At 59.2% G+C, this 115,343-nt stretch carries 89 protein-coding genes and 6 pseudogenes (2 of these 95 only partly in view); 46 read left to right on the forward strand and 49 right to left on the reverse strand.

Annotation, left to right across the window (positions count from 1 at the left end):
- Positions 1-137: the 5' portion of a hypothetical protein gene (locus tag ACVWXD_RS13350; RefSeq protein WP_457371111.1), read on the reverse strand. Its footprint begins 715 nt before the window's first position; the window shows 137 of its 852 coding nt (coding positions 1-137); it begins with the start codon at positions 135-137; its stop codon lies beyond the left edge, outside the window.
- Between the two features lie 261 nt (positions 138-398).
- On the opposite strand from ACVWXD_RS13350, the gene ACVWXD_RS13355 reads away from it, so the two are divergent.
- From ACVWXD_RS13355 to ACVWXD_RS13375, 5 genes and pseudogenes are all read left to right on the forward strand, one after another.
- Positions 399-1,289, forward strand: a complete 891-nt coding sequence (locus ACVWXD_RS13355) for a bestrophin family protein (protein WP_032885432.1) — start codon at positions 399-401, stop codon at positions 1,287-1,289.
- Positions 1,290-1,432: 143 nt separating this feature from the next.
- Positions 1,433-2,512, forward strand: a pseudogene (locus ACVWXD_RS13360) (HAMP domain-containing protein); the annotation flags it as partial.
- 348 nt (positions 2,513-2,860) lie between these two features.
- Positions 2,861-3,376 (forward strand): annotated as a pseudogene (locus ACVWXD_RS13365) (methyl-accepting chemotaxis protein); the annotation flags it as partial.
- Positions 3,377-3,826: 450 nt separating this feature from the next.
- Complete coding sequence (locus tag ACVWXD_RS13370; RefSeq protein ID WP_457371112.1) at positions 3,827-6,235, forward strand: glucose/quinate/shikimate family membrane-bound PQQ-dependent dehydrogenase; 2,409 nt, start codon at positions 3,827-3,829, stop codon at positions 6,233-6,235.
- Between the two features lie 55 nt (positions 6,236-6,290).
- Positions 6,291-7,556 (forward strand): carbohydrate porin, encoded by a 1,266-nt coding sequence (locus tag ACVWXD_RS13375; RefSeq protein WP_457371113.1) that lies wholly within the window; start codon positions 6,291-6,293, stop codon positions 7,554-7,556.
- 138 nt (positions 7,557-7,694) lie between these two features.
- On the opposite strand, the gene ACVWXD_RS13380 is transcribed toward ACVWXD_RS13375, so the two are convergent.
- Positions 7,695-8,891, reverse strand: coding sequence for a XylR family transcriptional regulator (locus ACVWXD_RS13380; RefSeq protein WP_032885437.1), 1,197 nt, complete (start codon positions 8,889-8,891; stop codon positions 7,695-7,697).
- A gap of 139 nt (positions 8,892-9,030) precedes the next feature.
- Between ACVWXD_RS13380 and xylA the strand changes: the two genes are divergently transcribed.
- From xylA to ACVWXD_RS13400, 4 genes are all read left to right on the forward strand, one after another.
- Positions 9,031-10,347, forward strand: a complete 1,317-nt coding sequence (xylA, locus tag ACVWXD_RS13385) for a xylose isomerase (RefSeq protein WP_095186435.1) — start codon at positions 9,031-9,033, stop codon at positions 10,345-10,347.
- Positions 10,348-10,598: 251 nt separating this feature from the next.
- Positions 10,599-11,600, forward strand: coding sequence for a D-xylose ABC transporter substrate-binding protein (gene xylF / locus ACVWXD_RS13390; RefSeq protein WP_099603342.1), 1,002 nt, complete (start codon positions 10,599-10,601; stop codon positions 11,598-11,600).
- A gap of 5 nt (positions 11,601-11,605) precedes the next feature.
- Positions 11,606-13,153 carry a D-xylose ABC transporter ATP-binding protein gene (xylG, locus tag ACVWXD_RS13395; protein WP_177326417.1) on the forward strand — a complete coding sequence of 516 codons (1,548 nt, stop codon included), beginning with the start codon at positions 11,606-11,608 and terminating at the stop codon, positions 13,151-13,153.
- The gene (locus ACVWXD_RS13400; protein ID WP_095186434.1) at positions 13,154-14,290 is read left to right on the forward strand and encodes a sugar ABC transporter permease; all 1,137 of its coding nucleotides are present in this window, start codon (positions 13,154-13,156) and stop codon (positions 14,288-14,290) included.
- Between the two features lie 51 nt (positions 14,291-14,341).
- On the opposite strand, the gene soxR is transcribed toward ACVWXD_RS13400, so the two are convergent.
- A complete protein-coding gene (gene soxR / locus ACVWXD_RS13405) occupies positions 14,342-14,794 on the reverse strand; it encodes a redox-sensitive transcriptional activator SoxR (RefSeq protein ID WP_095186433.1) in 453 nt (150 codons plus the stop codon).
- Positions 14,795-14,882: 88 nt separating this feature from the next.
- On the opposite strand from soxR, the gene ACVWXD_RS13410 reads away from it, so the two are divergent.
- Positions 14,883-16,298: an MFS transporter gene (locus tag ACVWXD_RS13410; protein WP_260366544.1), complete on the forward strand. Its 1,416-nt coding sequence runs from the start codon at positions 14,883-14,885 to the stop codon at positions 16,296-16,298.
- 1,310 nt (positions 16,299-17,608) lie between these two features.
- On the opposite strand, the gene ACVWXD_RS13415 is transcribed toward ACVWXD_RS13410, so the two are convergent.
- The 3 genes from ACVWXD_RS13415 to ACVWXD_RS13425 all read right to left on the reverse strand — a co-directional run bounded on the left by ACVWXD_RS13415 (position 17,609) and on the right by ACVWXD_RS13425 (position 21,855).
- Positions 17,609-18,859 carry a glycoside hydrolase family 68 protein gene (locus ACVWXD_RS13415; RefSeq protein ID WP_032885445.1) on the reverse strand — a complete coding sequence of 417 codons (1,251 nt, stop codon included), beginning with the start codon at positions 18,857-18,859 and terminating at the stop codon, positions 17,609-17,611.
- A gap of 251 nt (positions 18,860-19,110) precedes the next feature.
- Entirely contained in the window at positions 19,111-20,049 is a 939-nt protein-coding gene (locus ACVWXD_RS13420; RefSeq protein WP_032885448.1) for a pectate lyase family protein, read from the reverse strand.
- A gap of 306 nt (positions 20,050-20,355) precedes the next feature.
- Positions 20,356-21,855, reverse strand: a complete 1,500-nt coding sequence (locus ACVWXD_RS13425; RefSeq protein WP_260366543.1) for a CoA-acylating methylmalonate-semialdehyde dehydrogenase — start codon at positions 21,853-21,855, stop codon at positions 20,356-20,358.
- 108 nt (positions 21,856-21,963) lie between these two features.
- Here ACVWXD_RS13425 and ACVWXD_RS13430 point away from each other — a divergent pair, with 108 nt between their 5' ends.
- From ACVWXD_RS13430 to ACVWXD_RS13445, 4 genes are all read left to right on the forward strand, one after another.
- Complete coding sequence (locus tag ACVWXD_RS13430) at positions 21,964-22,902, forward strand: LysR family transcriptional regulator (protein WP_457371114.1); 939 nt, start codon at positions 21,964-21,966, stop codon at positions 22,900-22,902.
- A 68-nt stretch (positions 22,903-22,970) separates the two neighbouring features.
- Entirely contained in the window at positions 22,971-23,903 is a 933-nt protein-coding gene (locus tag ACVWXD_RS13435) for an ornithine cyclodeaminase family protein (protein ID WP_401380601.1), read from the forward strand.
- On the forward strand, positions 23,900-25,033 hold the full coding sequence (locus ACVWXD_RS13440) for an NAD(P)/FAD-dependent oxidoreductase (RefSeq protein ID WP_179179225.1): 1,134 nt from the start codon (positions 23,900-23,902) through the stop codon (positions 25,031-25,033). The genes ACVWXD_RS13435 and ACVWXD_RS13440 overlap by 4 nt, the downstream gene beginning before the upstream one ends.
- Positions 25,033-25,659: a helix-turn-helix transcriptional regulator gene (locus ACVWXD_RS13445; RefSeq protein WP_032885454.1), complete on the forward strand. Its 627-nt coding sequence runs from the start codon at positions 25,033-25,035 to the stop codon at positions 25,657-25,659. The genes ACVWXD_RS13440 and ACVWXD_RS13445 overlap by 1 nt, the downstream gene beginning before the upstream one ends.
- Before the next feature lie 392 nt (positions 25,660-26,051).
- Here ACVWXD_RS13445 and ACVWXD_RS13450 read toward each other — a convergent pair.
- Both ACVWXD_RS13450 and ACVWXD_RS13455 read right to left on the reverse strand, forming a co-directional pair.
- Positions 26,052-26,153, reverse strand: a pseudogene (locus tag ACVWXD_RS13450) (ABC transporter substrate-binding protein); the annotation flags it as partial.
- A gap of 292 nt (positions 26,154-26,445) precedes the next feature.
- The gene (locus ACVWXD_RS13455) at positions 26,446-27,216 is read right to left on the reverse strand and encodes an ABC transporter substrate-binding protein (RefSeq protein WP_457371115.1); all 771 of its coding nucleotides are present in this window, start codon (positions 27,214-27,216) and stop codon (positions 26,446-26,448) included.
- A gap of 266 nt (positions 27,217-27,482) precedes the next feature.
- On the opposite strand from ACVWXD_RS13455, the gene ACVWXD_RS13460 reads away from it, so the two are divergent.
- The gene (locus ACVWXD_RS13460; protein ID WP_032885456.1) at positions 27,483-29,165 is read left to right on the forward strand and encodes an AMP-binding protein; all 1,683 of its coding nucleotides are present in this window, start codon (positions 27,483-27,485) and stop codon (positions 29,163-29,165) included.
- A 23-nt stretch (positions 29,166-29,188) separates the two neighbouring features.
- Here the strand turns inward: ACVWXD_RS13460 and ACVWXD_RS13465 are convergent, their stop codons facing one another.
- From ACVWXD_RS13465 to ACVWXD_RS13485, 5 genes are all read right to left on the reverse strand, one after another.
- On the reverse strand, positions 29,189-29,551 hold the full coding sequence (locus ACVWXD_RS13465; protein ID WP_260366540.1) for a hypothetical protein: 363 nt from the start codon (positions 29,549-29,551) through the stop codon (positions 29,189-29,191).
- Between the two features lie 2 nt (positions 29,552-29,553).
- Entirely contained in the window at positions 29,554-30,543 is a 990-nt protein-coding gene (locus tag ACVWXD_RS13470) for a hypothetical protein (protein WP_260366539.1), read from the reverse strand.
- Between the two features lie 244 nt (positions 30,544-30,787).
- Positions 30,788-32,842: a TonB-dependent receptor gene (locus ACVWXD_RS13475; protein ID WP_457371116.1), complete on the reverse strand. Its 2,055-nt coding sequence runs from the start codon at positions 32,840-32,842 to the stop codon at positions 30,788-30,790.
- Positions 32,843-33,075: 233 nt separating this feature from the next.
- Positions 33,076-34,350, reverse strand: a complete 1,275-nt coding sequence (locus ACVWXD_RS13480) for a glucarate dehydratase family protein (protein ID WP_181644424.1) — start codon at positions 34,348-34,350, stop codon at positions 33,076-33,078.
- Positions 34,347-35,714: an MFS transporter gene (locus ACVWXD_RS13485; RefSeq protein WP_260366538.1), complete on the reverse strand. Its 1,368-nt coding sequence runs from the start codon at positions 35,712-35,714 to the stop codon at positions 34,347-34,349. The genes ACVWXD_RS13480 and ACVWXD_RS13485 overlap by 4 nt, the downstream gene beginning before the upstream one ends.
- 106 nt (positions 35,715-35,820) lie before the next feature.
- Between ACVWXD_RS13485 and ACVWXD_RS13490 the strand changes: the two genes are divergently transcribed.
- Positions 35,821-36,720, forward strand: coding sequence for a LysR family transcriptional regulator (locus ACVWXD_RS13490; protein WP_260366537.1), 900 nt, complete (start codon positions 35,821-35,823; stop codon positions 36,718-36,720).
- A gap of 528 nt (positions 36,721-37,248) precedes the next feature.
- Here the strand turns inward: ACVWXD_RS13490 and ACVWXD_RS13495 are convergent.
- The gene (locus tag ACVWXD_RS13495) at positions 37,249-37,542 is read right to left on the reverse strand and encodes a hypothetical protein (protein WP_260366536.1); all 294 of its coding nucleotides are present in this window, start codon (positions 37,540-37,542) and stop codon (positions 37,249-37,251) included.
- Positions 37,543-37,741: 199 nt separating this feature from the next.
- Between ACVWXD_RS13495 and ACVWXD_RS13500 the strand changes: the two genes are divergently transcribed.
- From ACVWXD_RS13500 to ACVWXD_RS13510, 3 genes are read left to right on the forward strand one after another with little or no spacing between them, the layout of a single operon-like run.
- Entirely contained in the window at positions 37,742-38,200 is a 459-nt protein-coding gene (locus ACVWXD_RS13500; RefSeq protein ID WP_032885461.1) for a (2Fe-2S)-binding protein, read from the forward strand.
- Positions 38,200-40,437 (forward strand): molybdopterin cofactor-binding domain-containing protein, encoded by a 2,238-nt coding sequence (locus ACVWXD_RS13505; RefSeq protein WP_457371117.1) that lies wholly within the window; start codon positions 38,200-38,202, stop codon positions 40,435-40,437. Before ACVWXD_RS13500 ends, ACVWXD_RS13505 begins: the two co-directional genes overlap by 1 nt.
- Before the next feature lie 16 nt (positions 40,438-40,453).
- A complete protein-coding gene (locus tag ACVWXD_RS13510; RefSeq protein ID WP_181644421.1) occupies positions 40,454-41,794 on the forward strand; it encodes a cytochrome c in 1,341 nt (446 codons plus the stop codon).
- A gap of 21 nt (positions 41,795-41,815) precedes the next feature.
- Here the strand turns inward: ACVWXD_RS13510 and ACVWXD_RS13515 are convergent, their stop codons facing one another.
- The 17 genes and pseudogenes from ACVWXD_RS13515 to ACVWXD_RS13595 form a co-directional block, all read right to left on the reverse strand.
- A complete protein-coding gene (locus tag ACVWXD_RS13515; protein ID WP_032885465.1) occupies positions 41,816-42,439 on the reverse strand; it encodes a hypothetical protein in 624 nt (207 codons plus the stop codon).
- Complete coding sequence (locus ACVWXD_RS13520) at positions 42,439-43,137, reverse strand: hypothetical protein (RefSeq protein WP_122753783.1); 699 nt, start codon at positions 43,135-43,137, stop codon at positions 42,439-42,441. The genes ACVWXD_RS13515 and ACVWXD_RS13520 overlap by 1 nt, the downstream gene beginning before the upstream one ends.
- A gap of 53 nt (positions 43,138-43,190) precedes the next feature.
- Positions 43,191-43,952 (reverse strand): phosphate ABC transporter ATP-binding protein PstB, encoded by a 762-nt coding sequence (gene pstB / locus ACVWXD_RS13525; protein ID WP_050442813.1) that lies wholly within the window; start codon positions 43,950-43,952, stop codon positions 43,191-43,193.
- 76 nt (positions 43,953-44,028) lie between these two features.
- Positions 44,029-44,940 carry a phosphate ABC transporter permease PstA gene (pstA, locus tag ACVWXD_RS13530; protein WP_032885467.1) on the reverse strand — a complete coding sequence of 304 codons (912 nt, stop codon included), beginning with the start codon at positions 44,938-44,940 and terminating at the stop codon, positions 44,029-44,031.
- On the reverse strand, positions 44,940-45,905 hold the full coding sequence (pstC, locus tag ACVWXD_RS13535) for a phosphate ABC transporter permease subunit PstC (protein ID WP_032885468.1): 966 nt from the start codon (positions 45,903-45,905) through the stop codon (positions 44,940-44,942). The genes pstA and pstC overlap by 1 nt, the downstream gene beginning before the upstream one ends.
- A 74-nt stretch (positions 45,906-45,979) precedes the next feature.
- Positions 45,980-47,008 carry a phosphate ABC transporter substrate-binding protein PstS gene (pstS, locus tag ACVWXD_RS13540; RefSeq protein WP_099603326.1) on the reverse strand — a complete coding sequence of 343 codons (1,029 nt, stop codon included), beginning with the start codon at positions 47,006-47,008 and terminating at the stop codon, positions 45,980-45,982.
- Between the two features lie 128 nt (positions 47,009-47,136).
- Positions 47,137-47,424 (reverse strand): YdcA family protein, encoded by a 288-nt coding sequence (locus tag ACVWXD_RS13545; RefSeq protein ID WP_375803678.1) that lies wholly within the window; start codon positions 47,422-47,424, stop codon positions 47,137-47,139.
- Between the two features lie 392 nt (positions 47,425-47,816).
- Positions 47,817-49,617, reverse strand: a pseudogene (locus tag ACVWXD_RS13550) (glycosyl hydrolase family 28 protein).
- A gap of 38 nt (positions 49,618-49,655) precedes the next feature.
- Complete coding sequence (locus tag ACVWXD_RS13555) at positions 49,656-50,024, reverse strand: 5-carboxymethyl-2-hydroxymuconate Delta-isomerase (RefSeq protein WP_032885471.1); 369 nt, start codon at positions 50,022-50,024, stop codon at positions 49,656-49,658.
- Positions 50,025-50,083: 59 nt separating this feature from the next.
- Entirely contained in the window at positions 50,084-50,995 is a 912-nt protein-coding gene (kdgD, locus tag ACVWXD_RS13560) for a 5-dehydro-4-deoxyglucarate dehydratase (RefSeq protein ID WP_032885472.1), read from the reverse strand.
- 189 nt (positions 50,996-51,184) lie between these two features.
- Positions 51,185-51,961, reverse strand: a complete 777-nt coding sequence (locus ACVWXD_RS13565; protein WP_181644419.1) for an ABC transporter ATP-binding protein — start codon at positions 51,959-51,961, stop codon at positions 51,185-51,187.
- Positions 51,962-51,972: 11 nt separating this feature from the next.
- The gene (locus ACVWXD_RS13570; RefSeq protein ID WP_032885474.1) at positions 51,973-52,812 is read right to left on the reverse strand and encodes an ABC transporter ATP-binding protein; all 840 of its coding nucleotides are present in this window, start codon (positions 52,810-52,812) and stop codon (positions 51,973-51,975) included.
- A 15-nt stretch (positions 52,813-52,827) separates the two neighbouring features.
- On the reverse strand, positions 52,828-53,745 hold the full coding sequence (locus ACVWXD_RS13575) for an ABC transporter permease (protein WP_122764069.1): 918 nt from the start codon (positions 53,743-53,745) through the stop codon (positions 52,828-52,830).
- Between the two features lie 32 nt (positions 53,746-53,777).
- Positions 53,778-55,382, reverse strand: a complete 1,605-nt coding sequence (locus tag ACVWXD_RS13580; RefSeq protein WP_122756383.1) for an ABC transporter substrate-binding protein — start codon at positions 55,380-55,382, stop codon at positions 53,778-53,780.
- A 45-nt stretch (positions 55,383-55,427) separates the two neighbouring features.
- The gene (locus ACVWXD_RS13585) at positions 55,428-56,441 is read right to left on the reverse strand and encodes an ABC transporter permease (RefSeq protein ID WP_371260689.1); all 1,014 of its coding nucleotides are present in this window, start codon (positions 56,439-56,441) and stop codon (positions 55,428-55,430) included.
- Between the two features lie 45 nt (positions 56,442-56,486).
- Positions 56,487-58,097, reverse strand: coding sequence for an ABC transporter substrate-binding protein (locus tag ACVWXD_RS13590; RefSeq protein ID WP_032885480.1), 1,611 nt, complete (start codon positions 58,095-58,097; stop codon positions 56,487-56,489).
- Between the two features lie 72 nt (positions 58,098-58,169).
- A complete protein-coding gene (locus ACVWXD_RS13595; RefSeq protein ID WP_095186416.1) occupies positions 58,170-59,324 on the reverse strand; it encodes a mandelate racemase family protein in 1,155 nt (384 codons plus the stop codon).
- A gap of 359 nt (positions 59,325-59,683) precedes the next feature.
- On the opposite strand from ACVWXD_RS13595, the gene ACVWXD_RS13600 reads away from it, so the two are divergent.
- Both ACVWXD_RS13600 and ACVWXD_RS13605 read left to right on the forward strand, forming a co-directional pair.
- Entirely contained in the window at positions 59,684-60,409 is a 726-nt protein-coding gene (locus tag ACVWXD_RS13600; RefSeq protein WP_032885482.1) for an oligogalacturonate-specific porin KdgM family protein, read from the forward strand.
- 86 nt (positions 60,410-60,495) lie between these two features.
- Positions 60,496-61,329: an NAD-dependent epimerase/dehydratase family protein gene (locus ACVWXD_RS13605; protein WP_099603355.1), complete on the forward strand. Its 834-nt coding sequence runs from the start codon at positions 60,496-60,498 to the stop codon at positions 61,327-61,329.
- Here the strand turns inward: ACVWXD_RS13605 and ACVWXD_RS13610 are convergent.
- Together ACVWXD_RS13610 and ACVWXD_RS13615 are read right to left on the reverse strand one after the other, a co-directional pair.
- Positions 61,269-62,048, reverse strand: coding sequence for a FadR/GntR family transcriptional regulator (locus tag ACVWXD_RS13610; protein ID WP_032885483.1), 780 nt, complete (start codon positions 62,046-62,048; stop codon positions 61,269-61,271). The genes ACVWXD_RS13605 and ACVWXD_RS13610 overlap by 61 nt on opposite strands.
- A 130-nt stretch (positions 62,049-62,178) precedes the next feature.
- Positions 62,179-62,964, reverse strand: coding sequence for an SDR family NAD(P)-dependent oxidoreductase (locus ACVWXD_RS13615; RefSeq protein WP_099603321.1), 786 nt, complete (start codon positions 62,962-62,964; stop codon positions 62,179-62,181).
- 144 nt (positions 62,965-63,108) lie between these two features.
- Between ACVWXD_RS13615 and ACVWXD_RS13620 the strand changes: the two genes are divergently transcribed.
- The 9 genes from ACVWXD_RS13620 (at position 63,109) to ACVWXD_RS13660 (ending at position 72,105) form a co-directional block, all read left to right on the forward strand.
- Positions 63,109-63,654: a TetR family transcriptional regulator gene (locus ACVWXD_RS13620; RefSeq protein WP_442117434.1), complete on the forward strand. Its 546-nt coding sequence runs from the start codon at positions 63,109-63,111 to the stop codon at positions 63,652-63,654.
- Positions 63,655-63,757: 103 nt separating this feature from the next.
- The gene (locus ACVWXD_RS13625; RefSeq protein ID WP_032885553.1) at positions 63,758-64,621 is read left to right on the forward strand and encodes a sensor domain-containing diguanylate cyclase; all 864 of its coding nucleotides are present in this window, start codon (positions 63,758-63,760) and stop codon (positions 64,619-64,621) included.
- 495 nt (positions 64,622-65,116) lie between these two features.
- Positions 65,117-65,401, forward strand: coding sequence for a Rossmann-fold NAD(P)-binding domain-containing protein (locus ACVWXD_RS13630; protein ID WP_181644416.1), 285 nt, complete (start codon positions 65,117-65,119; stop codon positions 65,399-65,401).
- 273 nt (positions 65,402-65,674) lie between these two features.
- Positions 65,675-66,634, forward strand: a complete 960-nt coding sequence (gene ltnD / locus ACVWXD_RS13635; RefSeq protein ID WP_256997329.1) for an L-threonate dehydrogenase — start codon at positions 65,675-65,677, stop codon at positions 66,632-66,634.
- Positions 66,635-66,643: 9 nt separating this feature from the next.
- On the forward strand, positions 66,644-67,936 hold the full coding sequence (otnK, locus tag ACVWXD_RS13640) for a 3-oxo-tetronate kinase (RefSeq protein ID WP_032885516.1): 1,293 nt from the start codon (positions 66,644-66,646) through the stop codon (positions 67,934-67,936).
- A complete protein-coding gene (gene otnC, locus ACVWXD_RS13645; RefSeq protein WP_457371118.1) occupies positions 67,933-68,571 on the forward strand; it encodes a 3-oxo-tetronate 4-phosphate decarboxylase in 639 nt (212 codons plus the stop codon). Before otnK ends, otnC begins: the two co-directional genes overlap by 4 nt.
- A 131-nt stretch (positions 68,572-68,702) precedes the next feature.
- Positions 68,703-70,163 (forward strand): GntT/GntP/DsdX family permease, encoded by a 1,461-nt coding sequence (locus ACVWXD_RS13650; protein ID WP_032885519.1) that lies wholly within the window; start codon positions 68,703-68,705, stop codon positions 70,161-70,163.
- 22 nt (positions 70,164-70,185) lie between these two features.
- Positions 70,186-70,968: a 2-oxo-tetronate isomerase gene (gene otnI / locus ACVWXD_RS13655; protein ID WP_122753774.1), complete on the forward strand. Its 783-nt coding sequence runs from the start codon at positions 70,186-70,188 to the stop codon at positions 70,966-70,968.
- 477 nt (positions 70,969-71,445) lie between these two features.
- Positions 71,446-72,105, forward strand: coding sequence for an alpha/beta fold hydrolase (locus ACVWXD_RS13660; RefSeq protein ID WP_457371590.1), 660 nt, complete (start codon positions 71,446-71,448; stop codon positions 72,103-72,105).
- Here ACVWXD_RS13660 and ACVWXD_RS13665 read toward each other — a convergent pair.
- Together ACVWXD_RS13665 and ACVWXD_RS13670 are read right to left on the reverse strand one after the other, a co-directional pair.
- A complete protein-coding gene (locus tag ACVWXD_RS13665) occupies positions 72,102-72,923 on the reverse strand; it encodes a DeoR/GlpR family DNA-binding transcription regulator (protein ID WP_032885529.1) in 822 nt (273 codons plus the stop codon). The two genes, ACVWXD_RS13660 and ACVWXD_RS13665, sit on opposite strands and share 4 nt — an antisense overlap.
- 84 nt (positions 72,924-73,007) lie before the next feature.
- Entirely contained in the window at positions 73,008-74,105 is a 1,098-nt protein-coding gene (locus ACVWXD_RS13670) for an oxidoreductase (RefSeq protein WP_095186410.1), read from the reverse strand.
- Positions 74,106-74,207: 102 nt separating this feature from the next.
- Here ACVWXD_RS13670 and ACVWXD_RS13675 point away from each other — a divergent pair, with 102 nt between their 5' ends.
- From ACVWXD_RS13675 to ACVWXD_RS13730, 12 genes and pseudogenes are all read left to right on the forward strand, one after another.
- Positions 74,208-75,143 carry a LysR family transcriptional regulator gene (locus tag ACVWXD_RS13675; RefSeq protein WP_050442814.1) on the forward strand — a complete coding sequence of 312 codons (936 nt, stop codon included), beginning with the start codon at positions 74,208-74,210 and terminating at the stop codon, positions 75,141-75,143.
- Positions 75,140-76,003: a LysR family transcriptional regulator gene (locus ACVWXD_RS13680; protein ID WP_457371119.1), complete on the forward strand. Its 864-nt coding sequence runs from the start codon at positions 75,140-75,142 to the stop codon at positions 76,001-76,003. The genes ACVWXD_RS13675 and ACVWXD_RS13680 overlap by 4 nt, the downstream gene beginning before the upstream one ends.
- A gap of 228 nt (positions 76,004-76,231) precedes the next feature.
- Entirely contained in the window at positions 76,232-76,657 is a 426-nt protein-coding gene (locus tag ACVWXD_RS13685) for a VOC family protein (protein WP_034105550.1), read from the forward strand.
- Between the two features lie 160 nt (positions 76,658-76,817).
- Complete coding sequence (locus tag ACVWXD_RS13690; protein ID WP_457371120.1) at positions 76,818-77,597, forward strand: 5-oxoprolinase subunit B family protein; 780 nt, start codon at positions 76,818-76,820, stop codon at positions 77,595-77,597.
- Positions 77,594-78,535, forward strand: coding sequence for a 5-oxoprolinase subunit C family protein (locus ACVWXD_RS13695; protein WP_032885538.1), 942 nt, complete (start codon positions 77,594-77,596; stop codon positions 78,533-78,535). Before ACVWXD_RS13690 ends, ACVWXD_RS13695 begins: the two co-directional genes overlap by 4 nt.
- Positions 78,528-79,298, forward strand: a complete 771-nt coding sequence (locus tag ACVWXD_RS13700) for a LamB/YcsF family protein (protein WP_457371121.1) — start codon at positions 78,528-78,530, stop codon at positions 79,296-79,298. Before ACVWXD_RS13695 ends, ACVWXD_RS13700 begins: the two co-directional genes overlap by 8 nt.
- Positions 79,299-79,538: 240 nt before the next feature.
- Entirely contained in the window at positions 79,539-80,885 is a 1,347-nt protein-coding gene (locus ACVWXD_RS13705) for an MFS transporter (protein WP_032885542.1), read from the forward strand.
- Positions 80,886-80,932: 47 nt separating this feature from the next.
- Positions 80,933-81,355, forward strand: coding sequence for an acetyl-CoA carboxylase biotin carboxyl carrier protein (gene accB, locus ACVWXD_RS13710; protein WP_457371122.1), 423 nt, complete (start codon positions 80,933-80,935; stop codon positions 81,353-81,355).
- Positions 81,356-81,372: 17 nt separating this feature from the next.
- Positions 81,373-82,737: an acetyl-CoA carboxylase biotin carboxylase subunit gene (gene accC / locus ACVWXD_RS13715; protein ID WP_457371123.1), complete on the forward strand. Its 1,365-nt coding sequence runs from the start codon at positions 81,373-81,375 to the stop codon at positions 82,735-82,737.
- A gap of 473 nt (positions 82,738-83,210) precedes the next feature.
- A pseudogene (locus tag ACVWXD_RS13720) lies at positions 83,211-83,489 on the forward strand (ABC transporter ATP-binding protein); the annotation flags it as partial.
- A gap of 557 nt (positions 83,490-84,046) precedes the next feature.
- Positions 84,047-89,575, forward strand: a complete 5,529-nt coding sequence (locus tag ACVWXD_RS13725) for an NACHT domain-containing protein (RefSeq protein WP_183701822.1) — start codon at positions 84,047-84,049, stop codon at positions 89,573-89,575.
- 63 nt (positions 89,576-89,638) lie between these two features.
- Positions 89,639-90,700, forward strand: a complete 1,062-nt coding sequence (locus ACVWXD_RS13730; RefSeq protein ID WP_457371591.1) for a PD-(D/E)XK nuclease family protein — start codon at positions 89,639-89,641, stop codon at positions 90,698-90,700.
- 242 nt (positions 90,701-90,942) lie between these two features.
- Here ACVWXD_RS13730 and ACVWXD_RS13735 read toward each other — a convergent pair whose 3' ends face one another.
- From ACVWXD_RS13735 to ACVWXD_RS13755, 5 genes are all read right to left on the reverse strand, one after another.
- Positions 90,943-91,524, reverse strand: coding sequence for a hypothetical protein (locus tag ACVWXD_RS13735; protein ID WP_183701828.1), 582 nt, complete (start codon positions 91,522-91,524; stop codon positions 90,943-90,945).
- Between the two features lie 17 nt (positions 91,525-91,541).
- Positions 91,542-92,324, reverse strand: coding sequence for a hypothetical protein (locus ACVWXD_RS13740; RefSeq protein ID WP_177020190.1), 783 nt, complete (start codon positions 92,322-92,324; stop codon positions 91,542-91,544).
- 117 nt (positions 92,325-92,441) lie between these two features.
- The gene (locus tag ACVWXD_RS13745; RefSeq protein WP_183701831.1) at positions 92,442-92,873 is read right to left on the reverse strand and encodes a hypothetical protein; all 432 of its coding nucleotides are present in this window, start codon (positions 92,871-92,873) and stop codon (positions 92,442-92,444) included.
- Positions 92,874-92,877: 4 nt separating this feature from the next.
- On the reverse strand, positions 92,878-93,585 hold the full coding sequence (locus ACVWXD_RS13750) for an RES family NAD+ phosphorylase (protein WP_183701834.1): 708 nt from the start codon (positions 93,583-93,585) through the stop codon (positions 92,878-92,880).
- Complete coding sequence (locus tag ACVWXD_RS13755) at positions 93,578-94,249, reverse strand: hypothetical protein (RefSeq protein ID WP_183701837.1); 672 nt, start codon at positions 94,247-94,249, stop codon at positions 93,578-93,580. The genes ACVWXD_RS13750 and ACVWXD_RS13755 overlap by 8 nt, the downstream gene beginning before the upstream one ends.
- A 448-nt stretch (positions 94,250-94,697) precedes the next feature.
- On the opposite strand from ACVWXD_RS13755, the gene ACVWXD_RS13760 reads away from it, so the two are divergent.
- Genes ACVWXD_RS13760 through ACVWXD_RS13775 form a run of 4 tightly spaced genes read left to right on the forward strand, consistent with a single transcriptional unit; the run spans position 94,698 to position 104,858 of the window.
- Positions 94,698-96,530, forward strand: a complete 1,833-nt coding sequence (locus tag ACVWXD_RS13760) for an AAA family ATPase (protein WP_183701840.1) — start codon at positions 94,698-94,700, stop codon at positions 96,528-96,530.
- Positions 96,531-96,532: 2 nt separating this feature from the next.
- A complete protein-coding gene (locus tag ACVWXD_RS13765; RefSeq protein ID WP_457371124.1) occupies positions 96,533-97,177 on the forward strand; it encodes a 4Fe-4S single cluster domain-containing protein in 645 nt (214 codons plus the stop codon).
- A gap of 14 nt (positions 97,178-97,191) precedes the next feature.
- Positions 97,192-103,503 carry an AAA domain-containing protein gene (locus ACVWXD_RS13770; protein WP_183701843.1) on the forward strand — a complete coding sequence of 2,104 codons (6,312 nt, stop codon included), beginning with the start codon at positions 97,192-97,194 and terminating at the stop codon, positions 103,501-103,503.
- Positions 103,500-104,858 carry a hypothetical protein gene (locus tag ACVWXD_RS13775; RefSeq protein ID WP_457371125.1) on the forward strand — a complete coding sequence of 453 codons (1,359 nt, stop codon included), beginning with the start codon at positions 103,500-103,502 and terminating at the stop codon, positions 104,856-104,858. The genes ACVWXD_RS13770 and ACVWXD_RS13775 overlap by 4 nt, the downstream gene beginning before the upstream one ends.
- A 114-nt stretch (positions 104,859-104,972) precedes the next feature.
- On the opposite strand, the gene ACVWXD_RS13780 is transcribed toward ACVWXD_RS13775, so the two are convergent.
- From ACVWXD_RS13780 to ACVWXD_RS13820, 9 genes and pseudogenes are all read right to left on the reverse strand, one after another.
- Complete coding sequence (locus ACVWXD_RS13780) at positions 104,973-106,220, reverse strand: hypothetical protein (protein WP_221214847.1); 1,248 nt, start codon at positions 106,218-106,220, stop codon at positions 104,973-104,975.
- Between the two features lie 489 nt (positions 106,221-106,709).
- Positions 106,710-109,679: a DEAD/DEAH box helicase family protein gene (locus tag ACVWXD_RS13785; RefSeq protein ID WP_183701848.1), complete on the reverse strand. Its 2,970-nt coding sequence runs from the start codon at positions 109,677-109,679 to the stop codon at positions 106,710-106,712.
- A gap of 99 nt (positions 109,680-109,778) precedes the next feature.
- Positions 109,779-110,204 carry an IS3 family transposase gene (locus ACVWXD_RS13790; RefSeq protein ID WP_457371126.1) on the reverse strand — a complete coding sequence of 142 codons (426 nt, stop codon included), beginning with the start codon at positions 110,202-110,204 and terminating at the stop codon, positions 109,779-109,781.
- Complete coding sequence (locus tag ACVWXD_RS13795; protein ID WP_457371127.1) at positions 110,205-110,567, reverse strand: IS3 family transposase; 363 nt, start codon at positions 110,565-110,567, stop codon at positions 110,205-110,207. It lies immediately after the preceding gene.
- A 44-nt stretch (positions 110,568-110,611) separates the two neighbouring features.
- Positions 110,612-110,914 (reverse strand): transposase, encoded by a 303-nt coding sequence (locus ACVWXD_RS13800; RefSeq protein ID WP_060549947.1) that lies wholly within the window; start codon positions 110,912-110,914, stop codon positions 110,612-110,614.
- A 354-nt stretch (positions 110,915-111,268) separates the two neighbouring features.
- Positions 111,269-113,293, reverse strand: coding sequence for a methyl-accepting chemotaxis protein (locus ACVWXD_RS13805; protein WP_183701851.1), 2,025 nt, complete (start codon positions 113,291-113,293; stop codon positions 111,269-111,271).
- Between the two features lie 237 nt (positions 113,294-113,530).
- A pseudogene (locus ACVWXD_RS13810) lies at positions 113,531-113,797 on the reverse strand (hypothetical protein); the annotation flags it as partial.
- Between the two features lie 12 nt (positions 113,798-113,809).
- Complete coding sequence (locus ACVWXD_RS13815) at positions 113,810-113,998, reverse strand: DUF2946 family protein (protein WP_457371128.1); 189 nt, start codon at positions 113,996-113,998, stop codon at positions 113,810-113,812.
- A 15-nt stretch (positions 113,999-114,013) separates the two neighbouring features.
- A protein-coding gene (locus ACVWXD_RS13820) for a PepSY-associated TM helix domain-containing protein (protein WP_183701858.1) crosses the window boundary here: on the reverse strand, positions 114,014-115,343 show its 3' portion. The gene runs 59 nt beyond the window's last position; 1,330 of the gene's 1,389 nt are visible here — the last part of the coding sequence; the start codon falls outside the window, past its right edge; the stop codon is at positions 114,014-114,016.

Below are 115,343 nucleotides of genomic sequence, written 5' to 3' on the forward strand. Positions count from 1 at the left end.
ATCAAGCGACTGAACTTCAGTGCGGTCTTGTAGAAAAATGGTCTTTTTGAATAGGACTCCAGCAAGATCGAATAATGGGTACGAATACACGCTTCAAAATCCACATGGCGCTCAAACGCACGCGCCGACTGTTCCACCGCCCACTTCAACGAACCACTGCACATGAGAAAGAGCCCTGATCAAACAACTTGGATTCACTGATCTCAATTGCAGCACAGATAATGGCGTTTTGCCTTGAGCGCAATCTATCGTGATTAGCGCAGGGACACCGTCGCTACCAAAATTGTTCCAAAAAGACCCCGGCGGCTTAACCGTTTCAGTCACCACAGCGAACCTTCCCCGCAAACCAGCGTCCGAGCTAAGGCACAGTTGCCTACCGCTCGCCACGAGGTTGTCGTTTGAAAGCCGCCATCATCAAAAAGTACCGCCTGATCATCAAGACCATGGGCTATGTGGGCTGGTCGCTGTTCTGGCTGTTGCTGTGGGACGTCGCCGTCACCGTGGACTTCATGCTGTTTCTCACCGCCAAGATCAACTTGCCGCTGATGCCCCTCACTCTGCTGGGCTCGGCACTGATTGTGCTCATCAGCTTTCGCAACAGCAGCGCCTACAACCGCTGGTGGGAGGCGCGCACGCTATGGGGCGCAATGGTCAACAATTCGCGCAGCTTTGCGCGCCAGGTGCTGACGCTACTGGACGACCCCGACGGTGAAGTGAACCCGGTCAAGTCCACCCTGCTGCGCCGCCACGTGGCCTACGTGAATTGCCTGGCCGCCCACCTCAAGGGCGAGCCATGCCCGGATGAAATCCGCGCGTTTATCCCCACTGAGGAATTCGCCCGCAACGGTGCCACCAATAACTTTGCCAACGATATCCTCACCGGCTCGGCGGCCATCCTGGCCCGGGAGTACAAAGCCGGGCACCTGGACAGCATTCGCCTGGCCCGGCTGGAATCCACCCTGGTGGACTTGTCCAACGCCCAGGGCGGCATGGAGCGTATCGCCAACACCCCACTGCCCTACCCTTACGTGTATTTCCCGCGGTTGTTTATCTCGCTGTTCTGCCTGATCGTACCGGTGGGCCTTGTGGAGTCCCTGGGCTGGTTCACGCCGCTGGCCTCCACGGTGGTGGGCTTTATGCTGCTGGCCATCGAACGCATCGGCACCGATTTGCAAAGCCCGTTCCGCTCCAGCGAACACCAGATCCAGATGGAAGCCATCTGCGAAACCATCGAAAAAAACCTGCAATCGATGCGCCGCGACGCCCTGGCTGACACCCAAATCGGCTGATCACCACTGCGGCCCTAAAGTGCGTGACTCCTCGGTCGATAAACCGGGGGTACGCATGGGCTACACCTCTTCATAACAACACATGCGACGTTCTGCGCTACCCACTGCCTTGCCAAAACTATAAATACTCCGCAGGTGAAGTCATGAATATCAAGCAGAAGCTGACCTGGGCGTTCGCGGCTATCGCGTGCGTCCCCGTCATCCTGGTCGCCGTGTTGGTAGTGTTGAATCTGCGCGAGGGGGCCCTGGCCAACTTCCTCGACAGCAGCGGCCGCGAAATCCGCCAGATCGACAATGGCATGAAGCAGTTCTTCGACGGCATCAGCCAGAACGTCGAATTTGTGGCCAAGGACCCGCGCGTTGTCGCGGCCAAGGACCTCAAGAGCTACGCCGGCGCAGACGCCGCGCAAATTCCCCTTACACCCACCAACAAAGAACTGCTGGATATCTTCGACCAGTTCGCCAAGAGCCATCCGAGCACCGCTTACCTGTCCCTGGGCCTGAGCGACGGCGGTTACGCCAGTTGGCCGGACGACACCAAACTGAACAACTACGACCCACGCGTACGCCCTTGGTACCAAGCGGCCATCGCCGCGCCTGGCGCTACCGTGCGCACCGGCGCCTACTACTGGGCACCGGATGATGTGGTGCTGATCGGCACCGTGCACACCGTCGCCGACGCCAGCGGCAAAATCCTCGGCGTGGTCGGCCTGGACGTGTCGCTCAAGCAGCTCACCGAACTGGTGCGCAACATCAAGCTAGGCGACAGCGGCTACCTGATGCTGGTCGAAGCCAATGGCAACGTGCTGGTGGACCCCAGCGACGCCAAGCACAACTTCAAGCCGATGGCAGACCTCGGCCCCAACTACGCCGAACTGTCCAAGCGTGGCGACGGCGTGACCCAAATCGACATCGACGGCGTGGCTTATATGGCTAACGTGGTCAGTTCAAAAGACTTGGGCTGGCGCTTTATCGGGCTGATCAAGCGGGACGAAGTGATGGCGGGTGCGACCAGCCTCACCTGGCTGATCGCCGCGATCGCTGCCGCGTTGGCCTTAGTGTTCGCGATTGTCGGCGCCAGTTTCGCCAGCGTCATTGTCCGCCCGATCCGTGGCGTGGCCGACGGCCTGCAAGAAATCGCCGAAGGTGAAGGCGACCTGACCCGCCAGCTCAAGGTGCAAGGCAAGGATGAAACCGCCAGCCTCGCCGGCTGGTTCAACCAGTTCCTGAGCATGATCGCGCAGTTGGTGCAGCGCATCGGTAACGCATCATCCGACCTGCAAACCGCCGCCGCCGACACCAGCGAAGTGGCCAATAACATGAACCAGGCCGCCGGCCGCCAGCGTGAAGCCGTGGAACTGGTCAGCACTGCGTTCAACGAAATGGTCGCCACCGCCAACGAAGTCGCACGCTCCTGCAGCGCCGCGGCCACCAGTGCCGACGAAGGCTATCGCGATGTGCACGCCGGTCAGCAGCACATCGGCGAAGCCACGGGCAGCGTGCTCAAGCTTAGCGAAGACCTGCAGAAATCGACTCAGACCATGCAGTTGCTGGAGCAGGACAGCCAGAACATCAACACCATCCTCGATACCATCCGTTCGATTGCCGAGCAAACCAACCTGCTGGCACTCAACGCGGCAATCGAAGCGGCCCGCGCCGGTGACCAAGGCCGAGGCTTCGCCGTGGTTGCAGACGAAGTCCGCGCCTTGGCGCGTCGCACCGCAGACTCCACCGGCGAAATCGACAGCCTGCTGGGCAACCTCGCCCGCCGCACCCAGGAAGTCACGCAGCAGATGCAAGGCAGCCTGCTGGTGTCCCACACCAGCGTGGAACGCATCCAGCAGGCTCGCGACAGCTTCGACAAGATCCTTGGCTCCGTGGACTCGATCCGCGACCAGAACACCCAGATCGCGACCGCCGCTGAGGAACAGCACCAAGTGGCGGAAGAGATCAACCGGCACATCGCGCAGATCCATGCCGATGCGCAGTTGGTGGAAGGTTTTGCCCATTCGGCGCAGACCGGCTCAGGTCGTTTGACGGATATTTCCGGTCAGCTCAAAGGGTTGGTGGGACGCTTCAAGTTTTAGGCATTGTCAGACAGAGGGCGTATGCGGACACACACGTCAGCCGCATCGCCCTCAAGGAAGACGTCAACCCATGCATGGCCAGTGACTTGAGCCACGACGGTACCGGGATCGGGATGACGAGGGTCATCTGATCCGCTCCGATATGCTCGAAGAGTTCGAGCAAAGCTGCCTGTAAAGACGGTGGTCGAACGCTACGCCCCATCCACTCAACCGATGGGGCGTTTCGTTGACGCTCAAAGTGCGCTCATCCTGATACGGCTATCGACACCCCTGAATACGCGCTCCCCGCACCGCTGCCCATCGAGAAAACCCTCCTATCCAACGCGGCATTTGACCGCACTGCATCATCGCAGCAACTGTAATAGTCTATTGCAGGACTCTAATGTACTAACCAGTTACTTATCTTGCTAAAATCGCGTCTTTGCCCTCTCACATTCGAGTCCTTTCGACATGAAACGAGCATCGCGCGCCACTGGCGTCTCTAGATTCTTACTCCTGGGCCTGGGCGTTATCATCGCCCTGCTCGGCATCGCGCTCGCCGTCGGCGGCGCCAAACTGGTTAGCCTGGGAGGTTCCTGGTACTTCCTGATCGGCGGCGTGGCCATGGCGATTGCCGGCCTGTTGATTGCCCGGCGTAACCCGGCGGGTGCGTGGTTGTTTGCCGCGTTCCTGGTGGGCACGGCCATTTGGGCCGTGGCGGATGTGGGCCTGGTGTTCTGGCCGCTGTTCTCGCGGCTATTCATGTTCGCCGCGATTGGCCTGGTGGTCGCGCTGGTGTACCCACTGCTGGTCGGCAAGCCTGCGCGCGGTGCCTATGGCGTTGCCGCCGTACTGGCGGTGGGCGTAGTGGTTGCGGCGGGCAATATGTTTGTCGCCCACCCAAGCGTCGCCCCGACCGGTGCCGGCCCAGGCGTCACGCCGGTGGCCCCGGCCGATGCGCAGAAAGATTGGGCGCACTACGGCAACACTGAAGGCGGCAGCCGCTTCGCCGCGCTGGACCAGATCAACCGCGACACCGTCAACAAGCTCAAAGTAGCCTGGACCTACCACACCGGCGACGTGGCGATCAGCGACGGCAACGGTGCCGAAGACCAACTGACCCCGCTGCAGATCGGCAACAAAGTGTTCATCTGCACCCCGCACAACAACCTGATCGCCCTCGACGCCGACACCGGCAAAGAACTGTGGAAGAACGAAGTCAACGCCAAATCGGCGGTCTGGCAGCGTTGCCGCGGCATGGCCTATTTCGACGCCACCGCGCCGATTGCCCAGCCGACACAGCCCAACAGCTCGCCGATCATTGCCGCCAGCGTTCCAACCGGTGCGCAGTGCCAGCGCCGTCTGCTGACCAACACCATTGATGCCCGCCTGATTGCGGTAGACGCCGACACCGGCAAATTCTGTGAAGACTTCGGCACCCACGGCCAGGTGGATTTGAAAGCCGGCCTGGGCAATGTGCCGGACAGCTACTACCAGCTCTCCTCGGCCCCGTTGATCGCCGGTACCACCGTGGTGGTCGGTGGTCGCGTGGCGGATAACGTGCAGACCGACATGCCGGGCGGCGTGATCCGTGGTTTTGACGTGATCAGCGGGCAAATGCGTTGGGCCTTCGACCCCGGCAACCCGGAAGACAAACAAGCCCCAACCGGCGACAGCACCTACGTGCGCAGCACGCCGAACAGCTGGGCGCCGATGTCCTACGACCCGCTGATGAACACGATTTTCCTGCCGATGGGCAGCTCATCCACCGACATCTACGGCGTGGAACGCACCCAGCTCAACCATAAATACGGCGCTTCGGTATTGGCGCTGGATGCCTCCAGCGGTGCTGAAAAGTGGGTGTACCAGACCGTCCACAACGACCTGTGGGACTTCGACCTGCCGATGCAGCCAAGCCTGATCGACTTCACCCCGCCGGGCAGCGACAAAGCCGTGCCTGCGGTAGTGATCGGCACCAAGGCCGGCCAGATCTACGTGCTCGACCGCGCCACTGGCAAACCCCTGACTGAAGTAAAAGAAGTGCCGGTCAAGGCCGCCAACATCCCCAATGAACCGTACTCGCCAACCCAGCCTAAATCGGTGGGCATGCCGCAGATCGGCGCGCAAACCCTGACTGAATCGGACATGTGGGGCGCCACCCCGTACGACCAGTTGCTGTGCCGCATAGACTTCAAAGGCATGCGCTACGACGGCCTGTACACCGCGCCGGGCACCGATAAATCCCTGAGTTTCCCGGGTTCCCTGGGCGGCATGAACTGGGGCAGCATTTCCACCGACCCGGTGCACGGCTTTATCTTCGTCAACGACATGCGCCTGGGCCTGTGGATCCAGATGGTGCCGTCGCAGAACAAAGCCCAGTCTTCGTCCGGTGGCGAAGCGCTGAACACCGGCATGGGCGCGGTCCCGCTCAAGGGCACGCCGTATGCCGTGAACAAAAACCGCTTCCTGTCGGTGGCCGGCATTCCGTGCCAGGCGCCGCCGTTCGGCACCCTCACCGCCATCGATATGAAGACCCAGAAAGTCGCGTGGCAGGTGCCGGTTGGCACCGTTGAAGACACCGGCCCGCTGGGCATCCGTATGCACCTGCCGATCAAGATCGGTCTGCCGACCCTCGGCGGCACGCTGTCGACCCAGGGCGGCCTGATCTTTATCGCCGGCACCCAGGATTTCTACCTGCGCGCCTTCAACAGCGGCAACGGTGACGAAGTGTGGAAAGCCCGCCTGCCGGTCGGCAGCCAAGGCGGCCCGATGACTTACGTATCGCCGAAAACCGGCAAGCAGTACGTAGTCGTCACCGCCGGCGGTGCACGCCAATCCACTGACCGTGGCGACTACGTGATCGCCTACGCCCTGCCATAACCTCCCCCAAGCGCGGTGCCCCCCCGGCACCGCGCTTTCTGTCTGGAAGACCCGCATGACACCCACTTCTCATCTCTCTTTTGGGCGCCTGTTGCTCGGCCTGGCCCTGGGCGCCGCCCTGCCCGTCCAAGCCGCTGACACCACCCTGACCGGCGACTGGGGCGGCCTGCGCCGTGAACTGGAAGACACCGGTGTGCGCTTCACCGGCGACTACAGCGGCGAAACTGCCTACAACGCCCACGGCGGTCAGCACCGTTCGGCGCGCTACTCGCAAAACCTCAAGCTCGGTGTGCAGTTCGACCTGGGCAAGCTCTACGGTTTCACCAACGGCGACCGCATCCAGGTCACCGTCAATGACCGTCGCGGCAACAGCGCGTCCGAGGACCTGGTGGGCAACCGTCTGCCGATCCAGGAAAACTACGGCGGTCTCTACACCCGCCTCACTGAGCTGAGCTACGAGCGCACGCTCTTCACCCCAGCACTCAACGTCAAACTCGGCTACATGGCCATGGGCAATGACCTCGGCGGCCTGGACAGCGGCATCCTGTGCAACTTCATGAACGCCGGTTTCTGCGGGCATCCGCTGAACATGTCCGGCGGCAGCGGCTGGACCAACTACCCGAACGCGCGTCTGGGCGCACGGGTGAAATACGACCTCTCGCCGGCCTGGCAAGTGCGGGTGGCGGCGTTCAATGTCGACCCGGAAAGCAACGGCGACTCCAGCCGCGCCTGGAAGTTGAGCCCCAAGCACACCACCGGGACCGTGGTGCCGATTGAGCTGGTGTACAAGCACGCAGGCCCCCTGCCCGGGGAATATAAGGTGGGTTACTACTACGACAGCTCCGATGTGAAACGCATCGGCAGCACTGAAAAAGTCAGCGGTCGCGGCGGTCACTACCTGCTGATCGACCAGGCGGTGTGGGCCTCCGAATCGTCGACCGGCCGTGTGCTGCACGCCTTCGGCCAATACTCCGCCGCCAGCGAAGCGGCCTCGCCGTTCAGCAAGTGGTATGGCGCAGGCGTAGTGCTCTACAAACCGTTCGAAGGCCGCCCGCGGGACACCCTGTCCCTGGGTTATGGCCGCGCCGTGCCAAACCCGCGCAGCCGCGACGTGCAGGAACTGGCAGCGTTCAACGCCGGGTCCAGCTACCCCAACCTCGACAACGCCGAACAACTGATCGAACTCAGTTACGGCTACCAGGCCACGCCATGGTTGAACCTGCGCCCGGATGTGCAATACATCATCGAGCCAGGCGCGTTTTCGGGTGACAACATCGACAATGCGCTGGTGTTGGGGTTGCAGGTCAAGGCAGTGTTCTAAGCGCCTGAACGCGGTCAAAAAATGTGGGAGGGGGCTTGCTCCCGATGGCGGTGTGTCAGTCAAGCCATTCATTGACTGACACACCGCCATCGGGAGCAAGCCCCCTCCCACAGTGGGTTCAGCAGTGTATGTAAGGCCTTACTCAGGCACAGATAACGCAAACTCCGCGCCCCGCTGGTACTCACGGGGCGTACAGCCAAACTCGCGACGAAACACGGTGTGCAGGTACTGCGCCGAGGTGAAGCCGCAGGACGACGCGATGTCGGCAATCGCCAGATCACGGTTTTCCAGGCCTCTGGCGGCAGCCGCGAGTTTGAAGCGCAGGATTTCGTCATGCACGCTGCAATTGCGCACCTTACGAAAGTGCGCTTCCAGGGATGAACGCGACACACCGACATACGCCGCCACTTGAGCGGTCTTAATGCCCTGGCAAGCGTATTGGCGGATAAACAGCAACGCCTGCATCACGTACGGATTGCCCAAGGGTTGATGAAGGCTGGAGGCCTGGACGTTGATTGCGTCCGGCGGCACGAGGATTTGCGTACCGGTGCAAGGCTTGCCGTGCAACATCTGGTGCAACAGCGCAGCGGCAGTGCGGCCCATGGTTTCGGTGCCCTGGATCACCGAACTCAGCGGCACTCGCGTAAGGGTTCGGGTCAGCGGATCGTTGTCGATGCCGATCAGCGCCACTTGTTCCGGCACGGCGATGCCGGCTGTGAGGCAGGCTTGCAGCAATTGCCGGGCACGGGCATCGGTCACGGCAATAATGCCAATGGGCTTTGGCAAGCTGTGCAGCCAGGCGATCTGCTGCTCCACTGCGCTGTCCCACAACGGCGCGCTGGTGCCGAGGCCGCGATACACCTCCACCTGCAAGCCGTCGCGCAGCATCAGGCGGCGAAAGGCTTTTTCGCGCTCCTGGGCCCAGCGGTTGGCCTGCGCTTCGGGCAGGCTAAAGCAGGCAAAGCGCGTCAGCCCTGCCTCGATCAAATGCGCGTAGGCCAACTTCATCAATGCGTAATTATCGGTGGCCACATAGGGGATGCCCTTGGGGTACGCACGGCCATCTTCATAGGAGCCGCCCACCGCTACCACCGGCAACTGACTGTCGGCCAGTGCCTCGCCAATCAGCGGGTCGTCGAAGTCGGCAATGATGCCGTCGCCCTGAAAACGCTCGATGCCTTTGAGGCGGCATAGAAAGTCCTCTTCCAGGAACAAATCCCAGGACACACGCGTACTGCTCAGGTAATTACCGATGCCGGCGATGATGCCGCGGTCGTAGATTTTGCTGCCGTTGAACAGCAGCGCGATTCGGTGCACGGGCGGTAGGGTTTTCATTGTTTTTGTCCTGGGGCCTGTCGCGACAGACTAGCCCTCGCTGCACAAAATCGCACTACGCCTTGGTGATTTTCATAATCGCCAGCCCCATCGCCGTTGCTAGTATCCAGACACCGCCAAGAACAATAAGGAAAACGCCATGCCGTACTTCCCCGGTGTCGAGAAGGTTCGCTTCGAAGGCCCCAGCAGCGATTCCCCCCTCGCCTTTCGCCATTACGACGCCAACAAGTTGATCCTCGGCAAACCCATGCGCGAGCACCTGCGCATGGCCGCGTGTTACTGGCACACCTTCGTGTGGCCCGGTGCCGATATGTTTGGCATGGGCACCTTCAAGCGCCCGTGGCAGCGCAGTGGCGACCCGATGGAGGTGGCCATCGGCAAGGCGGAGGCGGCCTTTGAGTTTTTCTCCAAACTGGGCATCGACTACTACAGCTTTCACGACACCGACGTGGCGCCCGAAGGCAGCTCGCTCAAGGAGTACCGCGAGCACTTCGCACAGATGGTCGACCATCTGGAGCGTCACCAGGAACAAACCGGGATCAAACTGCTGTGGGGCACCGCGAACTGCTTCAGCAACCCGCGCTTTGCCGCCGGCGCTGCCAGTAACCCGGACCCTGAAGTGTTTGCCTACGCCGCCGCCCAGGTGTTCAGCGCGATGAACGCCACCCTGCGGCTCAAAGGCTCAAACTATGTGCTGTGGGGCGGCCGTGAAGGCTATGAAACCCTGCTCAACACCGACCTCAAGCGCGAGCGCGAACAGCTCGGGCGCTTTATGCGCATGGTGGTGGAACACAAGCACAAGATCGGCTTCAAGGGCGACCTGCTGATCGAGCCCAAGCCCCAGGAGCCGACCAAGCACCAGTACGACTACGACAGCGCCACGGTGTTCGGTTTCCTGCATGAGTACGGTCTGGAACACGAGATCAAGGTGAATATCGAGGCCAACCACGCCACCCTGGCCGGGCACAGCTTCCATCACGAGATCGCCACGGCCGTATCCCTCGGTATCTTCGGCAGCATCGACGCCAACCGTGGCGACCCGCAGAACGGCTGGGACACCGACCAATTCCCCAACAGCGTCGAGGAGATGACCCTCGCCACCTATGAAATCCTCAAGGCTGGCGGGTTCAAGAACGGCGGCTATAACTTTGATTCCAAGGTACGACGTCAGAGCCTGGACGAGGTGGATCTGTTCCACGGGCATGTCGAGGCCATGGACGTATTGGCGCTGGCCCTGGAGCGTGCGGCGGCCATGGTGCAAAACGACCGATTGCAGCAGTTCAAGGACCAGCGTTATGCCGGTTGGCAACAGCCGCTGGGCCAAGCCGTGCTGGCGGGTGAGTTCAGCCTGGAATCGCTGGCAGAACACGCGTTTGCCCATGAACTGAACCCGCAGGCGGTGAGCGGGCGACAGGAGATGCTCGAAGGTGTCGTGAACCGGTTTATCTACACCTGACCGATGCTGTGCGCAGTTGATTGTGGCTGCAGTGGTAGTGAGCGGGCTTGCCCCGCGCTGGGGCGCGAAGCGGCCCTAAAATCAGGCACCTCGGTGTGTCAGGTAAAATTGCATCGTCTGGTTTGGGGTCGCTTCGCGCCCTAGCGCGGGGCAAGCCCACTCACCACAAAAAAGCCAGGCTACACACAACGCAAACAGCAACAGCAGTGTTCGGCTAGAGTCTTCCAACAACAATAAAAGGACGCACCAACATGAAGTCATTCAAACGTACCCTGCTCGCCACCGCCCTGGCCCTGCTCGCACTGCCGGTGATGGCCGATTCCGCCCACCCGAAAATCGGTTTCTCCATCGACGACCTGCGCCTGGAACGCTGGTCCCGCGACCGCGATTACTTCGTCGCCGCTGCGGAAAAACTCGACGCGAAGGTCTTTGTGCAGTCCGCCGATGCCAACGAGCAGAAGCAGATTTCCCAGATCGAAAACCTGATTTCCCGGGGCGTCGATGTGATCGTTATCGTGCCGTTCAACGCCACGGTGCTGACCAACGCGGTGGCCGAAGCCAAGAAAGCCGGGATTAAGGTAGTGTCCTATGACCGCCTGATTCTCAATGCGGACATCGATGCCTACATCTCCTTTGATAACGAAAAGGTCGGCGAAATGCAGGCCAGCGGTGTGCTGCAAGCGGCGCCCAAGGGCAACTACTTCCTGCTCGGCGGCGCGCCTACCGACAACAACGCCAAGGTGCTGCGCGAAGGCCAGATGAAGGTGCTGCAACCGGCCATCGACAAGGGCGATATCAAGGTAGTCGGCCAGCAGTGGGTCAAGGAGTGGAACCCCACCGAAGCCCTGAGCATCGTCGAAAACGCCCTGACCCGGAACAACAACAAAATCGACGCCATCGTCGCCTCCAACGACGCCACCGCCGGCGGTGCGATCCAGGCCCTGGCCGCGCAGAAACTGGCGGGCAAGGTGCCGATCTCCGGGCAGGACGCCGACCTCGCCGCGATCAAACGCGTGATCGACGGCACCCAGACCATGACCGTGTACAAACCGCTCAAGCTGATTGCCACCGAAGCCGCCAAGCTCTCGGTGCAACTGGCACGTAACGAGAAGCCCACCTACAGCTCGCAGTACGATAACGGCAGCAAGAAAGTCGACACCATCCTGCTCACCCCGACTCCGCTGACCAAGGCCAATATCGATCTGTTGGAGAAGGACGGGTTCTATACCAAAGAGCAGATCGGCGGGCAGTGACCGCCATGGCTGACTATCTGCTGCAAATGAACGGCATCGTCAAAAGCTTTGGCGGTGTCAACGCGCTGAACGGCATCGACATCACTGTGCGGCCGGGGGAATGTGTCGGTCTGTGCGGTGAGAACGGCGCGGGTAAATCCACACTGATGAAGGTGCTGTCGGCGGTCTACCCGTACGGCACCTGGGAGGGTGAAATCCTCTGGGATGGGCAACCGCTCAAGGCTCAGTCCATCAGCGAAACCGAGGCCGCCGGTATCGTGATCATTCACCAGGAACTGACCCTGGTGCCCGACCTGTCGGTGGCCGAAAACATCTTTATGGGCCACGAACTGACATTGCCCGGCGGGCGCATGAACTACCCGGCGATGATCCACCGCGCCGAAGCGTTGATGCGTGAACTCAAGGTGCCGGACATGAACGTCGCCTTGCCGGTGTCGCAGTACGGCGGCGGCTACCAGCAACTGGTAGAAATCGCCAAGGCGCTCAATAAAAAAGCGCGCCTGCTGATCCTCGACGAGCCCTCTTCGGCCCTGACCCGCTCGGAAATCGAGGTACTGCTCGACATCATCCGTGACCTCAAAGCCAAGGGTGTGGCCTGCGTGTACATCTCCCACAAGCTCGATGAAGTGGCGGCGGTGTGCGACACCATTGCGGTGATCCGCGACGGCAAACACATCGCGACCACGGCCATGGCCGACATGGACATCCCCCGGATCATCACGCAGATGGTCGGCCGTGAGATGAGCAACCTCTACCCCACCGAGCCCCATGCCATCGGCGAGGTGATTTTCGAGGCGCGCAACGTCACCTGCTATGACGTGGACAACCCCAGGCGCAAGCGTGTCGATGATATTTCCTTCGTGCTCAAGCGCGGCGAGATCCTCGGCATTGCCGGGCTGGTGGGCGCCGGACGCACGGAGTTAGTGTCAGCGCTCTTCGGCGCCTACCCCGGCCGCTACAGCGCCGAGGTGTGGCTCGACGGCCAGGTAATCGACACGCGCACGCCGCTCAAATCGATTCGCGCCGGGCTGTGCATGGTGCCCGAGGATCGCAAGCGCCAAGGCATCATTCCCGACCTGGGCGTGGGTCAGAACATCACCCTGGCGGTCCTCGATACCTATGCGCATATGACCCGCATCGACGCCGAAGCTGAACTGGGCAGCATCGACCAGCAGATCGCACGCATGCACCTCAAGACGGCCAGCCCGTTTTTACCGATCACCAGCTTGTCCGGCGGCAATCAGCAAAAAGCCGTGCTGGCGAAAATGCTGATGGCCAAGCCCAAAGTGCTGATCCTCGACGAACCCACGCGCGGGGTGGACGTGGGCGCCAAGTATGAGATCTACAAACTGATGGGCGCCCTGGCGGCCGAAGGCGTGTCGATCATCATGGTCTCCTCGGAACTGGCCGAAGTGCTCGGCGTGTCCAACCGCGTGCTGGTGATCGGCGACGGCCAGTTGCGCGGCGATTTCATCAATGAAGGGCTCACCCAGGAACAGGTGCTCGCCGCCGCGCTCAGCCAAAACAACAATAATGATCGGAAGACCGCGTAGATGAATCAGGTCAAACAGCTGTTTACCCGCTACAAAATGCTTGCGCTGGTGATCGCCGTGGCGGTGATCTGGCTGTTTTTCAGTTGGCAGACCGAGGGCGGTTTCCTCACGCCACGCAACCTGTCGAACCTGCTGCGGCAGATGGCAATCACCGGGATTCTGGCGTGCGGCATGGTGCTGGTGATTATTAGCGGCGAGATTGATTTGTCGGTGGGTTCGTTGCTGGGGTTGTTGGGCGGGTTGGCGGCGATCCTGGACGTGGTTTATCACATTCCGCTGCTGGCCAATCTCAGCCTGGTGGCGCTGTGTGGGCTGATGATCGGTTTGGCCAACGGTTATATGACAGCCTACCTGCGCATCCCCTCTTTTATCGTTGGCCTGGGCGGCATGCTGGCGTTTCGCGGGATTCTGCTGGGGATCACCGGCGGCACCACCATCGCGCCGGTGTCGCCGTCGCTGGTGTATGTAGGCCAGGGGTATTTGCCGCATTCGGTGGGGATTGGCCTTGGGGTCCTGCTGTTTGCCCTGACCCTGTTGTTGACCTGGAAACAACGGCGCAACCGCGCGCTGCATGGCTTGGCGCCGCACGCCCTGGTGCGCGACGTGCTGCGCGTGGCGGTGATCGGCGCGGTACTCGCCGGGTTCGTCACCACCCTCAACAGCTACGACGGCATCCCCGTACCAGTGCTGCTGTTGCTGGTGCTGCTCGGCGTGTTCAGCTACGTCACCAGCCAGACCGTGTTCGGCCGCCGCGTGTATGCGGTGGGCAGCAATATGGAAGCCACGCGCCTGTCGGGCATCAACGTGCAGGCGGTGAAACTGTGGATCTTCGGCATCATGGGCGTGATGTGCGCCCTCGCCGGCCTGGTCAACACCGCGCGGCTCGCGGCGGGCTCACCGTCGGCGGGCAATATGGGCGAGTTGGATGCCATCGCTGCGTGCTTTATTGGTGGTACGTCGATGCGCGGCGGCTCGGGCACGGTGTATGGCGCGTTGCTCGGGGCGTTGGTGATTACCAGCCTGGATAACGGCATGTCGATGCTGGACGTGGACAGTTACTGGCAGATGATTGTGAAGGGCAGCATCCTGGTGTTGGCGGTGTGGGTGGACGTGAGTACGCGCACGGGTCGGCGCTGACGCCACCCTCACAAACACCACAAATCCCGTGTGGGAGGGGCGGTGATCGTCTCACTTTCCGAGCAACACGGCCCCATCCCCCAACTGCCCCAGGCGATCCCCCGGATTGCGCAGCGGGCAATCATCCAGGGACAGGCAACCACAGCCGATACAGCCATCGAGTTGGTCGCGCAGTTGAGTGAGGCTGTTGATGCGCTCACTCAACAGGTCGCGCCAGCGGGTGGAGAGTTGGGTCCAGTCCTTCGCCGTCAACGGCCGTCCTGAAGGCAGTTCGTCCAACGCGTCCTTGATCGTCGCCAACGGAATGCCCGCGCGCTGCGCGACCTTGATCACCGCGATCCGGCGCAGTACGTCACGCTGATAGCGACGCTGATTGCCCGCGCTGCGTTGTGCGTGGATCAACCCCTTGGCTTCGTAGAAATGCACCGTGGCCACGGTCACGCCGCTGCGGCGGGCCAATTCGCCCACGCCGAGGGGGATGCGCACATCGATTTTCGCTTCCATCCAGCTCTTGACCTCATCTAAACATGAGGTTTTATAAAGGGTGTCGGCTTGCCTTGGCAAGCCTTCAGTCCTTTGAATCGGAGCCTACATGGACACACCTCAACCCTCCCCTTCCAACTGGGCCGCGCTGTTGTCCGGTGCCAACGGCGTACGTTCGCTCGCACTGGCAGGCGGCGTGGTGCTGCATGCGATCAACGTGTACATCGCCACCACGATTCTGCCGTCAGTGGTCCAGGACATCGGCGGCATCGACTACTACGCCTGGAACACCACGTTATTTATCGCCGCCTCGATCCTCGGTTCGGCGTTGTCGGCGCGCCTGCTCGGCAGCCTCGGGCCGCGTGCGGCGTACCTGGTCGCCAGCCTGGTGTTTGCCGGCGGGGCCTTGGCCTGTGCGTTTGCGCCGTCCATGCCGGTGATGCTCGTGGGGCGGTTGGTGCAGGGGCTGGGTGGTGGGTTCTTGTTCGCGCTGTCCTACGCGATGATTCGGTTGGTGTTCGATGAAAGCCTGTGGCCGCGCGCGATGGCGTTGGTGTCGGGGATGTGGGGCGTGGCGACGCTGGTCGGGCCAGCGGTGGGCGGGGTGTTTGCCGAGCTGGGCATATGGCGCGCGGCGTTCTGGTCGTTGATTCCGGTGGCCGGGTTATTCGCGGTGCTGGCGGCGGCGGTCCTGCCCAAGCGCAGCACCGATAGCGTTGAGCCGACACCGCTGCCACTCGCCCAACTGGTGCTGCTGACGGCTGCGGTACTGGCGGTGTCGGCCGGCAGCGTCTCGTCCACCCTGCCCCTGAACCTGCTGGGGCTGGCCGTGGCAGCGGTGTTCACCGCGCTGCTGATCGTCACGGAAAGCCGCGCCCACCATCGACTGTTGCCCGCCGGAGCGTTTCGGATCACCACTGCACTCGGCGCGCTGTACGCGACGATGTCATTGCTGGCGGTGGCCGTGACCAGTGGCGAAATCTTCGTGCCGCTGTTTCTTCAAGTCCTGCACCACCAGTCGCCGTTGGTGGCCGGTTATCTGGCGGCACTGATGGCGGCCGGCTGGACGCTGGGGTCAATCGCCAGCGCGGGTGTGACGGGCGGCAACATTCGACGAGCGATCCTGGCCGGGCCGATCCTGGGCGTGGTGGGCATGGTGGCGCTGGCCATCTTGATGCCCGTCGAAAGCAACGGCAGCGGGCAGACGCTCACACCGATCTGCCTGGCGCTTATCCTGATTGGGTTGGGCGTGGGGCTGGCGTGGCCGCACTTGCTGACTCGGGTGTTCCAGGTGGCGCCGGCCGGTGAGCAGGACCTTGCCAGCGCGTCGATTACCACAGTGCAACTGTTCGCTACCGCGTTTGGCGCGGCACTGGCGGGCATGGTCGCGAACGTCGCCGGCCTCACTGAACCCGGCGGTGTCGAAGGCTCCGCGAGCGCTGCGGTGTGGCTGTTTGGGGTGTTTGCGCTGGCGCCGGTGGTGGGTGTTCTGATTGCCAGGCGGGTGGTTCGCATGATCGGTTAGTTGCCATTTCTGAACATTGCCAAGACCACCGTGGATTATGAACGGCTCAAAAATCACTGCTTGAACGGGGTTAAAGGTGGGAGGGGGCTTGCCCCGATAGCGGTGGACCAGTCGACACCTTCTTGACTGAGGCACCGCCATCGGGGGCAAGCCCCCTCCCACATTGGATCTCCATTTGTCAGGACAGGCCGAGTATGTGGCTCATGGTGGTCTTGAGCTTCAGCGCCGCCAATCTTCCAGACACAACACCGGTCAAAGGTGGGAGGGGGCTTGCTCCCGATAGCAGTGGACCAGTCGACACCTTCTTGACTGAGGCACCGCCATCGGGGGCAAGCCCCCTCCCACATTGGATCTCCATTTGTCAGGACCGGCCGAGTATGTGGCTCATGGTGGTCTTGAGCTTCAGCGCCGCCAATCTTCCAGACACAACACCAGTCAAAGGTGGGAGGGGGCTTGCTCCCGATAGCGGTGGACCAGTCGACACCTTCTTGACTGAGGCACCGCCATCGGGGGCAAGCCCCCTCCCACATTGGATCTCCATTTGTCAGGACCGGCCGAGTATGTGGCTCATGGTGGTCTTGAGCTTCAGCGCCGCCAATCTTCCAGACACAACACCGGCCAAAGGTGGGAGGGGGCTTGCCCCGATAGCGGTGGACCAGTCGACACCTTCTTGACTGAGGCACCGCCATCGGGGGCAAGCCCCCTCCCACATTGGATCTCCATTTGTCAGGACCGGCCGAGTATGTGGCTCATGGTGGTCTTGAGCTTCAGCGCCGCCAATCTTCCAGACACAACACCAGTCAAAGGTGGGAGGGGGCTTGCTCCCGATAGCTGTGGACCAGTCGACACCTTCTTGACTGAGGCACCGCCATCGGGGGCAAGCCCCCTCCCACATTGGATCTCCATTTGTCAGGACCGGCCGAGTATGTGGCTCATGGTGGTCTTGAGCTTCAGCGCCGCCAATCTTCCAGACACGACACCGGTCAAAGGTGGGAGGGGGCTTGCTCCCGATAGCTGTGGACCAGTCGACACCTTCTTGACTGAGGCACCGCCATCGGGGGCAAGCCCCCTCCCACATTGGATCTCCATTTTTCAGGACCGGCCGAGTATGTGGCTCATGGTGGTCTTGAGCTTCAGCGCCGCCAATCTTCCAGACACAACACCAGTCAAAGATGGGAGGGGGCTTGCCCCCGATAGCGGTGGACCAGTCGCACCTTCTTGACTGAGACACCGCCATCGGGGGCAAGCCCCCTCCCACACTATTTGGATCGGTTTACACCTGATGAATCAGGCTGGGTTTTGCACTGCGATCACTGGCTCAACACCACATCCCGCATCGCCGGAATGTAACCGTAGTCGTATGCCTCCTGCACAAACGAACGAGCGCCCTTCAACACGATCCTGACCGTCGGCGCCTCGGTGCCGCCGATGCGGTAGTCATCGCCGGTGGTGGGCACGCTGTCGATAAACGACGTCACCAGGCCGTTGGGCATCACGCAGTGAGAGTACGTCTGGAACGGCTGCGAAGGCGGGTTGCCAAGTACCAGCCCCGACGCATTCATCAGCGTATAGGGGCCGAACAGGTGATCACTGACGAACCCATAGACGCCATCCGGCCCCGTCACGCCATCCGCATAGGTGAACTTGTGGCTGATGGTGAACAGGTAGTACTTGTTGTCCTGGAACACATAGTGCGGCCGTTCGGTCTGGTCGTTCACGCCAACGGCCGTGACCAATGGCGGCAGGATTTCCCACTCGTCACCGTTGAGGTCCTTGGCCACGGCAATGCCGATGCATCCCACCTGATAACGCGCACCACCCACATCTTCATGCCCTGGCGGCACCAGGCCTATTTCATTCGGGCCCACTTCGTGAGTCCCGCGCTCGCCGGCCACATTGCCTTCGAACACCATGTACAACTTGCCATCGACGGGATCGATAAAGGGGCTGGGATCGCGAAAGTTCCAGGTCGCATTCTGCGCTTCGGTTTGGTAGTAGGTGCCGTCGGCATCGAACAACGACTTGACCTGATCAAAGCCCTGGAGCGTGACACCGGTGTCCGACGTGACAACCTGGCCCCTGACTTTGGCAATCGTGGCACCCGGCGTGACGCAGGTGTAGTACAGGTCGATGTCACCGTTGTTATTCAACAGAATCGGCGTGCCCGCCCATTCACGGGTGGTCGGCGAAACCCCTTCGGCCATGACACGGCCGCCGAAGATCCAGTCTTTGCCGGTGCGCGAATACCAGTAGCAGATCCGCGCATGACCATGGCGGTCTTCCCAATCGCGCTTGATGTCGTAACGGCCATCAGCATTGATGAATTGTGGATCATGGGGGCGACGGTCGGCGGTCAAGGTGAAGATCACCGACCAGCCATTCACCGATACCACCGTGCCATCCAGTTCACGCAATGGCATGGTGTCCCAAATAAAGACCGTGTCACTCATGACAGGAAAGTCAGGACTCACTAACGGCTGTGTCGTCGTCGGGTCATTCTCATTAACTTTCAGCGCATCGGCCCGTGTCCAGCGAGTGGGTGTGTGATTCGCATGTTTCATGATGATGTCCTTTTGCTAACGCTTAAGTGACAAGCGAAGATTAAATAGCACCTGGCAGTCAGCAACTTAATACTGACTGAAAGAGCAAGAGATAGTTGGCCCTGCAAGTGCGCACCAAGGTTTAACATGGGCACTTGCTTATAGCAACATTAAGAATTATTCATATTGCAAAGGCCATCACTGTATTTATATCCTTGATATAAATACAGTGGCACTTGCAATAAATGACAGCTAAGTAGAAAGCTAGCTACTCAACTACCGAATACTAGCGTCCCAGCCTGGGCGCCGGCATTCTTCTGTGTGAAGTCCTTGGCTTGCGCCGCCGTCTTCAAGGTATAGGCGTAGTTGGAACTTGCCGTCCATTGTGCTTTGGGTGACTTCTGGTTGGTGATCGGCGGCACACTGTTTGTATCAGTGAACGTCCCGGTACCTTTGTCATCCAACATGCCTTTATTTTGGCTGCCTTCGCCAAAATAGTTGCTTTCAGAGAGGATATTGGCGTTCTGTGCGAGGGTAAAACCGAGATGGAAGTTATTGACGTAGTTGTTATACACATGGAAATAACCGTAACGCATCAAGCCGGGCGCGCGTACTTCCATGTTGTCGAAGCGGTTGTGGCACAACGTCAGGCGCGGATAACCGTTGAACTCTGCCTTATTATCATCCGCCGGATGCCCGAAGATCAGCCCGTACTTGTGGCTGCCAAAGAAGCAGTTGCTGATGGTGGCATAATCGGCTTTTTCACCGATATACAGCAGCTTGTCTTCACTGCCGTCAGTGGTGGACCAGGTGTGCCCGACAAAAGAGCAATGATCGATCCAGTACTTGCTGCCGTAGTTCAAGTACACCTGAATATCGTCATTGGCCTTAATGCTCGCCGAATGTTTGAAGATAATATTCTGCAGAATAATATTCTGCGACTGCGCGGTTGCACGCAGGTGAATATTCTCCAAAGTACGGTTCTGGAATGAACCGATCAGGGTCTTGTTGGCCCCCATATTGACCTTGGTCAGGCTCGACGCCGAGATATTGCTGTTGATCACCAACACCCGTGGGGTGGTGTCGCCAATGTTGGCCTTGAGTTGATCCAGCGTGGTGATACTGACCACTTGGCCAGACCAGCCGCCGGTGACTTTTGCCGCAAGGGCGAAACCGGTCAGGCCGGTGAGTTTGCTTTCTGGATACGACATGAGTTCCCTCTCTCTCTATAAAAACGGCTCGATGTAACGAGCCTGTGGGGTAAGTTAATCCATTAACTTTCACACAGTGTTTGGCATGGCTGAGGTTGCCAGGGTTTGGTTGGTCAGCGCTTAAACACTGTGTTTATGTACAGTATTCATCATTCGCCTGGCCGTCAACCCTCAAGTGAAAAACAACCAAAAGTGGGAGGGGGCTTGCCCCCGATGGTGGTGTATCAGGCACATATACAGTGACTGTCATTCCGCCATCGGGGGCAAGCCCCCTCCCACATTTGCCCTGCGGTGTCCTTCCAAGCGTTATTTGGACACCGGCATCGCAAACTCCGCGCCTTGCTCGATGCTCTCCGACCAGCGCTGCATAATCGATTTCTGCTTGGTATAGAACCGAACACCCTCAGTGCCGTACGCATGCATGTCGCCAAACAGACTCTTCTTCCACCCCCCAAAACCGTGCCACGCCATCGGCACCGGGATCGGTACGTTGATGCCCACCATGCCCACCTGAATACGCCGCGCAAATTCGCGGGCGATGTTGCCGTCGCGGGTGAAACAACTGACGCCGTTGCCGAACTCGTGGTCGTTGACCAGCTTGATCGCCTCGCCAAAGTCGTTCACCCGCACACACGCCAGGACCGGGCCGAAGATTTCTTCGCGGTAGATGCTCATCTCTCGGGTCACATGGTCGAACAGGGTCGCGCCGAGCCAAAAGCCGTTTTCCAGGCCCGCTTCGGTGGGCACGTAATCACGCCCGTCCAGCAGCAGTTGCGCGCCGGCCTGCACGCCTTGTTCGATGTAGCCGCTGATGCGTTCCAGTGCAGCGCGGGACACAATCGGGCCCATCTCGGCCTTGAGGTCGCGGCCGTCGGTGATGCGCAGTTGCTTGGCGCGCTCGGTCAAGGCAGCGATGACTTTGTCACCGACGTCACCAACCAGCACGGCGACGGAGATCGCCATGCAGCGCTCGCCGGCACTGCCATAAGCAGCGCCCATCAGGGCGTCGACGGTTTTTTCGATGTCCGCATCAGGCATCACCACCATGTGGTTTTTAGCACCGCCCAGCCCCTGCACACGCTTGCCGTTACGCGCGCCGGTTTCGTAGATGTACTGGGCAATCGGTGTGGAGCCGACGAAGCTCACGGCCTTGACGTCCGGGTGTTCGATCAGTGCATCCACCGATTCCTTGTCGCCCTGCACCACGTTGAACACGCCTTTGGGCAGGCCGGCTTCACGCAGCAGCTCGGCCATGAACAACGAGGCGCTCGGATCGGTCGGGCTTGGCTTAAGGATGAAGGTGTTGCCCGCCGCGATGGCGATCGGGTACATCCACATCGGCACCATCACTGGGAAGTTGAACGGCGTGACGCCGGCCACTACGCCCAACGGTTGGCGCAGGGTCCAGTTGTCCATGCCTCGGGAAACTTGGTCAGAGTGTTCGCCTTTGAGCAGGTTGGGTATGCCGCACGCGAATTCCAGAATATCGATACCACGGTCCACTTCGCCCTGGGCGTCGGTGAAGACCTTGCCGTGCTCGGCGACGATGATGCGCGCCAGGTCGTCCTTGCGCTCACGCAACAGGTGCAGGTACTGGAACAGCACGCGGGCGCGGCGGATGGGCGGGGTATCGGCCCAGCTGTCGAAAGCGGCTTGGGCAGCAGCAACGGCTTCGGATACGGTCTGGCGGCTGGCCAGCGCGACGCGCCCGGTTTTTTCGCCGGTGGCGGGGTTGTAGACGTCCTGATAGCGATCATCGCGGGACACGCGCTGGTCGTTGATGTAGTGCTCGATAATGGTTGTCATGGCAGTCGATCCAGGTGGGTAGCGTTGGAACACACGATAGGCTTTCGCTTTGTTCCAAACCAGAGCAGAATCCTGAACTTATTGTCCACATACGCGAACAATCCACCCATGGAAAAATCTGAGATCGAAGGCCTATGGACCCATATCCACTGGCTTTCCATATTGGAAGAGCAAGGCACTTACACGGCTGCCGCTGCGCGCCTGGGCGTGAGCAAGTCTGCGGTCAGCCAGCGTATTGCCGACCTGGAAAAGGCCACCGGCACTCAGTTGGTCACGCGCACCACGCGCAGTGTGCGGCTGACCGATGCGGGGCTGTCGCTGACCCGTGAAGTGCGCAGCGCCTATGCGCAGATCGCCCGCAGCTTCTCGTCAGTGCGTGACTCTGTGGGGGAGATTCGCGGGCTGGTGCGCCTCACCGCGCCGGTGGCATTTGCTCGACAGCAACTGGTGCCGCATCTGTCGGAATTCCTGCAGCGTTACCCGCAAGTGCGCATCCAGCTGGATGTGTCCGATGCGCTGAGTTCCCTGGCAGCCGAAGGTTACGACCTGGCCGTGCGCCACGGTTTCCAGGTGCCGGAAACCCACGTCGCCTGGAAGCTCTGCGACACCGGGTCGGTGCTGGTAGCCACCCAGGATTACCTGCAACGCCACGGAGAGCCCCGCGAACCCGGCGAGCTGTCGGCACACAACTGCCTGTTCTACCCACGGGGCACCGACCAGCCCGCCTGGACCTTCGAACGCGGCAGTAAAAACGTTGAACGCCTGACCGTGCCCATCGCCGGCAGCTTCGCCACCAATAACAGTGAGGCGCTGCGCGACTCCGCTCTCAACCACCTGGGCATCGCCCTGCTCCCAGACTTCAGCGCCCATGCCGCGCTGACCAGCGGCAAGCTGGTGCAGGTGCTCAAGAACTGGACGCTCAAGGGCGCATTTGCCAATGAGATCTACTTGATTCGGCCGTATTCGCCCCATGTGCCGAAGTCGGTGAGTGTGTTGGTGGGTTATCTGAAGGAAAAGCTGTCGGGGGGCTTTCGTTATCTCGGATAAGGTTTGCCTCTTGCTAGACGGAACCAAAAGTCCATAATGGACAAATAAGTTCAACAAAAGAGGCATTCATGTCCAGCCCCCCGCATGTGATCAACCAAACCCAGGCCCGCGAACTGCTGGGCCAAGTCGATGTGCTGCAGATCCTGCGCGCACTGTTCCGCGACCTGGCGGCCGGGCATGCGGTGCAGCCGCCCCAGCAATGGGTGGAATTCCCCCAGGGCGCCGGTGACTTCATCAACTACCTGGGCGTGCTGGCGCAGGACGGCGTGTACGGCATGAAAACCTCGCCGTACATCGTGCGTGAGCAAGGGCCATTGGTAACCGCCTGGACGCTCTTGATGTCCACGCACACCGGCCAGCCGCTGCTGTTGTGTGATGCCGCAGAACTGACCACCGCACGCACCGCCGCGACCACTGCGCTGGCGGTGGATGCGCTGGCGCCACAGGCGGCTCGGCGACTGGCGATCATCGGCAGCGGCAAGGTGGCCCAGGCTCACCTGCACTACGTGAAAAACCTGCGGGATTGGCAAAGCATCAACTTCTTCTCGCCCAGCCTGACCGCTACTGACTCCACGCTTCAACGCCTGGACCCTCGCGTGAGCATCGCTCCAACCTGCGAAGCCGCCCTGGAAGACGCCGACGTGATCCTACTGTGCACGTCATCCGCCGGCCCGGTGATTGACCCTTCGCGCCTGAGCAAACCGGCGCTGATCACCTCCATCAGCACCAACGCACCGCGCGCTCACGAAGTCCCCCCCCAATCACTGAACGAAATGGACGTGTTCTGCGACTACCGCCAAACCACGCCAGGCTCGGCGGGCGAGATGCTGATCGCCGCCGAACAACATGGCTGGAACCCAAGCGCAGTCATGGGCGACCTGCCCGAACTGCTCAGCGACCAGGTGCAGCGCCCGTCCTACAACCGTCACGTATTCTTCCGTTCCATCGGTCTGGGCCTGGAAGACATCGCACTGGCCAATGCCCTCTGGAGACTTCTATGAACCACGCAGATTTCATCATCATCGGCGGCGGCATTGCCGGTGCGTCCACGGGTTTCTGGTTGTCGCAACACGGCAAGGTGAGAGTGCTGGAACGTGAATCTCACCCGGCCTATCACTCCACCGGGCGTTCGGCTGCGCTCTACACCGCCGCCTACGGCACTCCGCAGGTGCGGGCGTTGACCCTGGCCAGCCGGGAGTTTTTCGACCACCCGCCGGCAGGGTTCTGCGAGCATCCCTTGCTCACACCGCGCGGCGAGATGACGGTGGACTTCACCGGCGATGCGGCCGAGTTGAACGCGCAGTACCTCAGCGCCAAGGCCACCGTGCCGCAGGTTGAACAGCTGAGTGTCGACGAGGCCTGTGCGAAGTTGCCGATCCTGCGTCGGGAAAAGGTTCACGGTGCGATCTATGATCCCACTGCCAGCGACATCGACACCGACGCCCTGCACCAAGGCTATTTACGCGGTATTCGTCGCAAGGGCGGCGACGTGCATACCGACAGCCATGTGCTGGGCTTGAGCCGTGACAGCGGTGGTCTTTGGCACGTCACCACCCAACACGAAACCTTCACCGCGCCGATCATTATCAACGCCGCTGGCGCCTGGGCCGACCACATCGGTGGGCTGGCCGGTGCCGCATCCATTGGCCTGCAACCCAAGCGCCGCTCGGCGTTTATCTTCGCCGGCCCCGAAGGCATGGACAGCCATGCGTGGCCAATGCTGGTGGCGCTCGACGAAGCGTTCTACATGAAGCCCGACGCCGGCATGTTCCTCGGCTCACCGGCCAACGCAGACCCGGTCGAGCCCCAGGACATCCAGCCCGAAGAATTGGACATCGCCATGGGCATCTACCAGATCGAAGAAGCCACCACCCTGACCATCCGCCGCCCCACGCGAACCTGGGCCGGACTGCGCAGCTTTGTGCACGACGGTGACTTGCTTTCGGGCTTCGACCCGCGAGTGCCAGGGCTGTTCTGGGTAGCGGCGCAAGGCGGTTACGGCATCCAAACCTCACCGGCCATGGGCCAGGCCAGTGCGGCACTGGTGCGCGGCGCACCGCTGCCGGAGGCACTGACCCGGTTCGGCCTCGACGCTGGTATGCTCTCCCCCGCCCGCCTGGAGCCCCATTGATGAACACCGTCGAACCCGACAACGTCTTGCAGAACTTTCGCGCGATCGCCGATGCCATCGCCACGCTGTTCTTCCCCCACGCCGAAGCGGTGCTGCATGACCTGCGCACGCAAAAAGTCGATTACATCGCCAATAACCTGTCGAAACGCGCGATTGGCGACGACTCGGCGCTGGAGGACATGCTCAGCGATGACGTGAGCGAAGTGAATATCGGCCCCTACGAAAAACTCAACTGGGACGGTCAGAAAATTCGCAGCCTGAGCACCGTACTGCGCGACGCCAACGGTCGGCCCCTGGCGGTGCTGTGCATCAACCTGAATATTTCACTGTTCGAAAATGCCAAGGCGGCATTGGACCTGTTCCTGTCGCCAAGCAAGCTGATCCCACAGCCGGACGCGCTGTTTCGCGATGACTGGCAGGAACGCATCAACACCTTCCTGCATGCCTGGATGCGTGAGCGCCAGTTAAGCCTGAACCTGCTGACCCGCGACCACAAACGCGAACTGGTGCTGGCACTGCATGCCGAAGGCGCGTTCAAGGGCAAGAGCGCCTCGAACTATGTGGCCAACGTGCTGGGTATGGGGCGGGCAACGGTTTACAAGCATCTGAAGGAATTAAAGGGCTGAACCTTCAACCCTGGATGAATTTTTTGGTGAGCAGGCTTTTTGTCTTGAGCAGGCCTTATGTGGTGAACAGGCTCTTTGTCTTGAGCAGGTCTTATGTGCTGAGCAGGATTTTGTAGTGAGCGGGCTTGCCCCGCGCTGGGTGGCGGAGCCGCCCCAAATTCAGACGCCTCAGTTCCAACTGAAGGTATGCACTGTCAGTAATGGGGCGGCTTCGCCACCCAGCGCGGGGCAAGCCCGCTCACCACAAAAGCAGAACTGCTCACCACAAAAGCAAGCCCTCTCATTACAACAGCAGGACTGCTCACCACAAAAGCAAGCCCGCTCATTACAACTGCAGGACTGCTCATCAAAAAAGCAAGGCTACTCACCGCAACAGCAGCAGCCCCGCTGCATCAATCACCGTAAATGTCAGCCTTGAAGTACTGCTGCGAAATCTTCTGGTACTCACCACTGGCACGAATGCCGTCGATGGCCGTGTTCAATTCGCTGACCAGCGTGGTGCGCAGGCTCTTTGTCTTGAGCAGGCCTTATGTGCTGAGCAGGATTTTGTAGTGAGCGGGCTTGCCCCGCGCTGGGTGGCGGAGCCGCCCCAAATTCAGACGCCTCAGTTCCAACTGAAGGTATGCACTGTCAGTAATGGGGCGGCTTCGCCACCCAGCGCGGGGCAAGCCCGCTCACCACAACAGCAGAACTGCTCACCACAAAAGCAAGCCCGCTCATTACAACTGCAGGACTGCTCATCAAAAAAGCAAGGCTACTCACCGCAACAGCAGTAGCCCCGCTGCATCAATCACCGTAAATGTCAGCCTTGAAGTACTGCTGCGAAATCTTCTGGTACTCACCACTGGCACGAATGCCGTCGATGGCCGTGTTCAATTCGCTGACCAGCGCCTCGTTGCCCTTGCGCACCGCAATCCCCGCGCCTTCGCCGACGTATTTCGGGTCCTTGAGCTCCGGCCCGACAAAAGCGTAGCCCTTGCCCCGTGGCATTTGCAGGAAGTCATTCAAGGGGATGGTGTCGGCAAAAATCGCATCCAGCCGCCCTGCCGCCAGGTCCATGTAGATCTCTTCGTTATTGCTGTAGCGCTTGACGTTAATGCCCTTGGGCTCAAATACCTCGGTGGCGTAACGGTCGGTGGTGGTCGCACGCTGCACACCGACGGTCTTGCCCTTCAGGCTGGCGTACTGGTCATCTACCACCGCGCCGTCTTTCATCACAAGACGCGATGAGGTGAAGTAGTACTTGTGGGTGAAATCTACTGACTTCTTGCGGTCTTCGTTGATGGTCATGGACGACAGGGCCATGTCGATTTTCTTCACCTTGAGGGAAGGAATCAGACCATCGAACTCACCTTCAACCCACACGCACTTGACCTTCATCTGCGCGCACAGCGCGTTGCCGATGTCGTAGTCGAAGCCGACGATGGTGCCTTCCTGGGTCTTGGAGGCAAACGGCGGGTAGGCCGCCTCGATGCCGATACGCAGGGTTTTCTCGGCGGCCCATACTTGGCTGGAAGCGATCAAGACCAGGGCGGTGATAAGCAAGCATTTCTTCATGGGGGATCTCGCAAGTTGTTGTTGGTTTGGCAAGAGAGAAGAAAAAATCCAGCAATAGCTTTTGTACTTATAATTCCATACTGGACTTTTATGTATTGATCGTCAATCCAGCCCCTGCACCCATGACTTTTTTGCACAACACACCGGTGTTTTTGAGCGTTCATCTCTGGATTTATGCGTGCCTATACTCGGTTCAGCCTCTCGGTTGAACCGTGGGTCAACGCAGCACAGAAATGTCCCTACAACAATAATCAAGGACACCGACCATGACGCATCCCTTCCTGGCCGCGCGGGATTTTCTGCTCGCCCATCGCACCGATTACGCCACCGCCGTTCGCGACTTCCGCTGGCCGCAGCTGGATGCGTTCAACTGGGCCCTGGACTACTTCGATGCCATGGCCGAGGGCAATGCGGCCAACGCGCTGTGGATCGTAGAAGAAGACGGCAGCGAGCAGCGCTACAGCTTCCAGCAACTGGCGACGCGCTCAAATCAGGTGGCCAACCATCTGCGTGCCCTCGGCGTGCGACGCGGCGACCGAGTGCTGTTGATGCTCGGCAACGACGTGGCGTTGTGGGACACCATGCTCGCCGCCTTCAAACTCGGCGCGGTGGTGATCCCGGCCACCGCCCTGCTCAACCCGGATGATCTGCGCGACCGTATCGAGCGTGGCCAGGTTCGCCATCTGGTGGTCGGCGAGGCGCATGTCGGCAAGTTCGACGGCCTGGGCGATGGCTGTAGCCGCATCTGCGTGGGAGCTGCGCCCAGCGGCTGGGTCGCGCACAACGCCGCATTTGAATACCCCGAGCAGTTCGAAGCCGAAGGCCGCACCCTGGCCACCGACCCCATGCTGCTGTACTTCACTTCCGGCACCACCTCCAAACCCAAGATGGTACTGCACAGCCACCAAAGCTACCCGGTGGGCCACCTGTCGACGATGTACTGGATCGGCCTGCAGCCCGGCGACCTGCACCTGAATATCTCGTCTCCAGGCTGGGCCAAGCACGCGTGGAGCTGCCTGTTCGCGCCGTGGAATGCCGGCGCGTGCATCTTCATCCATAACGTCGCGCGGTTCAGCGCGCCGGCCTTGCTGACAGCGCTGGAACAATATCGTGTGACCAGCCTGTGCGCCCCGCCGACCGTGTGGCGCATGCTGATCCAGGAAGACCTGGCCAGTCACAAGGCGCGCCTGAATCTGCGTGAATTGGTGGGTGCGGGCGAACCCCTGAACCCGGAAATTATCGAGCAAATCCAGCAGGCCTGGGGCTTGCCGCTGCGCGATGGTTTCGGCCAATCGGAGACCACCGCCCTGGTCGGCAACACCCCCGGCCAGGTGCTCAAGCCAGGGTCCATGGGCCGTCCACTGCCGGGCTATCGTGTCGTGCTGTTGGACGCCGACGGCCTACCGGGCAACGAAGGGGAAGTCGCGCTGCCGCTGGATGTACGCCCTCTCGGTTTAATGGTGTGCTACGAGGACAGCCCGGAAAAAACCGCCGAAGTGATGCGCGACGGTTACTACCGCACCGGCGATACCGCGCAGATCGACAGCGACGGCTACATCACCTTCGTCGGTCGCGCCGATGACGTGTTCAAGGCCTCCGACTACCGCATCAGCCCGTTCGAACTGGAAAGTGCGCTGATCGAACACCCGGCGGTGATGGAAGTGGCCGTAGTGCCCAGCCCAGACCCACTGCGCCTGGCGGTGCCCAAAGCCTTCCTGATCCTGGCCCACGACGCCCCCGGCAGCGCCGAGCTGGCCCGCCACATCCTCGCCTTCGCCCGCGAACACCTCGCCCCGTACAAACGGGTGCGGCGCATCGAATTTGTCAGCGAACTGCCCAAAACCATTTCCGGCAAGATCCGGCGGGTAGAGCTGCGGCAGATGGAGGTTGTGCGTCGCCAAGGGGATGCGCGGGGTGAGCACGAGCATTTCGAGGAGGATTTTTCCTGAGCCGAAATCCGCTATTGCGCAGGCTACCAGCGGTACCAGACGCTCCAGATAATTAAGCTGACAACCCATATGAAGCCGAAATTAGTCGGCCACAACGCCCAACGTTTGAGGGATAAGGGGATGGCGGCCAGTTCGGCTTCGGTCACATCCCCTCGCTTGATATGGGTTTTGGGCATTGCCAATAACTGATTGATCAAGAGCATGCGATGAAACCTGTCGATATGCGTATTTCTGCCCCAAAACCGTTTGTTATCGCAGACCAGTTTGTTCTCGCTGAAGTAGCGTTCCAACGCTTCGAGCTTTGTATATTCGATGTAGAAAGAGAGCCCAGAACCAATCAGCGTCGCTGCAAATACAAAGATCGTAAATATGAGAAATAAATCCATGATTAAGCGCCTTCTGGTTCAAAGATCAAATGACCATCGATCTCCAGGATTTTCCCGCCAAGGACCCCTCCCACGTCGCCAGCTGCATTGCCTACCGTATATCCTCCAGCAGCACCGCCAATAACAGCACAAGACAGCGCACCGTTTCCTTTAGCGGCAATGCCCAAAAAGACCGTACAGGCGCGACGGGCTAATTGTGAACCGAACTTCCCTCCCCAAGAAGCGCCCGCCACGCCGCCCGTCAGCCTCCCCGACTCCACATACTTCGCCCGCCGACACTGCGTCTCCCGCCCTTCCACACACGCCTCCTTAATCTCCAAGCCCGCCACACCCACATCCAGCGCCAACCCCAGATACGTTCCCTTCCCCAACCACTTCGACGTCTGCGCTATCGCCCGCATCCGCTGCCCGTACCCGGCGATCTCGCCCTTGTGCAAATAGCTCTTGGTTGAAATCCCCAGCACCTTCTTCAACGCCTTATTGCCCCGCAACCCCGTGCCAAATCGCGCAGCGCCCTGCAACTGCGTTTCCAGCAGCCCAAACAGCACCTTGCGCTGGCGAAAAAAAGCTTCACGGTCCAGGCCACCATCCCTCAACCGCTGATGCAAGCGCTCGATCTCTTCCAAGGTATGCACCACCTCGTCCAGATGCCGCGCCCATGCCGATGTTGCGCTGCCTACGCCCAACGAGCTATAGCCCAAAAGGCTCTGCAATAAGTCATAGTTATTGACCACCTGCGTTCCGGCAGCACTCTCCAGCTCTCGGCGAATCGTCTCAGCCTGACGCACTAACCAGGCTTCCTCCATCGAACAGGTGACGCTGTAAGCATCGGGAATAACGACCAACTGCCCAGGCGTCACCAGCCCAGGACGCAGATGATGGTTCAACACATCGAAGTGGTCCGAACGTTCCCGGCTGAGGCCGCCGCCCATCAAGCGGGATTTCAAGGTGTTGTAGTCCGTCGTGCGGTCGTTGATATAGCCCTGCGCCATGCCCTACATCCCTGGATGCAATGAAGATGGCGTGGAAATATAAGCAAACGAATAGGCCCCGGACACAAGCCCCGTGGGTCTGAATTACATTTGGGAAGTTGCCTACATCACAGGAAAGAATCGCTTACGGAGATGCCGCACTTCGAGCTCAGCAGACAACGGCCCCATCCATTCGGGCAGTGCCGCCAAGCTGCTTTGCGACCGCGCAAAACCGGTCGTGCGAAAGCACTTATGGGGGTGCAGCTTACAGGTCGTAACGCAGCGCCATGCCAAAGGTGCGCGGCGCGCCGGCGTCGATGATTTCGTCATCGCGGTTGTTGGTGACGTAGCGCTTGTCGAAGGCGTTTTTCACGAAGCCCGAGACAGCCACGTTCTTGGTGACTTTGAATTCGCTGCTGAAGTTGGCCAACACGTAGTTGTCGCTCCTGCGCTCGCCGTTGACCTTGCCCGCTGAATCGAACTCGTACGCCGAAGGCGCGCTGCTCTGGTACGTCACGTCGGTGTTGAAGGTCAGGCGCTCGTTGAAGCGATAGATGCCGCCCACTGAAGCCTTGTACTTGGGCGAGTAGTAGAACGCTTCGCCGCTGCGGTCCTGGCCGTTGCCGACGATGAAGTCCTTGTACTTGCCATCGGTGATCGCGCCACCAAGGGTCAGGGTCAGTTGCTCGCTCAGGTCTTTCTCGATGAACACTTCCAGGCCCTTGATATCGCTGCGACCGGCGTTGTACACGTTGATGACATTGCTGTTGGCTTGCCGCACGCTGACCTGCTGGTCTTTCCAGTCGGTGTAATACAGGTTGGCGCGTGCACGCAGGGTGTCTTCGAGAAATGAACCGCGGTACGACAGCTCATAGTTGGTGGTGTATTCCGGGTCATATGCCTCGTGACCGCTGCCGGAGCGCACGTTCACGCCACCGCCGCGATAACCTTTCTGCACCATGAAGCCCAGGTACTGGCCGGTGGCGATTTCGTAGTTGATGCCCAGTTTTGGCAGCACGGCCGCGAACGACTTTTTGACCTTCGCCGCGTCGGACAGGTCGTCCTGCTTGATGTCGGTGTCGTTGGTTTCGTGGTCGTAGCGCAGGCCGGTGACCAGAGTCCAGCGCGGTGCGAAGGTCCAGTCGACCTCACCAAACAGCGCCTTGTTTTCGATGACTGTGTCGCCTTTCACCGTGACCGCCAATACGTCATCGAACAGCAGTCGGTCGTGGAAATTGTTGGAGTTATGGCCGTAATAGGCGCCGACGAAACTTTTCACCGTGTCCGAGCTGTAGTTGAGGCGCAGCTCCTGGCCGAACAGGTTGCCATCCTGCTTGCGTCGGATGACTTCATTGGCGTCGGCAGTCTGGTCGAAGTCCAGGCGGTTGGTGTAGTCGGACCGGGTGTTGGTGGTCAGGCTGGTCAGCGACCATTGGTCATCGAGGCGGTAGTCGACCTTGGCGCTGACGGTGTCCTGGTTGAGGTTGTCGAACGCTTGGGTATCGGAGGACACCTTGTAATAGCGCACCTTGTCCGGGGTGCGGATGATCGAGTTGTCACCCTGGCGGTGCTCGTTATGGGCGTAGGTCAGCAAGACGTCGAGATCGTCGTTGGGCAGGATCAACAGCTTGCCGCGCGCGTTGCTCGTGCGGTGCGGGTTGGCATCCTTGCCGAGGGCGATGTTGTCGATGTAACCATCGCCATCTTGATAATCCAGGGCGATGCGACCTGCGATCTTGTCATCGACAATGCTGCCGCCACCGGCCACCGCTGCGCCTTTTTCTCCGTAGTTGCCCACGTTGGTTTGCGCCGAAAAAGTCGGTTGGAACGTCGGGTTGCGGGTCTGGATTACTACGGCGCCGGCCAGGGAGTTACGTCCCTGGGTGGTGGATTGCGGGCCGAGGAAGACTTCTACCTGTTCCACGTCCCACAAGCCGGTAGGGCTCAGCGTCAGGGTGCGGTTGGGTTGCACGGCACCATCGACATACACCGAAACGGCGCCATTGAGGGTCGCGGGGCCCTGGTCGTCGAATCCGGACACCGGTACACCGCGAATGCCCCAGTTTTCGTTACCAGCCTGGCTGTACACACCCGGCGTGCGCGCGAACACATCGACCAGGCTGTGATCGGCCTTGTCCCGCAGTTGTTGTTCGGTCACGACCACAACGCTGGATTGGGTCTGCTCAAGGGAGCGGTTGATTTTCTCGCCACTCACCGTAATCGGCGCGATTTCCATCGTGTTGGGTTCGGCAGCCCAAGCCCCTGAAGCCAGGCAAACCGACCCGACCGCCAACGCAATTGTGTTCTTTTTGAAATTCACGCCCAGCTCCCCTAGCACCCTTCGTTATTGTTTTTTATGGCGGGCTGAAGGCAGCCAAACGCCAGCGGGGCTGAGTCTAAGGGATAAAAAAACCAAAGTGAATTTAATTGATAAGAAATCTCATTTGAGATAACCACGCATTCACGTATCAGCTTGAATACATAGCGCGGCACGGCGTCCCGCGAAAAAAAAGGCCCGGTGGCGCACCACCGGGCAAAACGAAGCGACCAGCTTCAATAACGCGGTTTGACGGTTTTCCACTCCGGTTGATAGCGCTGCATCTGTTTCACGTCGTCGCGCTGGCGGATGCCACAGGTAAGGTATTGATCATGCAGCTTGCCCAATTGGTCATGGTCCAGTTCCAGGCCCAGCCCCGGTGCGCGGGTGATTTTTACGCAGCCGTCGACAATCGGCAGCTTGCCGCCCTTGATCACCTCTTCATCCGGCTCTTGCCACGGGTAATGGGTGTCGCAGGCGTAGTCGAGGTTGGGCACCGACGCGGCCACGTGGGCCATGGCCATCAGGCTGATGCCCAAGTGCGAATTGGAGTGCATCGACACGCCCAGGCCGAAGGTCTGGCACATCTTCGCCAGCGCCTGGGTGTCGCGCAGGCCGCCCCAGTAGTGGTGGTCGGCAAGTACGATCTGCACACTGTTAAGCGCCACGCTGCGGCGAAACTCGTCAAAGTCGGTGACCACCATATTGGTCGCCAGGGGCAAGTCGGTGCGTTTGTGCAGCTCGGCCATGCCGTCCAGGCCGGGGGTCGGGTCTTCGTAATATTGCAAGTCATCGCCGAGCAACTCGGCCATGCGGAGCGAAGTTTCCAGGGACCAGTTGCCGTTCGGGTCAATGCGCAGCGGCACGCCGGGGAAGGCCCTTTTCAGGGCCTTGATGCATGACACCTCGTGCTCGGGTTGCAGCGCACCGGCCTTGAGCTTGATGCTTTTGAAGCCGTAGGTGTCGATCATGCGCCGGGCCTGGGCGACGATCTGTTCCTCGTTCAGCGCTTCGCCCCAGCTGTCGGGTTTATACGGTGAATCAATGTGCTTGGCGTATTTGAAAAACAGGTACGCGCTGAACGGGATCTGGTCACGGATCGCGCCGCCGAGCAGGTCCACCAACGGCACGTTCAGTGAGCGCGCCTGCAAATCAAGAAACGCCACTTCGAACGCCGAATAGGCATTGCTCACCGCCTTGCTGGCGTGGGAGCCCGGTGCCAGTTCGGCGCCGGCCAGGCTCGCCGGTTTATGGGCGGCGACGGTGGCCTGCACGATGGCGCGCAATTGGTTGAGGTTGAAGGGGTCGAGCCCGATCAACTGTGACTGTACCTGCTGCTGGATCGCCAACGCCGGGGCATCGCCGTAGCTCTCGCCCAGGCCGATGTAGCCGGTGTCGCTCTCGATCTCGATGATCGAGCGCAGCGCGAAGGGTTCGTGAATACCACTGGCGTTGAGTAATGGCGGGTCACGGAAGGCAATCGGGGTGACGGTAACGCGGACAATTTTCAAGAGGCGGCTCCCTGTGGACCGGAACGCAAGGCGTGAGGATGGGTGGACGATTTGGACGCAGGCGGCACAGTGCCCCGAGGCGCGGTGCGGGCAAAAAACACCACTACCGCCGCCACCAGCGAGGTGGCCGCCAAGCCATACAGGCCGCCCTCGATGGAGCCGGTGGTCTGCTCCAGCAAGCCGAAAGTGGTGGGCGCAACAAAGCCGCCCAGGTTGCCGACCGAATTGATCAAGGCGATCACCGCCGCGGCGATGCGCGCATCCAGGTAACCCTGGGGAATCGGCCAGAACAACGCCGAGGCAGCCTTAAAGCCAATTGCGGCAAAACAGATGGCGACAAAGGCAAACACCGGCCCGCCGGTGGTGGACATGAACATGCCGAATGCGGCGATCACCAGCATCAGTGACACCCACGCCTGTTGGTGCTTCCACTTGCTGGCCAACGACGCAAAACCGTACATCGCGACGATGGAAATCAACCAGGGAATGGAGTTGAACAGACCAACCTGGAAGTCTCCCAGGTTGCCCATTTTCTTGATCATGCTCGGCAGCCAGAACGTGGCGCCGTAGATGGTCAGGGCGATGGAGAAGTAGATGAAACAGAACAGTGCGATCTGTTTGTCGGCAAGCAATTTGAACATCGACGGCCGCACGCTCTGGCTCGCCTCACGGGCTTGCTGCTCCAGCGCAATGGCAGCGGCCAACGCGTGTTTTTCGTCGTCGCTGAGCCACGTGGCCTGATGGGGATGGGACTGCAACCAGAACCACACGAACCCGCAGAGCACGATGGAGGCAAAGCCTTCGATCAGGAACATCCACTGCCAACCATGCAGGCTCAGGCCGCTGACGTTGAGCAGTGCCCCCGACACCGGCCCGGAGATGACCGAGGCGATCGCCGAGCCACTGAGGAAGATCGCCATCGCCTTGCCACGCTCGGCGGCCGGCAGCCATTGAGTGAAGTAGTAGATGATCCCCGGGAAAAACCCGGCTTCGGCGGCGCCGAGGATAAAGCGCAGGATGTAGAAACTGGTTTCGCCCTGAACAAAGGCCATGGACATCGCCGCCGCGCCCCAGGTGAACATGATGCGCGTCAACCAGGCCCGCGCGCCGTAGCGCTGCAAGAGCAGGTTGGACGGCACTTCGAAGATCGCGTAACCGATGAAAAACAACCCGGCGCCCAAACCATAGGCCGCTGCGCCAATGCCCAGGTCGGTCTCCATATGGCTGCGCACAAAGCCGATATTGACCCGGTCGATGTAATTGACGATGAACATCACCACGAACAGCGGCAGTACATGACGCTTGACCTTGGCGGCCGCGCGGGCAAGCACGGTCGGGTCTGGCGGATTCTGGAGGGTTTCCACGGGCAACTCCCATTCATTGTTTTTTTAGGGGCAGAACAATGATGGACGCCGTGAATTGTTCCCGTCTAATCTAACTTGGCATCCGATTGATACCGGGATTAGATCAATGTTCGAGCTGACGCAACTGCGCTGCTTCACCACCGTAGCCACTGAGCTGAATTTCCGCCGCGCTGCGGAACGGCTGAACATGACCCAGCCGCCGCTGAGCCGGCAGATCCAATTGCTCGAACACCACTTGGGCGTAGAGCTGTTTACCCGCACCACTCGCAGCGTCGCGCTCACCGCTGCTGGCCGCGCGTTTTTCATCGAAGCCCAGAACCTGCTGGAGCTTGCCCAGCAAGCGGCCGTGACCGCGCGACGGTTTGCAGAAGGCGATATCGGCACGGTCAACATAAGCTTCGTCGGCAGCGCGGTGTATGAGTTTCTGCCCAAGGTGATCGCCGAGGCGCGTCTCAAGCAGCCTCACGTCAAGATCGACCTGGCCGAGATGAACACCTACCAACAATACGAAGCCCTGCGCGCCCGACGCATCGACCTGGGCATCGTCCGCGCGCCCCTGCTGGAACCGGGCTACGCCACCGAATGCCTGGTGCGCGAGCCCTTCGTGCTGGCGGTGCCGAGCAGCCATCGCCTGGCCAACGCCGAGACGGTCAGCGTGCACGACCTCGACGCCCAACCCTTCCTCATGTACGCCCACGCCGCCTACCCGCCCTTCAACGAACTGCTCACCGGCCTGCTGCGCTCGGCCCGCGTCGCGCCAAATTATGTGCAGTGGCTCGGCTCGTCCCTGACCATCCTCGCGCTGGTTAACGCCGGCATGGGCCTGGCCCTGGTACCTCGTTGCGCCAGCAGCGTAGTGTTCAAGAACGTGGTGTTCCGCGACATCGACCTGGGCGAAGGCGCGCAGAGCGAATTGCACCTGATCTGGCGTGAAAACAACGACAACCCGGCATTTGCCATGTTGCTGGAAGGGATTCGCAATGCAGTGCGTGAGGGGTGGGCCTGAATAGCGATAGATATGGGTTGCTCTTGCTGTTGGGGTGAGCGGATTTTTTGTGGTGAATGGATTTGTTGTGGTGAACGGATGTCCTGTGGCGAGTGGATTTGTTGTGGTGAACGGGTGTCCTGTGGTGAGCGGGCTTGCCCCGCGCTGGGCTGCGAAGCGGCCCCCATCAAGAACACCGCATTTCTTCCGGTAAATCTCGGTGGCAGTTTTGGGGCTGCTCCGCAGCCCAGCGCGGGGCAAGCCCGCTCACCACAAAAAAACCGTGCACCACAGAAAACCTCACAACTACAAAAAGACGGTGCACCACAGAAAACCTGATCATCACAGAGGTCCTGCCAACCACGGTAAATATGGGTTGTTATGCCTGGTGAACAGGCTGTCTATGGTGAGTGGATTTGTTGTGGTGAACGGATGACCTGTGGTGATTGGATTTGTTGTGGTGAACGGGTGTCCTGTGGTGAGCGGGCTTGCCCCGCGCTGGGCTGCGAAGCAGCCCCATCAAGAACACCGCATTTCTTCCGGTAAATCTCAGCGGCAGTTTTGGGGCTGCTCCGCAGCCCAGCGCGGGGCAAGCCCGCTCACCACAAAAAGACCGCGCACCACAGAAAACCTCACAACCACAAAAAGACTGTGCATCACAGAAACCCTCACAAACACAAAAAGACCGTGCACCACAGAAACCCTCACAACCACAAAAAGACCGCGCACCACAGAAAACCTCACAACCACAAAAAGACCGCGCACCACAGAAACCCTAACGACCACAAAAAGACTGTGCACCACAGAAACCTGTTCATGACAGAAAGCCTGATCACCACGCAAAGGCCAGACTCCACCACCGGGCTTCACCGCTGTCAGTCACCCAATCCTGTTGAATCCTTGCCTGATCCTCTGAATATAGCGGCCAGCAGATAGATACCCCTTGCGCGGTGGTCTAGAGTTCGACGATGGGCGACTTCTCGTCGCACCACTCCTATAAGAAATCAGCACCACCAACCGATGATCAGCAGGTGAGCCAGCCATGGAATTACGTATCAACCAAAAGGCCTATCAGGTCGAGGCCGAAGCCGACACGCCATTGCTGTGGGTAATCCGCGACAATCTGGGCATGACCGGTACCAAATACGGCTGCGGCCTGGCCCAATGCGGCGCCTGCTCGGTGCTGGTGGACGGCAATGTAGTGCGTTCGTGCGTCACCCCGGTAGCCGGGGTCGTTGGCCGCGAGATCACCACCATCGAAGCCATCGAAGCCGATGACGTGGGCAAACGTGTCGTGAGTGCCTGGGTCGAGCACCAGGTAGCGCAGTGCGGTTACTGCCAGTCCGGACAAGTGATGGCAGCCACCGCGCTGCTCAAGCACACCCCCGCTCCCACCAAAGAGCAGATCGACGCAGCGATGGTCAACCTGTGCCGCTGCGGTACCTACAACGCCATCCATACCGCCATGTACGACCTGGCCGCCGGGAAGGAGACTGCCTGATGAATATGCCAGGACTCATCCCCGGCCTCTCCCTGGACGAGCCAGTTAACCTGTCCCGCCGACGCTTCCTGGCCAGTACGGCCGTGGGGGCGCTGGTCATCGGTTTCGGCCTGCCGCTCGGCTCGGGCCGGGTGCAGGCTGCCACCGGCGCGACGACAGAACGTAGCACCCAAGTGCCGGCCTTTCTGGAGATTCGCCCGGACGGCACTGTTCGCCTGCTCAGCCCCTTTATGGAAGGCGGTCAGGGCACCCACACCGCCATGGCGCAGATTGTCGGCGAAGAACTCGACGCCGACCCGGCCACGTTCATCGTTGAAGCCGCGCCACCCGGTGAGGCTTATGTGGTGATGGACAACGGCATGCGCATCACCGGCGGCAGCATGTCGGTGCGCATGAGCTATCCGACCATGCGTCGCCTGGGCGCCCTCGCCCGCGCCATGCTGCTGCAGGCCGGCGCCGAGCAGCTCGGTGTGCCAGTGGCCCAATTGACCACTCAACCCGGCCGCGTGGTTCACGCTGCGTCCGGTCGTTCCCTGGGCTATGGCGAGTTGGCCAGCCGCGCCCTGGACATGCCGGTGCCTGATGCCGCGAGCATTACCCTGCGCGACCCGAGTCAATTCCGCTGGATCGGTAAACCGGTCAAGCGTGTGGACGCCTACGACAAATCCACTGGCAAGACGCTGTACAGCATCGACCTGAAAGTCGACGACATGCTCCACGCCGCCGTGCAACACGCGCCGCGCCTGGGCATGACCGTGGGCAGCCTGCGTAACCAGGCGCAGGTCGAAGCCATGCCAGGCGTGCACTCGGTGCATCAACTGCCTGGCGCAGTGGCGGTCGTCGCCGAACGCTGGTGGCATGCCAAGCGCGCGGTAGAAGCCATCCAGGTCGACTGGTTGGAAGCGGCCGCTGACGCCAAAGTCCGTGCGATGCCCGCCGACTTTTCCAGCGATGGCTTCCGCGATTTCCTCGCCACCCAGCAAGGCCCGGCCCGCGACGATGAAAACGAAGGCGATGTGGCCGGCGCACTGAAAAACGCCAAGACTCAGATCGAGGCCACCTACCACAACCAGTACGTCAATCACGCCCAGTTGGAGCCGCCTTCAGCCCTGGCGCGTTTCAACCCCGACGGTTCCCTGGACATCTGGCTGCCCAACCAGGCGCCGGACATGTTCCGCGCTGACATCGCCAAGCGCACCGGCCTGGCGCCTGCACAAATCAATCTGCACTCACCGCTACTGGGCGGTTTTTTTGGCCGGCATTTCCTCTATGACTCGGCCAGCCCTTACCCGCAGGCCATTGCGCTGGCCAAGGCGGTGGGCCGTCCGGTCAAGCTGATCTGGAGCCGTGAAGAAGAGTTCCTGCGCGATGTACTGCGCCCGGTTGCGGTGGTCAAGTTCCGCGCCGCGCTGGATGCCGACGGCCTGCCCGTTGCCATCGAAGCCGTCAGTGCCACCGAAGGCCCCAGCGAAGCCATCGCCGGCAAACAGGGCGAAAAACTCGACCCCACGGCCCTCGAAGGCCTGACCGGCAAGAGCTACGCCATCCCCAACAAACGCATCGCGCAAATCTATGTCAAAGGCCCGGCCATGCTCGGCTACTGGCGGTCGGTGGGTAACTCGCTCAATGACTTCTTCTACGAAGCGTTCCTCGATGAACTGGCCGACCAAGGCAAACGCGACCCGTATGAGTTGCGCCTGCATTTGCTGCGGGACAACCCTCGGTTGACGACTTTACTCAAAGCGGTGGCCGAGTTGTCCGGCGGCTGGAAGCGTGGCCCTTACACCGCCGAAGACGGCACACGACGAGCGCGTGGCGTGGCCATGGCCTCGCCGTTTGGTTCTCACGCGGCGGTGATCGCCGAGGTGTCGATTGAACACGGTCAGGTCAAGGTGCACCACATCTGGGAAGCCATCGACCCTGGCAGCATCGTCAACCCGGCGATTGTCGAAGCGCAGGTCAACGGCGCGGTAGCCCTGGGCTTATCGCAGACTTTGCTGGAGGAAGCGGTGTACGTGGACGGCAAGCCACGGGCGCGCAATTACGACCTTTACCCGATCCTGCCGCCGTCACGCATGGCGCAGGTGCACGTAAAGATCATCGAGAGTGGTGAAAAGATGGGTGGCATCGGTGAGCCTCCGCTCCCCGCTGTGGCGCCGGCCGTGGTCAACGCGGTGGCGCAATTGACCGGCCAGCGTGTTCGCAGCCTGCCATTAAGCCGACACACCTTCAGCTAACCGAGCGAGACCGCCCATGAACAACCGTCGATTCGCAAGAACCGTAGGCTGGCTCGCGCTGCCCTGCGTCATCGCCGCCGGCCTGATGGCCTGGTATGTCACCCGCCAACCGGCCACACCGTTTGAACCGGCACAGGCCACCAGTTTCGACCCGGCCCTGGTCAGTCGCGGCGAGTACGTCGCCCGCCTCAGCGACTGCGTGGCCTGCCACAGCCTGCCCGACAAGGCACCGTTCGCCGGTGGCCTGGAAATGGCCACGCCGCTGGGTGCAATTCACGCCACCAACATCACCCCGGACCGTACCCACGGGATCGGCACTTACAGCCTCGCCGACTTCGACCGAGCGGTACGCCACGGCGTGGCACCGGGCGGCCGACGGTTGTACCCGGCCATGCCCTACCCGTCGTATGCCAAGCTTAGCGACGACGATATACAGGCGATGTACGCGTTTTTCATGAAAGGCGTGCAACCGGCCAACCAGCCGAATATCCCCAGCGATATTCCCTGGCCGCTGAATATGCGCTGGCCCATCGCACTGTGGAACGGCCTGTTCGCACCCACAGCCACCTACGCCGCCAACCCCAACCAGGACGCGCTGTGGAATCGCGGCGCCTACATCGTCCAAGGGCCTGGCCACTGCGGCAGTTGTCACACGCCGCGTGGTCTGGCCTTCAACGAAAAGGCCCTGGATGACTCCGGCAAGCCGTTTCTCGCTGGCGCCCTGCTCGATGGCTGGTACGCCCCCAGCTTGCGCCAGGACCCCAACAGCGGTTTAGGCCGCTGGAGCGAGCCTGAGATCGTGCAGTTCCTCAAGACCGGCCGCAACCAGCACGCGGTGGTCTACGGCTCGATGACCGAAGCGTTCAACAACTCCACCCAGTTCATGGCCGACGACGACCTGGCGGCCATCGCCCGCTACCTCAAGTCGCTGCCCGGCGACCCGCAGCGCGACGGCACGCCCTGGCAGTACGTGACCGCCGACGCGCGCCCGGACGCACCCGGCGCCCACACCTACGCAACCCGCTGTGCCTCGTGCCACGGCGCTGATGGCAAAGGCCAGCCCGAGTGGATGCCGCCCCTGGCCGGCGCCACCTCGGCGCTGGTCAAGGAGACGGCGTCAGCGATCAACATCACCCTCAATGGCGCACAACGCGTGGTCGCCGCTGGCGTGCCGGATGCGTATCGCATGCCGGCGTTTCGTGAACAGTTGTCTGATCAGGAAATCGCCGACGTGCTGACGTATGTGCGCGGTACTTGGGGTAATCAGGGTGGCGCGGTGGACGCCAAGGCGGTGGGTAAACTGCGTGGGCATACGGACCCTGCGAGCAGCAGTCCGATTATTTTGCATATGCGTTGAGGCGTGCCAACCCTAGGATTTTCAGAGCGCCTCAGGCAGAAAAAACCTGCGCGCGCTCTGTGTTGTTGGTGCGTGCCTGAGGGGTTGCTGACGGGCGAGTTGCGCCTGAACCTGCGCGACGGCCTCCAACACCCGCTGCGCCCAGTGCTCGTCCTGAGGGTCCACCACCACCACGCGAAAACCGTGGTCATGGCCTTCACTGCGCACACCTTCGGAGTCATCCACATGCAGGTCGATGTCGAAGGCCGGAGGGAATTTCGACGGTGAATTCGACAGCCCGTGCGCCGTCAGTGCCTGGTTATGCAGCACGCTGTTGACCACGCCGTCGACGCGGATGCCGTACAGCATCAGCCACCGTCGGATATAGGATGGCGTGCGACCGGACGAGGTATAGACCCAGATGCTGCAGCCCTGGCGGCGTAGTTCGCGGGTCAGGGAGCGCGTGCCGATTCGCAGCGGTTCACCCAGCCAACGGTGCACGCAGGCCGGCAGCCGGCTCGGCTCGACGTCGCAGTGGTGGAGCTGGCAGGCCAGGGTGTCGTCTATGTCGAACGAAATGCGGATGCGCGGGCGCTTAAGCAGTTGCATCGGGAGAAGGCGCTGGAGGGCCTGCCCTGCCCTGGCGAACAGGAGAGAACCGCTCATCAATGGCCCCCTTGATAGACGGGCTCGGACTGGTCCTTAAGAAAAAACTTCATTGGATCCGGTGCCTGTTCTTCGAGGAAGGCTGCGTATTTTTTCTTGATCTTGGGCAATTCGTACAACGCCTTGACGCCATGTTTGGCTGAGTTGCGGATGACTGATGAGGGGTTGAAGTAGCCTTCGGCGTTCTCCAGCGACAGCACGAACGGCGGCAACCCTGCACGCATCAGCAAATAGCTGACGATCAGCGAGCCGCTGCGGTTGTTGCCTTCGATGAACAACTGCGGCTTGCTGAGGATGCGTACGTACACCCCGGCTGCACGCTTCCAGACCGATTCACTGCGGTACGCGCAGTACCAGTTGTACAAGTCCTTGATGCCGCCCTCGACGTTGTTGAAGAAGTGTTCTTCGGTCGCCGCTAGGTGCTGGGCGTATTCCAGTCGGCGGGTCGGGTCGCTGCCACAGAGTACGGTGGCGTTGATCTCCAGCATCAGGTTCAGTTGCTGAAGGTCAAACAGGTCGACGCCCCGTGCCACGTAGTCGTCAATCAGCGCATAGCCTTCAAGCACGTTATGCAGCACTTCGTCAGTCAACGGATCGCGCGGCTCGGTAAAGTCCCGACTGAGCTCGGCAAAGCGCTGCTGTACCTCACGCAGTGCACGTTCAATCGCGGGCAAATCAAGGCGTCGTGTTGCTGGCATTGGCATTCCTATAAACAGGTGAAAATGCGCGAGCGTCCGAGCTCGCGCAGGGTTCAGCTGAACTTACCGGTGATGTAGTCACCGGTCATTTGCTCGCGCGGGTTCTGGAAAATCTGCTCCGTAGGGCCCATCTCAACTAGATAGCCGGTACGCGTGCCTTGGGAAATATCCACCGAGAAAAACGCCGTGGTGTCAGCCACACGAATGGCTTGCTGCATGTTGTGGGTCACCAGGGCAATGGTGTAGTCCTTCTTCAGCTCAACCATCAACTCCTCGACACGGCGCGTGGCAATCGGGTCGAGTGCCGAGCAGGGTTCGTCGAGCAACAGCACTTCTGGCTCGGTGGCGATGGCACGGGCGATACACAGGCGTTGCTGCTGACCACCGGACAGAGACAGGCCGCTGACCTTGAGTTTGTCCTTGACCTCATCCCACAACGCCGCACCTTGCAGGGCGTGTTTGACGCGGTCACCCAGGTCGCCTTTGTAGCGGTTCAGGCGCAGGCCGAAAGCGACGTTGTCAAAGATGCTCATCGAGAACGGGTTCGGCTGCTGGAACACCATGCCGATATAGCGGCGCACGACCACTGGATCCACGCCCTTGCCGTAGACGTCCTGCCCGAGGAAGTGCACGTGGCCCTCAAAGCGAAAACCTTTGACCAGGTCGTTCATGCGGTTGAGGCTACGCAACACGGTACTTTTGCCGCAGCCGGAAGGACCGATGAAGCCAGTGATCTTGTTCTTTTCGATCGGCACATGGCTGTCACGTACGGCCAGGAAGTTGCCGTAGAAGATCTTATCCAGCTTGCAGTCCATGACCACAGGCGCCTGGGTGACAAACGGAGCGGCTATTTGCGCAGTTGAGACGTTCAAGATTCAGATGCTCCCGTTTTCAATACTTTGGCTTGCCGAAAATACGGCTCACGATATTCACGACCAGCACGATCATTACCAGTACCAGCGACGCCGCCCAGGCGAGTTCAAGCTGGTTGTCGAAGGGCATGCCGGAGAAGTTGTAAATCAGCACGGCCAGCGAGGCTGTCGGGTTCATCACCGCCAGGCTGCCGTCGTGGTAGATCCAGTAGTTGCTGAACAGTGCGGTAAACAACAGCGGCGCGGTTTCGCCTGCGGCGCGAGCCACGGCAAGCATCACGCCGGTGAGGATTGCCGGCAGGCCGGTGGGCAGGACGATTTTCCAGATCACTTGGGAGCGGGTGCAGCCCATGCCGTAGGCGGCGTCCTTCATGATCTTGGGCACCATGCGCATCGATTCTTCAGCGGTCAGGACCACGATCGGCAGCATCAGTACCGCCAGTGCCACACCACCGGCCGGAGCCGAGTAGGTGCCGGTGGTCATGACTACCAAGGCGTAGGCGAATACACCGGCCAGGATGGAAGGCAGGCCGGTGAGCATCTTCGCGGCAAAACGCGCGGCGTTCGCCAGCTTGCTGTCAGGGCCCAGTTCGGCGAGGAAGATCGCCGCCATGATGCCGACCGGCACGGCGATGGCAGCGGCGATGCCGACCATCACGAAGGTACCGGCCATTGCGTTGCCGAAACCACCGCCGGTCTCGAAACCAGTCGGCGGCAGCTCGGTGAACACTTCAAGGCTCAGGCGCGCGCCGCCGCGCATGATCAGCATGTAGAGCACGGAAATCAGCGGCACGCTGGCCAGTAGCGCGCCTGTCCAGACCAGGGTGGTCAATACCAGGCTGCGCAGGGCGCGGCCTTCGAACCGGCGCTGCAGGCTGGGCATTGCACCGGCGGGGGACGTCAGGTCGGTTGCAGCAGTGAGATCAGTCATCACTTATTACCCCGTTGGGCGTACATCATGATCATGGAGCCGAAGATGTTGACGATCAGCGTGATCAACATCAGCACCAGTGCGGCGTACATCAGCACCTCGATCTCGTTCGGCCCGGCTTCCGGGAAGTTCAGCGCCAGCAAGGCCGCCAGGGTATTGGCCGGTGCGAACAGCGACAGAGAGATGTTGTTGGCATTGCCCACCAGCATGGCCAGGGCCATGGTTTCACCGAGTGCGCGGCCCAGGCCCAGCACCAGGGAACCGAAGATGCCGGTAGCGGCGGACGGCACCATCACCTTGAGAATCGCTTCCCAGTGAGTGGTGCCCATACCGTAGGCCGCTTGCTTGGTTTTCATCGGCACGGCGGTGAGGGCGTCCTGGGACACGGCAGCGATGGTCGGCAGAATCATGATCGCCAACACCAGCGCGGCCGGGAGCAGCCCCGGACCGCTCAAGGAGGTGCCGAAAAAAGGGATCCAGCCGAGTTCGGTGTTCAACCAAGCGGTCAAAGGCCGGATCGCCGGAATCACCACGTAAATGCCCCACAGGCCATAAACGACGCTGGGAATGGCCGCGAGCAGTTCGACGATGGTGCGAAACACCGCCGCCAGCTTCGCCGGCAAAAAATCTTGGGTAAGGAAAATCGCCATGCTGACGCCGAAAACACCTGCGATCAGTAACGCGATGAAGGCACTGTAAAGCGTGCCCCAGATGGCCGGCAGAATGCCGTACTTGCCTTGGTTGACGTCCCAGACGCTTCCGAAAATCACGTCAAAACCGTGCTTTTCCATGCCTGGAAGGGCTTTGCGCCCGACTTCAAACACCAGGGCAAACACCAACGCCAGCACCAGAACTACACCTATCCGCGCAAGCGCACGGAAGGTGCGATCAACCAGGAAGTCCTTCGTAGAAGGTGGCTGGCAGGCAGAGTCCGGGTTACCCGGTACGACAAAAGGTGTGTTCATTGGCTAATTCCGGAACAGGGGGGTAACTCTCCCGGCAAGGCTGACAGCACCCGCCGAGAGAGGCCTCACGGGCGTTACTGGATGTTGGCGGACGCTTTGCGAACCTGATCGACTACCGATGGCGGCAGTGGGATATAGCCCATCGAGTCAGCGATTTTCTGGCCTTCGGTCAGGCTGTATTCGACCATTTCACGCATGGCCTTGGCCTTGGCCGGGTTGCCGTTGTCTTTGCGGAAGATCATCCAGGTGTAGGACGTGATCGGGTAGGACTTGGCACCGTCCGGATCCGGCAGCCAGGCCACCAGGCTTTCCGGCATCTTCACCGCAGCCAGTGCTTCGGCACCGCTTTCGGCGTTAGGAACCACGTACTTGCCGGCCTTGTTTTGCAGCTGGGCAAAGTCAACCTTGGCCAATTTGGCGAAGCCGTATTCGATGTAGCCAATCGCGCCTGGGGTCTGGCGTACGGTGGCGGTCACACCATCGTTCTTCGGCGATTTGATGAATTTGTCGCTGGCAGGCCAGTTGACAGTGTTGCCTTCACCCAAGTCCTTTTGGAACTGTGGGTTGATGGCCGCCAAGTGCTTGGTGAAGACGGCAGTGGTACCGCTGGAGTCTGCACGCACGACCACGGTGATCGGCATATCCGGCAGTTTCAAGCCAGGGTTGGCAGCGACGATCTGCGGATCGTTCCACTTGGTGATCTTGCCCAGGAAGATGTTGGAGTACACATCGCGTGGCAACTTCAGCTCTTTAGGATTGCCTGGCAGGTTGAACGCCAGCACGATTTCGCCCGCGGTCATCGGCAGCAACTGCACGCCTTCGGCGACCTTGGCAATGTCTTCATCTTTCATGGCCGAGTCACTGGCGGCGAAGTCCACGGTTTTGTTCAGGAAGTCCTGAACACCCGCCCCGCTCCCCTTGGATTGGTAGTCAACCGTGACGCCATCGGTCTTTTTGCTGAAATCCTTGAACCAGGTGAGATAGATCGGCGCTGGGAAACTGGCGCCAGAACCTGTCAGACGGACGTTTTCGGCGGCAAATACCGAGGTGGCACTTAGAGAAACCGCAACGGCGAGTGCAGCAGACTTCATCAGACGTTTCATTCAGGGAAATCCTTGTGATTACGGGCTCCCGGAACTCTGCATCAGCATTGTTACGCTTTTATGAAAATTGAATGGCAAGCCGCTATTTTGTCCCCCTTTTGCGCCACAGCTACGCATTTCGCTGTTGTTTAGTGGCGCCGGTAACTTTTCTGCCCGGAAGGCGTAAGGCAAAACACCCCGCCCCGTGGCCCGGTACAGTACGCACCGCTACCGCAGCTGCAACTCTGCGAGCGACCTTGCAGCGGCTGCACGGCGGGGCGTGCCAGGCGGTTGCCCGTGTAGGCGGTGCAACTTTTTTTAGAGGCGCTTATGGAGCCGTCGTTGCACAGGAATACGTCCCCATCACAACCGGCGATACCTCCTTTACGACCTGAACACGGCGTATTGGCCGCCAGAACGGACAGGCTCGACAGCATCAAAATAAAGCCCAGGACAAACACGCGGATAAGGCCAGGAGACATTAGGAATACTCGAAATAAGTGGCCCAATGCTATCAATCTTTGAGCACAGCCGCTGGCGATTAACGCAGCTTTCTCATGCATGCAGCCGGGCTTCGTTCTTCGTCTCCCGCGCGCCAGCGCCTGAGCAAAGCGAGGTCTATCTGATCTACGGAAATCAAAATGTGGGAGGGGGCTTGCCCCCGATGAGTGAGTGTCAGCTAATCATCGGTGACTGACACACTGCCATCGGGGGCAAGCCCCCTCCCACATTTGGACGGAGTTCGACTTAAGAAACCGGTCGGCGCCAAGGCCACCGCGCTCTGGCTTTTGATCCGCAGTGGCCCCGTTGCCCACGTTGCTACGTACGCTTAGGGCGTCGGCTCCACGTCCTTGAACACCAGCCCCTGGCTACCACTCACCTGCCACGGATTGCCACCACCGGTCTGACTGAACACCACACGCTCGAAGCGTGAATCTTTCAGCCCATCAATACGCGCCTTGGCCGCGCCGCTGAAGCGCACACGCTCGAACACCAACCCCTGATGATAGGCATTATGCGCGGCATCGCCCTTGACCTCGATCGCCGCGCCCTGGGCATTTTCCACGCTGACGTCACTCACACGGATGTCCCTGAACTGCCCGGCAATCGTGGAGCGCTGATAATCGAGTTTGGCGTTCGGGTCGTTGTAGTCGAGGGTGAAGATGAACGCCTGCTTGACCGTGTTGCGAATCGCCGAATCACGGAAGATAACGTTGCGCGCGCCGCCGCCCATGAAGTTGGTGCTCTTCATACGCAACCCGGCATCAGTGCCGTCGGAGACGTTGTCTTCAGCCAGGATGTTCTGGATCCACGCACCGGTATGACTGCCGGCCACCACCATGCCGTGGCCCTTGCGGAAGTAGTTGTTGAAAATCCACGCATCTTCCTGGGGCGGCTGGTGCACGGCATTCGCACCGGTGCCGGCGGCGAAGTTGACGCAGTCGTCGCCGGTGTCGAAGAAGTTGTTGAAGACCATCGCGCCCTTACTGTTGGCAAACTCGATGCCGTCGCCGTTGTTGGCGTCGTAGGTCTTGTGGGTGGTGTTGGCCAGCACCACGTTTTCGGTCTCCAGGTTCATGATGCCGTGGAACGCCGGGTTCACCACGGTGAAGCCGCCGTAGAACACGTTCTTGACGTTACGCAGGGTGATCAGCGAGGAGCGCATTTGCCCATACGCGTCCTTCACATTCATGCCGCGAGCGACGGCTTGCTCCACCTGGGCCTTGGCAAGCAGGCCGTCCTGGGCATAGCGGGTGTTGTCGCTGGGCAGGTAAAACGGCAGTGCCTGGCCACGCTCATCGACGACATCGGCGTTGCGCTTCCAGCCATTGCCGTCGAGGGTTCCCTTACCGACGATGCGGATGTTTTCAAATGACTGATGCTGGCGCGGATCGCGGGGCAACGCGTTGATCAGCGAGGCCGGGCGTACGGTGGTGGAATACGGGTATTGGATGTAACCAGCCAACGGGTAATCTTCGGCGCGCTCTGAGCCGAGCAGGGTCGCCCCTTCGGCGATCTCCAGGGTCATGTTGCTCTTGAGGTAGAGCGCACCGCTTTTGTAGGTACCTTTGGGCAGCAGGACTTTGCAGCCCGGGGTGCAGGCATCAATGGCGCTCTGGATTGCCAGGGTATCGAGTTGATTGCCATCGCCCTTGGCGCCGTACTTTTTCACGTCAAACAGGGCCGCGACCTTGGTGGTGCGTTGCTGCACGGGGGCACTGCCTGCCGACTCCTTGCCGTTGCCATCCACCGAACGCACGGTGAAACGGTAGGCCGTGTCGGGCTTCAGGCCTTGGGCGGTGTAGCTGTGAATGCCGATGCGATGGTGGAAATTGGCCGTGTCCTGCCGGTAGAACTGGTCGATGTAGGGCTTGGCCGGTGACACCTGATCGTTGTTGGCGTTGGCACTGCCCAGCAAGGTGCCGTTGGCGTACACCCGGTAATCCTTGATGCCGGCATGATCAGCGGGTTTTTCCCCAGACCAGAATGATGTGCTGGTCGTCATAGGCCAGGGTCGGTACTTGCACTTTTGACGGTGCTTGCAGCGCCCAGGACAGCGGGCTGCAACCCAGGGCGATGAGGGCCAGTGCGCAACGCGCTGAGGATTTTTGCGAGGGTTGATACGGCATGTTGTTCTCCTTGTTTTTGCCGGTATTAACGTTGAGGGCTACATCGGTCGCCCGGACTCTTCGAGGTATTGGCTGCGGTTGATGAAGGTTTCGCGGGGCATTTCGCGCACGTCCATGGACAGTGCTTCGACCTGTGGCAGCAATTCAATCAGGGCGGCGAGTGTCGCCGAGGCGAGGCTGCGTTGTTGTTCGGCCGTGCGCCCGGCGAACAGATACAGGGCCACGTGCACGAAGTCGTCTTGAGTGGTGCCGCAGCGATAATGGGTGAAGCCGTTGAGGCGCACTTTAATGTCGCCGGGTTTGAACACGCCGAACCCGTCGAGGGCGTCATGCACGGTGGCGAGCAGACGTTGTTCGCCGACGCGTTGGGCCAGGGTCGCGGGGCAGTCGATGATGCAATGGGGCATGGTGGACTCCTTGCAGGCAGACCGGACAGCGGCGCCATCAGGGCGCCGCCGACCAACGTTTATTGAGCGCCGAGGGACTTGATCAGCACCGCCAGTTGCTCCACTTCATCGGGCAGCAGATCGGTCAGTGGCGCGCGTACCGGGCCGGCGTCGTGGCCAACCAGGCGAGCACCGGCCTTGACGATGCTCACGCCATAGCCTTCACAGCGGTTACGAATCGCCAGGTACGGCAGAAAGAAATCATCGATCAAACGGCCTACGGTGGCGTGGTCGTCGGCGGCCACGGCGCGGTAGAAGTCCATCGCGGTTTTCGGGATGAAGTTGAACACCGCCGAGGAGTACACCGGCACGCCGAGGGCTTTGTAGGCGGCGGCATAGACTTCGGCAGTCGGCAGACCACCGAGGTAGGTCAGGCGGTCGCCCAGACGACGGCGGATGCTGACCATGGATTCGACTTCACCAATGCCGTCCTTGAAACCAATCAGGTTCGGGCAGCGTTCGGCCAGTTGTTCCAGGCTGTCGGCGTTGAGGCGGCACAGGTTGCGGTTGTACACCACCACACCGAAATCCACCGAGTTGCACACCTGCTCAACATGGGCCACCAACCCTTTCTGGCTGGCTTCGGTGAGGTAATGAGGCATCAGCAAGATGCCGGCAGCGCCCAAGCGCTCAGCTTCTTGGGCGTAGGCAATCGCTTGGCGCGTAGGGCCACCGGCACCGGCGAGGATCGGCACCTGGCCTTTGCAAGTGTCCACGGCGGTCTTGATGATCTGCGTGTATTCCTTGGGCTCCAGAGAGAAGAACTCCCCGGTCCCCCCTGCCGCGAACAGCGCACTGGCGCCGTAAGGTGCCAGCCATTCCAGGCGGCGTGCGTAGGTGTCGGCGCGGAAGTCGCCAGCGGCATCAAAGTCGGTAACCGGGAAGGAGAGCAAGCCGGAAGACAGGACTGTTTTTAGTTCTTGTGGCGTCATGTTCACAAACCTTTGTTCGAAATTTGGATGGAATACCTTAAGAGGTAAGTCATCGTACAACTACAAAAATAGTAAAGCTACCCTATAAGTGCCTATCTTGAGAAAACTGCCATTTAACCCAATGAAATAGACATCTATCTAAAAAATCACATCAATCGAGAAAAGCCATGTTGTACGATGACTAAGCGTTTATCCCACACGCCGCCGCTCAGACTCCTGACTGAAGTCGCGGCTGGCCTGCACCAGCATGCGCGTGTAATCGTGCGCCGCCTGATCCTGGCTCAGGGCCTGGCAGTCGAGCAATTCCACGATCTTGCCGTGCTGCATCACCGCCACCCGATCGCACAAGTGAGTGACTACACCCAGGTCATGGGTGACCAGTAGGTAGGTGAGTTTCTCGCGCTGGCGCAGGTCCGCCAGCAAGTTGAGGATCTCGGCCTGGACCGAGACATCCAGCGCCGAGGTCGGCTCATCCAGCAGCAGTACCCGCGGCTCCAGAATCAAAGCGCGCGCGATCGCCACACGCTGGCGCTGGCCGCCGGAGAGCTGGTGCGGATAGCGAAAGCGAAAACTGTCGTTCAGACCAACCTTGAGCAGGATCTCGTTGATGCGGTCGTCCTTGTCCCCTACCCCATGGATAATCAGCGGCTCGCGCAACGCGGTGTCGATGGTGTGCCTGGGATGCAGGGAGCCGTAGGGGTCCTGGAAGACCATCTGCACTTTGCGAAAATGCTCCTTGGGAATCTTGTGCTGCAGCGGCGCGCCGGCAATGCTCAGCTCGCCGTTCCAATGCCGGTATTGCCCGGCCAGGCAGCGCAGTACGGTGGTCTTGCCCGAGCCGGACTCCCCCACCAGACCGAACGATTCACCGTCGGCGACACTCAGGCTCACATCGTGCAGCACTTGGTTGATGGCAGCGCCTGTGCCGAAGCTCAGGTTCAAGGCGTGCGCTTGGATCATGTGCATGGTCAGGTTCCTTATTGAGTCAGCCAGAGAGGATCGCGCTTGAGCACCGGCAGGTGCACGCGGCGGTTGTCCATGCTCGGCAGCGCGGCCAGCAAGCCACGGGTATAGGGATGTTCGGCGTACTGCAGGTCGCAGGCGGCCAGGGATTCGACGACGCGCCCGGCGTACATCACCAGCACGCGGTCGCAGTAGTTGCGCACCAGGTTGAGGTCGTGACTGACGAAGATCAGCCCCATCTGCTGCTGGTCCACCAACTCTTCCAGCACGTTGAGCACTTGCTGGCGCACCGAGACATCCAGCGCCGAGGTGGGCTCGTCGGCGATGATCACTTCCGGACGGGTGATCACCATCATCGCGATCATGATGCGCTGCCCCATGCCGCCGGAGACTTCATGGGGATACAGGTTATAGACGCGCTGCGGATCGCGGATATGCACCTGCTCCAGCATTTGCAACACGCGCTCTCGCGCATCGCTGCGGCTGGCCTTGTGGTGGGCCAGGTAGGCTTCGGCGATCTGATCGCCGACCTTGACCACCGGGTTCAGCGAGTACTTGGGGTCTTGCATGATCATCGAGATGCGCTGGCCGCGGATCTTCTGCATGGCTTTTTCACTGGCCGACAACAGGTCGACCTCGCCAAACGCCATGGCCTTGGCGGTGATTTTGGCGCTGGGCGGATGCAACTTCAGCAGGCTGCGACCCACGGTGGATTTGCCGGAGCCGGACTCACCGACAATCGCGAGTTTTTCCCGGCCCAAGGTAAAGGACACATCGCGCACGGCGTGGGTTTCTTTCTGGCCACTGACGAAGCGCACGTTAAGCCCTTCGACATTCAGTTTGATGGCGGACATCAGGTGTTCCTCCGATTATTCGCTGCGCGGATCAAGGATGTCCCGCAGGCCATCGCCCAACAGGTTGAAGGCCAGGCTGACCAGCATGATCGCTGCCCCTGGAACCGCCACCAGCCACCAGCATTCGAGCATGTAGCGACGGCCGGTCGAAATCATGGCGCCCCACTCCGGCAGCGGCGCCTGGGCACCCAGGCCGAGAAAGCCCAAAGCGGCAGCGGTGAGGATGATCCCGGCCATGTTCATGGTCAGGCGGATGATCACCGAGGACAGGCACATCGGCACGATATGGCGCAGGATAATCCGCGCCGGCGACGCGCCTTGCAGCTCCACTGCGACGACGAAATCAGCGTTGCGCAGGGACAAGGTTTCGGCCCGCGCCAGCCGCGCAATCGGCGGCCAGGAGGTCAATGCAATCGCCACCACCGCGTGCTCCAGGCCAGGGCCGAGGGCCGCGATAAACGCCAGTGCCAGGACCAGGCTCGGGAAGGAGATGAAGATATCGGTCAGGCGCATGAACACGGTATCGACCGCACCGCCGAAGTAGCCCGACACGGTGCCGATAAACAGCCCGATAGGCCCGACGATCACTGTGACCAGGGCGATGATGTACAGCGTGATCCGCGAGCCGTAGACCAGCCGGCTGAAAATATCCCGGCCATATTCATCGGTGCCGAACCAATGCGCCGAACCCGGTGCCTGCAACGCGCCGGCTAGGTTCTGCACCACCGGATCATGGGTAGCGATCCACGGTGCAAAGGCCGCGACCACCACCAACAGCAGCGCCACCAGCAGGCCCGCCAGGGTCATAGGGTTACGCAGCAGGTGACGCAGCACCCGCAGGCCACTCTTGCAAAAGGCATCAAAGCTGGAGCCTGGCGAGCGGTCCACCGGGCGCTTCGTCGCCGATTCGATGGAAGACAGATTGGCATTCATAAGCATCTTCTCTGTGTGAATTCTGGAAGCACTCAACGCTGCTTGTAGACACCCAGGTAACGGGTGGCCTCGGCATCGTCACCGGTGAAGCCCTTGACGTCGGCAGCGCTGACCACGGTGTCGGTCATCTGCGAAATCATCAGGATCGGCCCCACTTGCTGGTCGTAGAGGGTTTGCGCCTGGTGATACAGGCTGACCCGCTGCGCCGAATCACGCGTCACGCCGGCCTGGTCGATCAGGCTGTTGATCTGCGGGCTGAAGAACGAAGCGCGCCAGCCCTGGAAGTTCGGCAGGCCGGCGTCGTCGCTGTTGTTGGGGTTGTAGGCAAAGGTGCGCAGGCTGAAATACGGGTGCGGGTAACGCTCGGCGCCCCTGGCCACGATGATCTCGAAATTGCGCGCGCGCATCGCGCCGTACACCTGGTTACCCGTGCCGGTGACGATGCTGGCCTTGATCCCGCCCTCGGCCAGGGTCGCTTGCAGGCGCGCAGCGATATCAATGAACGGCGGTTCCGACAGCGTGCGGATGGTGGTGTTGAACCCCTCGGGGTAACCCGCCTCAGTCAGCAGGGCTTTCGCCTTGGCCACGTCCATGTGATAGCCCGGATCCGGCAGGCGTGCTTCCAGACCCAGCTGCATCGGCTGCTGGTTGAGCGTTCCGTAATACGGCATCACTTGTTGGTCCAGGCCCTTGTAGTCGATCAGGTTGCGCACCGCTTCACGCACCTTGGGCTTGGCGAATTCCGGTTGTTTCATACTCATGGCGACGTAGTACATGGTGCCGCGCGGCAGCGACTGCACTTGGATCTTGTCCGAGCCGTCGATGGCGCGAATGTCCGGCGCGGCCATGCCGTAGGCCAGGTCGAGGTCACCGCGTTCTAGCATCAGGCGCAGGGACTGGGATTCGGTCATGTGCCGCACCACCACGCGCTTGAGCTTGGCCGCGCCGCCCCAGTAGCCGTCGAAACGGGTCAGCAACAGGGAATCGTTGGCGCTCCATTTGGTCAGCACGAAGGGGCCACTGCCCGCCTCGTTCGTCACCAACCAACCGGCGCCGAGGTCGCCGTTTTTTTCATGGGCCAGGGCGGTCTTGCGGTCCACTACCACAGCGCTCGGGGAGATCGCCAGAGAGTCCACCAGCAGCAGCGGGTCCATGGTCTGCGGCAGGTCGATGACCAGGGTGTGGGCGTCCGTGGCGCGGATCAGCGATTGGATATTCTCAACGCTGTAGCCGTAGGCCTTCCAGGTGGTGGCCAGGCCGAAGTTGAGCTTCATCACGCGGTACAGCGACCACGCCACGTCTTCGGCGGTCAGCGGGTTGCCCGAATGGAATTTCACGTCCTGGCGCAGATGAAACGTTACCTGCTTGCCGTCCTCGCTGATGTCCCAACGTTCGGCCAACTGTGGCAGGTGTTTTTCCGGGTTACCCTGGTCACGCTTGATCAGTGTGTCGTAAAGATTGGCGTTGACGCCGGACGCATCCAGGCCGGGCGCGTTGGCCGGGTCGATGGAGAACAGGTTGACCATGCTCATGCCGACGATCAGTTGATCGGCCGGGGTCTTGGCGTTGGCCAGGGTCATCGGGCCAAGCGCGAGCACAGCGGTCAGCAGGCCAAGGTGCAGTTTCGAAAATGTCATGAAAAATTCCTTCTTCTTATAGTTTTATCGGTACTGCGCGACGCATTAACGGGTGCGAGGATCAAACACCTTGTACAAGGCATCGCTGATCAGGTTGAGCGCGACAAAAATCAAGCCGATCACCAGCACGCAGCCCATCACCGCATTCATGTCGCCAAGCATCAGGCTGCTGGTGAGGTATTGGCCGAATCCCGGCCAGGCGAATACGGTTTCGATCAGCACTGCGCCTTCCAGCAGCGAGCCATAGGCCAGTGCAACCACGGTGAGCAACTGCACGAGGATGTTGCGAAACGCATGCCCCCACACCACTTGGCGACGGGACAAACCCTTGACCCGCGCAGTGATGATGTACTCCTGGGACAACTGCTCAAGCATGAAGCTGCGGGTCATGCGGCTGATGTACGCCACCGAGTTCAGGCCCAAAATCAGCGCCGGCAACACGATATGCCGCAGGGCGCTGGCGAAGGCTTCCCAGTCGCGGGCGAGCGATGTGTCGATCAGCAACAGGCCGGTGACTTCGGGCACCATGCCGTCGTAGGCCAGGTCGATGCGCCCCGCGCCGCCCGCCCAGCCGAGCCAGGCGTAGAACACGAGCAGGCCCATCATGCCCAGCCAGAAAATCGGCGTGGAGTAACCGAACAAGGTGATTACCCGCGCCACATGATCGCCGAGCCGTCCTTGGTTGCTCGCCGCACACACGCCCAGCGGCAAGCCGATCAACACGCCGAACAGAATCGCCAGAGTGGCCAGTTCGATGGTCGCCGGGAACACGCGCAGGATGTCATCCAGCACCGGGTGCCCCGTCAGCAACGCGTTGCCGAAATCACCGTGGAGCAGGTCATTGAGGTAAAGGCCGAATTGGGTCCAGATCGGCTTGTCCAGGCCCATCGACCGGTACACCTGGTCGTAGGTGGAACTGTCGGCATCCGGCCCGACTACCGCCAGCACGGGGTCAAGCGGCATGACCCGGCCGATGATAAAGGTCAGCGCCAACAGGCCGAGCAACGTCACCAACACGGTGCTGGCGCGCCGCAGGGTATTGGAAGCGCGAGCGCCCATGACAGAGGCAGTCATAACAAACATAGTGAGCTCCTGGTAAATCGATCAGCGCTTTTTGTAGACGTCTTTGTAGCGCGTGGTCGCAGCGGTATGGCCCTGGAAGTCGGCCACGTCGGTGTACACCACCACGGTGTCGGTCATCTGCGAGACCGGCAAAATGGCTCCGACCTGTTGATCGACCTGCTCCTGAATCTCGCGGTACTGAGTCAGTTGCTTACCGGCATCCGGCTCGACTTCCGCGCTCTCAATCAACTGGTTCAACTCAGGGCTGTAGAACGACGTGCGCCAGCCCTGGAAGTTGGTGAGCTTGGCTTCATCGCGGTTATCCGGGTTGTACACCAGGGTGCGCAGGCTGGAATGGGGATGACGCTCCGCCCCGCCACCGCCACGACCGACGATGATGTCGAACGTGCGCTCGCGCATGGCGCCGTAGATCTGGTTACCGGTGCCGGTGATGATGCTGGCTTCGATGCCGGCCTGGGCCAGGGTCGATTGCAGGTTGGAGGCGATGTTGATAAACGGCGGTTCGGCCAGCACGCGGATGGTGGTCTTGAAGCCGTTCGGGTAACCGGCTTCAGCCAGTAAGGCTTTGGCCTGCTCGACGTTGAGCTTGTAGCCAGGGTCCGGCAGGCGCGCGGCCAGGCCCAATGGCAGCGGCCGCTGGTTGATCACGCCGTAATGGGGCATGACCGTCTGGTTGATCCCCTGGTAATCGATCAGCGAGCGCACGGCCTTGCGCACACGGGCGTCGGCGAACATTGGCTGCTTCACACTCAGGGCCACGTAATACAAGGTGCCGCGTTGCAGGGTCTGGGTGCGTACTTTGTCGCTCTTCTGCAGGGCTTCGATGTCCGGCGCGGACATGCCTTTGGCGATATCCAGGTCACCGCGCTCGATCATCAGTCGCAATGACTGCGACTCGGTCATGTTGCGCATCACGATGCGCTTGAGCTTGGCCGGGCCGCCCCAGTAACCATCGAAGCGCGTCATCAGGATCACGTCGTTGGCACGCCAGTCATTGAGCACGAATGCGCCACTGCCGGCCGCATGAGTCACCAGCCAGGCGGCGCCCATGTCGCTGCCCTTCTGGTGTTCGAGGACTTTTTTGCGGTCGAGGATGAACGCACTGGGCGAGGTCGCCAGGGTGTTGAGCACCAGCAGCGGGTCGGTCGGCCGTGGCAGTTCGATCACGAAGGTGGTGGGGTCCGTGGCGCGCATGTAGCGCTCGACGTTTTCGGCGGTGAAGCCGTAGGCCTTCCAGGTGGAAGCGAGTGCGAGGTTAAGTTTGAGCACCCGGTGCAGCGACCAGGCAACGTCTTCGGCGCTCAAGTCATTGCCGGACTGGAACTTCACCCCGGTGCGCAGGTTAAAGGTCAGGGTCTTGCGGTCCTCACTGACCTGCCAGCGCTCGGCCAGCGCTGGCACCAGTCGGTCTGGTTGGGCGACGTCCTGCACCAGCAACATGTCATACAGGTTGGCGTTGATTTCCGACACATCCAGACCCGTGGCGGCAGCTGGGTCGAGGGACAACAGGTTGATCATGCTCATGCCGACGATCAGTTGATCGGCCGGCGTTTTGGCAAAGCTTGCCGGTACGGCGGTAACGGCCAGCGCGGCGACGAACACCCGCGCCCACAGCGAAGGGAAAATGCTCATAACAAGAGTGCCTTTTTTATATTTATAGGGCTCTTGATCAGCCCGACGCATGCCGGACTGACCGTGTAAACGTCAGAAGCTTTTAAGCGTATTGGTCTCGATGTAGTTGAAATCGATGTCTTCGCCCAGGCCCGGCAAGTCGGACAGGTGCACAAAACCGTCGTTGTCCATCGGGTCCACCAAGCGATTGAGGTAGGCCGGTACTTCGTCGTAATCCAGGTACGGGTGGAGCAGGCCACGCTCGTACCAGGTGCAGTTCTTGATCGCACCGACCACCGCCAGGTTGGCGGCGCCGTTGCCGTGAATTTCGCAGTCCATGCCAAACGATTCGGCCAGGTGCGCGACCTTCAGGCACGGCGCAATACCACCGACGCCCGCGACACCGGCACGCAAGATATCGCACACATCGTGCTTGACCCAACTGGCGCGGGCGAGGTGTTTGCCGGACAGGGTTTCCGGGCCGAGCACCGGAATATCCAGTTGCCCCGCGAGCCAGGCATAGGACTCGGCTGACTCTTCCATCATCGGTTCTTCAAACCAGGCGAAGTCGAGTTTCTCCAGCTCGCGACCGATGTACAGCGCCTCGGTGCGGCTGTACCAGTGGTAACCGTCGAGCATCAACGCGATGTCCGGGCCCACCGCCTCACGCACAGCAGCGCAAGCCTTGACGTCGATGCGCGGGCTTGGCGCGAAGGACACCGGCGGCATCCAGGTGTGCAGCTTGATTGCCTTGTAGCCACGCTGCACCAGGGTCTCGGCAAAGCGGCCGTAGTCTTCGGGAGTTGCGAGGCCGCCGGGCAGTTCGTCGCCACACATGGTCGAGCCGTAGGCCGGCACCTTGTCGCGGAAACCACCGATCAACTTGTGCACTGGCACGCCGAGTTTGCGTCCTGCCCAATCCCACAGAGCCTGCTCAACCAGGGCCAAAGCGCGGTCGGTCAGTTGGCTGGCACTGCCACGCTGCCAATGGGCGAGGTCTTGCCAGATCTTTTCGCGATCAAAGGCGTTCTGCCCCACCAGCACTTTGCGCACAAACCCATCCAACACATAAGGGCGGATCAATTCAGGGGCGCCGAATGCAAAACCCTCCTGCCCGTCTTCAGTCTGGATGCGCAGCAAAGCCATCTGCGCCTGGGTGACATCACCGGGGTGAGCATGGCCAGCGCTGTCCACTGCGCGGCGGGTCGGGTAGGAAAATACCTGGACGTTGACTGCTGTGATTCTCATGGACGTCTTAAGCCTTCTTATTGGATTTGAGACAGGAATGTCGTCTGTTGCGACCGATCATAGGTCATCGTACAACACTTGAAAAGACCCAATAACCTGCCCCGCCATTCACTGATTTTCACGTGAAACGCCGTAAAAGCCCTATTTTTAAAGACAACTAAGGAATAACGAAGATTGCTGTAAAGCCCTATTCGCCGGGGACATATATTTCAAAGTATTTCAAAACGATCGATGGGCGGTAGACGAGTCATCTTGTCGTACGATAACGTATATCGGCACCTTAGATGAGAGCCACACGCAACAACGTATTGCCGTAGCAACCGTCAAACGACCCTAACAAAAACAAAAAAGAAGACCGTATGAACACCACCCTACGCACGCTCGTTACTGCCCTGACCTTCAGCCTGCCGCTCTACGTCAGCGCTGACTCTGCCAGCATCAACTACCGCCACCAGTTCACCGAGGAAGACAGCGCCCACGCTGATCGAATCAAGCTCAACTACCGTCTGGACAGTGGCCTGGGATTTGAAGCGGAGATGAAATACCGCACAGCCGGGGACCGTGAAGATGTCGCGTACGACAACATGGTCAACAACGGGCATGAGTTCACCGTCAGCTACAACTACAAGCTCAGCCCGCAATCGACGTTGACCCCCGCGTTCCAGATGGACAGCTCGAAGGACTCGACCACCTACAAGCTGGGCCTCAAGTACAACTACAAGATCAACGACGCCTTCTACGCCGCCACGCGCTATCGCCTGGACACCAAGAAGCTGGACCGCGATCAGGTCAACGAGGATTTGCCCGATCACATCAAGGATGACCAGACCACCCATCGTTTCGAGGGCTGGCTCGGCTACACGCCGGCCAGTAAGTGGGCGTACGAATATCAGTTCATCTATTTCAAGACTGACTACATCCGCTACGACAACAAGAAGAGCGATTACGAACAGAACCTGATCGTCAAATACAAGCTCACCAAGGAATGGGCCCCGTTCATGGAGATTGGTGATGTGAAGGTCAACTCCACCTCAGAAGACCGTCAGGCGCGGTGGCGCTTGGGCGTTCAATACAACTTCATGTAAAGCCCCCTCCCCGCGACTTGCCTGGCGAACGCGCATCGCTCGCCAGGCAATCGCTTTGCATTCAGCGCTCAATGGAAGACCTGACCATGACCACACAACCCAAACCCTTCACCCGCATTTTGCTCACCGGCGCCGCCGGCGGCCTGGGGCATATCCTGCGGGAAACCTTGCAGGCCCATGCCCACATCGTGCGCGCCTCGGACATCAGCGCGATGGCGCCCAGCGCGGGTGAACACGACGAAGTGATCCAGTGCAACCTGGCCGACAAGGCTGCCGTGGCGGCGCTGGTCGACGGCGTTGACGCGATCGTGCATTTGGGCGGGATTTCAGTGGAGCGGCCGTTCGAAGAAATTCTCGACGCAAATATTCGCGGCACCTTCCACATTTACGAGGCGGCGCGACAACAGGGCGTCAAACGGGTTGTGTTCGCCAGCTCCAATCACGTCACCGGTTTTTACCCTCAAGACGTTGAACTGGATGTGCACGCACAGCGCCGCCCGGATGGTTACTACGCGCTTTCCAAGGCGTACGGCGAAGACCTGGCGGCGTTCTACTTTCATCGATACGGGATTGAAACCGTGAGCTTGCGCATCGGCTCATCGTTCCCCGAACCGCGCAACCGGCGGATGCTGCACACCTGGCTGAGTTACGCGGACCTCGATCACCTGGTGGCCCGCGCCCTGCTGGCCAAGGATGTGGGGCACAGTGTGGTGTATGGCGTTTCGGACAATAAGGAGCGCTGGTGGAGCAATCGGCACGCCGAGCACTTGGGCTTTGCGCCGCAGGACAGCTCGGAACCCTTTCGCGCCAAGGTCGAGCAGCAACCGCAACCGTCGGCGGATGAGCCCGGTGGCCGACTTCAGGGCGGCGCGTTCACCGCAGCGGGGCCGTTCGACAATTCAGCGGCAGCGGCTTCATAGGCCCGGCGCATACGCTCGCGACTGTTGGACAAGTGCAGGCGCATCGCGGCGCGAGCGGCGTCTGCGTCACGGCGCAGGATGGCTTTGTAGATATCCTCGTGCTCGCGGCTCAGGCGCTCCAGGTAAGGTTCCTTGTTGGCGTTGGCCAAGCGTTTTGAGTGCAGGCGCGTACGCGGCAGGATGTTGACCCCCAGGTGCAACATGATGTCGGTGAAGTAGCGATTGCCGGTGGCCAGCGCGATCTGCTGGTGAAACTGGAAGTCCGCCGATACCGCGTAGTCGGCACTCACCGCCCGCGAATTCAGCGCGTCCAGCGAGTCGCGCATCACCTGCAATTGCTGGTCGGTGCGACCCAGGCAGGCCAGACCGGCAGCTTCTACTTCCAGGCAGATGCGCAACTCCAGCACTGCCAGCACGTCCTGCAAGGTGACGATGGTGTCAGGGTCAATCCGAAATCCGCTGGGGCTGGGAATATCCTTCACAAACGTGCCGACGCCGTGCCGCGTTTCCACCAGGCCAGACGCTTGCAGACGCGAAATGGCCTCGCGCACCACGGTGCGACTCACACCGTGCTCGGCCATCACTTCAGATTCGGTAGGCAGCTTGGTTGCTCGCGGGAGCTCCCCGCTGCAAATGCGCCGGGAAAGCTCGGTGACCAATTCTTCAGCCAGACTGCGGTGCCGGCGGCGAACGGTGGGCTGGACGTTCGGGTTGTCCATCAAGAACAGGTATCTCGGTTGGCGAATGAATGCCCATCATAGCGCATTCAGTTGTACGACAACCTTCCCTTTAGTCCGCCCCGCGTCCCCATAGGCCAAAGCCTGCGCCGTGGACTCAAACACGCACCCGTTACTGTGGGCGATAGCGCTCAGCAGCGCGAGCCTGACGCAGCTCCGACAACAAGCCCTGACGCGCGGACTGAAGACCGTCCCAGCGCGCGGCGTCATGCAGTGGCGGGATGGTCACGAGTTCACGCCGGTCAAAACCGACCAGTGCGGCATCCACCAGTTCACCCACATCCATGACCTCTGGCAGCGTGTTGATGTCGATGCCCGAGCGCTCCCAGATTTCCGTACGGGTGGCTGCCGGCAACACCGCTTGCACATAAACGCCTTTGCCAGAAAGCTCAATGCTCATGCCCTGGGAAAGGAATTGCACGAACGCTTTGGTCGCGCCATACAGCGTCATTCCCAACTCCGGCGCCAGACCAACCACCGAGCCAATATTCACGATTGCCCCCTCGCCGGCCTGCACCAACCTCGGTGCGACTGCGCGGGCGAGTCGCGTCAGCGAGGTGACGTTCAGCGCGATCAGTTGCTCAATGCTCTCGCCCGTCTGCGCCAGGAAATCTCCCGTCTGGGCCGCGCCGGCGTTGTTGATCAGCACACCGATGCGCGTGTCATCGCGCAGGCGCGCTTCGACCACAGCCAAGTCCGCCTCCTGGGTAAGGTCGGCCTGTAGCACGTCGACATCAACACCGTGCTCCTGGCGCAAGCGCGCCGCCAGCGCTTCCAGCCGCGCCTTGTCGCGGGCGACCAGTACCAGGTTGTGGCCGCGCTGAGCGAAGCGCTCGGCATAGGTGGCGCCAATGCCGCTGGACGCGCCGGTAATCAGGATAGAAGAAGCGTTCGTCATGACTGTGCTCTCTGGATTAACGATGATTGAGTGTGGCGGGGTTTATGATGTCGATCATAATCTTATCCGTCAATGGTTTTGATGTTGATTGACATCAATGTATAGTGAGCACCGAAAACAGTCGTCACCAGCGAGGGTAAAGGTATGAGGGTCAGCAAGGCACAAGTGCTGTTAAACCGCGCGCACATCGTCGAAACGGCCTCCAGATTGTTCCGTGAGCGCGGCTATGACGGTGTCGGCGTGGCAGACCTGATGGCAGAAGCCGGGTTCACCCATGGCGGGTTCTACAAGCATTTCGGGTCCAAAGCCGACTTAATGGCTGAAGCCGCCGCAAACGGGCTGTCCCAATCGCTGACCAACAGCGCAGGGCTGGGCGCCGATGAGTTCTTCAATCGCTACATATCCAGAGAGCACCGTGATGCCCCCGGCCAGGGTTGCACGATGTCGGCCCTGTGCGGGGACGCGGCGCGTCAGTCGCAAACGGTAAAGGCAACGTTCGCGGAAGGCATTGAAAACGCATTGGCCGCCCTTCAACAGGACGCTGCCGAGCTGGATAAGGACGCTCGGGAACAGATGATCAACCGGTTCGCCCATGCGGTCGGCGCCGTGGTGTTATCCCGGGCCTGTCCCGATGACTCGCCATTGGCGGATGAAATTTTGGATGTGTGCCGCAAGGCAATGACCGTGTGAGATGAAAAGCCGCAGAGGGCACTGAAAATTAGCAGAATTGCTCGCCGCCGCCCTTCATGATCGGGCTATGATCGGCAGATATGAACCGGATACCCGATGCATCATGCCCGTAGACCTGCAAGCTCTCTATCCCAAACTTATCCACCTGATGCTGGATACGGTGTTTGTCGTCGACAGTGAAAACCAGATTGTGTTTGTGAGCGATGCCTGCGAGGCATTGCTCGGCTACCGTGCAGAAGAACTGACCGGCACTCTGATCACCCATTACATGCACCCTGAAGACCTGCCACGCACGCGGGCCTCGATTGTCCGGGTGATGAATGGCAAACCCCATGTCGACTTCCGCAACCGCTATATCCGCAAGGACGGCAGTATCGTGCACATCCTGTGGGCAGCTTTCTGGTCCAAGGAGGTGGGCGCACGGATCGGGGTCGCCAGGGACGTGACAGCCCTTACCAAAGCCGAAGAGGAACTACGCTTCCTCGCCCATCATGACCCACTGACAGCGCTGACCAACCGGTCGTTGTTCAATGATCAACTGAACCAGGCCCTGCACGCCGCACAGACTCACAACAGCACCCTGGCGCTGCTGTTTCTGGATATCAATGACTTCAAGGGCATCAACGATGTGCATGGCCATGCCATGGGCGATCGCGTGCTGTGTGTGATTGCTCGACGGTTGGAACGCTGCGTACGCGAGAGTGACTTGGTGGCACGGATGGGCGGTGATGAATTCACCGTACTGCTGACCGATGTGCCGTCGAAGGACGCTATCGCGGAGAGGGTGGCGCAAATCCTCGCGGTCATGGCCGAGCCGTTGAGCGCTGAATTTGACGGGGTACAAATGCCGTCCTGCAGTGTCGGCGTGGCGTGCTATCCGGCGGACGGAGAGGACGCCGATACGCTGCTCAGCCATGCAGACGGTGATATGTACCGGATAAAAAGGCAGCGGTTTGCCACTGAGTGACATCGGTAGTTAGGGTCGTTGTCGCACGCCCTGGCGTGCCCCCGTCGAGTAAATCAGTCCGCAGGTATCGTTATCCGCGCTTATTGGCTCACCTCACGCGCAGCTTTGACCCACCCATGCGACCTGTTCTGGTGCCCATCAACCGGAAGGACGAATTCGTTGCACTGAGCCTCAACCGGGAAACCAGGGTTTCAAAGTAGAAGCGCATTCCCTCTTTGAATGCCTCCAAGCGCACATTCGCCGAGTTAGCGCAGTCGCTCGGCCATTGCAACGCATTGCTCAACAGCGGCGGCTCCATACAAGCGTCGACGCTGGTATGACAGAGACGGGATGAAGCTGCGGGTACTCAGCACGTCGCTAACATTGACCCCACATAAAAAAGACACCGAAGCGTCCACTCCCTAAATCACAGGCAAAAAAAAGCCACTCACTTGAGTGGCTTTTTAATGCTTGGCGCGGGAAGCGAGACGTGCAATTTGTGATTTAGTCATTCTTATGTACGCGCACCAGAGCGGCACACTTCTGCTGACGGGTGGCTTCTTCGGCATCGAACCGAATGCAGATTATCTTTCGTTGAGTCTGGGTAAGGCCGGTATTCGTGCATTGACGGCAGGCCTCTTCGAGTCGGCCAAAACCCACAACGTGCATGTGGCCACGGTCACTGTGGCCGCGTTCGTCGAACCGGAATCCGAGGAGGCGGTTGGCATTGCAAAGGCGTTCTGGGACCTGCACAACCAGAAAACGTCGAACTGGACCGCAGAAGTCACCTACTCGCGTTAATTCCTGGCGTAGCACCGCACAGCCTTCCAGTGAGCACCGCCAAAAGCCGTGCTCACTTTGCGTTTCAACGCCTGTGTTCTCAACGCTGAAGCCTGGCAGCGACGCGCGGCAATGTTAAATATTGTTAAATCAAAAAATAACTTCACATAATCTGATCATTGGTGGATTATCTATTCAACCCGCATGACACCCTGACAAAAAAACAAAACAGGATGGCAACGATGATCGACACCTCCCCGAATAAGCTTCCCGCCCCTTACCTGTATCTGGACGATCGCCTGCACCTCTGCGGCGCCCACGTACCCACAGCCTTGCTACGGAGCCTCCATGAATAACAAGAATGTTGGTGTTATCGGCTTAGGCGCGATGGGGCTGGGCATTGCCCGCTCGTTGTTGCGCAGCGGCTTCAACGTGCATGCCTGTGATGTGCGAGAAACCGTCACGCAGCAGTTCGCCAGTGAAGGGGGCGTTGCCTGCAGCTCGCCTGTCCAGATGGCCGCCGCGTGCGATGTGATCATCACCGTCGTGGTCAATGCCGAACAAACCGAGACGGTCCTGTTTGGTGAACATGGCGCCGTCGCCGCCTTGCGCCCTGGCAGCCTGGTGATTGGTTGCGCCACGGTGGCCCCTACCTACGCGGTAGACCTGGGCCAGCGCTTGATCAACGCAGGGTTGCTGTACCTGGATGCACCGATCTCCGGTGGTGCAGCCAAAGCGGCGGCCGGTGAGATGACCATGATGACTTCCGGCCCAGCCGAGGCTTATGCAAAAGCCGATGACGTGCTCACGGGCATGGCCGGCAAGGTCTATCGTCTGGGCGATGCCCATGGCCTGGGCTCAAAGGTAAAGATCATCAACCAACTGCTGGCCGGCGTGCATATCGCCGCTGCCGCAGAAGCCATGGCACTGGGGCTGCGTGAAGGCGTCGAGGCCGATGCACTGTATGAAGTGATCACCCACAGCGCGGGCAATTCCTGGATGTTCGAGAACCGCGTGCCACACATTCTCAAGGCTGATTACACGCCGCTCTCGGCCGTCGATATTTTCGTCAAGGACCTGGGCCTGGTGCTGGATACCGCACGGGCCAGCAAGTTTCCGCTGCCATTGTCAGCCACCGCTCACCAGATGTTCATGCAGGCCTCCAGTGCCGGGTTCGGGCGTGAGGACGATTCGGCGGTGATCAAGATTTTCCCTGGCATTGAGCTCCCGACTGCCAAGACCGAAACCGAATAAGGATTGCCCATGAACCTACCTAGCGCACGCCCGTTGCTGGGCTGCATCGCCGACGACTTCACCGGGGCCACAGACCTGGCCAATATGCTGGTGCGCGGCGGCATGCGTACTGTGCAAAGCATCGGTATCCCCAGCGATGAAGTCGCTGCGACGCTGGATGCCGATGCGATCGTGATTGCGCTGAAGTCGCGTACTGTCCCGGCGGCGCAGGCGGTAGCCGACTCCCTGGCCGCCCTTGAATGGCTGCGCGCACAAGGGTGCGAGCAGATTTTCTTCAAGTACTGCTCCACGTTCGACTCGACGGCCGCCGGCAATATCGGCCAGGTCAGCGAGGCCCTGCTCAAGGCGCTAGACAGTGATTTCACCCTGGCCTGCCCGGCGTTTCCGGAAAATGGCCGGACCATTTTCCGCGGTCATTTGTTTGTGCAGGATCAACTGCTCAATGAGTCAGGCATGCAGCATCACCCGCTGACCGCGATGACCGACGCCAACCTGGTCCGCGTACTGCAATCACAAACCACACAAAAGGTTGGCCTGCTGCGCTACGACACCATCGCCCAAGGTGTGTCACACGTGCGCGAACGGATTGCAGAGCTGCGCGCCCAAGGCATAGGCATGGCCATCGCGGATGCCCTAAGTGATCAAGACCTGCACACCCTCGGCAGCGCTTGCAGTGATCTGCCGCTGTTAACCGGCGGTTCCGGCCTGGCCTTGGGCCTTCCCGACAACTTCCGCCGGGCCGGCAAACTTCGTGACTTCGATCCAGCCTCCTTACCTACCGTACCCGGTGGCGAGGTGGTGCTGGCAGGGAGCGCGTCGATTGCCACCAACGGCCAAGTCGCCGCGTGGATCGAAGCCGGACGACCGGCGCTGCGCATCGACCCTCTAGCCCTGGCGGCGGGTGAGTCGGTAGTGGCGGATGCCGTGGCGTTTGCCCTGAGCAACCCACACACCGTACTGATCTATGCCACCAGCCCTGCGGATGAACTCAAGGCGGTGCAACAGCAACTGGGCGCCGAGCGCGCAGGCGAATTGGTAGAGAACGCCCTGGGAGAAATTGCCCAAGCCCTACGTCAGGCCGGCGTAAGACGCTTCGTGGTCGCGGGCGGTGAAACCTCTGGCGCCGTAGTCACCGCCCTGGGCGTGCGCCTACTGCAGATTGGCACGCAGATTGACCCTGGTGTTCCCGCGACCCTCAGCAACACTGCCGAACCGCTGGCGCTGGCCCTCAAGTCGGGCAATTTCGGCGGTAGAGACTTTTTCGACAAAGCACTTAAGCAACTGGCAGGAGGTGCGCAATGAGCAACGAAAACGCCTTGCGCGAAGAGATCTGCATCGTCGGTCACAGTCTTTATCAGCGACGGTACACAGTCGGCAGCGCTGGCAACATCAGCGCGCGCCTGGATGACGGCTGGCTGATCACGCCAACCGATGCGTGCCTGGGCCGCCTTGACCCTGCGTTGATCGCCAAGGTCGACCTTACGGGCAAATGGGTCTCTGGCGACAAACCGTCAAAAACCCTGGCCTTGCATCGCCAGGTTTACGATCGCAACCCTGGCGTCGGTGGTGTGGTGCATACCCATTCCACACATTTGGTGGCCCTGACGCTTGCCGGTGTTTGGCGCCAGGATGACATCCTGCCCCCGCTGACGCCGTATCAGGTGATGAAGGTCGGGCATATCCCGCTGATCAACTATCAACGCCCCGGCGCGCCCGATGTGGCGGACCAGGTCGCGCGCCTCGCCAACAGTGTGCGTGGCGTAATGCTCGAGCGCTTGGGCCCGGTGGTCTGGGAAAGCTCAGTTTCCAAGGCCAGTTACGCCCTCGAAGAACTCGAAGAAACCGCACGGCTGTGGCTGATGAGCAACCCGCGTCCGGCGCCGCTGGATGCTGCAGCGCTGGCCGAGCTTAAAAGCGTTTTCGGCGCGCACTGGTAGGCGCCGCTCCCACCCGCAACACCCTTAACAATAAAAACAACAGGACCTTCCAGCATGACCACTATCAAGTTTCGTGTTGATGTTTGCAGCGACAAAAAACCATCCTGCGTTTTCCATGAAGGGCCGCGCTCATGAGCCCGCTTATCCTGATGGCAACCGCAGGCCTAGGCATCGCCTTGCTGCTGTTCCTAGTGCTCAAATACAAATTCCAGCCGTTCGTGGCGCTGATGTTGGTCAGCATTATGGTGGCCCTGGTGGCGGGAGTTAAACCTGCCGATCTGGTCGCCACCATTGAAGGCGGGATGGGCAAGACCCTCGGCCACATTGCGATCATCATTGCCTTGGGCGCGATGATCGGCCGCATCATTGAGTTGTCGGGCGGTGCCGAGGCGCTGGCCAAGACCCTGATTGAACGCTTCGGTAATCGACGCACGCCCCTTGCCTTGACGATTGCCGGTTTCATTATCGGCGTGCCGGTGTTCTTCGAGGTGGGGGTGATCATCCTCATGCCGCTGGCCTACGGTGTGGCTCGTCGCGCTCGCAAGCCGTTGCTGATGTTCGCGTTGCCGATGTGCGCAGCGCTGCTTACGGTGCATGCATTTCTGCCACCGCACCCAGGTGCGGTCGCCGCCGCCAGCCAACTGGGTGCGGACCTGGGCCGGGTGCTGATGTTCGGGCTGCCGCTGACGGCGTTCCTGTGCTACGTCGGCTATCGCGTGGCGGGGCGCATGACGCGCCGCTTCTACCCGATGTCCGATGATATCCGCGCCGAAGTCTACGGCCCGCACGTCACCAACGACGACCTGCGCGCCTGGCAAGACGGCAAAACCCAAGAGGCGCAACAAGGTGCAGAGACCGTCTCGCACATGGGCCTGGAGGAATCCACCAGCAGTATCGTGGCCAAGCTGCCACCCGCCCCTGCGCCGGGTTTCGGCTTGATCGTCAGTTTGATCCTGTTGCCGATCGTGTTGATTTTGCTGGGTACGCTGGCGACGTCACTGCTGCCTGTCGAATCAACCCTGCGCGGCATCATGACCGTGCTCGGTGCGCCCCTGGTGGCGCTGCTGCTCGACACCTTGCTGTGTGCCTGGCTGCTCGGTTCCCGTCGCGGCTGGAGCCGTACCCAGGTCTCCGATGTAATTGGCTCGGCGCTGCCGGGTGTGGCCATGGTGATTTTGATTGCGGGTGCCGGTGGCGTATTCGGCAAGGTACTGGTGGATACCGGCATCGGCGCGGTGGTCTCCGACCTGCTGCGTACCACCGGGCTGCCGGTGCTGGCCTTGGGCTTTTTGCTGACCATGTTGCTGCGCGCCGTGCAAGGCTCCACCACCGTGGCCCTGGTAACCACCGCAGGTATCATCAGCCCGTTGATCGCCACGCTTAACCTGACGCCCAACCACATGGCCCTGCTGTGCCTGGCTATGGGCGGTGGCGGGCTGGCGATGTCGCACATCAACGACGCCGGCTACTGGATTTTCACCAAGCTGGCCGGCCTCAACGTGGCAGACGGCCTGCGGACCTGGACGGTGATCACCACCCTCCTCGGCACGCTCGGCTTCCTTATCACCCTGTTGATCTGGCCTTTTGTCTGATCGTTTTTCATCAGGAGTTCACATGCCTCGCTTTGCTGCCAACCTAAGCATGCTTTACCCCGAACACGCTTTTCTGGAGCGCTTCGCAGCGGCTGCGGCCGATGGTTTTGATGCCGTGGAGTATCTGTTCCCCTACGAATACAGCGCCCAGGTACTCAAACAGCACCTGAGCGACAACGGCCTGGTTCAAGCCCTGTTCAACGCGCCGCCCGGCGACTGGGCGGCGGGTGAACGCGGCATCGCCACCCTACCGGGCCGCGAAAGCGAATTTCGCGCCGGCTTCGACCGTGCCCTGGAATACGCCGCCGTGCTAGGCAATACCCGCATCCACGTGATGGCCGGCCTGCTGCCCTCGGAGCAGCACCGTGAGCGCCATCACGCGGTGTACCTCGAGAACCTGGCTTACGCCACCGCCCAAGCACGTCAGGCTGGCGTGACGGTGTTGCTGGAACCGATCAACACTCGCGACATGCCGGGGTTTTTCCTCAACCGACAGGACCAGGCACACGCGATCTGCAAGGAGGTCGGCGCAAGCAATTTGAAGGTGCAGTTTGACTGCTATCACTGCCAGATCGTCGAAGGTGATTTGGCGGTCAAACTGCTTCGCGACATCAACGGCATTGGCCATATTCAGATTGCCGGCGTACCCGACCGACACGAACCGAACCTGGGTGAATTGAACTACCCCTACCTGTTCGAGCTGATTGACGAGTTGGGCTACGACGGCTGGGTCGGTTGCGAATACCGCCCCAAGAGCGACACCTCGGCAGGGCTGCAATGGTTGCGGGACTGGAAAGCGCGCTAAGTGATCAAGCCCCTGCATACCTTGGTGCGCACGGGCTCCTAAAACAAAAACAATAGGAAATACCCATGCATAGATTCAGTCCACGGCCCGCGGTCGGGCTGTTGTTGTCCCTGGCGTTGATCAGTTCCGCCGTCGGCGCCGCGTCGTTACCGGCCGCGACCGAGGGCGATTGGATCGCCCCGCAGTTCACCTTTCACACCGGTGAAAAACTCGCCAACCTCAAACTGCATTACATCACCCTCGGCAACCCCAAGAACCCCGCCATTCTCTACCTACATGGCACCTACCGGCCCGGCAGCGATGTGCTGAGCAAGGATTTTGGCGGCGAACTGTTCGGCCCCGGGCAGCCGCTGGACGCCAGCAAGTACTACATCATCTCCACCGACGGCATCGGCGTAGGCCAGTCCAGCAAACCCTCCGACGGCCTGCGCGCAAAGTTTCCCGAGTACAACTACACCGACCTGGTTCAAGCCCAGTATCGATTGGTTACCGAAGGCCCTGGGGATCAAGCACCTGCGGCTGATCATCGGCAACTCCATGGGCGGCATGCAAACCTGGATGTGGGGCCAGACCTGGCCGCAGATGATGGACGCGCTGGTGCCCATGGCGTCCCAACCCACCGAGATGTCATCGCGCAACTGGATGATGCGCCGTTTGCTGGTGGAGTCGATCAAGCAAGACCCGGCCTGGAACAACGGTAACTACAGCGCGCAACCGCCGTCCCTGCGCCTGGCAAACGCGATGTTCAGCGTTGGCACCAGCGGCGGCACCCTCGCCTATCAGGCGGCGGCACCGACCCGAGCGCTGGCCGACAAGTTGGTGGATGAGCGCTTGAATGCCGCGCAAACCGCAGACGCCAATGACTTCATCTACCAATGGCAATCCTCCGCCGACTACAACGCAGCCCTCGGTCTGAACAAGATCCAGGCGCCGGTGCTGGTCATCAACTCGGCGGACGATGAGCGCAACCCTCCGGAAACCGGACGGTTGGAAGCGTCGATGAAAGAGCTCAAGCACGCACGGCTGCTGCTCATCCCCGCCAGTGCCGACACCCGTGGCCATGGCACCACGAGCATGGCGAAGTTTTACAGCAAGGAGCTGGGGCAATTCATGCAAGAGACTGAAAAGGCGCGTTAGGCTGGCTGGGGGTCGGACGGCAACATCAATTCGACCCCTTGCTTGCGAATCCCATCCGCCGCCGCAGGCGCCAGTGCGTCATCACTGATGATCACATCGAACTGCTCCAACCCGGCAATTTTGTACATGCTGAACGTGCCGTACTTGGAGCTGCTGGCCACCAGCACCACTTGGGACGCCGATTGCATGGCCACCTGCTTGACCTCCACCTTCAGCGCCGACGGTGTGGTGATGCCGCGTCGCAGGTCCCAGGAGCTGGTCGAGATAAACGCGATATCCGTCACCACCTGACGCAGTGTCGCCACCGCCAGGCCGCCGACACAGGAATGATTGGAATGGTCCAACTGCCCACCGGTATGAATCACCGTCACGTGGGGTGCATCCATCAACGCCTGAACCACGCCGAAGTCATTGGTCACCACCGTCATGCCACTGAGCAGTTTGATATAGGGCACGATCTCCAGGGTGCTGGTGCCGGCATCCAAATAAATAGTCATGTCCGCCAACAGGAGACGGGCCGCGAGTTTGGCCATCGCTTGCTTCTGCGGCAACTCAACCACGGCCTTGACCTGGTGGCTGGGCTCACTGTGAAGCTGGCTGGCAATGCGCACACCGCCCGTCACCGAATACGCCAGGCCTTCCTGCTCAAGCAACGCGATATCGCGGCGCACCGTCATGTGTGAGCAGTCGAACATCTCCATCAACTGGTGAACACTCAGCACATGCTGTTTGCGCAACTGACGCAAGATCAACTCGCGACGCTGTTCAGGAATCATCGGCGCGCCGCTTTCGGCGGCCACGTCCTTCTGGCTTGGCATTCGGTGCTCCAAAGGCTTGGATCGGGTGGCGGTGATTGGCGTACATAGTAGCGAATCCACCCGCCGATCTGTAACTCACTGCACCTAATTCAGCTCGCTGTCCTTGATGTGGGCAATCGGCGCAAGCAACGACGGATCGAAGGGTTCCGGCGCGCGTCCCTCCAGCAACCGTTGTACAAGGTCCGGATTGGCCAAGGCAGCCTTGCCGACAGCGACAATATCTGCGCCAGCCTGCAGGGTTTGTTCAACGCTGCTCAAGTCCTGCACTCCGCCATTCGCAATCAACGCGACACCAGGCGCATAACGGCGAGCCAGCGTTACCAGGCTTGCCTCGTTACCGCTGAAGGCCGGCTGCCAGGCTTGATGCTCCGTCACATGGATGAAGTCGACCCCAGCGTCAGCCAAGCTGCCGAAGATAGTCTGTGCGTCATGTTCCCCACCCGCCCATTTGTGCTGAAAGTCATTGACCTTGCCCTGGGATATACGCACACCGACCGGCGAGTGCCCGACCACCTTCTTCACCGCTGCAATGACCTCAAGCGTCAGGCTCAAGCGCTGGCGAACATCACCGCCCCATCGATCTTCGCGTTGATTGGAGTAGCCCGTCATGAACTGATCCAGCAAGTAGCCGTTGGCACCATGGATCTCAACGCCGTCAAAGCCCGCGATTCCAACAGCCCGTTTAGCCGCCTGGGCAAACCCCTCAATGGCATCCGCGATAGCTTCATCGCTCATGGCCTGGGGCACTCGATACGCCCCCTCGCCGTAATAGAACTTCATCTGTTCGCCTTTCGGGCGAATGGCCGAAGGGCCAGCAGATTGCTCAACAAAACGGTTCGCCTGGCTCAATGCACCGGCGTGCATGATCTGCGCGATTGCTGCGCTCTCATGGCGATGAATCGCCTCGACTACCTCGCGCCAGGCAAGCGCCTGTTCGCTGTCCGTGATACCGGGCTGGTTCAGGTAGCCCTGGGCATATTGCCGATCGGTGTAGATCCCCTCCGTGATGACCAAGCCAAAACCGCCACGGGCAAAACGCTCGTAGTATCGCGCCATCGCAGGTGTGGCATTGCCGCTCTCGCTCGCACTGACGCGTGTCATGGGAGCAAGTGCCATGCGATTGTTCAGCTTAAGAGCGCCCATATCGAATGGCGTTACAATGCGCGAGTTTAGTGCTGTCATGATTTGCCCTCAATTATTCGCCAGCCACGACGATAAGCGTGGCAATCGCCCATTAGAAGCGCACGCTTGCAATAAGGCGCCTTAACGCAAACGGTTATAAGCATGCAGATTCCCGAGATAGAGGTGTTCGCTAACGTCGCCATCAGCAGCAGTTTGTCCGAGGCTGCGCGGCGGCTTGGGCTGTCGGCGATGACCGTCTCACGGCGTCTGGCGGCCCTGGAAAAAGAGCTGGGTGTGCGCCTGGTACACCGCACCACACGCTCCGTCGCACTCACGCCGGAAGGCGAAATGTACCTGCCTTACGCAAAGACCATGCTTGAGGCCAACGAAGCTGCGCGGGCCACGTTGAAAACCAGTGCGGGCAGTGCCAGCGGCACATTGAGGGTCACCGCGCCTAGCGTCTTTGGCCAAACCGTCATCATGCCGCTGCTGCCAGCCCTGCTGGCTGACCACCCAACCCTCAAGGTCGACCTGACGCTATCGGATAGCATCATCGACATCGCCGGGCTCGGCATTGATGTGGCCATTCGCATCGCCACGCTGCGCGACTCGACATTGGTGGCTACCAACCTTGCGCCGAATCCGCGTGTCGTGTGCGCAAGCCCGGCCTACCTGGCGCAATGGGGCACACCGACGGTGCTGGAAGACCTCAATCATCATCGATGCATCGCGTTGCACGGAATGCCCTATTGGCCGTTCACCAACGGCGAGAACGCCGTGGCCATTCGAGCTCAGGGCGCGTTTTCCGCCAACAGTGTCGAGGCGGTGCGCACTGCAAGCAAACAAGGTCTGGGCCTGGCCATGCTGACCTATTGGGATATCCGCAACGAACTTGCTGAAGGCTCACTCGTAAAGGTGAACCTTGAGGATGTGCTGCCCGAGCAACTGTCGATCACGGCAGTGCTACCGACACGTCAACATGTGCCGCACAGAGTGCGCGTGTTCGTTGAGCACCTGGAAAAAGTACTCAACAATACACACAGCGAACCAGACGACCTTCTGCGCCAACACCCCATCACGAATCCAGGTGCACCATGATCAGAGAGTTGAAGACATTTATATGTGTTACGCAGCGGGGCACGTTCGCAGCGGCTGGCCAGCAGGTTGGGCTGACGCAGTCTGCCGTCAGCGCTCAGATCAAAAGCCTTGAGGACAGCTTGGGCGTCAAATTGTTTGATCGTACCGGACGCTCAGCCACGCTCAATTCAGCAGGCCAACGTGCCATTCCCCTGGCCGAGGAAATCCTGCGGCTTTTCGGTCGAATGGGTGCCGCAGACAGCGGCAATGACTTCCACGGCGCACTGCGAATCGGCGCGATCGGCACGGTTCAGACCGGGATCCTGCCGCAGGCGCTGGTGGCTTTGAAGTCACAGGCGCCTTTCATCGAAACCAACCTTGTGCCGGGTGTGTCGTTGAACCTGCTCAGCCAGGTGGACGCTGGCGAGCTGGACCTGGCCATCATGATCAGACCGCCTTTTTCCCTACCCAAGGATCTGCATGCCGAAGTCATCGCGCGCGAGGCTTTCGTATTGATCACGTCCAAAGATGTAGTGGGCGACGACCCGCTGGCGATTCTGGCGGAACAACCCTTTGTGCGGTATGACCGAGGCTCGTTTGGCGGGCGGCTGGTCACCCAGTTTCTCAAGCAGCAAAAAATCCATGTGCATCAGGCACTGGAGCTGGATGAACTGGATGCCATTGTCAAAATGGTACGCAGTGGGCTCGGCGTTTCGCTGGTACCCAAGGCGGGGCTATGGCTCGAACATGCGGATGACGTCAGGGTGCTGGAGTTGCGCCAGCTCACGTTTTTCAGGGAGATCGTACTGGTCTCAAAGTATCGGCAAAAACATTCACCGCTGTTCAACATCTTCCGGACCTGCGTCCTTGATGCGACGTGATGCCTTCCGAATTCATCTGAGCGATAGAAAATCAACCGCGGCACCGCAAGCTGTTGAGCGTTTGTACGACCTATCGTGGTGCAGCATGAACAACAATGGTGCAAAAGCATAAGCTACCGATTTACTCATCGAAATAATTCGTGCTCAGGACTCAGAATTTGCGCTTTTCCCCACTGTGTTTCCGGATAAGAATTGATTCAGGTCAAAACAAATCAATAGGAAATCACCGTGAGCCTCTCCCCTTTCCATCTGGCAATTCCCGTCTACGATCTGGCCGCTACACGTCACTTCTACGGTGAGGTGTTCGGTCTTTCCGAAGGTCGCTCCAGCGACCAATGGGTAGACTTCGATTTCTACGGCCATCAACTGGTCATCCACGAGCACCCAAAGACAGCATCGCAGGAAAGCGTGCACAGCAACCCGGTAGACGGCCACGACGTACCGGTTCCGCACTTCGGCATCATCCTGGAGTGGGCGCAATGGGAAGCGCTGGCAGAGCGCTTGAAAGCGCGCGCAACCAAGTTCGTGATCGAACCTTACATCCGCTTCCAGGGCCAAGTCGGCGAGCAGGCCACCATGTTCCTGTTCGACCCATGCGGCAATGCGCTGGAGTTCAAGGCGTTCAAGGATATGAGCCAGCTGTTCGCCAAGTAAGACGTTGTTAAAGCGACCGTCGCCATTAGAGCGACGGCGCACTCTCAAGCCGTGAAGCCTTGCTGTGTTGCGCCGGATACCTGTGAAAGCTCGTGCTTTCTCTGTCTCGCTGCACGCGCGTGGCCGATGCTTAGCCTGCCGCATGAGGATAGAGAACACTATGTCCGACCTCAGTTGCATTTTGGATGAGCCGCCAAGAGCGCCGCTCTCCACCGTGAAATGGCACTTTGAGCCGTGCGGTGATCGCTGCGTAATCCTTATATTTGGCAGCGTATTTTCCATTGACCTCAACCGCCAGGCCGCCTCGGTAGGCAGCCAATTACGCACTCTGGGCGCACACGGTCAACTGCCGGGCGTCACGGATGTTGTCTCTGCGATGGTGACCGTCGGCGTTCATTACTCTCCTGAGTCAATTGCCAGTCTTTTCCCCGGCGTATCGCCTTACGAATCGATCTGCACACTTGTGACCGAGCGTCTCCAGGATTCGCGCAGTGCTGCCGCAACGACCGGCGCCCGCCTCGATATTCCCGTGTGCTACGACCCGGAATATGCCCCGGATCTTGAAGACATTGCACAGGCCTGCGGCCTGACCACCAACGAGGTCATCGCCGCTCACTCGGCCGACTGGCTGGATGTGCTGATGGTCGGTTTCGCGCCAGGCCATCCTTACATCGGCATGCACGACAGCGCCCTGTCGCTGCCGCGTCGCGCAACACCGCGCACGCTTGTAAAGCAAGGCAGCATCGGCATCGCTAACCGACAAAGTGTGATTTACCCGGCTGATCTCCCCGGCGGCTGGAACCTCATAGGGCGTACACCGCTGCCCATGTTTTCTCCCTTGAGTCAGCCGCCGTGTCTTTTACAGGGCGGCGACCAGATTCGATTTGTACCCATTACCCGCCATGAATTTGATCTGTTGGCTCGGGAGAACACGAAGTGACCATCAAGGTAATCAAACCCGGCATGCTCTCAACCTTCCAGGACACCGGTCGCCATGGGTTCCAGCATTGGGGCGTACCCGTGACCGGCGTGATGGATGAAGATGCGCATGCCCTGTGCAACTTGCTGGTCGGCAACCCTCGCACCTTCAGCACGCTGGAAATGACCCTGCAGGGCCCGACGCTGCATTTTCAGGCCAAAGCCGTGATTGCACTCGCTGGCGCAGACCTTGGCGCCGAGTTGGATGCGATCCCGCTCAAGCCCGGCGTGGCTGCCCTGGTGTCTCCCGGCAGCACCTTGAGTTTCGGCAAACGGCGACAGGGCGCCCGCAGTTACCTCGCGGTAGGGGGCGGCTTTTTGCTGCACCCGCTGATGAACAGCACCAGCACTTACTCCCGGGGCGGGTTCGGCGGGCTGCGCGGCCGCGCACTTCAAGCCGGGGATTTGATCCCCATCTGCTCATCGTTTGCCAACCCGCCACGCCTCAGCCCCCGCTCCCACTTTGGGCTGTACGAAGCGGTTGCCTGCGAACAGATAAGAGTGATCGCCGGAAGAGAATGGAAAGACTTTTCCGCCGAGTCCCAAGCGCACTTCTTGAACCATGACTACACCTTGAGCGGTGACTCTGACCGCATGGGCTACCGACTCGATGGCACACCGCTGGCGTTGTCTTCGCCCAAAGAACTGCTATCGGAAAGTGTCACGTTCGGCACCGTCCAGGTGCCCCCTAGCGGCAAGCCGCTGATCTTGATGGCCGACCGACAAACGACCGGCGGATATCCACGTATCGCCCAAGTAGCCAGCGTCGATCTGCCACGGCTCGCGCAGTTACTGCCGGGCGATAAGTTGCGATTCTCTCTTATAGATTTGAGCGCCGCCGAAACCTTGCTGCTCACCCGCGCTCGCACGCTCAAAGCGATGGAGGCCTTCAATGCCTGAAATAGATTTCAACAGCGACCTTGGCGAAGGCTTCAGCATTTATCGCGCAGGCGACGATGCAGCGATTCTGCCCCACCTCACCTCAGCCAATATCGCCTGCGGGTTTCACGCTGGGGATTCGCGCTCGATGCGCTCAACGGTGGCGCTGGCCGTACAGCTGGGTGTGGCAATCGGCGCCCATCCAGGCTTTGACGACCTGCAAGGTTTCGGTCGCCGGATGATGACGCTGTCCGAGGATGAAGTGTACGAACTCATCGTTTACCAAGTCGGTGCGTTGCTGGGCTTTACCAACGCGGCCAAGGTCGAACTGCGCCACGTCAAACCCCATGGTGCGCTTTACAACTTCGCCGCGGTGCACCGCCCCACTGCCGATGCGATCTGCCGGGCAGTAAAAGACATTGATCCGAGCCTGATTCTTTTCGGCTTGTCGGGTAGCACCTTGGTCACTGCCGCCCAAGCCTGTGGTTTAACCGTGGCACAGGAAGTGTTTGCCGATCGCAGCTACCAGGAGGACGGCACACTGACGCCCCGCAGCCAGCCTGGCGCAATGATCGAAAACCTCCACGAGGCCATCGATCAAGTCATGAACATGCTGCATTTAGGCGAAGTGCGCACCATCCAAGGGACCTGGGTACCGGTGACGGCACACACGCTTTGCCTACACGGCGACCAGCCTGGCGCTGCAGCGTTTGCCAATGCGATCAGGCAAGCCCTGCTCAAAGAGGGCATCACCATTCAAAAACCCGCGCGTGCGCGTACCTGAGTGACACCCACAACGTTTACCCATAATAAAAAGGAAACAGCCATGCCTCGTGAATCAAACCCCTCGTTTTAACTGCCGAGCTTAAAACCTCGTCTGAGAGCTGAATAGTCAATGACGGATGCGTCTGGGCGCCTGCATGCCCGGATGAACTGTGCACTGTCGGTTTTCAGTACGTCACTTTCAAGGCAGGCCCCTCTGCCACTTAACTCTTTTGGCCAATGGCCAGAGTGGAAGGTATTTATGTCTCGTGTTCTCTCTGAAAATACGCACTCGTCGCACCTCGACGTCGAGGCACACGCCACCAGCGGTACAACGCAGTCAGCCGTCATTGCCAAGCGCGCAGCCATGGCCTCGGCCACCGGCACCGCCGTTGAATACTATGAGTTCAGTATCTACGGCTATATGGCGACCATCATCGCACCTCTGTTCTTTCCGGGTGACAACCCTGCCGCTGCACTCCTCGCCACACTGGCGGTGTTCGGCATTGCCTTTGTCATCCGCCCGATCGGCGGCGTGCTGCTCGGTCGCCTTGCCGATCGTATCGGTAGACGTCGAGTGCTGCTCAGCACCGTGATCGGGATGGGCACCGCAACTGCACTCATTGGGGTATTGCCCACCACCGCACAGATCGGACTGGCCGCCCCTATCCTGCTGGTGCTGTTGCGACTGTCCCAAGGTTTCTTCGCCGGTGGCGAAGTGGTAGGCGCCGCGGCGTTTGTAGCGGAATCTTCTCCTAACGGCAGACGCGGGTTCTTCGGTTCATTCACACCGCTGGGGGTTGCCGTGGGTGGCGCAACCGGGGCGATTGTCTGCGGTATCACCACCGGGCTGCTCAGTGCCGAGCAATTGCAGGCATGGGGCTGGCGCATCCCGTTTTTCTTGTCCATCCCGCTGGTTATGTTCTCGTTTTATATGCGGCACAACGTTGAAGAAACGCCGGAATTCAAAGCTTTCCTTGAGAAGGAAAAGCCACCGGTAGCGCCGGTCAAAGAGGTATTCAGCAAAAACCTGCCGGCATTGCTGCGGGTCATCGTATTTGCCTCTGCACAGAATGCGGGTTACTTCATCGGGATGGTGTTCATGAACATCTACCTCACGACGTACCTGCACTTCGACAAATCCAAAGTCTACTGGGTGATAGCAGTGATCAGCCTGTGCATGGCAGCGATGATGCCGTTCTGGGGTGGTTTGTCAGACCGTATCGGTCGTAGGAAGGCGCTGAGTATCGGCTTTCTGGGCTACGCGATTCTGGTGATTCCCATGATGATCCTGATGGACAGCGGCAGCCTATGGATCGCCGCACTGGCCATGTTCGTCGCGACCCTGCCTATGCCGATCGTTCAATCGGTTGGCTACCCGACTTACGCAGAACAATTCCCGACACGTGTGCGCTACACGGCCATGGCGATCAGCATCAACCTGGGCGCCATCCTGGGCGGCGGCATCACCCCTTACGTGGTCACCTCGATTATCACCAAGACCGGCAATTTACTGGTACCGGGCTATTTCATGGCAGGCGCTGCAGTGTGTGCCTTATTAGCGATTCTCACCTTGCGTGAAACCTCCAAGGGCAACCTCCTTAGATAGTTCGACGCCACGTTACGCCCCCAACCCAAGCATAAGGTTGCAGCAGCATGGACATTGAAAAAGTAAAAGAACTGGTCAAGTTGATCGAAGGATCAGGCTTGGTGGAGATTGATTTCAAAGAAGGCAGCAATCGGGTCCGTCTTCGTCGAGACTGTAAACCGGCCGCCGCTCCCCAGGCGGTCGCTCCCTCGCCACTATCCGAGTCGCAGACGGTACAGGTCGAGCCAAAACCCGCCGGCACGTTCATCACGGCGCCGATGGTGGGCGTGTTCTACCGCAAGGCCTCGGCGACTTCGGCAGCGTTTGTTGAGATTGGCCAATCCGTGGCAAAAGGCGATGTCCTGTGCATTGTGGAAGCCATGAAAATGATGAGCACGGTGGAGGCAACCTGCAGTGGGGTCATTGAGGCAATCATGGTCGAAGACGGTCAGCCCGTTGAATACGATCAGCCCATGTTCAACATTGTTTGAGCGACGCGGAGGTCAGAATGAGTAAAGTCGCAAAACTGCAAAAAGTAGTCATCGCCAACCGTGGTGAAATTGCTTTGCGTATCGTGCGTGCCTGTAAAGAACTGGACATCAAGACCGTCGCTGTTTACTCGACGGCCGATACCGAATTGATGCACGTGAAACTGGCGGACGAAAGCATCTGCATCGGCCCGCCACTGGCCACGAACTCGTACCTGAAAGTCTCGAACATCATCGCCGCGGCTGAAGTGACCGGCGCTGATGGTATCCACCCGGGCTACGGCTTCCTCGCGGAAAACGCCGATTTCGCCGAACAGGTGGAAAAATCCGGGTTTGCTTTCATTGGCCCGAAAGCCGAAACCATTCGCCTGATGGGCGACAAGGTATCGGCCAAGGACGCCATGATCGCAGCCGGCGTGCCAACCGTTCCTGGTTCCGACGGCCCACTGCCTGAAGACGAGGAAACCGCTCTGCGCATTGGTCGCGAAGTCGGTTACCCAGTGATCATCAAGGCCGCCGGTGGCGGTGGTGGTCGCGGCATGCGCGTGGTGCACAAGGAAGAAGACCTGATCGAAGCGGCCAAGCAGACCCGTTCCGAAGCGGGTGCCTGGTTCGGCAACCCGATGGTCTACCTGGAAAAGTACCTGACCAACCCACGTCACGTGGAAGTGCAGGTTCTCTCCGACGGCCAAGGCCACGCCATCCACCTGGGCGACCGCGATTGCTCGCTGCAACGTCGTCACCAGAAGGTGTTGGAAGAAGCGCCGGCACCAGGCTTGGATGAAAAGGCTCGCCAGGAAGTTCTGGCTCGCTGCGTCAAGGCGTGCATCGACATCAACTACCGTGGCGCCGGTACCTTCGAGTTCCTCTACGAAAACGGCCGCTTCTACTTCATCGAGATGAACACTCGTGTGCAGGTAGAGCACCCGGTTTCGGAGATGGTCACCGGTATCGACATCGTCAAGGAGATGCTGAGCATCGCCGCTGGTAACGTGCTGTCCTTCACCCAGGACGACGTGAAGATGCATGGCCACTCCCTGGAGTGCCGCATCAACGCCGAAGACCCGAAAACCTTTATCCCAAGCCCTGGTCTGGTCAAGCATTTCCACGCGCCCGGCGGCAACGGCGTACGTGTGGATTCGCACCTGTACAGCGGCTACAAGGTTCCGTCCAACTACGACTCGCTGATCGGCAAGCTGATCACCTGGGGCGCCACCCGCGACGAGGCCATGGCCCGTATGCGTAACGCCCTGGACGAAATCGTGGTTGACGGCATCAAGACCAACATCCCGCTGCATCGGGACCTGGTTCGTGATGAAGGCTTCTGCGAAGGTGGTGTGAACATTCACTATCTGGAACACAAACTGGCGGATCAGCATGGGTGACAAGCCGTCAAAGTTGCTGAGTTCCTGTTAGAGAGTCAGCACCCAATGCTCTCCGGTAACCTGAAGAGGCAAGCCAACATACGATTTCCAAGCGCCCCGTAAAAACGCCATAAGACACTACTCAAACGTACGGGATTACTCTGGTTTACAGTGGTTTTGCGCAGAAACGAAAAAAGACGCCGAAGCGTCCATTCCATAAATCACAGGCAAAAAAAAGCCACTCTATTGAGTGGCTTTTTCGTAATGCTTGGAGCGGGAAACGAGACTCGTATCTGGCGTCCGACTCATTGAAATATAAGGGGTTTCTTTTCTTGCGAAAGCAAGAAAAGACTCAATTCTGGACTTGTTTTTGGGGTGTATCAAGAGCCAAGAAAGACCGATGCAACGAACGTGGCAATCGAGGGCATTCGAGGCTGAATGCAACGACAAGGAAATCCATATCCTGCCGGACAAGACGCGCAGCCACCTGCAACAAGCCCGACCTGCTGCTAGACGAACCGGTCAGCACGCTGGACGTGTCGGTGCAGGCGCGCATTCTTGAGCTGCTTAAAGAGCTTCAGCGTGAGATGGGCATTGCTTACGTACTGGTGTCGCACGACCTGTCGGTGGTCTCCAACTTTGCCCGCCGGGTGCTGGTGCTGCGCCATGGCCCGGTGATTGAGCAGGGGTCGGTGGAGCAGATTTTCAACCATGCCGCCAGCGCGTACACCCAGGAGTTGATTGAGGCGAAATCTGGACGGCATGAGGTCGCCATGGCCGTGGCAGTGTTAGTGGTGGAGCTGAGTATTGGGGCCAAGCGTAGTCAAGAGAGCGAAACCAAGGTAAGCCAGCATTTGGTAGGCCTAATGTCCAAAACCCAACAACACATGAGCTCCCCTATTGCGTTATTGATGGAGGTCCAATGCATAAAGCAAAACGGAAAATGACTCCTCAACCCGGCCAATGCAACCAGTGCGTCAACTTCGATTGGCAATGCATATTCAACCTCGTAGCAAAAAAACGGAACAGATCGGCACGCCGTTAGAAATAGAGGCGCTTGACGTGCTGAACCGGCAAGGCATCCGGTAAAGCACCTGATATAGTGGCACTTCAGCAGCACTCAAGACCTTTAGAGAATCCGGGGCAATTCACCTGGATTCAGAGGTTGACGCGAAGGTGCTGGCCAAATGACTATTTACACTATCTTCCCAGAGCAAACTGGCGCAGGTGATAACTGCCTTTACGGCAAATTCCACAGTAGGCATTCACAATTCTTCAGTCGTCGAGGTGCTGTTCCCGCCCGGCAACCACAATTGAAATGGATATCCAATTGATCGACACAGTGCGCGCCTCCCGCGAAGGGCACCATTTTCACGAAGCATGGACAGCACGCTGGGCACTCAAACTGTTAGCACCGAAGGACAAATTGATCGGCATTGCCGTCGAGGGACTTTCACCGGCCGACCAGGTCAACAGTGACGATGCAACTGCAGAAATTGCAGACCTTGCCCTCTACTACGGCGCCAGCCCCGACTTCGCCCATTGTGACGCGCAAGCCATTCTGCAGCTGAAGTATTCGATCGCCAAGGCGAACGTGCCCTTGGTTGCGTCGGACATGATCAAGACGATCAGGAAATTCTCTCAGTCTGAAATCGAGTTGCTCAAACTGTATCGCGGCACCCACAGCATCTTGAAACGCACCTACCGCGTCGTGAGCAATCGTCCTTTCGGTCAGCACTTCCTGGATGCAGTCGAAGCGCTGAAAACCGCTGTGCAACCGACTGACAGTCAAGTTTCTTCGCAACTTGACCAGATCAAGAGGGTTCTGCAGTTGAACCCGGCCGATTACGGTGTGTTTGCCAGCCGTCTGGAGTTCGTTGGAAAAGAGCCCACTCTCCAGGGCCTTGAAAACATTGTGTCGAAACGCATAAACCTTTGGTCCGCAGGCAGCGGGCTGCATACATCAGCACGGCTGGGCAACTTGAGAGCAATGATTCGCGCCAAAGCTGAAGGCGCTGGTCAGAATAACAACGTGATTCAGCTCGTAGACGTTTTGGACGTGCTGCAGCTTGAAGAAGTAAAGGATTTATTGCCTACGCCTGAAGCGTTCCCACCCGTCAGAGCGAAGCTGACACGATTGCAGGCATTCGAACTCATCACTCGCCTGAAAACTCTCGACCGTCCTCTGCTTGTGCATGGTACCGGCGGCATGGGAAAAACCGTGCTGATGCAGCAACTGCGAGAGTCGGCACCTGACGAATTCAAAGTCGTGCTTTTCGACTGTTTCGGCGGGGGTGCCTACCGAGACCGCCTGGATCAACGCCACAGGCTTGATCGTGGATTGCTGCACATAGTCAATCTGTTGGCTCTGGAAGGACTGTGCGACCCGTTGCTGCCAGGCCAGGAAGACGATGCCAAGATACTCCGCGCAGCCATCAAGCGGCTGAAAGACGCCTGCACAACGCTGCAGGAAATTGCTCCCGGCGCCTTGCTTGTGCTGATTCTCGACAGTGTCGATAACTCAGCCCAACAAGCCTCTGATCTGGGTGAAGTTGCCTTCCCAACCGAACTACTCAGATTTGCCAAATCAGAAGGTTTGCTTCTCAAGATGCGCTTGGTCCTGACATGCAGGACCGAGCGGCGTCGCTTGCTCGGTAAGCAACTGGATGTAGAAGAGGTCGCACTGCTGCCCTTCACTCGGCTGGAAACCGCTCAGTACCTTGAAGAAGCCCTGCCCAAATCACAGCCCAATGATGCAAGCATCGCATTTGCCCAATCGGGTGGAACTCCCCGGGTATTGGCTTATCTTGCACAGCACTGGCACAGGTTGGGGGACGCTTACCGGCAACCGACCCCCATCACTGTGGAACAACTGATCAAGGATCATATCCTGCAAGCGTCGAAGGATAACCACGCTGAGAACTATCTGGATCAGTTCCTGGCTGGGCTGGCCGTCCTGCCCGTTCCTGTGCCAGTGGCCGACTATGCCGTGGCTTACAACGTCACCTCCGAAGAGGTTCACAGTTTATTTGCGTCTCTGAGCCCCTTATTGGAGGTGACTCCATTCGGGGTGATCTTCCGAGATGAACCGACCGAAACCTGGGTTCGCAAATGCTATGCATCAAAGTCGGGAGTATTGGCCGAGCTCGCTGATCGCCTGAGAAAATTACAAGGGGAATCGCATTATGCCGGTATTGCGCTGCCTCACTTGCTGGTGGTCTTGAAAGACATCGTGGGAGCTGTGGAACTGGCATTGAACGACAGTGCCCCACGCGACCTGCTGGACACTACCGGAGGCCGCAGGATCAAGATTGAGCGTGTTCAGGCTGCCCTGTGGTTGGCAATTGGCCAAGTCGACGCCGGCATCATTGCGCGCTTGATCGTGGAAGCCGGCACCCTCCACCACGCCGCGCAAAAAGGAAGCCGGTACATTGCGACTTATCCTGACCTCTCGGCCATACAGAGTGACAGCGACATACTGCTTCAGTTGTACCGCTACCGTAACGGGGCCCCTGCTCTGCGTCATGCTCGGCTGACCATTGCTTACCTTCTGTCTGGGGCGCCAGACGATGCCGCACAGCACTTCAAATACACCAGAGAGTGGCTGCATAAACTTGAGAAAAGTCGAGGATCCGCTTCCGACACTCACTTTGCCCATGTAGCAGTGTCGTTTTATCTGTTGCTCCAGCGGGACTTCAGTGCGTTATTCAATTCGACCTTGCTTCATTCAACCAGCGATTCATTTCAAATCACCGTCAAGGTGCTGTCTCTGGCGCGAACGCTACCTGATCGCGGCATTATCACTGAAATGGTCACGGCGTTACGCGATTCTGGAACGTTATCCCTGGGCCTGCTCGCTGGCGTGCTCCATACCCTCTACAACCTGTCACGAGAGGATGAAGCCGGTTTGCTTGAGCAGTTGGCCAGTGCCATAACGGCCACACCAAAAAGTACCCAGCTAAGAACGTTTGGCGACAACCCGCTATTGGATGCCGCCATTCGCGCCTACCGGTCAGGCCAGCTGGATACCTGCCGTATATTGCGCACTGCCTGCAATATAACGCCGCTTGAAGTGATTGCCTTCGAACACGGGTCACATGGGCAGGATCTATCGGACTGGCTGATCGACAGGATGCTGGGTGCGCTGCTCTGCGCGCGCCAACCTACGTTGATGGACATCTTGCCCACTCCACTCAACGACATTGCACAACACATGCAGGATCCCTGCATCGAGAATATTACTGCCCACTTGAATAAACAGAGCAGCACCAACGAGGAGGAGGCGCAGCACAGAGAGAGAATGCTGAAAACGCTTCGGGCGCGTATTGCACCGTTGATGAGTGTAACTGCACTGTGTGCCTCCATACTGAGCAGCACAGCTGAAGTAATTGATGCCGCTGTAGCTGACTTGATTGGCCTGTGCAAAACCATTCGCGACGAGCAGATTGATTTCGAACCCACACTGCCATCTCCCAGTGACCTGGAACAATTGGCCCGACGCCTTACCTTTCGCCTGTTACGCTCAAGTCAAGGGTTCTCGGCGGGTAATGCTGCAGCATTTTCCCAAGCCTTGGACTGCCGCGCACGCCATGCATTTGAACCGATTGACTATGTCGAACACTTCGCCAATCAGCCCGCTCTGCATAACCTGGCTGGAGAGATGGCGGACAACGCTGCCCCACGGTTCCTGCAAATACGCGACCTTGGTTTGCGGCGAGATGCCTATGCCAGTCTTGCACGGGCAATATTGCCTGTATCACCAGAGGTATCCTACAGCCTGTACAACGAAGGGCTGAAGTTGATCGACGACGTCGGTTTTACCGATACACGCTTCCTGCACAGCGTGTTTTCGATCTGCCAGCACGCCGACTCATCCGCACTCAACGTTTCGCAAGCTAGCCGTTTTGCGAGTCTTTGCGAAACCGGTCGTGCTGGCCACTATGGCGTTGATTTCCCTTGGCTGATTTTCGGCAAGGCTGCTACAGCCACGTTCGGTTATCGAGCATTAACGCTGATCAGCCGTTGGGATAACGATAACCACGCGAGCCTTTCACATTCATTGGCACCAGTGCTGGTCAACTTGCTGCATCAACAGGCCATTGACGCTGTGCAAGCCTTGGCATTGTTGGTGCTTGAAACCCCGGAGCATTGGAATAGCTTTCAACTGGACCGGCTTGAACAACGTGACAGCTGCGATATAGGTATAATTGATGCTTTGGTTTCCCGCGCAGACCTGACATTCATCGAGGTCATAGAAGAACTGACCCAGCGTGTAGAGCGCGAATGGGAGCGCAGCGAAAAACTGCCGACGCTGCTGCTGTGGGGTCTGCACGCGGCAGTAAAGAAGCGTCCCGAAGATGCTGGGGCGTTCCCAGCGCGGCTCGAGGCCTTGTATCATGCGCAGCAAGCCACATTGATCGGGCCCGCTTCATCCGAAATCCATGCAACGAATTCTGGTTCAACCTGGCCCGATCCCGAGGACCCCTACCCGTTGGTTACGGAGTTGGCTGGCGCTACTGATCCTTGCGACAGCTCATCGATTCAAGCGAGCTGGATGTATCTGGTGGAAACAAACGCTTTACGCCCTCAGTCACTGTTCAAAGATTTGCGTGCCAATGTTCAATACGCCCAGCGGTTTGCTCATGTACAGGCATTGAGCCAAATCCGTTCCCCCTCGGGCGAGCTGGATGTGCTGCTTGTCGCAATCCAGGATTGCCTGGATGAATGGCATAAGACCCCCTCCTTGAAGACCCTGCGCACCACGTTGGCGGGCGCACTGATTTCAGAAAATCTGTCGGCTTTGGTGGGTGAGCCTTACGCGCTGGACAACCTGCTCGGCAAGCTGGCGGCGCTGGGGCCAACCTCTGCCTGTGAAGTAGCCTGTAACATCGTTGCGACTGCCTGCCAACGGAGGGTCGATGTGGCGCCTGCCGCATGGCTTGCGCTTGGGGCAACGCTCTCTCAGGAACTTGATACCCCGAACCTGTCAGACGTTGTAAAGCAAGTGCTCGACAGCCCGGTTGCGCTACTGGCAGAACGGGATGACGTCGGCCGTCATCAGGACTGGCTCACACGTGCAGGCAATGTCAATGACTGTATCGTGGACCTGCTCTGGTTGAGACTGGGTGATCAAAACCTACGCCACCGAGCGGCTGCCACCGATGCGATAGTATTTCTTGCCAGACACGAGCGCTTGGCTCTACTGGAACAGCTTGTCGCACGTCGAAACAGCCGCGATGTACCGACGCTGAAGGCTGCACAAGGAGAGTTCCGCTTTCTTGATGCAAAACTGTCGCTTGCCCTGGGACTTCTGAGCGGCTTGCAATCGACGCAGGCACCGCCCCTGCGCGTCATTCTCCACAGCATGCTCGACCCGCAAACGTGCCACCCCCTTCTGCGCCAACTTGCATTGGAAGCCGGTGCGACTCATGAGCCTAACTCACCTGGCACAGCCGCTGTATCCAAACCTTTACCATGGGAAAGTCTGCAAGGACCAGAAGCGGTACTGGCCGAAGCGCAAGAAGACGAACCCGTCTACTTGCCAAGGCTGGCCAAGGCTTTTGCCTTGAAGCCCGAGGTAGTTGCCACACGAATTGGAGCGAAGATGATTGAATGGGGGGCAGCAATGCCGAATCTCGACCTGGATAAACCTCAACTAGAGGACGAGACGCCCTCCTCTCGCTACCGATCAGCTTTCCGCCAGCGCAGCTTTTTGGAGCATCTGCGCTGGCACGCGTTACTGACAGTAGGAGGGGAGTTCGCCGATGTATACCGCAGTTCTTCGCGTTTATTTGATGAAGAAGAATGGGCATCGCTGGTACGAGATGCCTGGGATGAGTACGGGGTCATATGGTCTTGATTACTCAAGGGTAGCTATTTACTGCTCGCATAAATGGCGACCCATCGGAGTGATATCTTGAACATGGAACAGGCTCTGGCCTTGTTGGCAAAAGCTCAACACCATCAACAACCTGCCTACGAGCCCAGCATCTTTGCCCTCGGCGGGAGAGGCTACTACGAAAATCCGACCACCGACCTGCTCGCTCTCTTCCTTGATCCCGCGCAGATACATGGCTTTGGCGACTGCTTCCTGCGAACTCTACTGGGTTGTGTATGTGAGGGCTCAGTGCCTGACCCTGCACTTTGCCTGCCGCCCCAGCGCGAAGTCATTACCGACAATGGCAATCGCATCGACCTGCTCCTTCAAGGGAGCGACTGGGTACTGGTAGTGGAGAACAAGATACTCCATGGCCAGATCAACCCATTCGCCGATTACGAACTCCATGCCGCAGGACTAGCCAACAAAGGTTCAAGTCGCGCGTTTTTTGCCGTGCTGTCCCCTTCAGGGCAAAGCCCAGACAGTACGTGGATCGGTTTGAGTTACGCAGCATTCATCAAGGCGCTGCGCGAAGAAATGTCCCATCACCCGCAACTCCAGGCACTGGACAAATGGCAGGTGCTGGCAGCGGAGTTCTTGTTGCACCTGGAAAACATCACCGTGGAGCAAGCAATGAGTGTCGACAGCATTGAGTTCATCTTCGAACACCTGCCTCAAATCAACGCGCTCAACAAGTTGCGCGATAAAGCAATTGAAGCATTCAACAGAAAAATTCTCGCTCGACTCCAAGCAGAGATTACCGGCTACGTGCCTTATACGAGACGGCACACTTGGAGTAACGGTCCAGCTCTGCGATACGCCTGCAATGACTGGGAGAGCTGGTCAGATGTAGTCCTCTACCTGGACTGCAGCCAATCCAAGCTGAAACCTTTCATACGGGTCTACCTGATCGACGCAGACGAGTACCTCATGGAACAGGGGCGTCAACTGTTCACTGGCATGAGTCAACAACCTTGGAACGAAGGTAAATCCATCATCGGTTTCGAGTGGGACCTGAAAGCCTTCAACGAACAGAAAGTCCTTGAGACTGTTACAGAAAAGATGACGCTGCTGATGCACTTCGAGAACACTATTCGCCAAGCGTGAAACCCAGTGGAATCTGGCCACGGACAGTAACAGCAAAGTCCTCAATGAACTGGCGAACAAACTGTTTGGCCTCTGGCCATTCCCAGTGACAAAAACGTGCAGTTGGCCCTAGTCAGCGACCCGGATCCGGAAGTCAGGCAGGCAATGGTTTGATTTGAACTCACAAGCAGGCTGAGCTCTTAGATCCACTGCACGAGATATAGTCCACATCATCACATTGGACGTCAGCTGGAAAACTGACATCACTTCGTCCAGACGAGTCGATAGGTTTTTTTTTCAGTGGCCTTGTCGTGATAGGGTTTTTCTCTTGGGATCTCGCGTGTTCGCACGCAAGGGCTCCCGTCGCACTCTTCAATTTCCACGCCTCCACCCAGTCGCTTCAACTCTGCGATGTTGTGCTCAAGCGTCGCCATCTCTTGCTTCCTCTTAGCAATTTCATCTGTGCTGGGCACTGCGAAAAAAAACAACAGCGCTAGAGGCAAGACCACGCCAAGATGAATCGCTACGATGGTGAGCCAGAATCGACGCCTAAGACTGTCACTGGCCGCCTGGTATTTTCGTGCAGCATTAAGCGCTGCGACGTCAGCCTCTTCAAACTTGCTGACTAGTAGCTTGGCCGCTTGTGATGCAACTGACTCAGCAATCTGCGCAGTGGAAGCTCTCAGCGCCGTTGGTACCTGCTGCAGACTTTGCTCGACTCGCCTCTCCAAATCCGCTAAACGCGTAATCGCTTGCTCGGCAGCCTTTCTGTCATTCTCTGCAGCGCCCATTATGCCCTTGGCGGCAACGGCCATCGCTCGCAGGCTTTGATCATTTTCGTTCAAGTCTTCCTCCATTCCCATCACATAGTATGTTCAGGGCCATCGCGGCGCTTTCGGGGATATTCTTTGCTTCGCTCCAGCGAAGGAATAGATCGCTCGAACTCCGCCCCCCGCATTTCTAGTTCCAACCATTCCCGATGCGGCATGCTCAAGTCACAGATGTCCCGCAGCTGAGCAAAATGCATTGCACCACCTGCGCCCATGACCAAGAGCACGCCACCTGCGTCTACCGGATCGCCGTCTTGTATATTGCGTAGAAACCGCAGATATATTTCCGAATGCTGTCGCGATACCGGGTCGAGCTCGCGGGTGGCCTCCAACGCAGTTTGCTCTACCAATCGCTCAAGACTTCCCGCAGTCAATCTCAAACACTCGGTATCGAACGCGTCAAGGTATGGGACGACCCGGGATATCAAAGGAGTTTTGGTGTCGCTGGTGTCAACCTCGACGTACCAATGCAGACTTCTCGATGTTTCGACCAAAGCGCGATTCTCACCTGATAAAGCTGCCATGAGTAATCGATGCCTTATCCGTTCCTTTGAAAGCTTGGCGCCCTTCATCTTGAACTCGATCAGTCGCACTACACCTGGAAAGCTTAACAGTACGTCTGCCAGCTCCCTGTCCGCGGGAGTCTGCTGTAGCAAGTTGACCACGCTCGGGAGCAAGGTATTGGCGTCCAAACATGACCGCACCGCGAATCCAAGACCGTATAGGAAATTTCCTATCACGACGTTTTCGTAGATTTTTTTTACTCGGTTCTGTTTGTTTCGGTCCCGAACCTCGCTCTCATCCTGTTGATCCAACTGGCCTCCTTAATTTCTGAATTCACGTCGTATGGAAGCCGTATGTGAACATTCCATATTGTTAGTGACCGCGTGGGTCGTTTCCATTTTATCCATGTACGTTTGTACTAGAGCGCCTCAGCATGAAAGCCTGACGTTGCCTTCGAATCGATAGGCCCCGCTTTTTTCTTTCACCCTTTCGATAGCCCGTGCCTCGTCCCGGGTCGTGGTGGGCGTTATGAGAATATGACATTTCTCTTCTAAATAGCATTGCCGGCCAGCCTCGGTCTGCAAGTCATAACCTGGGACCTGCCCCGAGAAGAAGAGATGCTTGGCGAGGATTGACTGCTTGCTTACAACGTCAGAGGGGTTACTCCATTTACCTCCATCCTTGAGCTTCAAGCGAGACTGCCTCGACTGTCGGTGCTGTATAAGCCTTTTACGAAGATTAACGCTGATGCCCACCTTCAGAAGCTCGCCCTGATCAGTGACGATCTCATAAAGACCAGGGGCCGTAGGCACGGCCGCTTCGATCTCAGAGAAACGAATCACAGGACACTGTTCGACCATTCGTTCAGTTTTTCCCTGCAATGACGGCGACACCAATCCGATCTGCCAGATCGAGCACCGCGTCGTAGACAATAGGATCGTCTACCAGGCTGCGCGAAACACCTTGTGGACGAAGCGAACCTCCGGGAATACGGTCACCAAAAAGAACCACAGCTCGTGCAGAATCGTCTTGCCTGGATACCCAATACAAGCCTTGCGCATCCGGGCATTGGCGATGGATCGCTTCGGCCCATTTGCGCGTCGCCGGGTACTGATCCTTCTCAGTGTCGATCAACTGCTTACGGGTGATGCCCAATTTGCGCAGGGGAACGCTGGACAGATCGACCACTTGCAGCGGTTGATCGATCTGGACAGCGGAGTGCACCTGTCCAGCTAGCTTTCTTTTATCGAAACTCTTGAAGCCTGGCGTATGGGGAACATCGTGAAAGACGGTCTCCATCAAGGCGCACTCTATTGTCGTACCACCATATAACGTTGGAATCGCTTGCCCCTGGTCATTCTGGATTGGGCTGAAACGTGCGTTGCCCTGCACGCCTGGGTTGAATTGATCGGGCTGGTATTTGTCGTGGTGCACGCGATGGAGCATCACGCCTTTAGCCATTTCAGTGAACGTGACGTGCAACGTAGCCTCAGGCGCCGGAGTCACGGATGCCGCCGAATCATCCGACGGCGGAGCCCCACGTTCACTGCCCTTAGCACTGCGCTTAGCCATGGGCGATGCCTTGAATCTCGTCCAGTGCCGCGTCGATCACTCGGTCAGGTACCGATGCCAATAGGTCCTGGGGCTTTTTGCCGCCCAAAAAACTGTTGTCTGAACGGAACCAGTAAGCCATACCCCAGCTTTCCTTGTGCCCCTCGAAAATCTCAATGACTTTGGCCAGCGCCTTCAACGGTCGGTAGCTTGTATCCGGGTCCAGACCGTAACCGGGGAAATAGTCGACCCCACCATGATTGATAGCGAAGATCTGACCTTGCTTTTTCCACTTATTGGGCTGGGCGCTGGGGTTTCGGGTACTTAACTGCGCCACTTGTGCAATGTCGGCGGCGGTTAGCCAGTCGCCACTCTCCAAGACCGCCTTGCGAGCTTGGACCAGCATCGCCGCCTCCTTGAGCAAACGGGGCGAAGGCGGCTTACGCGTAACAAAGACTTCGGCCAATCGTTCCAGGGAATTCAAGTCTTGGCGCTCCTGCAAAACCTCGTACATCGAGGACGCCACATTTGCGAAATTCTCAGCCAATGCTTCGAAAACGTTGGGTTTGATGTGATCGAAAGATACGACCAGCACTCGATCCGCATGCGAGCGGCTCAAGCTAGCCCGAGCCTCCTTAGGTGTACCTACCAAGGTGGAGACGCCCGATTGCTCTGTAACGCTCATGGAAAATCTCCTAACCAGTTATCTACGCTATCAAATAATAGCATATCTTTGATAACCCTAGCTCTGTCCTTAACCTCCATTCATCCGGATGCATAGATAGAGTTGGCATAACCCAAGTCAGCACTGCTTGGATTCCCAGCGCACCACGACGTCAAATCTTCCGGCGGGCCAGCCCCCCCTTAGGACTGAAGACCTGCACCACATCGACCTAGAAAGATGCTTTCCTGTTAACAGGTATTGCGCGCAAGGCAACGCTGCCCCGGGATCGACACCCTTCGCGTCCAGCTCGTACGTCGACGGATCCTCGATCAAGTTGCATAAAACCCCTTGTGAAACTAGCACCCCGTCAGAAGCGCTCTCTCAATACAACTTTTCGTAACAGCGCACTGGCAAATGGGCGCATTGAGCAATACCCTGCCCGTACCGCCCCAACGTTACGAGCTGAAACATGTCAGGGATTGCCATATTTGAAAGCCCACGTTGGCTACGAGATCTTCTCCGCTTCTTGCCGCTGAAGAGCCAATTCGTCCTGTCCGGCAACATCCGCGACCTGCAGGCCAGTGAAGTGACGCCCGGCACGGTGACCGCGCAGAGCTTCAACCAAACCCTCTGTAATGCCCTACTCGATGCTGGCTACACCCAGGTCATCGCCTGGGATCCCGTGTCGGGTTTCCGGGTAGTCGACAAACCCGGTTCCGCCCCTGAAGCCGGCAAGACGTTGCTTCAGGAACTTGGCCTGACTCCGGTAAATGGCGTAGCACCCGCAGGTATCGATCTGCTGGGCGCCACCCTGCCACGACTGGTGGGTCGTGCTGGCGAACCTATCGCGCTGATCATCGACTTCGCCTCGCGCCTGGTGGTTCGCAACGACTCCCTCAGCGCGGCTGAACACCAGCTCTTCACCCAGGCCCTTGTGCAATCCCATCAGGCTCGCAGCCGTCCGGCCACGGAGCTGCGCAAACCGTTCTTCAATACCCTGCTATGGCTGGTGGAAAAAGAAGGCGATTTGCCCGACTGGTTGCTGGTCGACAACCCACGCCTGCGCCACATCCCCGTGTCCAAACCTGATCAATTGTCCCGCCGTGCATTGGCACCGGCGTTGCTCAAAGGGCTCAGTGGCAGCCAGGGCGCCAGCGAAGTGGTCATGCATCAGGCTGTAGAAGCCTTCGTCCAGAACACCGAGGGATTGCTGCTGCTCGATCTCAGCGCCATTGCGCAACTGGCGCGGGTCGAGGGTGTAGCCATGGAACAGATTGCCGATGCGGTGCGCCGCTACAAGATCGGTGTCACCGAGGACCCGTGGCTGAAGATCGACCGTCAGCGTATCCGGCATGCGGACGCGGTCGTCCATCAGCGTGTCAAAGGCCAGGAGCATGCGGTGACGCACATGCTCGACATCGTCAAGCGTGCGATGACAGGCGTCGGCGCCAGTCGCAAGGGCAACCGTCCACGGGGCGTAGCCTTTCTCGCGGGACCGACCGGCGTAGGCAAGACCGAACTCGCCAAAACGATTACCAGCCTGCTGTTCGGCGACGAAAGTGCATATATCCGCTTCGACATGTCGGAGTTCAGCGCCGAGCATGCCGATCAACGCCTTATCGGCGCACCGCCCGGCTACGTCGGCTATGACGTCGGCGGTGAGCTGACCAATGCTATCCGCGAGAAACCGTTCAGCGTGGTGTTATTCGATGAAATCGAAAAAGCCCACCCACGGATTCTCGACAAGTTCCTGCAGATCCTCGACGACGGGGTGCTGACTTCAGGCCGCGGTGATCGGGTGTACTTTTCGGAGGCCCTGATCGTGTTCACTTCCAACCTGGGAATCTATCGCCAGGGCGACAATGGCGAACGCGTTGCCAACGTCCTGCCTGGCGAAGCCTTCGAGCAAGTCCAGGAGAAGGTGCACAGCGAGATCGACCGGTATTTCAAGCTCGTGCTCAATCGTCCAGAAATCCTCAATCGAATCGGCGAAAACATCATCGTCTTCGACTTCATTCGCGAAGGCGTTGCAGTGCAGATCTTCGAACAAATGGTCAACGCCACCTTCGACGACCTGCAGGGACAGAACCTGTTTATCGAATTGGCCCCCCAGGCACGCCAGACACTGCACAGCCTCTGTCTGCAGGACCTGTCCAACGGTGGCCGGGGCATCCGCAACCAGTTAGAGGCACGCCTGCTCAATCCCCTATCGCGGGCACTGTTCGATCAGGACGCGCAACCGGGCGAGCACTTCACGATCACCGAGTTGGACATCACTGGACTGAAGATGGAACGTCGCTGAACATGGACCTTAGCCTGTCGCGCATGCATTTTCCGGTCACTACCCTCGGCCCGGGGCGGCGTATTGGTATCTGGTTCCAGGGCTGCAGCATCCGCTGTCCAGGATGCATCTCTGCCGATACCTGGGGGCCAGGGCACAGACGCTTGTCGCTGGAGCAACTGCTTGAACAGATAACCCCCTGGCTGCACGAGGCCGAAGGAATCACCATTTCCGGAGGGGAACCGTTTGACCAGTTCGACGCCCTGCGATCACTGCTCGAAGGCCTGCGTCGGCTCAGCGAGCTCGACATCCTGGTCTACAGTGGCTACTCCCTGGAGCAACTCAATGAGTCGTTGCTCCAGACCAAGGGCTTGATAGATACCTTGATCAGCGACCCTTATATCGAAGCACTCAGCCAGACCATGGCCTTGCGCGGCAGTGACAATCAACGCCTGAGCCTGCTCACGCCACTGGGCCGGGCACGCCTGGGTCATTACGAACGCCCGCTCGAACCCGCCGACAAGGCGCTCGACCTGATGTTTGACGAAAGTGGCAGCGTCTGGATGGCCGGCATCCCACGACGTGACGATCTATTGCGCTTACGCGATCTGCTGCATGAACAAGGCCATCATTTACAGATCAGCGCACACGCGTCGCGACGCCGCTGAGTGGAGCACACCCCATGATACGTTTCTGCCCTAACTGCAAAACCGAGCGCGCCCTCCAGGAAATGTTCTGCGAAGGGCTCATTCAGGAACAACCCTGCGGCTGGGACCTCGCTGGCGAACCCATTCGTGCCGCCGGCTGGCGGCCGCAAGCCGTCTTCACTGAGGAAACCCTCCCGCCAGTCAGTCCGGCTCAGGGGAATGTCCCTGACCTGCTCTGCGAAAATAGTCACCCGATGGTCGATGGCGACCTGATGTGCCTTGAATGTGGCAGCTCACTTGCGCAAGTAACGTCCTACGACGCCCAGCCAGACAGCAGCGAACCAGAGGGCATCGCCCAGACCCTGATCGATGGTTGGCGGCTGATTCGTCAGATCAGCAGTACCGACGGCGTGCGAGAACGATACCTCGCCAAGCACGAGGAAACCGCGCAACAAGCGGTCCTGACCCTGTATCGACCTGGCGCCGAACCGGACCCGGCGATCTATGATGTGATCCGCCGACTGCCACGCGAGCACGTCCCCGAAATCATTGCCACCGGCCGCTGGGATGACCGTGCCTATGAGGTCATTGAAGAACTCACCGGCGGGAGCCTGGCAGAACTTGGCAGCGTGATCCGCGACAGCGACAGCGTGCACCATGTGGTCAACGAACTGGGCCTGGCGCTGCACGCTTTCAACGAGGCTGGCCTGCGCCATCGTGACCTGCGCCCAGCCAGCCTGCTGGTACGTTCCCGCGAACCGCTGGACCTGGTCATCAGCGGCTTCGGCTCGGCACGCCTGTCCGAGTTCGACCTGGACATCGTATCGCCACTGGAAACCAGCCGCTACATGGCGCCCGAAGCCATCGCAGGCGGCGTTGCGGCTGCCTCGGACTGGTGGAGCCTGGGCATGATCCTGCTTGAGCAACTGACCCAGGGCGCCTGCTTCGACGGCATCAATGCCAATGCATTTCTTATTCACGTGCTGGCCAACGGAGTACCGATCCCCGACGACCTCGACCCGCGCCTGCACCTGCTGCTGCGAGGTCTGTTGGCGCGCGACCGTCATCAACGCTGGCAATGGCCACAGGTCGAAGGCTGGCTCAACGGTATTACGGTCGAGGCTCCGGCCTCTTCCGTCCAGCAAACGGACGAAGGTGAAGGTGCGACCCTGCTGCTGGGCGAGCGCCGCTTCCACAAGCCCGGCGTATTCGCCCTGGCGGCAGCCCAGGCGGATAACTGGCAACAGGCTCTGGACCATTTGCTGCGCGGTGTGATCGTGACCTGGGCCGAGCAGGTCAGTCTCGCCCCCTCTCTAGTCGCCGGCTTGCGTCAGGTCGTTCAGCACGAAGGGATTGAGGACGATTTCCGTCTAATGCTGGCGCTGAGAATCCTCAATCCGGAAATCCCGTTGATTCATCGTGGCGACATCGTCACACCAGGATGGCTACTGGAGCACCCACTGGAAGGCTATCGTCTGATCAGCGGGTCGGTCCCGGACCTGCTTGAGCAATTGCAGACCGACAACTGGCTGTCGCGTCTCAAATCCCGCGCCGAAAACGTACGTCAGCGTGCCCTGCACCAACACATCGAGTTGGTCGAAGAGCAACTGCGGATATTCCTGCTATCGACCTCGCGAGCCAAGCTGTCCACGCAATGGCAAGAGCGCCAACGCCTGTTTCCAGACACCGACCATCCGGGACTGAGCTCTCTGTCGGAGCGCCGGGTGATCGCCGAAGAAGACCTGATCGTGCTGCTCAGCGCGGCGATCAGTCAGTTCCGTTCGGGTGCCTCAATCGTAGAGGCCGCCGCCGAGCTGGCCAGGGCTGCCGATGTCGGTTGGTTCGACTCCGAAGCGGCAACCCAACTGCTGTTGCATTCGCGACTTGAGCTGTACCGCAGTGTCGATGAACGCATCCAAGGCTTTGCCCGGTGTGGCGTGCCGGCAGTGGACGAGTGGGCCGAGCAGTTCCGCCTGGAGCGACGTATGCCGTTGGCCCAGGCACTGGTGTTGCTGGCCATCCCGTCCAGTCATTGGCTGGAACCACAGAAACAGCAGTACGTCTCACAGATCCTCGACTTCTTCGAGAAGAAGGTGGTGACCGCAGTGATGCGCGGGCCACTGGTGCGTATGAACATCGGCAAGACCACCGCACGGGTCGACATCAGTGAACTGAACAGCGAGCGCAGTCCGGCCGCGGCTTTGCTCGATCACCTGCTGCAACGTAATGCCCGGGCAGTGAGCCTCGACCCAGAGAGTTTTCAGCTCAACGGCCAGCTGGAATCGCGCCTGCATGCCCTGTACCGGCAAAGCGCGCTGTACAAACGCGACACCGGCATCGACGGCCTGTACCTGGGCTTCCCTTTCCTGCTCAATCGCGACCCTCGCGGCACCACGCGCACACGGATTATCCCGCTGCTGCTATGGCCAGTGAAGCTGCTGCTGGAACTGGGTTCTCGTGGTCACGCCGCCTTGGCGTTTGACAGTGAGCGCGAGGAAGTGCGGCTCAACCCCGCGTTGGAAAGCGTGCTCGGCGCCGAAACCTGCAAACGTTGGCGCAAGACCGTCGATGAACTGCTGGGCCGCTCGTCAATTCGTGCGACGGATGTGATGGACGCCTTCGGCATGCTCGCCACCATTCGCTCACGCGCCCTTGGCAACCTGCCCGCCAGCAGCGTGGAGATTGCGCCCTACCAAGACGAGCTGGACTGCGCGGCGGTGCTGTTTCACGTGACCTTCATGGGACAAGCCATCGGGGAGGACCTGCGCCAACTGAAAACCCTGTCGCCCGCCGGTACCGGCCTGGAAACGGCGTTGCGCCTCAAGACCGCTGATGAAACCACGCACGAGACACCTCCAGGCGAGCTGCAACGCTATTTCACCGTGGCCAGCGACCCCTCCCAGGAAGCGGCCGTGATCCAGGCCCGACAAAGCCCGGGACTGCTGGTCGAGGGGCCGCCTGGAACCGGCAAGAGCCAGACCATCGTCAACATGGTCGCCGACGCCATCGGCCGCCAGCGCAGCTTGCTTATCGTCTGCCAGAAGCATGCGGCGCTCGAGGTGGTGTACAAACGCCTGGTCGCCGAGGGCCTTGGCCAACGCATCGTCATGCTCAATGACGTGAACCGAGACCGCGAGCCCGTCATCCGCGGTATTCGCGAACAACTGGAAAGCCTGTTCACGAACGGCAGCCAGGCTCAGGGCTGGCAGCGCCAGCGCGAGCAGGTCGCGGCCCGCATCGAGGCCCTGGAGGGCGAGCTCGACCGCTTCCACCAGAGCCTGCATCGCCTGGATGAGAATACCGGCCTCAGCTATCGCAGGCTGCTCGGCGAGTTGATTGAATTGGAATCCGGCCCGGCCCCGCTCGAGTTTCCGGCCCTGCGCCAACGCCTGGCCTCCTTGGACCTCGCCAGCCTGACCCGCTTGGAAGAAAGCTGCGCCCCTCTGATTCGCCTGTGGTTACCCGCACGCTACGAAGGTAGCCCATTGGCCCAGTTGCAGTCGTTCGCCGCCGACCGGGCGACTTTGCAGGCTTTCACCGACAATCTGCACAGTTTCACCCAAGCCGAACACAACCGTCAGGCCACGCTGCAAGCACACCCTGCCAGCTTCGAAATCGACGACCCGGCGCCGTACCGTAACTGGATAGCGGCCCATGTCGCTGCCCTGCTCGACCTGAAGCAAGAGCAACGTCTGCGCCTTGCGCGCTGGCTACCGCTTTTCCGCAGCCGCGAAGCGGACCAACCTCCACGGGGAGAGTCGATTCTCGGTGAACTACAGCAACTGGATCAGCAACTCGGCCAACTGGATCAGGACCACTACGCCCCCGCCTTGTCACCGGCCCTCTGCCTGCTCGAAAACAAGGCCCTCAGGCATCTGGATCAAGACTGCACCAAGGTCATGGCAGCCCGGTCCTGGTTGGCGAACATCAACCCGATGAATCTGTTGCGGCGCAACCGACTGCGCAATTTCCTTCAGGGCCAGGGAGAAAGCCGTGTTATTGAAGCACTACCAACCCTACAGGCAGCCATCCGCCTTGAAAGCCAGTGGCGACCATTGCGCGCCGAGTTGAGTACGCTGCACCAGGCGTTGGAACTGGAAGCTGTGAGTCAGCAAGCCTGCCTGGAATTGATCAGCTTCGTGAAGAGCGACATCCGCCACCTGCTGGAAATCCAGGCTCTGGCCATGGCGCTGGCGCAATCGCCTCGCGCTCGGCAGGCCGACGAGGCCGCCCTCGCCGGCGACAAACACCATCTCGAGGCGCTGCTCAGCGATCTCGATGCTTCGCTGATGCGCCATGGCGTTCGCCAATCCAGCCTCGAGCAACTCAAGATACTCGGCGACTGGCTGGGCGAAGAACTGGTGCAGCAACTGCAGCACGCCATCGAGCACAATCTGAGCAATCAACTGTCTCTTGATCGGCTGCATGAAGCGCTGCCCTTCCTGGCCGCCTACCAGGCATTCCGCGGGCGCGCCGCTCAGTTGACAGCAGCCGACCTGGAGCTGCTCGCATTGCTGCGCCAACGCCAGGAACAGTTGGACAACATTGCGCCCGAGCAACTTGAAGCCGAAGTGCGGCGCCTGCTCAACCGCGAAGCCCGACTGGGCTGGAAACACCGCGTAGAGCAAACCAATCCCGAACTGCTGCTCAGCCAGGACGAAGCCCGCGCCAAAGTCGGCAGCCTCGCGCAAGCCGACGCACAGATGCGGCTGCTCAATCGTGAGCTGCTGGCCAAAGGCATCAACCTCGATAACCTGGGCAATCGCAAACAATGGGAGGATGTTACCCGCCTGACTGGCAAGCGCTCGCGGCGCCTGCGTGAATTCATCGAACTGGGTAGTAACCTCGGTTTGATGAGCCTGCGTCCGGTGTGGCTGATGAACCCGGACGTCGCCAGTCGTGTACTGCCGCTCAAGGCAGGCCTGTTCGATACTGTCATCTATGACGAAGCCTCGCAGATGCCGGTTGAGTTCGCCCTGCCGACCCTGTTCCGCGGTCAGGTCACTGTTGTCAGCGGCGATGAAAAGCAAATGCCGCCGACGGCATTCTTTTCCAGTCGCATCGAAAGCGACGAAGCCGAAGTGTTTGACGGCGACGAACCTGACGACGACGCGGATGAGGAACAGCGCGAAGCGTTCGAAGACACTTGGAACCGTCGTGAGATCAAGGATTGTCCCGACCTGCTGCAGCTGGCGCGCAACGCCCTGCCCAGCACCACATTGCAGATCCACTACCGTTCGGCCTACCGTGAACTGATCGGCTTTTCCAACGCTTCGTTCTATGGCAATCGCCTGAACGTTCCGGTCCGTCACCCGCAGGCGAACATCCAACGCATTAAGCCGCTGGAGCTGATCCAGGTCGGCGGGCTGTATCAGAACCAGAGTAACGCCCAAGAAGCCGAACGGGTCGTCGAGTACCTGAGCGAATTGTGGCAGAAGCCCTACGACCAGCGCCCTTCGGTGGGTGTCGTCACCTTCAACCGCAAGCAGGCTGACCTCATTGAGGAGCACTTGGAGCAGCGTGCAGAGCAGGATGAACTGTTCCGCGCCGCCTACGCCCAGGAGCGCGAGCGCAGCGAAGACGGCGAGGATATGTCGGTGTTCGTCAAGAACGTGGAGAACGTGCAGGGGGATGAACGCGACATCATCGTCTTCTCCTCCACCTTTGGGCGCAACAGCCAAGGCACATTCCGCCGTAGCTTCGGCGTACTCGGGCAGACGGGGGGCGAACGACGCCTGAACGTGGCGGTGACCCGCGCGCGTCGCAAGGTGGTGATGATCACGTCGATGCCAATCGCCGATATCTCGGACATGCTAAACACGCACCGCGCGCCCAACAGCCCGAGAGACTATCTGCAAGGCTATCTGGAATATGCTCGCGCGCTCTCCTCGGGCGAGTTCAGCAACAGCACCAAGTTGCTGGAGCGCCTGCAGACCGACCGCAGCAGCAGCCAGCGTCGTGAGCAAGGTCAGCAAAGTGATGGTTTTGTCAGACTGGTCGGTGAATTCATTCATTCCCTGGGATGGCAGGCGGCTCCCGCCAGTGAAGGCGACGCTTTCGGGCTCGATTTCGCCATCGAGAATCCAAGCACGGGCCTGTACGCAATAGGCATCGAGTGCGATGCGCCTTGCCATAATCTGTTGGAACGTGCCCGCGCCCGGGAAATTTGGCGCCCGTCCGTGCTGCATCGCGCCATCCCGCACATCCATCGTGTGTCGTCGCAAGCCTGGTATCACAGCGGCGACAGCGAACGCTCACGACTGCGTGAAGCAATCGAATACGCCATGCAAGCCGAGCAACCGCCGCAACCCAGCCCTACTTCAGTTGATACGGAAATCTGCCAATGAGTGGTCCCAAGGTCGTTCGCATTGTTACCCGCGAAGAAATCATCGCCATTTGTGAGGGCCACATGCAACGCCTGGAACGCGCCGTGGACCGCTGGCAGACACAGGCCACAAGGCTGGGCGAACTTAGTGAACAGGAGCGCTCCGCCTTCCTGGAGCGACACACTCGCCTTCGCACTCTGCTGGCAGAAGACCGATTGGCGGAACTGCAGAAGGCCGTACCAGTGGAAATCGAGCACCTGCGCCGTGACCTGGAGGACCGCGAAGAACGCGCGATAATTCGTGCCGCCGAGCGACGCCAACGCGACCGACGCGTCCAGGAAAACGCAAAAACCCTGCTTGACGCCTTGCAAGCCAACCCCGAAAACGTCGATAAGGCCTTGCTGGAGTCTCTCTTACGACTGGCCAGCGGTGCCAGTCGGGAAGATGCCGAACGTCTGCTAGCCGAGGGTTTCGCCCACTTGAGCAAGGCAAGCGAGGAGCCAGCTCTGAGCGATACCCAACGCGCCCTGGCGCAGCAACTCAAGGTCGACGAACCCGAGGTTTCCCTGCGCGAATGGATTGCGGCCCGGGAACCGGATGCAACGCGCGACGCACGGCTGCTACGCATTGACCGCCACATCGTGGAGCTGCAACTTTTGCAAGGCGCTGAATGTGCCGCGCCGTTCCTCTTGGCACTGGAAAAAGCTGAAACGCAAACCGATGCTAAGCGACGCAACCTGCTGCTTGACAGCCTAGTACTCGACCTCGCCGCGTCCACCCGAAACTTCCGACGCCAACGCGAGTGTCTCGAACAACTGCAGGATCTGGCCAGCGAAGTCAAAACCTACACAGGCATCGAACACGCGACCCTGCTCGATCATATTGGCGCTTTTACAACCGACACCGAGCTTTCGATAACCACCGGATTGATCGAGCAGTGTAAAGCGCTTATCGCTTCCCACTTACAGGACCAGGCCGCCCTCGCCCGCCGCGAAGCCGTGCTCAGCGGCTTGGCCAGCCTCGGCTACGAAGTGCGCGAAGGCATGGCGACTGCCTGGGCAGAAACCGGCAAGGTCGTACTGCGCAAAGCCGCTACCCCCGGTTATGGAGTGGAAGTGGGTGGAAAAGCCGACAATGGCCGCCTGCAGGTTCGCGCCATAGCCCTCAGCAGTGATCGCGACAAGGCGCGGGATCGCGACATTGAAACCATCTGGTGCGGCGAATTCCAGCGGCTGCAGGTCTTATTGAAAGACAAGGGCAGCGAGTTACTCATCGAGCGCGCGCTTTCGGTAGGTGAAGTCCCACTTAAAGAAACGAATATTTCCGAGTCGGGCGTAGAAACAATCGCTGGTCAGCAAAAGACACTGCATAAATGAACCGCTCACTCCATCCCACCGCAAGCTGTTGCCTGCATGTGCTGCCGCCTGGAACTCAGAGCGGCGACGAGCTTGCATTGGGTCTTGTAGCCACCACCTCAAGGCCCAATCGCATCAGGTATAGAAGGCCAACTGGTCTAGCGTCAGGATCACCTGAAGCGCCTTGACCATCGTGTAGCTCGCGCTGCCAGCATCTCCGTGCCCTACGAGATGCCTGGAAACAGCACCTTCTGTGAGATTTTCAGGATCGTAGCTGGCGAACATGTAATTCAGAAGATAACGGTTGAATTCAGCGGTTAGGAACAAGGTGCCTGGGCCACCGGTACGCTTTTCCGCGCTCTCGATGGCGAATGCCAGCAGCGTCTTGGTCTTCCCTGCCCTTCCAGTATGTGCACGGTAAGCGACATTCAAGATCCCTTCAATTTCGGTGACTAGGATCTTGATGGCGGTGATGGGCCTGCCCAGAGCGAACGCCTCTACACCTTCTCGGAGCAGCGCCTCTTTAGCGGCGAAGTGGGGCTTCGCAAACCAACGAGACAGCATGTGGTCAAGGCGTTTCAGGTCAAAGCTGGCGACAATCTCAGTCTCAAGGTCAGTGAGGTCGAGACCGCCCTCGTGAAGTCCCAGAATCCCGCTGAATTCCTTATGCAGGATTTCCACAAAAGGAAACCAGCCTTGGGCAATCAACCGATCCAGGCTTTCACTATTAGCGACGATCTCATACAAGTGTCTGTACTTGAGCTGCCTGTACAGCCTGCCCAACTCGCGTTCGAAGGCATCCATGTCCAACTGACCTGACGGGTTCATGTCGAACGCCAAGGCGAATCCCCAAGCCTCGCGCATCAAACAAAGCACCTTGTCCTGCTTACCGAACTCTACGCAGGGAAACTGCATCGCCATCATGTCACCGATGTCGCTTAGGAAAACAGCTGTCCCGGCCTCAACGTTGCGCGTGACAATGCACTTCATGGACATGGCTGCTGTATCCAACCAAAGATCAGCAGTCTTGTCGGGCCGGATCACCAGCAAGACAATTTTGTAACTGCTGACGTCGATGGCCATCTGCACACGCTCGGACCATGCTCGGATCATGCTACCGACCGACTCGGCCAAACGGTGGAAACCTGGCTCGTCTGAGGTGATTCCCCAGCACGTGATGACTTTGACGTCCTCCCCTTTCATCGCAGCGGAAGCACTGAACCCGATGATATCCTCAACCTGCTCGAACCTGATTGGGTCGCCAATGTTACCTGCAATCGTCCCGGGCAACGGATGAGGACTTCCGGCCTCGTCGTCTTGCATGCCTGACGTCATCGCAGGCTCTCGCTCATTTGATTCATCGTTCAAATGCACCTTGGTCATCATGTCCCCCAGAGAAGTTATTACTGAGCCCCAATTCCGAATAATTCGTGATTCGCGGCCTCAGGGCCGATACTCACGCCCGCTCCTCTTCAATCGACGAACCAGCGTCATCGCTGACAGATGGGAAGATCCTCGCCATGAGCCGGACGCTTCAGTGCAAGCCATTCCTGCATCCAGAGTCGAACTCTCGCATCATCAACTTAAACTCTGCATCATTCAGTTGCATGGGAACATCAGAGCGATTGATTGGGCCTCACTAAGCACTCATGGATAGGAAAAATCAGCCTCAACCCTATTCCTGGAACACCGGCTTTCACCAACAGGGATATCCGGCAGAAGTGGCATCGCTCAACACTGGCGTGCCCTGGCTGCGAAATACTCAAATGCGTAAAGCTCGGCGGAGGGGCAGGTCTAAAGACCTCGCCCCCTCCACAGTCCGATCAAAAGATCGAACTATCGGCCACTCAAGATCATGGGAATAGTCGTGTTTTACTCGCTTACTAACCAATAAGCCTTGGCCGTCCCTCCCCCTCTCGCGTAGTCGATACAGAACGACATCAGATCACTTAGACGCTGATCAACCATTGTCCTGCGGATCCCTGGCTGGACTCCAACCACGCAAAAACTTAGCTTTGTTGCCAAGGTTGCGTTGAGTAATTCTTCGACATCTCTCAGGGTGCCTATGACGAATGATGAAGGAGCGCAGTGGCGTGCCGGATTCATTCTGTCCGCCATGTGTTGCAGCAATGTGGGTACATCGCAGTAGTAAGCGCACTTCACTAATTGCCCAGCAACCTCATACACGTCCCCTACTCGCCCGCCGTTTGCTGGCCCTCCAGCACCTTTACAGTGGTAGAAGTCGACACTCACTTCGCCCCTCGCATCGCGAGTAATGCAGATATAGTCAGCCGCTTCGCCAGTCCGATGATCATAAAAAATAGCTTGTACATCCGGCAGGCTGAGCAAATGTTGAGCCAGATGCTCCTGGACCGTTACGAGCCCACCCAACTCTTCGCGACGCGCGACGGTCGTCGCAGAATTGTCGTTCGGTAGAAACTCGACGCGAATCTCACATCCCCTCCAATCGATAGACGCTGCGTCACCAGGGGCCAGCCCCTGTGTCTGCAGGAGTGGCGGCGCCATCAAGTTCATGCCCTCGAAGGACGATCTATCAGCGGCATAAAAAACTGGGCTGTACTCTGACAACCATTCGTCAAGTGGCATCCAGTTGTCGTGAGCAGACTCAACCTCAAGAGAGGCTCCAGGAGTAGCACATGTAAACATTCTTGCCACACCGAGATGGAAACACATCTCCACAGCACCATCGAGGTGTGCAACGGAAAAAGCCATGCGTCCCAAGCCAGGCTCGACCTGAAAGCCCAATAGCTCCCATTCAGCCAGCCGGGAGTAACGGTCACGACCTTGGGGCGCAGCACGATATCGAAGCCTGGGGTTAGTTTTGAACCCTTGTCGTGGCCAGTTGGCTGCAATGACTACATCAGGCAGGCGGAGTAACTTGGTAGCAATTCGCACCTGATCCAGCTGTGTTGCGGTGATAGGAGCATCGCCGGAAATCCGCGCATTCAACGTTTGGACCCACTCGACGAAGTCTGGAGTGGAGAGGCGCTGATTACTCCAGATACGCGAGCTGCTGCTCGCTCCCACGGTTTCACGAATGTGTCCGTTATGGCCGCTACCAAAATAGTGCCCCTGTGAAAACGCCCTGCTATCACCGGACGTTACAGCTCGCTCGGCTTGCGGCCCAGTCATCACACGATAAGTCTCACCTTGGGAGTTAAGCGCTTGACTCTTGAAGCCGAGGTTGAAGAAATGCACCGCTTCCAGTCCAGCCCTAGCCCGGCTGGTCTCCTCGTAGCTCAATGGGCGGCAATGGCCAAGACAAACGGCATCCATGATGGAAAGGTAGAGCTTCTCTGTCCTGAGGGTAGAGCCAATAAAGCAAAATTTAGATTCCGGGAAATACATCAGCAAGAATGCATCGTGACGCACATCCATAACCGCATCAGAGAAAATCCATTGTGGTGGCGTTTCGTCAGCCGTCAGTACCAGAGAAATGCTTCCGTCAGCTGTCGCCCACTGCTTCGCAATCCGCAGGCGACGACCGACCGTTGAGTCCAGACGAAGAAAATCTGGAATCTCTTCGCAATGAAAAATCCGGACATGCGCGTAAAGATTGAGGGACAACGGTGAGACCGCATCGTAGTCTGACTCGGCTTGCCTACGAACAGGCAGGCTATCAATGAACTCTTGATCTAGAACGCTAGCTTGAATTTGATCGTGCGCCGCCTCGTCGATCATTTGCGCCAAGTTTACCCCCTCCCTGAGCAGGGAAGCGGTGGCCTCTTGGACCCTGGAAGTCGGCGCAATGAGTGTGGGCGTTCCCGTCGCTTCATCCATACGCGCAAAACGCCCGATAAACTGGATGGTTGGCACCAGTGATTTGTGCGGAGCATGTAGTGCCGCGACCTTGAGTTTAGGGAAGTCATACCCTTCACCAAACATGTCCACGCACACGATGCCATCCAGTTCTCCCGTTCTAAGTTTCGCCTCAATCTGATCCTGCCTTCGCTTCGTCAATCGACTATTGATTGCCTCTACAGCAAGGCCCAACCCTTGATAGAGCGGCACAAGATCCTTGGCCGCTTGAATGTTGGAAGCTCTGACGAATATTCGGTGGTCGTAGCCATTAGCTCTATCCTCGGTGAACTGCTCCACCGCGACCCGTGCTATAGCTCGGTCTACCTCGGTGTCGTTCAGTTCGTCATCAACCGGAACAGCGCGGAACGTCACCGGATCAAATGCGCCTTCATCAATCGCCCGCATGACGGGGTATCGGTAGATAAGCTTGCCTGGAATGACGAGGTGGTCGCTACGAAATGGTGTTGCAGTCAAGAATACAAATTTTGATGCCGTCAGATGTTGGAGGTAGGCGATCCATGAGTTGGCTGGAGCGTGATGTGCCTCATCGAAAATCACCAGATCAAATAGGTCTGCAGGCGGTGGGTGGTCGTAAATGGGTGATGAGCTACTTGGCGTCGAAACCACAACGTCATAGCGCTCAAGTGATCGCCATTCTGCAACTGACCCAACTCTGCCGACGTGCAGAAGGACTTCTGGCAACATGCAATCATCTGGGAGAGCACCAATGCGTCGTAGCGTGGAAAGCTCGGAAAGATGCGAGGAGACCTGCTTCCTCAAAGCGTCAGTTGGCTCTACGATCAGAACGCGTCTGACCTTCAACAAATATGGAAGCGCCATCATCAGTGATGTCTTCCCATATCCCGTAGGCAAGCACACCAATGCAGGATCGTCTTGCACCGAAAAGTGTGCCAATACCGCATGTAAGGCCCCCAACTGGCCAGGCCTGAAACCTCGGTTGGGTTCACGATGCTGCTGGAAGAGATTCAGTGCGCTCGCCTGCTCCCGGAAAAACGCCATACCAATCCCTCCCTGGAAATTAAGATAGTCCTAATCCTAATCGCAGGAAGACTGAAGGCAAAGTGAACTGGTCAAGTAATCTTGGACACTGATTAAGGTTCACGCCGCCAACCTTTCCTTCGAGACCGGCGACCGGTAGTCGTTGTAGCTATGAGGTCTGCTGATGTTGTAGCGCGAGACATAGCGCTGCACGTCTGCTCGGGCCTCATGTTCGAGTTTGTAACCCGTTTCAGGCACCCACTCCGACTTCAAACTGCCAAAGAAACGCTCCATTGGAGCGTTGTCCCAGCACTCGCCTTTACGGCTCATGCTTTGCCTAAATCCATGTTTCAGCAGCAAATTTCTGAATTTATGACTGGTGTACTGACAACCTTGGTCAGAATGAAACAACACATCCTGAGGATGGCCCCGTAGCTCCACTGCCATGCCTAGTGCTTCGCAGGTCAGGTTGGCATCGGAAATCATCGAGAACGACCAGCCTACGATCCTGCGAGCGTACAGATCCAAAATGGCTGCGAAGTACATTCACCGCTTGCCGACCTTGATGTAAGTCACGTCGCCACACCACACCTGATTAACCGCCGTCACGTCAAATTTCCGCTTGAGCATGTGCGGCGCTACCAAGGCCTCCACGCCCGGCGACTTGTACTTATGGCGCCTGCGCTGACGACTAGCGATGCCAGCTTCGCGCATCAAACTGCGAGCCATGTAACGTCCGATACGATGCCCTTTGGTTTGTAGCTCCTTGGACAAAGTACGTGCGCCGGCCGACTCTCTGGACGCCTTGTGGTGCCTGACCAGCGCGGCTTTGAGCTTATCCCGTTCGGGATTTGCTCTGCCTTGGCGCTGGCGCCAGGCGTAGAAGCTACTGCGGTTGACCCAAAACACCCGGCAACACCTTTTAACGCCGTACTGCTCGTCCAGCTCATCGATCAGCGTGAATGATCTTTGGCGTCCAAAAGCAGGAGAGCACTGGCCTTTTTTAGGATTTCGATATCCAGGTCTTTCTCTCTAAGCAGAGCTTTGAGCCTCTGGATTTCTCGTTGATCAGCGGTAATCGCCTTGGCCCCTACCGGAGTCGAGCCCAAGCGTTCTTTTTGCACTTGATCGATCCAGCGGCGTAGGGCTGTGGGGCCGATATCCAGGCTGGCACAGACTTCGGTAACCGGCTGACCTTCATCCAACACCATGCTGGCAGCCTTGAGCTTGAACTCACTCGAATAAGATTTACGCATATCCAAACACCTCAGATTTGGGCGCTATCATAGCGCCCGATTGAAGTGTCCAAAATCATTAGGCCAGTTCAAAGGGCCGCTGCGTAAAGTATGAAGTTGATCAAAGAGGGTGAAGCTGAAGGTTAAATGTGGGGGTATTTTTCAGGCATGAAAAAGCCCAATTTTTTTGATTGGGCTAAGACATTGAAATATATGATCGGGACGCCGACTGAAGGCGTAAACCTTATTCAGTATTCGATTCTATAAGATGCTTGGGTTTCCTTCGTTTCTGATTGAATCAACGCTCTATCGGTAAGCGCGTACGCAAAGAATGGGGGAACCCTATGAATGGGAGTTGCCCCTTCCCTGTGCTGGCTATAGTTTGAAACGCGAAACGACACTACGCAGCTCCCCTGCCAGTAGCGTGAGCTCCTCCGCAGTCACAGCGTTGTCCTCTATGCCCTCCATCAGCGCAACGCTCCCGTTACGAATCTCGGTCACATTGCGATTGATATCCTCCGAGACGGCGTGCTGCTGAACCGCCGCGCTGGCTATCTGGGTGTTCATTCCCACGATTTGCTCAACGCCGTCATTGATTGCATCCAGGCTAGTCGAGGCCTGATCAGCGGATTCGATGCATTCCTGAGCGCGCAGTTTGCCCGCTTTCATTTGCTCGACGGCATCGCCTGTCGCCAGTTGCAGCTCCAGGATAATCCGGCGGATCTCTTCGGTTGAGTTTTGTGTGCGCGAGGCCAGAGTTCTGACCTCGTCGGCGACCACCGCGAATCCTCGACCCTGCTCACCGGCACGGGCCGCCTCAATGGCCGCGTTCAACGCCAGCAGGTTCGTTTGATCAGCAATGTTACGGATCACCTCAATAACGCCGCCGATCTGCTGGCTGTGTTGCGCAAGCGCCGAAACCTTTTGCGCACTGCGCTCTACCTCATCGGCCAAGGCTTCAATAGTCACGCGGGTTTCCTGCATCTTCGCAAGGCCGGTGTTGGAGGACTGGCTGGCGTGCCCAGCGGCATGGGCAGCACCCTCGGTGTTCTGCGCCACGTCCGCAACGCTGGTGGTCATCTCGTTGATAGCCGTAGCGACTTGTTCGGTTTCGCTTTGCTGGGCGCTCATCGCCCGTTTAGCGAGGTCAATCGACACCCCAATGCGCTCCGCCGCATCGGAGACAGATTGTGAACTGCGCTCGACATGGGCAAGCGAGGAGCCAAAGGCTTGCACCATATGGTTAAGGCCGTTGCCCACGTCGGCCATTTCATCTTTGCCGCGCACTTGAACTCGCACGCTCAGGTCGCCCTGAGCAATGAGTTGGGTGGCAATCAAAACATCGTTGATCGTGCGACGCATGGCGCTGTAGATGCCGCTGAACACATACACCAGCAACAGGCCAAGAACGACAAACATGCCTAGAATGAATAGTCGTTCCGACGTTTTTTCCTGAACTCGGCGTTCAAGCGCATTCAAAAGTGCGTCTTGCAGCGTGTCTTGCGCTTTGTACAACTGAGCCACCACCGCATTGCCCTTGGCCGGCAAGTTCTGAACGCCGGTGATGGTGTCGCTTGGTGCGTCAATCAATACTTCGAGGTCAGCACGGAAACTGTCCAGGCTCACAAAAGCACTGGTGATCGGTGCCTGAATACTATCGGCGAGGGCAGGTTCTCTGCGACGCAACAGGGCGAGGCTTTGGTGAAGTTCTTTGTGGATGAGTAACTCATTTTTGAGCATCGATTTGATAACGCTACGCCCCCCCGCACTCAACGTTTGCCCGTCATGTAGCCCGCTGGCCAGCCCGCGCAATTGCCCGACGATATTGATTTGTCGTGGCAGCCTCAAGGTGCTCTGATCGATCATGAACAACGATGCGTAATCTTCATCCAGCACCATGCCCGACGTGGCCGATACGTAGTACACGAAGTTCAACGTCTCGGTGAGCTGATCGTTCCAGTGGTCGAAGATGGCGCTCTGGTCTGCATCCGCTTTCGCCAGCTCAATCAAACGCTGCGCCCCAGAGTGCAGACGCTGCACTCGATCACCGGTTTCCAGCTGTGTGTTGAGTTGTCGGTCGGTTCCAGCCAGTTTCGAAAACGCGTCCTCCAGCTTCGTCTGGTTGGCCGATAGATCGGCTTGAGCGGTTCTATCACCGCTGAGAAAGCGGTTCGTCAACGCGCGTTGCAACATTGATAAGCGCAGTACAGGTGTGACGTCCAACAGATAGCGCTGGCCCAATTGTTCCGAGCGAATAACCTCAAGGCTCTGGTTTATCTGATGGATGACGCGCGTACCGAGTAGAACCAGAGGGATGAAGACAATTATTGCGAGCACACCGAATTTCGTGGGGAAGCGTAATCGGTTAGCCAGGTGCACGGCAGGAGCAAGGATATTCATAGAGTTCTCACAGCCCGGATCGGGATGGTTTGTAGTTAATGTGTAGTTGAGAACACTCCGTTTTCTCGAATGCCTGGCTCTGTCTGGCTCATTCGGCTAATCACGTTTTATGTACTTAACGTTCAGACATCCTGTCGGCATTGAGATTGAGAACTTTATGAAAAGTTGTACATATATTTATTTTTGTACAACTTAGGAACGCTTTGAAAGCAGTGATGTCTCCGAGCCATCAGTGCTTCAAGGGAGTCTCGTATGGGAAGCGCTGAGGTCGCTACCGGATTGATCTGTGCTGGAGGTCATTTGTCTCTCATCTATACCCCAGCAGCGACGCAAGGTCGGCGAGCCAACCGGTGGAATTCTGCTTTGCGCACCTGGAAATACAGGAGCAGTGGTTAGCTGGGAAATGAAGTGGGCAGCTCGATACTGCGGGGATGGAACCTGTAGCCACAACGCGGGCAGGTTGGATTCGGCAAGTGCGGGGTGCTGGAACAGCAACGAACAACAACCACACTGTTCTCAGACAATCAAATCACGTGGATTGTTGGCAGAGGCATGATGAAGCATCTGGCTCATGCCAGCCATTCGCATCGGCTGGCTTTTGTCGCGGGTAAGGCTGATCCCCTGACTGTTCAGAGGACCGGCGAAGATCATCAGCATGGCGAACAGACTTAGCCATGCTCCGATCAGGTGGCTGTTACGCATCATCCGCGCACTTGAGGATTACACCTTGCCTTCGACACAGGGGCTCACAGCTTTCCGATAGCCCAGTAGCGAATCCAGGATGATAAAGCCCAGGAGACTGACGCCCAGTACGGGCAGCGCAAAGCCAATCGACAGTGCTGCCAGGATCAAGGCCCATTGCGCGCCCGGAGTCAATGAGCGCCAGAGGTTCAAGAGCGTTGCCTGCTGATTGCGCGCCAAAGAAAGCGTTGGACGACGTCGCCACCACATTACATAACCCATGACAACCATGACCGCCAGGCCACTGGCGAAGACCACCAGCACCAATTGATTGGCCAGACCAAACAACACGCCCATGTGAGCATCAATGCCCCAGCGGGTGAGCTTGGCGGGCAACGAGTATTCTGAAAACCTTACGTGGTCGACCACTTCCAGTGTTTGCGGGTCGATCGACACGGCATCCACTTGCGTCGGCCAACTGCGATCTATCTCGCTGACAACCCAAGCCTTGTCACTACTCGTAGATGGCCTGATTTCAACCTTGGCAGCATCGATATGCGCGCCACGCGCGCTGGCCAGAATACTGTCGAACAAAGCAGCGTCCACCATGGATGCCTGTGCCATTGGTGCCATGTGTATATGATGCTCGGCGTGCTCGCCCACGGGCATCGGCATCGCCGCCGACTTGCCCAATGAGGTGGCCACACTCGGGGTTGACCAGCCATAGTAGGCACGCAACACGCCGATGTTATCGCCGGCGTACTGTGACCACGTCAAACCGGTGGCCGAGAAAAACAGCAGCCCCAGCAGCAGCCATACGCCGGTAGTGGCATGCCAGCGGCGCACATTGCCGCGCTCACGGCTCTGCCGACGACGGCGAACTGCCCACAGCACCAGACCACCGAGTGCAGCTACCCACAACCATGAAGCCGCCAACTCGCTGTAAATCCTGCCGATATCCCCCAGCAAAAGACCTCGATGAAACTGATCGATCCAGGTGCGTAGCGGTAGCACACCACTAGTACCGTAAACCTTTATGTCCCCGCGAATTTCGCCACTCACCGGATCCACGAACAGCGCCCGATGCTCTGACGGGCCAAAGCCCGGATCGCTGAACATAACTCGAGTGGTATCCCCTTCCCGTGGGGCCGGGCGAACCGCTGCCACGCTTAGGCCTGGACCCGCCGATGCCTGTGCGCGTTGAATCTGAGCCTGCAAGCTCATAGCGGAGCCACGGCTGTCTGTGTGCAGGGCATGTGCGTAGAGCGAATCTTCGATCTGAGGGGTCAGTGCATAGACGACACCACTCAAGGTCGCGACCAGCATGAAGGGACCGACGAATACGCCGATGTAAAAATGGAGCCGCTTC

It is taken from the genome of Pseudomonas sp. TE3911 (genome assembly GCF_054062775.1).

Bases quoted from the DNA above. Each gene is read 5' to 3' on its own strand.
- ACVWXD_RS13370 (WP_457371112.1), top strand. From the start codon at position 3,827: ATGAAACGAGCATCGCGCGCCACTGGCGTCTCTAGATTCTTACTCCTG.
- ACVWXD_RS13375 (WP_457371113.1), top strand. From the start codon at position 6,291: ATGACACCCACTTCTCATCTCTCTTTTGGGCGCCTGTTGCTCGGCCTG.
- ACVWXD_RS13380 (WP_032885437.1), bottom strand. From the start codon at position 8,891: ATGAAAACCCTACCGCCCGTGCACCGAATCGCGCTGCTGTTCAACGGC.
- xylA (WP_095186435.1), top strand. From the start codon at position 9,031: ATGCCGTACTTCCCCGGTGTCGAGAAGGTTCGCTTCGAAGGCCCCAGC.
- xylF (WP_099603342.1), top strand. From the start codon at position 10,599: ATGAAGTCATTCAAACGTACCCTGCTCGCCACCGCCCTGGCCCTGCTC.
- xylG (WP_177326417.1), top strand. From the start codon at position 11,606: ATGGCTGACTATCTGCTGCAAATGAACGGCATCGTCAAAAGCTTTGGC.
- ACVWXD_RS13400 (WP_095186434.1), top strand. From the start codon at position 13,154: ATGAATCAGGTCAAACAGCTGTTTACCCGCTACAAAATGCTTGCGCTG.
- soxR (WP_095186433.1), bottom strand. From the start codon at position 14,794: ATGGAAGCGAAAATCGATGTGCGCATCCCCCTCGGCGTGGGCGAATTG.
- ACVWXD_RS13410 (WP_260366544.1), top strand. From the start codon at position 14,883: ATGGACACACCTCAACCCTCCCCTTCCAACTGGGCCGCGCTGTTGTCC.
- ACVWXD_RS13415 (WP_032885445.1), bottom strand. From the start codon at position 18,859: ATGAAACATGCGAATCACACACCCACTCGCTGGACACGGGCCGATGCG.
- ACVWXD_RS13420 (WP_032885448.1), bottom strand. From the start codon at position 20,049: ATGTCGTATCCAGAAAGCAAACTCACCGGCCTGACCGGTTTCGCCCTT.
- ACVWXD_RS13425 (WP_260366543.1), bottom strand. From the start codon at position 21,855: ATGACAACCATTATCGAGCACTACATCAACGACCAGCGCGTGTCCCGC.
- ACVWXD_RS13430 (WP_457371114.1), top strand. From the start codon at position 21,964: ATGGAAAAATCTGAGATCGAAGGCCTATGGACCCATATCCACTGGCTT.
- ACVWXD_RS13435 (WP_401380601.1), top strand. From the start codon at position 22,971: ATGTCCAGCCCCCCGCATGTGATCAACCAAACCCAGGCCCGCGAACTG.
- ACVWXD_RS13440 (WP_179179225.1), top strand. From the start codon at position 23,900: ATGAACCACGCAGATTTCATCATCATCGGCGGCGGCATTGCCGGTGCG.
- ACVWXD_RS13445 (WP_032885454.1), top strand. From the start codon at position 25,033: ATGAACACCGTCGAACCCGACAACGTCTTGCAGAACTTTCGCGCGATC.
- ACVWXD_RS13455 (WP_457371115.1), bottom strand. From the start codon at position 27,216: ATGAAGAAATGCTTGCTTATCACCGCCCTGGTCTTGATCGCTTCCAGC.
- ACVWXD_RS13460 (WP_032885456.1), top strand. From the start codon at position 27,483: ATGACGCATCCCTTCCTGGCCGCGCGGGATTTTCTGCTCGCCCATCGC.
- ACVWXD_RS13465 (WP_260366540.1), bottom strand. From the start codon at position 29,551: ATGGATTTATTTCTCATATTTACGATCTTTGTATTTGCAGCGACGCTG.
- ACVWXD_RS13470 (WP_260366539.1), bottom strand. From the start codon at position 30,543: ATGGCGCAGGGCTATATCAACGACCGCACGACGGACTACAACACCTTG.
- ACVWXD_RS13490 (WP_260366537.1), top strand. From the start codon at position 35,821: ATGTTCGAGCTGACGCAACTGCGCTGCTTCACCACCGTAGCCACTGAG.
- ACVWXD_RS13500 (WP_032885461.1), top strand. From the start codon at position 37,742: ATGGAATTACGTATCAACCAAAAGGCCTATCAGGTCGAGGCCGAAGCC.
- ACVWXD_RS13505 (WP_457371117.1), top strand. From the start codon at position 38,200: ATGAATATGCCAGGACTCATCCCCGGCCTCTCCCTGGACGAGCCAGTT.
- ACVWXD_RS13510 (WP_181644421.1), top strand. From the start codon at position 40,454: ATGAACAACCGTCGATTCGCAAGAACCGTAGGCTGGCTCGCGCTGCCC.
- ACVWXD_RS13515 (WP_032885465.1), bottom strand. From the start codon at position 42,439: ATGAGCGGTTCTCTCCTGTTCGCCAGGGCAGGGCAGGCCCTCCAGCGC.
- ACVWXD_RS13520 (WP_122753783.1), bottom strand. From the start codon at position 43,137: ATGCCAGCAACACGACGCCTTGATTTGCCCGCGATTGAACGTGCACTG.
- pstB (WP_050442813.1), bottom strand. From the start codon at position 43,952: ATGGACTGCAAGCTGGATAAGATCTTCTACGGCAACTTCCTGGCCGTA.
- pstA (WP_032885467.1), bottom strand. From the start codon at position 44,940: ATGACTGATCTCACTGCTGCAACCGACCTGACGTCCCCCGCCGGTGCA.
- pstC (WP_032885468.1), bottom strand. From the start codon at position 45,905: ATGAACACACCTTTTGTCGTACCGGGTAACCCGGACTCTGCCTGCCAG.
- pstS (WP_099603326.1), bottom strand. From the start codon at position 47,008: ATGAAACGTCTGATGAAGTCTGCTGCACTCGCCGTTGCGGTTTCTCTA.
- ACVWXD_RS13545 (WP_375803678.1), bottom strand. From the start codon at position 47,424: ATGCTGTCGAGCCTGTCCGTTCTGGCGGCCAATACGCCGTGTTCAGGT.
- ACVWXD_RS13555 (WP_032885471.1), bottom strand. From the start codon at position 50,024: ATGCCCCATTGCATCATCGACTGCCCCGCGACCCTGGCCCAACGCGTC.
- kdgD (WP_032885472.1), bottom strand. From the start codon at position 50,995: ATGACGCCACAAGAACTAAAAACAGTCCTGTCTTCCGGCTTGCTCTCC.
- ACVWXD_RS13565 (WP_181644419.1), bottom strand. From the start codon at position 51,961: ATGCACATGATCCAAGCGCACGCCTTGAACCTGAGCTTCGGCACAGGC.
- ACVWXD_RS13570 (WP_032885474.1), bottom strand. From the start codon at position 52,812: ATGTCCGCCATCAAACTGAATGTCGAAGGGCTTAACGTGCGCTTCGTC.
- ACVWXD_RS13575 (WP_122764069.1), bottom strand. From the start codon at position 53,745: ATGAATGCCAATCTGTCTTCCATCGAATCGGCGACGAAGCGCCCGGTG.
- ACVWXD_RS13580 (WP_122756383.1), bottom strand. From the start codon at position 55,382: ATGACATTTTCGAAACTGCACCTTGGCCTGCTGACCGCTGTGCTCGCG.
- ACVWXD_RS13585 (WP_371260689.1), bottom strand. From the start codon at position 56,441: ATGGGCGCTCGCGCTTCCAATACCCTGCGGCGCGCCAGCACCGTGTTG.
- ACVWXD_RS13590 (WP_032885480.1), bottom strand. From the start codon at position 58,097: ATGAGCATTTTCCCTTCGCTGTGGGCGCGGGTGTTCGTCGCCGCGCTG.
- ACVWXD_RS13595 (WP_095186416.1), bottom strand. From the start codon at position 59,324: ATGAGAATCACAGCAGTCAACGTCCAGGTATTTTCCTACCCGACCCGC.
- ACVWXD_RS13600 (WP_032885482.1), top strand. From the start codon at position 59,684: ATGAACACCACCCTACGCACGCTCGTTACTGCCCTGACCTTCAGCCTG.
- ACVWXD_RS13605 (WP_099603355.1), top strand. From the start codon at position 60,496: ATGACCACACAACCCAAACCCTTCACCCGCATTTTGCTCACCGGCGCC.
- ACVWXD_RS13610 (WP_032885483.1), bottom strand. From the start codon at position 62,048: ATGGACAACCCGAACGTCCAGCCCACCGTTCGCCGCCGGCACCGCAGT.
- ACVWXD_RS13615 (WP_099603321.1), bottom strand. From the start codon at position 62,964: ATGACGAACGCTTCTTCTATCCTGATTACCGGCGCGTCCAGCGGCATT.
- ACVWXD_RS13620 (WP_442117434.1), top strand. From the start codon at position 63,109: ATGAGGGTCAGCAAGGCACAAGTGCTGTTAAACCGCGCGCACATCGTC.
- ACVWXD_RS13625 (WP_032885553.1), top strand. From the start codon at position 63,758: ATGCCCGTAGACCTGCAAGCTCTCTATCCCAAACTTATCCACCTGATG.
- ACVWXD_RS13630 (WP_181644416.1), top strand. From the start codon at position 65,117: ATGTACGCGCACCAGAGCGGCACACTTCTGCTGACGGGTGGCTTCTTC.
- otnK (WP_032885516.1), top strand. From the start codon at position 66,644: ATGAACCTACCTAGCGCACGCCCGTTGCTGGGCTGCATCGCCGACGAC.
- otnC (WP_457371118.1), top strand. From the start codon at position 67,933: ATGAGCAACGAAAACGCCTTGCGCGAAGAGATCTGCATCGTCGGTCAC.
- ACVWXD_RS13650 (WP_032885519.1), top strand. From the start codon at position 68,703: ATGAGCCCGCTTATCCTGATGGCAACCGCAGGCCTAGGCATCGCCTTG.
- otnI (WP_122753774.1), top strand. From the start codon at position 70,186: ATGCCTCGCTTTGCTGCCAACCTAAGCATGCTTTACCCCGAACACGCT.
- ACVWXD_RS13665 (WP_032885529.1), bottom strand. From the start codon at position 72,923: ATGCCAAGCCAGAAGGACGTGGCCGCCGAAAGCGGCGCGCCGATGATT.
- ACVWXD_RS13670 (WP_095186410.1), bottom strand. From the start codon at position 74,105: ATGACAGCACTAAACTCGCGCATTGTAACGCCATTCGATATGGGCGCT.
- ACVWXD_RS13675 (WP_050442814.1), top strand. From the start codon at position 74,208: ATGCAGATTCCCGAGATAGAGGTGTTCGCTAACGTCGCCATCAGCAGC.
- ACVWXD_RS13680 (WP_457371119.1), top strand. From the start codon at position 75,140: ATGATCAGAGAGTTGAAGACATTTATATGTGTTACGCAGCGGGGCACG.
- ACVWXD_RS13690 (WP_457371120.1), top strand. From the start codon at position 76,818: ATGTCCGACCTCAGTTGCATTTTGGATGAGCCGCCAAGAGCGCCGCTC.
- ACVWXD_RS13700 (WP_457371121.1), top strand. From the start codon at position 78,528: ATGCCTGAAATAGATTTCAACAGCGACCTTGGCGAAGGCTTCAGCATT.
- ACVWXD_RS13705 (WP_032885542.1), top strand. From the start codon at position 79,539: ATGTCTCGTGTTCTCTCTGAAAATACGCACTCGTCGCACCTCGACGTC.
- accB (WP_457371122.1), top strand. From the start codon at position 80,933: ATGGACATTGAAAAAGTAAAAGAACTGGTCAAGTTGATCGAAGGATCA.
- accC (WP_457371123.1), top strand. From the start codon at position 81,373: ATGAGTAAAGTCGCAAAACTGCAAAAAGTAGTCATCGCCAACCGTGGT.
- ACVWXD_RS13730 (WP_457371591.1), top strand. From the start codon at position 89,639: ATGGAACAGGCTCTGGCCTTGTTGGCAAAAGCTCAACACCATCAACAA.
- ACVWXD_RS13745 (WP_183701831.1), bottom strand. From the start codon at position 92,873: ATGGTCGAACAGTGTCCTGTGATTCGTTTCTCTGAGATCGAAGCGGCC.
- ACVWXD_RS13750 (WP_183701834.1), bottom strand. From the start codon at position 93,585: ATGGCTAAGCGCAGTGCTAAGGGCAGTGAACGTGGGGCTCCGCCGTCG.
- ACVWXD_RS13755 (WP_183701837.1), bottom strand. From the start codon at position 94,249: ATGAGCGTTACAGAGCAATCGGGCGTCTCCACCTTGGTAGGTACACCT.
- ACVWXD_RS13760 (WP_183701840.1), top strand. From the start codon at position 94,698: ATGTCAGGGATTGCCATATTTGAAAGCCCACGTTGGCTACGAGATCTT.
- ACVWXD_RS13765 (WP_457371124.1), top strand. From the start codon at position 96,533: ATGGACCTTAGCCTGTCGCGCATGCATTTTCCGGTCACTACCCTCGGC.
- ACVWXD_RS13770 (WP_183701843.1), top strand. From the start codon at position 97,192: ATGATACGTTTCTGCCCTAACTGCAAAACCGAGCGCGCCCTCCAGGAA.
- ACVWXD_RS13775 (WP_457371125.1), top strand. From the start codon at position 103,500: ATGAGTGGTCCCAAGGTCGTTCGCATTGTTACCCGCGAAGAAATCATC.
- ACVWXD_RS13780 (WP_221214847.1), bottom strand. From the start codon at position 106,220: ATGACCAAGGTGCATTTGAACGATGAATCAAATGAGCGAGAGCCTGCG.
- ACVWXD_RS13785 (WP_183701848.1), bottom strand. From the start codon at position 109,679: ATGGCGTTTTTCCGGGAGCAGGCGAGCGCACTGAATCTCTTCCAGCAG.
- ACVWXD_RS13790 (WP_457371126.1), bottom strand. From the start codon at position 110,204: ATGTACTTCGCAGCCATTTTGGATCTGTACGCTCGCAGGATCGTAGGC.
- ACVWXD_RS13800 (WP_060549947.1), bottom strand. From the start codon at position 110,914: ATGCGTAAATCTTATTCGAGTGAGTTCAAGCTCAAGGCTGCCAGCATG.
- ACVWXD_RS13805 (WP_183701851.1), bottom strand. From the start codon at position 113,293: ATGAATATCCTTGCTCCTGCCGTGCACCTGGCTAACCGATTACGCTTC.
- ACVWXD_RS13815 (WP_457371128.1), bottom strand. From the start codon at position 113,998: ATGATGCGTAACAGCCACCTGATCGGAGCATGGCTAAGTCTGTTCGCC.